Consider the following 115,343-nt stretch of genomic DNA (forward strand, 5'->3'; position numbering starts at 1 on the left):
CCAGGTGGCGCGAGGGGGTCACGTCCAGCTCGTCGGTCACCGCCACGCCTTCGCTGTGGTGCAGCAGGGCGATGGCCAGGTAGTCCGTCATGCCTTGCTGGTAGTGGGCGAACAGTACATGGCCGCCGGTGGAGAGGTTGGACTCCTCCATCAGCTTCTGCAGGTGCTCGACCGCCGTGCGGCTGAAGGTGGTGAAGTCCTGCCCACCGTCGAAATACTCCTTCAACCAGCCGCTGAACGGGTGCGCGCCGGACTCGGCATGGAAGAAACCCCAGGCCTTGCCTTGCTTGGCGTTATAGCTCTCGTTGAGGTCGGCAAGCATGTTCTCGATGGCGGCCGATTCGGCAAGCTCGGAGTCGCGGGCGTGAAGAACTGCAGGTGTGCCGTCGGGTTTTTTGTCGATCAAGTGGACGATGCAATGACGGATCGGCATAGGCTTCTCGGCTGGTTGAGCGGGGAGCGGTGGGCCTCCCCGAAAAGTCGCCAAGTGTACCGCACCATTGGCCGAGACGGGCTTCGAAGGGTGTTTTGGCCGCCCTCCGACGGGCTATATGCCTTTTTTTCACGGTTTAGAGCGATAAAGCTGACCAAATGGGTAGGTAGAAGCGGATATTTCCCCGTCTCTGTGCTAGTTTTGCCCCGTCTTACGCCAAGTCTCGGCGATAAGCGTGCATTCAGCATCTGTCAGGTCGAACCAATCCCCGTTTCAAGCATCTATAACCCCGATCTCCGTGGTTATAGCCGGGGGTGCCAGGCCATGACGGTCGGGCTCGACGGCTGACACTGCACTCTGCAATCCATATGAATTTGATAGGGAAGGAACACCACAATGGCTATTACTAAAGACCAACTGATCGCTGACCTGGCTGAAGCAGTAGACGCACCGAAAACCACCGTGCGCGCTCTGCTGGACCAACTGAGCCAAGTTGTTGCTGACCAGCTGGAAAACGGCGGCGAAATCACTCTGCCAGGCGTTGGCAAACTGAAAGTGACCGAGCGTCCTGCCCGTACTGGCCGTAACCCTTCGACTGGCGCCGCCATCGAAATCGCTGCCAAGAAAGTTATCAAGCTGGTTGTGGCCAAAGGCCTGACCGACGCTGTTAACAAGTAAGACGCAGCAAAAAAAACCGTGCTCCGGAGCGATCCGGGCACGGTTTTTTGTTGCCTGCTATTTGTCAGTCGCGAACCCAGCGCTGGCGCCAGATCTGTTGCTCGTTCTTGGTCTGGAAAGTCCACGCCACAAACCGGCTCTGCTTCTGGCCCTGGGACATTTCCACGACTTGGCTCTCCAGCACGCCGGCCTTTTTCAGGGCCGTCTCGATCGCGGGCAAATTCGACGCTTTCGACACCAGCGTGCTGAACCACAGCACCTTATGGGCAAAGTGCGCACTTTCGGCAATCAGTTGCGTCACAAAACGCGCTTCACCCCCTTCACACCACAACTCGGCCGATTGGCCGCCGAAGTTCAGCACCGGCAACTTGCGCTTTGGGTCCGCCTTGCCGAGGGCACGCCACTTGCGTTCGCTGCCCTTGGTGGCTTCATCCATGGACGCATGGAACGGCGGGTTGCACATGGTCAGGTCAAAACGCTCGCCCGGCTCCAGCAGGCCCAGCAGGATCTGCTTGGGATTGCTCTGCTGGCGCAGCTGGATGACTTTGCTCAGGTCATTGGACTGCACGATGGCCTTGGCTGCGGCCACGGCGATAGGGTCGACTTCCGAGCCCAGGAAGTTCCAGCGGTATTCCATGTAGCCAATCAGCGGGTAGACGCAGTTGGCGCCCATGCCGATGTCCAGCACCTTGACGATAGAGCCGCGCGGGATCTTGCCGTCGTTGGTGCTGGCCAGCAGGTCGGCCAGGAAGTGCACGTAGTCCGCACGCCCCGGCACCGGTGGGCACAGGTAGTCGGCCGGAATGTCCCAGTGCTGGATGCCATAGAAGGCTTTCAGCAGCGCTCGGTTGAACACCCGCACCGCATCCGGGCTGGCAAAGTCGATACTTTCCTTGCCGTACGGGTTGATGATCACGAATTTCGCCAGTTCCGGCGTGGTCTTGATCAGCGCCGGGAAGTCGTAACGACCTGTGTGGCGGTTGCGTGGGTGCAATGTCGCCTCTTTGCGCGGCGCGACGGGCTTGGCCGTGGCGGCGGTTTTAGGCTTCTTGCGCGGAGGTTTTGGCGTGCTGGGGGCGGTCATGGGCTACGTCGATTCTGGGGTTGCTTCAAAAGTGGTGGGTATTGTCACACATTCCGAAGTTGACCTCGGTTAAATGTGGGAGCGGGCTTGCTCGCAAATACGGTGGGTCAGTCATTGGGTGTGTGTCTGATAGACCGCATTCGCGAGCAAGCCCGCTCCCACATCGATTGGGTTTTCACACCCAAAAAAAAGAGGCCCGAAGGCCTCTTTCTGACACGCGGTCCCCTTACAGGCTGGAGATCCGCGCATGTTGCTCCGCCAGCTTGCCCAGAGCCTGTTCAGCCTCAGCCAGCTTGGCGCGTTCTTTCTCGATCACTTCAGCCGGTGCCTTGTCGACGAAGGCCGCGTTGGACAGCTTGCCGCCCACGCGTTGTACTTCGCCTTGCAGGCGGCCGATTTCCTTGTCGAGACGAGCCAGTTCGGCACCCTTGTCGATCAGTCCTGCCATCGGCACCAGCACTTCCATCTCGCCGACCAGTGCGGTCGCGGACAGTGGTGCTTCTTCGCCGGCTGCCAATACGGTGATCGACTCCAGCTTCGCCAGCTTCTTGAGCAGCGCATCGTTCTCGGTGAGACGACGCTGGTCTTCGGCACTGGCGTTCTTCACAAACACCGCCAATGGCTTGCCCGGCCCGATGTTCATCTCGGCACGGATGTTACGCGTGCCCATCATCAGGGTCTTGAGCCATTCGATATCGCTTTCGGCTGCCTCATCGATGCGCGCTTCGTTGGCCACCGGCCAAGGTTGCAGCATGATGGTCTTGCCTTCGATACCGGCCAGCGGCGCCAGGCGCTGCCAGATTTCTTCGGTGATGAACGGCATGAACGGGTGCGCCAGACGCAACGCCACTTCCAGCACGCGAACCAGGGTGCGACGGGTGCCGCGCTGGCGTTCGACCGGCGCGTTTTCGTCCCACAGCACCGGCTTGGACAGTTCCAGGTACCAGTCGCAATACTGGTTCCAGATGAACTCGTACAAGGCCTGTGCGGCCAGGTCGAAACGGAACTGGTCGAGCTGGCGGGTCACTTCGGCTTCGGTGCGCTGAAGCTGCGAAATGATCCAGCGGTCGGCCAGGCTCAGCTCATAGGCTTCACCGTTCTGGCCGCAGTCTTCGCCTTTATCCAGCACGTAGCGCGCAGCGTTCCAGATCTTGTTGCAGAAGTTGCGATAGCCTTCGACGCGGCCCATGTCGAACTTGATGTCGCGACCGGTGGAGGCCAGCGAGCAGAAGGTGAAGCGCAGGGCGTCGGTGCCATAGCTGGCAATACCATCGGCGAACTCGTCGCGGGTCTGCTTCTCGATCTTCTTTGCCAGTTTCGGCTGCATCAGGCCGGAGGTGCGTTTCTGTACCAGGGTTTCCAGGTCGATGCCGTCGATGATGTCCAGCGGGTCCAGGACGTTGCCCTTGGACTTGGACATCTTCTGGCCCTGGCCATCACGCACCAGGCCGTGCACGTACACGGTCTTGAACGGTACCTGCGGCGTGCCGTCCTCGTTCTTCACCAGGTGCATGGTCAGCATGATCATCCGGGCAACCCAGAAGAAAATGATGTCGAAACCAGTGACCAGCACGTCGGTGGAGTGGAATTTCTTGAGGAATTCGGTCTGCTGCGGCCAGCCCAGGGTGGAGAAGGTCCACAGGCCCGAGCTGAACCAGGTGTCCAGTACGTCGTTGTCCTGTTGCAGCGCAATGTCGGCACCGAGGTTGTGCTTGGCACGCACTTCGGCTTCGTCGCGGCCTACATAGACCTTGCCCGACTCGTCGTACCAGGCCGGAATGCGGTGACCCCACCACAGCTGACGGCTGATGCACCAATCCTGGATGTCGCGCATCCACGAGAAGTACATGTTTTCGTACTGTTTCGGCACGAACTGGATGCGGCCATCTTCCACGGCGGCGATGGCAGGTTCTGCCAAAGGCTTGGTGGACACGTACCACTGGTCGGTCAGCCACGGCTCGATCACGGTGCCGGAACGGTCGCCCTTCGGCACTTTCAGGCCGTGATCGTCAACGCTCACCAGCAAACCGGCAGCATCGAAGGCGGCGACGATCTGCTTGCGCGCTTCGAAGCGGTCGAGACCGGCGTATTCAGCCGGGATCTTGCCGTCGATGCTCTCGTTCAGCGTGCCGTCCAGGTTGAACACCTGGCAGGCCGGCAGTACGGCGGCGTTTTTGTCAAAGATGTTCAGCAGTGGCAGGTTGTGGCGCTTGCCGACTTCGTAGTCGTTGAAATCGTGGGCCGGGGTGATCTTCACGCAGCCGGTGCCGAATTCAGGGTCGCAGTAGTCGTCCGCGATGATCGGGATGCGACGGCCGACCAATGGCAGTTCAACGAACTTGCCGATCAGCGCCTGGTAGCGTTCGTCGTTCGGGTTAACCGCGACGGCGGCGTCGCCGAGCATGGTTTCCGGACGAGTGGTGGCGACGATCAGGTAGTCGTTGCCTTCAGCAGTCTTGGCGCCGTCGGCCAGCGGGTACTTGAGGTTCCACAGGAAGCCTTTCTCGTCGTGGTTTTCCACTTCGAGGTCGGAAATCGCCGTGTGCAACTTGGTGTCCCAGTTGACCAAGCGCTTGCCGCGGTAGATCAGGCCGTCTTCATGCAGGCGCACGAAGGCTTCTTTCACGGCTTCCGACAGGCCGTCGTCCATGGTGAAGCGCTCGCGGCTCCAGTCGACGGACGAACCGAGGCGACGGATCTGACGGCTGATATTGCCGCCGGACTGGTCTTTCCATTCCCAGATCTTTTCCAGGAATTTCTCGCGACCCAGGTCGTGACGGTTCTGGCCGGTGGCTTCGAGTTGGCGTTCCACCAGCATTTGCGTGGCGATACCGGCGTGGTCGGTGCCCGGTTGCCACAGGGTGTTGCGGCCCTGCATGCGGCGGAAACGGATCAACGCATCCATGATCGCATTGTTGAAGCCATGGCCCATGTGCAGGCTGCCAGTGACGTTCGGTGGCGGAATCATGATGGTGTAGGAATCGCCCGCGCCTTGCGGGGCGAAATAGTTCTCGGATTCCCAGGTGTTGTACCAGGAAGTTTCGATGGCGTGCGGCTGGTAGGTCTTATCCATGCGCGGCGGGACCCTAGTTGGCATTTATTCAGGAAAGCCGGCAAGTATAACGGGGGATAGGGCGCAGGGCGAGGCGAAGACGGGCTTGAAATGTATGGGCGGCAAATGTGGGAGCGGGCTTGCTCGCGAAAGCGGTGGATCAGCCAATGCATGTGCTGACGGTCACACCGTTTTCGCGAGCAAGCCCGCTCCCACAGGGGATCTGCGTTGGCTTCAATTCTGGTATTGGCTCAGCAACCGCTCCATCCGTGCATCCAGCCGGCGCTTGATCTCGGTCTCGATGTGCGGCGCAAAGTCATCGATCACGTCTTGCATGATCAACTGCGCAGCGGCGCGCAGTTCGTTGTCCAGGTGCAGCAGCAGCGCGTCGGTACTTTTTTCGACAGCGGCAGGCGCGGCGGTCTCGACCACTGGTGCCGGCGCAACGGGCTTGCCGCCGACCATGTCAAACAACAGCGGAATCTGTACCTCGCCCTCGACCGAATCGGTCAACAGCGGCGGTTGCAAGTCATCATCACCGAGCAACTGACGGATCGACTCCAGGTCGTCCAGCAGGTGATCGTCTTTTTTTATAGGGTTGGGATTGTCCATCATGTGCTCAAAGTCGTTGTAGCCGGTGATCTTGCAGAGGATAGCCCTGTTCGCGGTAGAAACGGAAACTCTCCCGCGCGGCCTGACGAATAGCCGGGTCCTCCACCACCACTTCCGCCACGCGGGCGAATGCCTTGGCGAAAGGCGGCACTTTCAGGTCCAGGTTGACCAGCAGGTCCTGGTGATCGCCGCAACTGTCCCCTAAACCCAGGACAACCAGGCCTTCGGGTTCGGACTCGGCAGGGCCGTGAGGCACAAAGCTTTCGCCCTTGAAGCGCCACAGGCGAGCATCCAGCTCATCTCGTTGGGCGGCATCGCTGCAATGCAGGTAGATGCGGTGGCCCATGCGCCAGGCTTTTTCAGTGAGTTTGCAGGCAAAGTCCAGGCGCGCGAGCGGGTCGGCGCTGGGCAATATATAGAAGTCGACTTGGGTCATTGCATTTCCTGGGCGTGCGCATACCCCTTCTAGGAACCGGCTTGCCGGCGATGAGTCCCTTGAATCAGGAAGCCATCGCCGGCAAGCCGGCTCCTACAGGGAGGATTGCGTTAGGCCTTGGCGCGATCCAGCAGGTACTGGGTCAGCAGGGGAACCGGACGGCCGGTTGCGCCCTTGTCCTTGCCGCCGCTGGTCCAGGCCGTGCCGGCGATGTCCAGGTGCGCCCAGTTGAAGTTCTTGGCAAAGCGTGACAGGAAGCAAGCCGCGGTGATGGTGCCGGCTTTCGGACCGCCGATGTTGGCGATGTCGGCGAAGGGGCTGTCCAGTTGTTCCTGGTACTCATCGAACAGCGGCAGTTGCCAGGCGCGGTCGTCTGCGGCTTTGCCGGCGCTGAGCAGTTGCTCGATCAGCTCATCGCTGTTGCCCAGCAGGCCCGAGGTGTGCGAACCCAGGGCGACGATGCAGGCACCGGTCAGGGTGGCGATGTCGATCACGGCCTGTGGCTTGAAGCGTTCGGCGTAGGTCAGGGCATCGCACAGCACCAGGCGGCCTTCGGCGTCGGTGTTGAGGATTTCGACGGTCTGGCCACTCAGGGTGGTGACGATGTCGCCCGGACGGGTCGCGCCGCCGCTCGGCATGTTCTCGGCGCAGGCCAGGATGCACACCAGGTTGATCGGCAGCTTGAGTTCCAGCACGGCACGCAGGGTGCCGAACACGCTGGCGGCGCCGCCCATGTCGTACTTCATCTCGTCCATGCCCAGGCCCGGCTTGAGGCTGATGCCGCCGGTGTCAAAGGTGATGCCTTTGCCGACCAGGGCGTAAGGCTTCTCGGACTTCTTGCCGCCGTTGTATTGCATCACGATCAGGCGTGGCGGCTGGTCGCTGCCCTGGCCCACGGCATAGAACGAGCCCATGCCCAGTTCCTTGATCTTCTTCTCGTCCAGCACTTCGACTTTCAGGCCCTTGAACTCTTTGCCCAGCGCCTTGGCTTGTTCGCCCAGGAAAGTCGGGTGGCAGATGTTCGGCGGCAGGTTGCCCAGATCGCGGGTAAACGACATGCCGTTGGCGATGGCGGTCGCGTGGGTCACGGCGCGCTCAACTTCAGCCTGGGCGGCCTTGATGGTCAGCAGGGTGATTTTCTTCAGGGCGCGCGGTTCGGCCTTGGTGCTCTTGAACTGGTCGAAAATGTAGCCGCCGTCCACCAGGCTCTCGGCCAGCAGGCGGGTCTTGCCGTAGCTGTCGCGGCCTTTGACCACGACTTCATCGAGTGCCAGCGTGGCGTCAGTGCCGCCCAGGCCCTTGAGGGTGGTGAGGATGCCGCTGATGATTTTGCGGAACGGACGGTCGCCCAGTTCAACGTCCTTGCCCACGCCCACCAGCAATACGCGGTCGGCTTTCAGGTTGGGCAGGCTCTGCAACAGCAGGCTCTGGCCGACTTTGCCGGCCAGGTCGCCGCGCTTGAGCACTGCGCTGATGGCGCCGCCGCTGAGTTCGTCGAGTTGCTTGGCGGCAACGCCGAGCTTGCGGCCTTCGCCAATGGCGACCACGAGGGTGGCGGTTTTCAACGTTTCGGGGCTAACGCTTTTTACAACCAATTCCATTTTCGGGTCCCTTATAAAGGTCGGTTAGCCAGGAGTCTGTACTCCGGCTTTAATACCAGGCAGCTGTGTAAACCGCCGGCGACAAAGGCCGCAGTTTGAACCTCGCCGGCGGAGGCTGACAACCCTTGTCACCCGCTTTGTGCATGTGCATGAGGTTGCGCAGTGACAGGCGCGGTCAATCACAGGATAATGCGCCATCTTTTTAGCCGGTCCGTGCAAACGGGCTGACTCGGTATGCTTGCTTGTTTGGCCGCCTTAGCCTGACAACCCTGGAGTGTCTGGTTTGATCGTCTTCCGTTATCTGTCCCGCGAAGTCCTGTTGACCCTGAGTGCCGTGAGTGCGGTATTGCTGGTCATTATCATGAGTGGTCGTTTCGTCAAATACCTGGCCCAGGCTGCCTCCGGCGCCCTGGATCCGGGCTCGCTGTTCCTGATCATGGGCTTTCGTCTGCCGGGCTTCCTGCAGCTGATCCTGCCGCTCGGCCTGTTTCTCGGGATCCTGCTGGCCTACGGCCGCCTTTACCTCGAAAGCGAAATGACCGTGCTCTCGGCCACCGGCATGAGCCAACAGCGCCTGTTGGGCATGACCATGATCCCGGCCGCCGGCGTTGCGCTGATCGTGGCCTGGCTGAGCCTGAGCCTGGCCCCACAAGGTGCCATGCAGTTCCAACTGGTACTGAATAAACAGGACGCGATGACCGAGTTCGACACCCTTGAACCCGGCCGCTTCCAGGCGCTCAATGACGGTTCGCGGGTGACCTACACCGAAACCCTGACCGACGACCGTGCCAACTTGGGCGGCGTGTTCATCTCCGAGAAGCGTCTGGGCCAGGACAAGAAAGACCGTGGCATTTCCGTGCTGGTGGCCGATTCCGGTCGCCAGGAAGTGCGTCCTGACGGCAGTCGCTACCTCATCCTGGAAAATGGCTATCGCTACGATGGCAGCCCGGGCATGGCCGATTACCGTGCGATCAAGTACGACACCTATGGCGTGATGCTGGCCCGTCCGGATATCAGCGACGAAGTCACCGACCGCGACGCCATCCCGACCACCGAGCTGTTCGGTAGCAAGGAACTGCGCTCGATTGCCGAGCTGCAATGGCGGATTTCCCTGCCGTTGCTGGTGTTCATCGTGACCTTGATGGCGGTGCCGCTGTCGCGCGTCAACCCACGCCAGGGCCGCTTCCTCAAGCTGTTGCCGGCGATTCTGCTGTACATGGCTTACCTCACCATCCTGATTTCCGCCCGTGGCTCCCTGGAGAAAGGCAAGCTGTCGCCGACCCTCGGCCTGTGGTGGGTGCACGGGATCTTCCTGGTGATTGGCCTGGGCCTGCTCTATTGGGAACCGATCCGTTTGAAAATGATGAGCCGTCGTGGCCAGAAGGAGTTGGCTCGTGGCTAAGCTCGATCGCTACATTGGTAGCAGCGTACTGATCGCCATCCTGGCGGTATTGGGCATCATCCTCGGTCTGGCCTCGTTGTTTGCCTTCATCGATGAAGTCGGCAACGTCAGCGATACCTACACCGTGTGGGACGTGCTGAGCTACGTGGCCCTTACCGCGCCACGTCGCCTCTACGACATGATGCCGATGGCCGCGCTGATCGGCTGCCTGATCGGCCTGGGCAGCCTGGCCAGCAATAGCGAACTGACCATCATGCGCGCTGCTGGCGTGTCCATTGGTCGAATCGTCTGGGCGGTCATGAAACCCATGCTGCTGCTGATGGCGTGCAGCGTGCTGATCGGCGAATACGTCGCGCCGCCGGCCGAAACCACGGCCCAGGCCAATCGCGCCCTGGCCCAGGGTTCAGGCGATGCACAAAGCGCCAAGCACGGCCTGTGGCACCGCCAGGGCGAAGAATTCATTCATATCAACGCCGTGCAGCCGGGCGGCCTGTTGATTGGTGTCACGCGCTATACGTTTGACAAAGAGCGTCACCTGTTGGAGTCAAGCTTCGCCAAACGTGCGCAATACGGCAGTGAAAAGTGGCAACTCAGCGACGTTACCACTACTTATTTTCGTAACGTCGGCCAGGGCACCAAGGCCAGCACCGAAGTGATCAACGTGCCGAGCCAGGAGTGGGATATTGCCCTCAAGCCGGAACTGTTGAATACCGTGGTGATGATCCCGGAAAGCCTGCCGATCTCCGGGTTGTGGGGTTACATCCACTACCTGAAGGACCAGGGCTTGAACAATGGCCGCTACTGGCTGGCATTTTGGGTCAAGGTGTTGCAACCGGTGGTGACTGCCGCGTTGGTGCTGATGGCAATTTCCTTCATCTTTGGCCCATTGCGTTCTGTGACCTTGGGGCAGCGCGTATTCACGGGCGTGCTGGTGGGCTTCACCTTCCGCATTGCCCAGGACCTGCTCGGCCCGTCGAGCCTGGTGTTTGGCTTCTCGCCGCTGTTTGCGGTGCTGGTGCCCACGGCCATCTGCGCGTTGGCCGGTTTCTGGCTGTTGCGCCGGGCCGGTTGATTCCGCGCTTATGAACAAAAAATGCCCCGGTCGAGAGATCGGGGCATTTTTGTTCTGGTCAGCAAAGATGACGTCTGGCCTGAGCATCAGGTACAATTCCCGGCTATTTTTCAGCGGGCAATCTGCCTGCAGCCTTTTTGAGTGTTGATCCGTGAGTGATTTGAGTCATATCCGCAATTTCTCCATCATCGCCCACATTGACCATGGTAAGTCGACGCTGGCCGATCGATTCATCCAGATGTGCGGCGGCCTTGCCGAGCGTGAAATGGAAGCCCAGGTGCTGGACTCCATGGACCTCGAACGCGAGCGCGGGATCACCATCAAGGCCCACAGCGTTACGCTGTATTACAAAGCCAAAGACGGCATCACCTACCAACTGAACTTCATTGACACCCCAGGCCACGTCGACTTCACCTACGAAGTCAGCCGGTCCCTGGCGGCCTGTGAAGGTGCCTTGCTGGTGGTTGACGCAGGGCAGGGTGTGGAAGCGCAGTCGGTTGCCAACTGCTACACCGCGATCGAGCAGGGCCTGGAAGTCATGCCCGTGCTGAACAAGATCGACCTGCCTCAGGCCGAGCCTGAGCGCGTCAAGGAAGAGATCGAGAAGATCATCGGCATCGACGCCACCGACGCCGTCACCTGCAGCGCCAAGACCGGCCTGGGTGTCGACGAAGTGCTCGAACGTCTGGTGCAGACCATTCCAGCCCCGACCGGCAACTACGAAGATCCGCTGCAAGCGTTGATCATCGACTCCTGGTTCGACAACTACCTGGGCGTTGTCTCCCTGGTACGCGTGCGCCACGGCCGTGTGAAGAAGGGCGACAAGATCCTGGTCAAATCCACCGGCAAGATCCACCTGGTGGACAGCGTCGGTGTCTTCAACCCCAAGCACACCGCGACCGTTGATCTGAAAGCCGGTGAAGTGGGTTTCATCATCGCCGGTATCAAGGACATCCACGGCGCGCCGGTGGGTGACACCCTGACCCTGAGCTCCACGCCGGATGTCGACGTGCTGCCAGGCTTCAAGCGCATCCAGCCGCAGGTCTACGCGGGTCTGTTCCCGGTCAGTTCCGATGACTTCGAAGACTTCCGCGAGGCCCTGCAAAAGCTGACCCTCAACGACTCGTCGTTGCAGTACACCCCGGAAAGCTCCGACGCCCTGGGCTTCGGCTTCCGCTGTGGCTTCCTGGGCATGCTGCACATGGAAATCATCCAGGAGCGCCTCGAACGCGAATACGACCTGGACCTGATCACCACCGCGCCAACGGTTATTTTCGAGTTGTTGCTGAAAACCGGTGAAACGATTTACGTCGACAACCCGTCCAAGCTCCCGGATCTCTCGGCGATCGAAGACATGCGCGAGCCTATCGTGCGGGCCAATATCCTGGTTCCGCAGGAGCACTTGGGCAACGTTATTACCCTGTGTATTGAAAAGCGTGGCGTGCAGCGCGACATGCTGTTCCTCGGCACCCAGGTCCAAGTGACCTACGACATGCCGATGAACGAAGTGGTATTGGACTTCTTCGACCGCCTCAAATCCACCAGCCGCGGCTATGCTTCGCTGGATTACCATTTCGACCGTTACCAATCGGCTAATCTGGTGAAACTGGATGTGTTGATCAACGGCGACAAGGTCGATGCCCTGGCACTGATCGTGCACAAGGACAACGCGCACTATAAAGGTCGCCAGTTGACCGAGAAGATGAAAGAACTGATTCCGCGCCAGATGTTCGACGTAGCGATCCAGGCCGCCATTGGCGGGCAGATCATTGCGCGGACCTCCGTCAAGGCACTCAGAAAGAACGTACTGGCCAAATGCTACGGCGGTGACGTAAGCCGTAAGCGCAAGCTGCTTGAGAAGCAAAAGGCCGGTAAAAAACGCATGAAGCAAGTAGGTAACGTGGAAGTTCCACAAGAAGCCTTCCTTGCGGTGCTCAGGTTGGATAGTTAGGTCCTATGTCGCTAAATTTCCCGCTGTTGCTGGTCATCGCCGTTGCCGTTTGCGGTCTCCTGGCGTTGCTCGATCTGGTGTTCTTCGCCCCGCGTCGGCGGGCGGCTATCGCGTCCTATCAGGGCAGCGTCAGCCAGCCCGATGGCGTGGTGATCGAGAAGCTGAACAAAGAGCCTTTGCTGGTTGAATACGGCAAGTCGTTCTTCCCGGTGTTGTTCATCGTGCTGGTGCTGCGTTCGTTCCTGGTGGAGCCGTTTCAGATCCCCTCGGGGTCGATGAAACCTACCTTGGACGTCGGCGACTTCATCCTGGTGAACAAGTTTTCCTACGGGATCCGCCTGCCGGTGATCGACAAGAAGGTCATCGAAGTCGGTGATCCGCAGCGCGGCGACGTGATGGTGTTTCGCTACCCGAGCGACCCGAACGTCAACTACATCAAGCGCGTGGTCGGCCTGCCGGGCGACGTGATCCGCTACACCAGCGACAAGCGCCTGCTTATCAATGGTGAGTCGGTGGCCGAGAAACTGATCGGCTCCGAGCCGAACAGCCTGGGCAGCGCCGAGCTGTACCAGGAAAAACTCGGTACGGTAGAGCACGAAATCCGCAAGGAAATGAGCCGCTACCGTGCCCAGCCTGACGGCCAGTGGACAGTGCCGGCCGGGCACTACTTCATGATGGGCGACAACCGCGACAACTCCAATGACAGCCGGTACTGGGATGACCCAAACATTCCCAAGGACCTGCTGGGCATGGTTCCCGACCAGAATATCGTCGGCAAGGCCTTCGCGGTCTGGATGAGCTGGCCGGAACCCAAACTCAGCCACTTGCCGAACTTCTCGCGGGTCGGGCTGATCAAGTAATACAGGCGGCGCTGTGAACACAGCGCCGAATGCTTTTCTGGGGTGGGGACAAATCTGTCCTGCCTCATGCTGCACCAACCAGGATTTGAATTTGAACACTGCGTCAATCGTCGATGGCCGCCGGTGCCACCAAACAGATATGGGTAAACCGTGAGCGTTTCTCTAAGTCGTCTCGAGCGCCAGCTCGGCTACACCTTCAAGGACCAGGAACTGATGGTCCTTGCCCTCACACACCGCAGCTTTGCAGGGCGCAATAACGAGCGCCTGGAATTCCTCGGTGATGCCATCCTCAATTTCGTCGCCGGTGAAGCCCTGTTCGAGCGCTTCCCCCAAGCCCGTGAAGGCCAGTTGTCGCGCTTGCGCGCCCGCCTGGTGAAAGGCGAGACCCTGGCCGTGCTGGCCCGTGGTTTCGGCCTGGGTGAGTACCTGCGCCTGGGCTCCGGTGAACTGAAGAGTGGTGGTTTCCGCCGTGAATCGATCCTGGCTGACGCTCTCGAAGCGCTGATCGGTGCCATCTACCTCGATGCAGGCATGGAAGCGGCCAAGGAGCGCGTCACCGCGTGGCTGACCTCCGAGATTGAAAGCCTCACGCTGGTCGACACCAACAAAGACCCCAAGACCCGCCTGCAGGAATTCCTGCAGTCCCGTGGTTGCGAACTGCCACGCTACGAAGTGGTGGATATCCAGGGTGAGCCGCATTGCCGCGTATTCTTCGTGGAATGTGAAATCACCTTACTGAACGAAAAAAGCCGAGGTCAGGGTGTGAGCCGTCGTATTGCCGAACAGGTAGCGGCCGCTGCAGCACTGATTGCCCTGGGCGTGGAGAATGGCCATGACTGATTCAACCGCAACACGCTGTGGCTATGTTGCCATCGTCGGCCGCCCGAACGTGGGCAAGTCCACGCTGCTGAACCACATCCTCGGCCAGAAGCTCGCGATCACCTCGCGCAAGCCGCAGACCACCCGCCACAACATGCTGGGCATCAAGACCGAAGGCAACGTGCAAGCGGTCTACGTCGACACCCCAGGCATGCACAAAGGTGGCGAGAAAGCCCTGAACCGCTACATGAACAAGACCGCTTCGGCGGCGTTGAAAGACGTCGACGTGGTGATCTTCGTGGTCGACCGCACCAAGTGGACCGACGAAGACCAGATGGTCCTGGAGCGTGTGCAGTACGTCACCGGCCCGTTGATCGTCGCGCTGAACAAGACCGACCGTATCGAAGACAAAGCCGAGTTGATGCCGCACCTGAGCTGGCTGCAGGAACAACTGCCGAACGCGCAGATCATCCCGATCTCCGCCCAGCACGGTCACAACCTGGAGGCTCTGGAGCGTGTGATCGCCGAGCACTTGCCGGAGAACGAGCACTTCTTCCCGGAAGACCAGATCACCGACCGCAGCAGCCGTTTCCTTGCCGCCGAACTGGTGCGTGAGAAAATCATGCGCCAGATGGGCGCCGAGCTGCCGTACCAGATCACCGTCGAGATCGAAGAGTTCAAGCAGCAGGGCAAGACCTTGCACATCCATGCGCTGATCCTCGTCGAACGTGACGGCCAGAAGAAGATCATCATTGGCGACAAGGGCGAGCGCATCAAGCGCATCGGCACCGAAGCGCGCAAGGACATGGAGTTGCTGTTCGACTCCAAGATCATGCTCAACCTGTGGGTGAAGGTGAAGGGTGGCTGGTCCGATGATGAGCGTGCACTGCGCTCGCTGGGCTACGGCGACCTGTAAGAGCACCGCTGGTGATGCGGGGCGGGCTTGTTGTGGTGAGCGGGCTTGCCCCGCGCTGGGCTGCGAAGCAGCCCTAACACCAGGCCCCGAGATCTGACCGAATGAACCCCGGTTATTTGACTGGGGCTGCTTCGCATCCCAGCGCGGGGCAAGCCCGCTCACCACAGAAGCAATGAGGCTTCAATGTCCCAATCCCCACCCCCCAGCCAACTCGCTTACGTCCTGCACAGCCGTGCCTACCGCGAGACCAGCGCCTTGGTGGACTTCCTCACGCCCCAAGGCCGCCTGCGCGCTGTCTTGCGCAGTGCGCGCGGCAAGGCGGGCACGCTGGCACGGCCATTTGTGGCTCTGGACGTGGAGTTTCGCGGCAAAGGCGAGTTGAAAAATGTCGGTCGCATGGAAAGCGTCGGTACTTCTGCCTGGCTCAATGGCGAGGCGCTGTTCAGCGGTCTCTACCTCAATGAACTGTTGATCCGCCTGCTCCCCGCCGAAGACCCGCACCCGGCCGTCTTCGATCACTACGCTGCCACCTTGTTGGCGCTGGCCGAAGGCCGTCCTCTGGAACCACTGCTGCGCGCCTTCGAATGGCGCCTGCTCGATGACCTGGGCTACGGCTTCGAACTGGCCAACGACCTGCACGGCGACCCCATCGCCGCTGATGGCATGTACCGCCTGCAAGTCGATGCCGGTCTCGAACGCGTCTACCTGCTGCAACCCGGCCTGTTCCAAGGCACGGAATTGCTGGCCATGAGCGAAGCCGACTGGACCGCCCCCGGCGCCTTGTCCGCCGCCAAGCGCCTGATGCGCCAGGCCCTGGCCGTGCACTTGGGCGGCCGGCCGTTGGTCAGTCGCGAGTTGTTTCGAAAGCCCTGACATCCCCGTGTATGCTGTGCACCGATTCTTTCCCTTTTCAGGAGCGCTTCCGTGACCACCAGCAATCGCATTCTTCTTGGCGTCAACATCGACCACGTCGCTACCCTGCGCCAGGCCCGGGGCACCCGTTACCCTGACCCGGTCAAGGCCGCGCTGGACGCCGAAGAAGCGGGTGCCGACGGTATCACCGTGCACCTGCGCGAAGACCGCCGCCACATTCAGGAGCGTGACGTGCTGATGCTCAAGGAGGTGCTGCAAACCCGCATGAACTTCGAGATGGGCGTCACCGAAGAAATGATGCAGTTCGCCGAGCGCATCCGCCCGGCGCACATCTGCCTGGTGCCGGAAACCCGCCAGGAACTGACCACCGAAGGCGGCCTCGACGTGGCCGGCCAGGAAGCACGGATCAAGGCTGCCGTGGAGCGCTTGTCGAAAATCGGCAGTGAAGTCTCACTGTTCATCGATGCCGACGAGCGCCAGATCGAAGCGTCGCGTCGTGTCGGTGCGCCGGCCATCGAACTGCACACCGGCCGCTACGCCGATGCCACCACGCCCACCGAAGTGGCCGACGAGCTGCAGCGCATCATCGACGGCGTGAGCTGCGGCCTCAAGGAAGGCCTGATCGTCAACGCCGGGCATGGCCTGCACTATCACAACGTCGAAGCCGTGGCCGCGATCAAGGGCATCAACGAGCTGAACATCGGCCATGCGCTGGTGGCTCATGCGCTGTTCGTCGGCTTCAAAGGTGCGGTGGCTGAGATGAAAGCCCTGATCCTGGGCGCTGCCAAGGCCTGATCCGTCGATCATTTTGTAGGAGCGAGCTTGCTCGCGAAGGTCGTTAACGATGACGCGGGGAGCCTGGCTTTTCGAGTTGTTCTCAGGTCTTTCGCGAGCAAGCTCGCTCCTACAGCCGGGGCAGGTGTATCGTATCTGCCCTTTGCAGGCCTTGGGCCTGCGGCAGATACGTGAGGTTGTTGTGTCCCGATCCTTTTCCCGTCGACAAATCCTGGGTGGTCTCGCAGGCCTGGCCGTAGTGGGCGCCGGTGCCGGTGGCGCCTACCGCTACTGGCTGGGGAAAGTCGCCGAGGCCGAGGCCGGGCACGATTACGAACTGATCGCCGCACCGCTGGACGTGGAACTGGTACCGGGGCACAAGACCGAAGCCTGGGCATTCGGCCCATCCGCGCCGGGCACCGAGTTGCGCGTGCGCCAGGGCGAATGGCTGCGGGTGCGTTTTATCAACCACCTGCCGGTCGCCACGACCATTCACTGGCATGGCATCCGCCTGCCACTGGAAATGGACGGCGTACCCTACGTCTCGCAATTGCCGGTGCTGCCCGGTGAATATTTCGATTACAAATTCCGCGTGCCCGACGCCGGCAGCTACTGGTATCACCCCCACGTGAACAGCAGCGAAGAACTCGGCCGTGGCCTGGTCGGCCCGCTGATCATCGAGGAACGCGAACCCACCGGTTTCAAACATGAACGCACTCTAAGCCTGAAAAGCTGGCACGTGGACGAAGAGGGCGCTTTCGTGGCCTTCAGCATTCCCCGTGAAGCGGCGCGTGGCGGCACGGCGGGGCGGCTGTCGACGATCAACGGCGTGTCCCAGGCAGTGATCGATCTGCCGGCCGGGCAGATTACGCGCGTGCGGCTGCTCAACCTCGACAACACCTTGACCTATCGCATCAATATTCCCGACGTTGAAGCACAGATCTACGCGCTGGACGGTAACCCCATTGAGCCGCGACCGCTTGGCAAGGAATACTGGCTGGGCCCGGGCATGCGCATCTGCCTGGCGATCAAGGCACCGCCGGCTGGCGAAGAACTGTCGATCCGCAATGGTCCGGTGCGCCTGGGCACCTTCCGTTCGGTGACCAACACCGACGCGCCGACCGAATGGCCGCCAGCGCTGCCGGCCAACCCGATTGCCGAGCCGGACCTGGCCAATGCCGAGAAACTCAACTTCAATTTCGAGTGGGTGGGCTCGGTCTCCGTGAATACCGACAATGGCAAGCCACCCAGCCTGTGGCAGATCAACGGCAAGGCCTGGGACATCACCGACAAGACCTGCGCCGACCGCCCGATTGCCAAGCTGGAAAAGGGCAAGAGTTACATTTTTGAATTGAAGAACATGACCCAGTACCAGCACCCGATCCACCTGCATGGCATGAGCTTCAAGGTGATCGCCTCGAACCGCCACAAGGTGATCCCGTATTTCACCGACACCTATCTGCTGGGTAAAAACGAGCGCGCCCGCGTGGCGCTGGTGGCAGATAACCCTGGGGTGTGGATGTTCCACTGCCATGTGATCGACCATATGGAAACCGGCCTGATGGCCGCCATCGAGGTGGCGTGATGCGCCAGTTTCGCCCCACCGCGATCATCGACCGCAGCCGCGACCAGGACTTCATGCGCGAAGCCCTGGCCCTTGCCGCCCAAGGCGCTGCATTGGGTGAAGTCCCCGTAGGCGCTGTGTTGGTGCAGGACGGTGAAATCATCGGCCGTGGCTTCAACTGTCCCATCAGCGGCAACGACCCCAGCGCCCATGCCGAAATGGTCGCCATCCGCGCCGCCGCGCAAGCTATCAGCAATTACCGCCTGGTGGGCAGCACCCTGTATGTGACTTTGGAGCCGTGCAGCATGTGCGCGGGGCTGATCGTGCATTCGCGGATTGCGCGGGTGGTGTACGGCGCGCTGGAACCCAAGGCGGGGATCGTGCAAAGCCAGGGGCAGTTTTTTACCCAGGGCTTTTTGAATCATCGGGTGTTGTTTGAAGGCGGGGTACTGGCAGAAGAGTGCGGGACGGTCTTGAGCGAATTCTTCAAGGCGCGCCGGGCAAAAGCCTGACTCGCTCTCTGTAGGAGCCCGGCAAGCCGGGCTCCTACAGGGGTGGTGCGTTTATTTTTTGGCGATGATCACGGCCCGCATCGGCGCCGGCAGCCCTTCGATGGTTTTGCTGTGATCTTCCGGGTCAAGGAAATCACTCAGCGACTGGTACTTCATCCACTCTGTCCCACGCTGTTCCTCGACGGTGGTGACGCTCACATCCACACAGCGCACATCACTGAACCCGGCACGCCGTAGCCACAGCATCAACGCGGGCACCGACGGCAGGAACCACACGTTGCGCATCTGCGCGTAGCGATCTTCCGGCACCAGCACTTGTTGCTGATCGCCTTCGACCACCAGGGTTTCCAAGACCAGTTCGCCGCCCTTGACCAGGGTGTCTTTCAGCGCGAGCAAATGCTCGATGGGCGAACGGCGGTGATAAAACACTCCCATGGAAAACACCGTGTCGAAGCCTTCCAGATTCGACGGCAGGTCTTCGAACGGGAACGGCAGGTGCCAAGCCTTGGGTTCTGACAGATAACGCTGAACCGCCTGGAACTGACAGAAGAACAACCAGTTCGGATCAACGCCAATCACGCTGTCGGCCCCGGCGCCGAGCATGCGCCACATGTAGTAACCGTTGCCGCAGCCCACGTCGAGGATGCGCTTGCCCTTCAGGTTCAGGTGCGGTGCCACGCGGGACCACTTCCAGTCCGAGCGCCATTCGGTGTCCACATGCACGCCGAACAGGTGGAACGGCCCTTTGCGCCAAGGGCTCAGGCCCATCAGCGCGGCATGCATCTGCACACGGGTGTCTTCGTCGCAGTCGGTATCGAGTGTCAGGCCGTTGAGCAAATCCACTTCGCTGGGCTGGATTTTTGGCAGTGCATCCAGCGCACTCTGCCAGCGCTCCAGATCGCCATGACCCTTTTCCATCTTGCTATCGAGTTGCGCTTGCAGGCCCTGGGCCCACACGGCCAAAGGAGTGCCGACCAGATGGCGGGCGAGGGGGGACAGATCAATCATGGCAAGGCAATCAACGAGGCAAAGTTAAGACACTGGAACCACGGCACGACTTTCGAGAACCCTGCCGCCAACAGGCGTTCGCGGTGTTCTTCGAGGCTGTCGGGCTTCATGACGTTTTCGATGGCGCTGCGCTTCTGGGCGATTTCCAGTTCGCTGTAGCCGTTGGCGCGTTTGAACGCGATGTGCAGATCGGTGAGCAGCGTGTGTTCTTCGGGATCATTGAAGCGCAGCTTTTCCGAAAGGATCAATGCACCGCCCGGCAACAATGATTGGCGGATGCGCGAGAGCAGCGCCAGGCGCTCATCGGGCGCGATGAATTGCAGGGTGAAGTTCAACGCCACCACCGAGGCCGGCTGGAACTGCAGCGCGAGGATATCGCCCTCGATGACCTCGACCGGCAGCAGCTCCTGGAACATCGAGTCCTGGCCATTGAGGTATTCACGGCAACGCTCGACCATCGCGGCCGAGTTATCCACAGCGATCACCCGGCAACCGTCGGTGCGCACATGGCGGCGCAGGGCCTGGGTCACCGCGCCAAGCGAGGATCCCAGGTCATACAGCACGCTGTTGGGTTGGGCGAACTGCGCGGCGAGTACGCCGAGGTTCTCGACGATGGTCGGGTAGCCGGGCACCGAGCGCTTGATCATGTCCGGGAACACCCGCACCACGTCCTCGTTAAAGGCGAAGTCCGGCACCTGGGGCAGGGGCTGGGCGAATAGGCGATCGGGTTCTTTGCTCACGGTTGTTCCGGCGACGATTGGGGAAAGGCCGGCATTTTAGCGTAGGAGCTGGCTTGCCTGCGATGGTCGTTAACGATTACGCAGAGATTCTGGATGAACGTGGCGCCTGTGGGTCTTTCGCTGGCAAGCCAGCTCCTACAGAGGGTTGGAGTGTTTCTGATGGAAAGCCGAGGCAGTGATGCCCCACTGGCCCAGCCAATACGTGGTGATCAGCAAATAAGGCGCGGCATCGAACGCCACCACAAACCGATTGATACCAATCAGCGTGTCAGAAAACACAAACGACACCGCACCTGCCGCCGCCAGCCATGCCGAGCGTTTCGGCACGTCGCTGCCCAGTCGCGCCAACGCACGCCAGAGCATGGCACTGATCACGGTTGCATAAACCACCACTGGAATCAGCAGGTCGCCCAGGCCATGGGAGATCAGGATGCTCAGCAGGATCGCACCCACGCCCAGCGCCACTACCAGCGGCAGCAGCGCCAAGCGGCGACAGTCACTGAAATAGGCTTTGAGGTACGCCAAATGCGCAAACAGGAAGGCACCCAAGCCGAAGATGAACAGGTCGCCCGGCCAGGCCAGCAGTACATCGCCCACCAGGGAAAAGATCAGCCCCAGGCTGATCCAGCGTCGATAGTCGGTGGGCGGCGCGTCATGCAGCCAGCCCAGCAGTGCCAGTACCGGCAAAGGTTTGACCAACAGGCACAACAAGGTGGCATGGGTGGCAAGGCCGTAGATAAAGGTGCCGGCGCCCATCAACGCAAGAATCAGCCATGGCATATCAGTTCACCGTGATGGCGCAGTCAAAGGTTTCGACGGGTTCGGCTTCCGGTTCCCAGGGTTGCTGGGAGGTCAGGCGCAAACGACCCTGGCCGGTGGCGAAAGCCTGGAAGCGCCAGGTCGACTGGCCGCCGCCACCGATCACGCCGGATTCCGTGCTGCTGTAGACCTCAGGGCTCAACGCGCGCAGCACGCCCCCAGCGGAATCCTGGATGGCCCAACGGTAGCCGGTGGTGGGGTTGCTTGGCAGGGTGAGGATCAGGTTTTGTCCGCTTTTGAGCTGGAGCGGGCAGGCGCTCTGATTGTCCACGGTGATATTTTGCTTCGGTGCACTGGCGCACGCGGCCAGCAGGGCAAGGCTCAGGGGGAGAAGCAGGCGGGCAGCGGTCATGGGGGCTCCGTTGATTCACGACGAAGGGCGAGCATAACCGAAGATGAGACAAGGTGTGACAAGACCGCGGCGGGCTTGTTGTGGTGAGCAGGCTTGCCCTGCGCTGGACTGCGAAGCAGGCCCAAAACTGACGACCCCACTTTTCCAGGAAAATGGGGTGTTTTTTAAGAGGGGCTGCTAGCAGCCCAACGCAGGGCAAGCCTGCTCACCACAACAAGCCCGCTCACCACAGGGGCCAGGCCGGGCATCTCATAGCAGTCAGAACAGCACTTTGGCCACATCCGCAAAGCGCTTGGCAAAGTGCACCGTCATGCCTTCCTTCAGGTATTCCGGCAACTCTTCATAGCTGCCACGGTTCGGCTCCGGCAGGATCAGCTCATGGATCTTCTGGCGCCGCGCCGCGATCACTTTCTCGCGCACGCCGCCAATCGGCAGTACATGCCCGGTCAACGTCAGCTCACCGGTCATTGCCACGCCTTTCTTCGGCGGTTGGTTGCGCGCCAGGGACAACAACGCACTGGCCATGGTCACACCGGCGCTCGGGCCGTCTTTCGGTGTCGCACCTTCCGGCACATGCAAGTGCACGAAGGCCTCATCGAAGAACTTCGCATCACCGCCAAACGACTTCAGGTTCGAGCTGATGTAGCTGTATGCGATTTCCGCGGACTCCTTCATCACTTCACCCAACTGCCCGGTGAGTTTGAAACCGCGATTGAGCGTGTGGATACGCGTCGCCTCGATCGGCAAGGTCGCGCCGCCCATGCTGGTCCAGGCCAGCCCCGTGATCACACCGGTGCCGGACAATACTTGCTCATTGCGAAACACTGGGATGCCCAGGGAACTCTCCAGATCCTTGTTGCCGATCTTGATCACCGAGTCCGGCTCGTCCAGCAACTTGACCACGGCTTTGCGCACCAGTTTGCCCAGTTGTTTTTCCAACTGACGCACGCCGGCCTCGCGCGCATAGCCGTCGATCAACGCACGCAGCGCGCCGTCGCTGATGGTCAGGCTGTTTTTCGACACGCCGGCTTTTTCCAGCTGTTTCGGCCATAGGTGGCGCTTGGCGATGGCGATTTTTTCTTCGGTGATATAGCCCGACAGGCGAATCACTTCCATACGGTCCAACAATGGACCTGGGATGGAGTCCAGGGTGTTGGCGGTGCACACGAACAGCACTTTGGACAGGTCCAGGCGCAGGTCCAGGTAGTGGTCGAGGAATTCGACGTTTTGCTCCGGGTCGAGGGTTTCCAGCAAGGCCGACGCCGGGTCGCCCTGGAAGCTTTGGCCCATCTTGTCGATCTCATCGAGCATGATCACCGGGTTCATCACTTCCACATCCTTGAGCGCCTGCACCAGCTTGCCCGGCAGGGCGCCGATGTAGGTGCGGCGATGGCCTTTGATCTCGGCCTCGTCGCGCATGCCGCCGACACTGAAGCGATAGAACGGCCGGCCCAGGGACTCGGCGATGGATTTACCCACGCTGGTCTTGCCCACGCCCGGCGGGCCGACCAGCAGCACGATGGAGCCGGCGACTTCGCCTTTGTAGGCGCCCACCGCAAGGAATTCGAGGATGCGGCTCTTGATGTCATCCAGGCCCGCGTGGTGTTTATCCAGCACTTTTCGCGCATGTTTCAGGTCGAGTTTGTCCTCGCCATACACGCCCCACGGCACCGAGGTGGCCCAGTCCAGATAATTGCGGGTCACCGCGTATTCCGGCGAACCGGTTTCGAGGATCGAGAGTTTGTTCAATTCTTCATCGATGCGTTTTTTCGCCTGGGGCGGCAGCACTTTGCCTTCCAGGCGTTGCTCGAACTGTTCGACGTCCGCGCTGCGATCGTCCTTGGTCAGGCCCAGTTCCTGTTGGATGACCTTGAGCTGTTCCTTGAGGAAGAACTCGCGCTGGTGCTCACCGATCTTGCGGTTCACCTCGGCGGACAGTTCTTTTTGCAGGCGCGCGACTTCGACTTCTTTGCGCAGCATCGGCAGCACTTTTTCCATGCGCTTGAGCATGGGCACGCAGTCCAGCACTTCCTGCAACTCGTTACCGGTGGCCGACGTCAGTGCGGCCGCGAAGTCGGTGAGTGGCGACGGGTCGTTGGGACTGAAGCGGTTGAGGTAATTCTTCAACTCTTCGCTGTACAGCGGGTTGAGCGGCAGCAGTTCCTTGATCGCATTGATCAGCGCCATGCCGTAGGCCTTGACCTCGTCGGTCGGCTCGCTCGGCTGGTGCGGGTATTCGACTTCCACCAGGTACGGTGGGCGGTGGTGCTTGAGCCAGGTCTTGATGCGCACGCGGGTCAGGCCCTGGGCGACGAATTGCAGCTTGCCGTTTTCGCGGCTGGCGTGGTGCACCTTCACCAGGGTGCCGTATAGCGGCAGGGCGGAGGTATCGAAGTGGCGTGGGTCTTCCGGCGGGGTTTCCATGAAGAACAGGGCCAGGGAGTGGTGGTCGGATTTGCTCACCAACTCCAGGGTCTCGGCCCACGGCTCTTCATTGACGATCACCGGCAGCACTTGCGCCGGGAAGAAGGGCCGGTTGTGGATCGGGATGATATAGACCTTGTCCGGCAGGTTTTGCCCGGGCAGCGCCAGGCCGGTATTGGATGACGCTTCGTGTTCGGCGTTTTCGGGGTCGGCGTAGTCGTTGAGGTCGTAATCAGGGAATTCTTGCTGGTCGCTCATGGGGCACCTGCATAAGGAAGTATGCAGGTTAGATGGGGCGGGGTAGCGGTGGTTTCAATGGTCGCGTGAAGTTAGCAACAAATTGCATGAATTCAGCTGATCTTGTGCAGATAGCTCGGCAATGGCTGTTCTGGCAGCACGGACAACACTTTCAACCGTTGCAGCATGCGCTGCCGTGCGCGTTGCAGATGCTCACGCAGGTTCAACGCCGCCGCATCAAATGCGCCGTGCAGCAGCAATTCCAGAATCAGGCGATGTTCGGCCAGCATGGCCGGATCGGCGCCGATCCCCAGCAAACGGTAAAAAATCCGGCTGATGATCATAGGGCTTTGTCCTTGGCGGATCAGCGCCGCGATCTTGCGGTTCTGCAGGCCGGCGAGACAGCGCTGGTGCAAGTCCTCCTCGATCTGTTCGATGGCCTCCAGGCTGCAGTGGGGGCTGTCCTGAGCGTCCAGCACGCGTTGCAACATGGCTTCCAGCAATTGGCGGTCGAGGTTTGGGGCGCTTTGGCGCAAGGCTTCGGGCTCCAGGCAGGCGCGCAGCTCGTAGTCTTCGGTGACTTCACGGGCGGTCAAGGGGCCGGCCAGCCATTGGGAGTAGGGCTCTTTTTCCACTAGGCCTCGGTCACGCAGGCGCATCAGCGCTTCACGCACCACCGCGCGGCTGACGCCGTAGTGGTCGGCGGCGGCCTGTTCGTCCAGGCGGTAATGGCCGAAAGCGATGCAGGTGGACAGCGCCGCGCCGATCTCTTCGACGATGCGCTCGCCCAGCGGCCGCGTGTCCACCAACTCGTCTTCGCCGTTGAGGCCCAGGTGCGCATGGCTCAAGGGCAGGCGCAGCGGCTCCATCGCCAGGCCGTCGGGGTTGATCAGGTAGCCCCGGCCGTTGAAGCGGCAAATCAGCCCTTCCTCATGCAGCAGGTCCAGGGCTCGGCGCACCGGCACACGGCTGGTGCCGAACAATTCGGCCAGCGGCGCTTCCAACAAGACCAGGCCGTGGCGTGCGGTGCCGTTGACGATCGCATCACGCAATACCTGGTGAATCATCGCGTAACGGGAGGCCGGGGCGGACGCTGCTTTCATCGCTTTCTCTGGGGCTTGTGGGACGGTGGCCGGGGATTCTCTCATAAGTTGCGCCTGTCACCCTGCGCCACAGCGGCGGCACCTTTGTGGGGCTCGGAATGGGGGAATGTTACTTTTCTGCACCAAAATGTATTTATTAATAAAAGATACATTATTTCATTGAAGGCGCTTTCCTGCGGCCTTGCAAGATTTTTTCTGACTGGTTAACGCCATCTATCCCGTAGTTCTGGGCAAAATCCTCCGATTGCGTAAACGTTGTCTCAGAAAGACTGGCACGAAAGCTGCCTCTGTAAAATGTACATTTTATTAATAAATACATTTTGTGAGGGGCACCTTGATGTCAGACGCCACTTCAATGGCCGAGGATTTCGCCAGCGGTCGCAGCGACCCCGTGCAAGCCCTTGAGCAGGCACTCGAAAAGGCGAGCCGGGCCCCGGCAGTCTTTATCAACCTGACCGCCGAGCGTGCGCGCCGCGAAGCCGAAGCCTCTGCCGCCCGTTGGCGCGCCGGCCAGCCGTTGAGCGGATTAGATGGTGTGCCATTGGCCTGGAAGGATCTGTTCGATGTGGCCGGCAGCATCACCACTGCGGGCGCCGCTTACCGCCGCAACGCGCCCGCTGCGTTGCTCGACGCACCGAGCGTGGGCCTGCTGTGCCGCGCCGGGATGGTCAGCGTGGGCAAGACCAACCTCAGCGAGCTGGCCTACTCCGGCCTGGGCCTGAACCCGCATTTCGGCACGCCGCACAATCCCCTTGGCATTGACCAACCACGCATTCCAGGTGGTTCGTCGTCCGGTTCAGCGGTGGCCGTTGCTGCCGGAATCGTGCCCATCGCCATGGGCACCGACACCGCCGGTTCGATCCGCATCCCATCGGCGTTCAACGGCCTGGTGGGTTACCGCAGCAGCAGCCGACGCTACAGCCGCGACGGTGTGTTCCCCCTGGCGCACACCCTCGACAGCCTCGGCCCGCTGACTCGCAGCGTGCGTGATGCCCTGGCCATCGACGATCTGCTGCATGGCCGCATTCAAACCCACACCGCTCGCAGCCTCAAGGGCCAGCGTTTTGTGCTGTCGCAACAAGACGTAGAACCCGCCGTGCGCAACAATCTGCTGCGCGCCGTTGAGCAACTCAAGGCCCACGGCGCGCTGATCGAGGAGCGTGAATGCCCGACCTTCCAGGCCTCCCTGGACCTGATCAAACACCACGGCTGGCTCGGTTCCTTCGAAGCCTTTGCCCTGCACGAAGCCTTGCTCGACAGCCCCGACGCGGAACAACTCGACCCGCGTGTACGTCGCCGCCTCGAAGCCGCGCGCACGCTGCCGGCCAGCCAGCTTTTGCACCTGGTCGACGCCCGCCGCCGCCTGCAACAGCAACTGGTCGACGACCTCGACGGCGCCCTCCTGATCACCCCGACCGTTGCCCACGTCGCCCCGGCGTTGGCGCCGCTGGAAGCCGACGACGACCTGTTTGTGAAAACCAACCTCGCCACCCTGCGCCTGACCATGCCCGGCAGTTTGCTCGACATGCCCGGCGTGACCCTGCCCAGCGGCCGCGATGCCCAGGGCCTGCCCACCGGGCTGCTGCTCAGCGCCCCGACGGGGGAAGACGCTCGCCTGCTGCGCGCAGCGTTGTCCGTCGAATCCGTACTCACTATTTAAGGAGACACATCATGGCTAAAGACATCCTCTGTGCATTCGGCGTCGACGTTGACGCCGTCGCCGGCTGGCTCGGTTCCTATGGCGGCGAAGATTCGCCGGACGATATCTCCCGTGGCCTGTTCGCCGGTGAAGTCGGCGCACCGCGCCTGCTCAAGTTGTTTGAACGCTACGGCCTGCGTACCACCTGGTTTATCCCTGGCCACTCGATGGAAACCTTCCCCGAGCAGATGAAGGCCGTGGCCGACGCCGGTCACGAAATTGGTGTGCACGGCTACAGCCACGAAAACCCCATCGCCATGACCGCCGAGCAGGAAGAAATCGTCCTGGATAAATCCATCGAGCTGATCACCCAGGTCACCGGCAAACGCCCGACGGGTTACGTAGCGCCGTGGTGGGAATTCAGCAAGGTCACCAACGAACTGCTGCTGAAAAAAGGCATCAAGTACGACCACAGCCTGATGCACAACGACTTCCACCCCTACTACGTGCGTAAGGGCGACAGCTGGACCAAGATCGACTACAGCCAGCATCCCGACACCTGGATGAAACCGCTGGTACGTGGCGAAGAAACCGATCTGGTGGAGATCCCGGCCAACTGGTACCTGGACGACCTGCCGCCGATGATGTTCATCAAGAAAGCCCCCAACAGCCATGGCTTCGTCAACCCGCGTCACCTTGAAGAAATGTGGCGCGACCAGTTCGACTGGGTCTACCGCGAACACGAACACGCGGTGTTCACCATGACCATCCACCCCGACGTCTCCGGCCGCCCGCAAGTGCTGCTGATGCTTGAGCGCCTGATCGAACACATCCAGAGCCATGCCGGCGTGCGCTTCGTCACCTTCGACGAAATCGCCGACGACTTCATCCGCCGCCAACCCCGTACCTGATACCCCCACCCTGTAGGAGCGGGCTTGCCCGCGAAAATCGTCAACGATAACGCGGGCATTCTGGGTGAACGCGGTGTCTATGCGTTCTTCGCGAGCAAGCTCGCTCCTACAGAGGGGCCACAAACCCTTGAGGCGCGACCCATGTCCATCTACAACAAGCTTGACCTGACTGGCTGGAAACCCCGGCAACTGACTTCCAAGGAGGTGCGTTTCGCCACCTGGATCGCGTTTTTCGCCTGGGTATTTGCGGTGTATGACTTCATCCTCTTCGGCACTTTGCTGCCGGAGATCGGCCGGCATTTTGGTTGGGGTGAAGTGGAGCAAGCTGAAATCGCGACGTGGGTGGCGGTGGGCACGGCAGTGGTGGCGTTTGCCATTGGCCCTGTGGTGGACAAATTGGGGCGCCGCACCGGCATCATCTTCACGGTGGCAGGTTCCGCGCTGTGCTCGGCGCTGACTGCGATTGGCGGCGCGTGGGGCAAGTCGCCGCTGATCCTGATCCGTTCATTGGGTGGTTTGGGTTATGCCGAAGAAACCGTCAACGCCACTTACTTGAGTGAGTTGTATGGCGCTTCGCAAGATCCGCGCCTGACCAAACGCCGTGGTTTTATCTACAGCCTGGTGCAAGGCGGCTGGCCGGTAGGTGCTTTGATTGCCGCCGGTTTGACCGCGCTGTTGCTGCCGATCATTGGCTGGCAGGGCTGCTTCATCTTCGCCGCGATCCCGGCCATCGTCATCGCGATCATGGCGCGCAAGCTCAAGGAGAGCCCGCAGTTCCAGATCCACCAGCGCATCAGCCAATTGCGTAAAAGCGGTGCAGTGACAGAAGCGCAAAACGTCGCCATGACCTACGGCGTGGACTACGACGAACACAGCAAGGCCGGCCTAAAAGCTGCGTTCCGTGGCCCGGCGCGGCGCGCCACATTAGTGATCGGCGCGGCACTGCTGCTCAACTGGGCGGCGATCCAGGTGTTCAGCGTGCTCGGTACCTCGGTGATCATCAGCGTGCACCACATCTCGTTCGAGAACTCGCTGATCATCCTCGTGCTGTCGAACCTGGTGGGCTATTGCGGTTACCTCAGCCACGGCTGGATGGGCGACAAGATCGGCCGTCGCAACGTGATCGGCCTGGGTTGGATGCTTGGCGGCCTGTCGTTCGCCGGGATGCTGTTTGGCCCGAGCAATATGCCGATGGTGGTCGGGCTATACAGCCTGGGCTTGTTCTTCCTGATCGGGCCGTACTCGGCGGCGTTGTTCTTTATCAGTGAGAGTTTCCCCACCAGCATCCGCGCCACCGGTGGCGCAATCATCCACGCCATGGGCCCGATCGGCGCGGTGGTCGCAGGTTTTGGCGCGACCCAGGTGTTGTCCGCCGGCAGCGACTGGCAGACCGCCGCGCTGTGGTTCGGCGCGCTGCCGTGCTTCCTGTCCGGCGCGTTGATGTTTGCCGCACGCCATGTGCGTCCGGAAACCGTTCAGTAAGGAGTGTTTGATGAGCCGTAAAGTTGCCTTGATTACCGGTGCTGCCAGCGGCATCGGCCAAGCCCTCGCCGTGGCCTATGCCCGTAATGGCGTGGCGGTGGTGGGCGGGTATTACCCGGCCGATCCCCATGACCCGCAGACCACCGTCAGCCGGGTGGAAGAGGCGGGTGGCGAGTGCCGGATGTTGCCATTGGACGTGGGTGACACCGCTTCGGTGGACGCGCTGGCGGCGCAAGCTATCCAGCATTTCGGCCGACTCGATTATGCCGTGGCCAACGCCGGCCTGCTGCGCCGCGCACCGTTGCTGGAGATGACCGACGCGCTGTGGGACGAGATGCTTAATGTCGACCTCACGGGGGTCATGCGCACCTTCCGCGCGGCGACCCGGCATATGCATGCTGGCGGCGCCCTGGTGGCGATTTCGTCGATTGCCGGCGGCGTGTATGGCTGGCAGGAGCACAGCCATTACGCGGCGGCCAAGGCCGGCGTGCCGGGGTTGTGTCGTTCGCTGGCGGTGGAGTTGGCGGCCAAGGGCATTCGTTGCAATGCAGTGATCCCTGGGTTGATCGAGACGCCGCAGTCGCTGGATGCGAAGAACTCGTTGGGGCCGGAAGGCTTGGCGAAAGCGGCGCGGGCTATCCCCTTGGGCCGGGTAGGGCGGGCGGATGAAGTGGCGTCGCTGGTGCAGTTCCTGACCAGTGAGGCATCGAGCTATTTGACTGGACAAAGCATCGTCATCGACGGCGGCCTGACCGTACGCTGGCCGGACTGACAGCATCACACAGGGGTTATGTGTTCACAGGAGTATTTGTATGTCTCAACTCGTTAATCGCCGCGCCGTGATCACCGGCGCCGGCAGCGGCATCGGTGCCGCCATCGCCCGCGCCTACGCCGCTGAAGGCGCGCGCCTGGTGCTGGCCGACCGTAACGCCGCCAGCCTCGCGGAAACAGCGATCACCTGCCGCAACCTCGGTGCCGAGGTGTTCGAATGCTTGGCCGATGTGGGAACTGTTGATGGTGCCCAGGCGAGCGTCGACCGTTGCGTCGAACACTTCGGCGGCATCGATATCTTGGTCAACAATGCAGGCATGCTCACCCAGGCGCGCTGTGTCGACCTGTCCATCGAGATGTGGAACGACATGCTGCGTGTCGACCTCACCAGTGTGTTTGTCGCCAGCCAGCGCGCCTTGCCGCACATGCTCGCGCAACGTTGGGGGCGGATCATCAACGTCGCCTCGCAACTGGGCATCAAGGGCGGCGCCGAGCTGACCCATTACGCCGCCGCCAAGGCCGGGGTGATCGGTTTCACCAAGTCCCTGGCCCTGGAAGTGGCCAAGGACAATGTGCTGGTCAACGCCATCGCGCCAGGTCCGATCGAGACGCCGTTGGTGGGCGGTATCAGCGACGACTGGAAACGCGCCAAGGCCAAGGAATTGCCTCTGGGGCGCTTCGGTCTGGCGGATGAAGTTGCACCAACGGCGGTGCTGCTGGCCAGCGAGCCCGGTGGCAACCTGTTCGTCGGCCAGACACTGGGCCCGAACTCTGGCGACGTTATGCCATGAGTGGGGTATAGCCATGTGCGGACTCTGCGGATTGCTCGGCGAAGACCTGCACTGGAGCGATCCTTTGGGCGACGAACTGCCCCGACGCCGCGAACGCCTGCGCCGAATCGCCGCTATCAATCAGGTGCTGGCGGTGTTCCGGCTTAAGGTCGAAGACTTCCAGGGCGCGTCGTATCTGCTGTTGGGCGCCACCGGTAAGCAGGCACTGGCCAGCGGCCTGGATCAACTCTGGCAGGCGGCCGAGACCATGCTCGGCCGTCCGCTTGACCCCCTCGACCCCCACTTGCTGGATCACCTGGACTTGTAGGAGCCCGGCTTGCCGGCGATGGCATTCTGAAGGACGCCATCGCCGGTAAGTCGGGCTCCTACAGGGGCATCATTGAGGTAGTAAACAATGAGTATGGCTCTGAATGTGATCACCGGCTTCCTTGGCAGCGGCAAGACCACCTTGCTCAAGCGCCTGCTGCAGGGTGAAAGCCTGGGCGACACCGCGCTGCTGATCAACGAATTCGGTGATGTCGGCATCGACCATCTGCTGGTGGAAGAGGTAGCACCGGACACCGTGCTGCTGCCCAGCGGATGCGTGTGCTGTTCGATTCGCGGCGAGTTGAAAGACGCGCTGCTCGGCCTGTTGCAGCGCCGCGAGCGCGGTGAAGTCCCGGCGTTCAAGCGCGTCATTCTGGAGACCACCGGCCTGGCCGACCCGGCGCCTATCCTTGCCACCCTGAACAACGACGTGCAATTGCGCGGGCGCTTCCATATCGGCCTGGTGATCACCCTGGTCGACGCCAGCCACGCCACTCTGCAAGAACGCCTGCACCCGGAATGGCTGGCCCAGGTGGCCGCTGCGGATCGCTTGCTGCTGAGCAAGACCGACCTGGCTGGCGATTGCACGGCGTTACGCGCTCACTTGCACGCGCTGAATGCCGGTACGCCGATCCTCGATACCCATGACATCCACAGCGGCGATCAACTGCTGCTCGGCGAAGGCCTGCGCAGCGCCGAACCTGCCGTGGAAGTCAGTCGCTGGCAACTGCATCGCACCGCCGCCACCACCCACGGCGCGGCCCAAGTGTGCAGCCTGACTTTCGACCAGCCCCTGGACTGGGTGGGTTTCGGGGTGTGGTTGTCGATGCTGTTAAGATGCCACGGCGAACGAATCCTCCGTGTCAAAGGGCTGCTCAACGTGAACGCCAGTAACGCTCCCATCGTCATTCATGGTGTGCAGCATTGCCTGCATGCGCCGGTGCACCTGCCTGCGTGGCCGGGCAGCGACCGGCAATCGCGCCTAGTGTTTATCCTGCGCGGGCTTGACCCTGCGCTGTTAAGGCGCTCGTTTGAAGTGTTCTCGCGGCGGTTCGCGGCATGATTACTCTGCGCGTCCTCGGCACCTCCGTCACCTTGCTTGAATGCCTGCGCGTACGCGCCGAGCAGGAACTGGGTATTCGCCTGGTCTACCAGGTGCACGATGTCGAGCAGGCCCAGCGCATTGCGGTGATGCAACCCGACAGCTACGACCTGTACGACCAATGGTTCCACAACGTCGACTTCGTGTGGCCGGCCCGGGCGATCCAGCCCATCGACACCCGGCGTATTGCGCTGTGGCACGAGATCAATGACCTGCCCAAGCGTGGGCGCCTGTCGCCCGATGACCGCCTGGGCAGCGGCAGTGTGCCCAGCGAACGCTTGTTCGTGCAGCACGATGGGAGCCTTGGCAGCACGGTCACCGATCGCATCAGCATGTTGCCCCTGACCCACAACGCCGACAGTTTCGCCTATCGGCCCGAACGGTTGCCCGAAGGTTTTTGCCACGGTAACGAAAGCTGGGGCTGGCTATTGGACCCCGCCTGGCGTGCGCGCACGGCTTTGCAGAGTGACGCGGCGATTGGTGCGTTGGATGCTGCATTGGCGGTGCAGGGCGCAGGGCTGGCCAGTTTCAGGGACATCGGCAATATGAGCATCGAAGAGATCGACGTGCTGGCTGACATTCTGGTGCGCAAGCAGAAGGAGGGGCACTTTGCGGCGTTCTGGTCTGATGATGAAGAGGCGGCGCAATTGATGCTCAGCCCTAGCATCGATATCCAGAGCCTGTGGTCGCCGACCTTGATGCGCCTGCATCGCGCCGGGGTGAAATACCGTCTGGCGGTGCCGCGTGAAGGGTATCGCGCGTGGTTTGGGGGGTTGTCGTTATCGCGGCATGCCAAGGGGCCGGTGCTGGATGCGGCGTATGCGTATTTGAATTGGTGGTTGTCGGGGTGGCCCGGGGCGGTGATGGCGCGCCAGGGGTATTACATTGGCAATCCGGCGCGTAGTCGGGATCACTTGAGCAGTGCGGAGTGGGATTACTGGTATGCCGGCAAGCCTGCTCGGGAGGAGTTGCTGGGGAGTGATGGGTTGCCTTTGATTGATGTGGGTGAGGTGCGGGATGGGGGGGCTTATGAGGCGCGTATGGGGCATATTGCGGTGTGGAATTCGGTGATGGATGAGCATAATTATTTGGTGCGCAGGTGGGGGGATTTTATGCGGGCTCGGTGTGTTTGATTGATTGAGTACATATCCGTTGCTGCGGTAACGGCCACTTAGGGTTCCGCCCTTACGGCGGGTCACTTTTGAAAAGAGCCCAAAAGTAACCAAAAGGCTCTTGCCCCAACACTCGGCACCTCGCCTAGGCTCGGTGTGCCCTCACTCCGGCTTGAATCCGTGGGCCGCCGCGATGGGCCATCCTTGGCCCAGCGCGGCTAACCCGGCGTCCTGCCGGGTTACCCACGGATTCAAGCCTGCGTTCGGCCAGCGTGTTTGACGGGGCGCCTCAGATCAAGATCAAGATCAAGATCAAGATCAAGAGCGACTCGCTTCGCATCGTAGATACGCGGTCCCGTGTAGGAGCCGGGGGGACGCCTAGTTCTTGCCGGCGAAAAACGTGAGACCGCCGCGTTTGTCTGGTTCCCCCGCGTCATCGTTGAAGACCATCGCCGGCAAGCCGGCTCCTACAGGACCGCCTTTGCCTTTGCTTCACACCACTCAAGCCGGCTGTCAGGCCGCTGTGCTTTTGCTTTTGATCTTGATCTTAGGCGCCCCGTCAAACACGCTGGCCGGAATTCGGCAGGGATTTGGGGGGTAAACCGGCAGGGATGCCGGTTTAGCCGCCCCGCGCCATGGATGGCGCGTGGCGGCGGCCCCCCAAATCCCTGTCGGATTACGGGCACACCGAGCCTAGGCGAGGTGCCGAGTGTTGGGGCAAGAGCCCTTTGCTTACTTTGGGGCTTTTCCAAAGTGAGCCGCCGTAAGGGCGGAACCCAAAGTGGCCGTTACCCAAATAACGGATATGTACCCAACTCAACCCCCCCCCAGCCAACCCATTGTCGCCAAAAAACCGCCACGAAATTCCCCGGTTTTATTGGGTGCACTTAACCAAAGTCCCAGCTAATCTCCTAACACCCAATATTCAATCAAAATGGATATTTTTTTGACGCCAGGTCAGCAGTCGCAGGGAATGCACATGACAAAGGGACGTAGTGGCAGAGAGAGGCGAACGCTGCCAGAGGGCACTGCAATGAGGTGGCGCCACACGTTCCAAACCCGTATCGCCGGGGTGCTGGCGCTGTTACTGCTGGTAGTGGTCGGCGCCACCTATTTCGCCGTCAAGACCGCCACCACCCGCGCCGTGGAAAACCAGGCGCAAGTCCAACTGCAAACCGGCAGCCAAGTGTTCGAGCGCTTGATCGATCTGCGCGGGCGTCGCCTGCAGTACGGCCTCGACTGGCTGACCGTCGACCTCCCGTTCAAACAAGCCGTGGCCGAAGCCAAGACGGTGCCGATTCTCGCCGCGTTACGTCGCCACGGCACGGGCATCCGTTCCAGCGAAGTGTTTGTGCTGGGCCTGGATGGCAAGGTCATGGTCAGCACCTTGCCGATCCTCACGCGCGGCCAGCTTTTTCCCTATGACGACGCCCTGCGCCATGCCCGGCGTTCGGGCTTGCAGATGCTGATCGTGGCCCTGGATGGGCGGCCGTATCTGCTGGTACAGGATGAAGTGATCGACGAGTTGCCCATCGCGCGCATCGTCATGGGCTTTCCCATGGACAAGCTGTTCGCCAATGAACTGCGATCCATGAGCAATCTGGAGGTGTCGTTCCTCAGCGTGCAAAACGGCACGCCCGGCCAGTTGTACAGCACTCAACCGGATGCTTATCAGGCTGCCACCCTCAGCCTGCTGCGCGAAGGACATGTCGACCCCGAGCCGAAAATCCATTTGTTCTATGGCCAGCGTGTGCTCAGCCAGGTGTTGCCGCTGGCCAATACCGGCGATGGCGATGAAGTGCGGGTGCTGCTGCAAAGCCCACTCGACCATGCCCTGGAATCCTTTGCGCCGCTGGACCGGCAGTTCCTCGGGATTGCCTTGGCGGTGCTGCTGGTGTCGTTGGCCGGTGCGCTGTTTCTGGCGCGACGAGTATCGCGCCCGCTCAATGCCCTGGTGCAGGCGGCCGAGCGTATCGGTGCCGGTGATTACCGCACGCCGGTGCGGGTGCGCAGCCATGATGAATTCGGCTTGCTGGCCCGCGCCTTCAATGCCATGCAAAGCGGCATCGCCGTGCGCGAGCGGCAGTTGGCGCATAACGCCCTGCATGACCCATTGACCGGCCTGCCCAATCGCGCCCTGGCCATGGAGCGGCTGGGCAGTGCGATCAGTGCGCGGCGGCCGGTGGTGTTGTTGTACGTCGGCATCGAAAATTACCGCGTGATCAACGAAGGCTTCGGCCCCGAGGGCGTCGAAGAGATGCTGCGCGAAGCCAGCCGCTGCCTGTCCATGAGCCTGTTGGCCAGTGATACGGCGGCGCGCATCGCCGGCAGTGAGTTTTTGCTGTTGCTGGAAAACACCGAGGTCGACCGCGCCGTGGCCCGCGCTGACCGCCTCTACGCGTTGCTCACCGAACCCCAACGCATTGGCAACGACGAGTTGCGCCACGAAGTGAGCATCGGCATCGCTGCCTACCCGGCCGACGGCCAGCAAGTGGAAGAGTTGATCAGCCGCGCCGCCATCGCTCGGCATGACGCGGCCAGCCTGCCGGGGCATTTGCAGATCTACCAGCAGGACCGCGACCTGGCCCACCAACGCCAGATCACCCTGATCCGCGACCTGCGCCGTGCTGCCATCGAGGGTGAGTTGTTCCTGTGCTACCAGCCCAAACTCGACCTCAAGCACGGCTATGTACGCCAGGCCGAAGCCTTGTTGCGCTGGCAACATCCGACCTTGGGCCAGGTGTCTCCGGCAGAGTTCATCCCCTTGGCCGAGCGCACCGGCAGCATGGGCAGCCTGACCCTGTGGGTGATCGAAGAAGCCATCCGCCAGATCGCCGAGTGGGCGCGGCGCGGCATGTTGATCCAGCTGTCGGTAAATATCTCGGTGGATGATTTGGCTGATGATGACCTGGCGATTCGCGTGACTGCGCTGTTGATGCAATATCAGGTTGAGGCCGAGCAATTGATTTTCGAGATCACCGAAAGCGCGATCATGCACAACCCGCAACAGGCTCTCAGTGTGTTGGAGCAGTTGCGCGACTGCGGTATCAGTTTGTCGGTGGATGACTTCGGGACTGGCTATTCATCCCTGGCACAATTGCAGCGCCTGCCGGTGCAGGAATTGAAGATCGACCAATCCTTCATACGCAACCTCGATAGCACCAGTGGCGACGGGGTGATCGTGCGCTCCACCATTGAAATGAGCCACAACCTCGGGCTCAAGGTCGTCGCCGAGGGCGTGGAATTCGCCCCTAGCCTCAAGCTGCTCAAGCAGTGGAATTGCGACACCGCCCAGGGCTACCTGATCAGCCGGCCGTTGAACGCGATGGCGTTCGAGATGTGGATGCGCCGCGAGCGATCCCCAGTCTGACACTCCCCCCGTAGGAGCCGGCAAGCCGGCTCCTACGGTTATAAAAAAGGCGGCTACCTGTGAGGGGAGCCGCCTTTGTTTTGCTGCCAGTCAATCTTAATCCGGCAGTTTGAACGCCATCACATAGTCACCCTGCTTGGTCCCCAGGGAACCGTGACCGCCGGCCATGACCAGCACGTACTGCTTGCCGTCTTTACCGGTGTAGGTCATCGGGGTGGTTTGCGCGCCGGCTGGCAGGCGGCCTTCCCACAGTTGCTTGCCGTTTTTCACGTCATAGGCACGCAGGTACTGGTCGAGCGTACCGCTGAGGAACGCCACGCCACCGGCCGTGGTGAAGGTGCCGCCCAGGCTAGGCACGCCCATGGTCAGCGGAATCGGAACCGGCGCGCTGTCACGCACGGTGCCGTTCTTGTGCATCCAGATGGTCTTGTGGGTGGTCAAGTCGACCGCCGCCACGTAACCCCACGCCGGCGCCTGGCACGGCAGGCCCATTGGCGAGAGCATGGCTTCGAGGATCACACCGTACGGCGCGCCTTTGTTCGGCTGCACGCCTTCGGTTTCGCTGACGCGTGGACCTTGCTTGGCAATATCGGCGGCCGGGATCAGCTTGGATTTGAATGCCATGTAGCTGGGGTTCACGAACGCGATCTGGCGTACCGGGTCGACGGAAATGCCACCCCAGTCGAACACGCCGAAGTTACCTGGGTAAACGATCGAACCTTGCAGCGATGGCGGGGTGAAAGCACCGTCGTAGCGCATGGATTTGAAATCAATGCGGCACAGCAGTTGGTCGAACGGCGTCACGCCCCACATGTCACGCTCTTTGAGCGGCGGTGGCATGAAGTTCAGGTCGGACTTCGGTTGGGTCGGCGAAGTGCGGTCGCCGGCTACAGCGCCTTGCGGTACAGCCACTTCGTGGATTGGCACTACCGGCTGGCCGGTCGCACGGTCCAGCACGTAGATGCTGCCTTGCTTGGTCGACGCCATCACCGCTTGCTTCACGCCTTCAGCGGTCTTGATGTCGATCAGCGACGGCTGGCCACCCACGTCCATGTCCCACAGGTCGTGGTGAGTGAACTGGAAGGTCCACTTCACGTGGCCGCTGTCGATGTCCAGGGCGGTCAAGCCGGCGGCGTATTTCTCGGAGTCGTCGGTACGGTCGCCGCCGTATTGGTCGGGCATCTGGTTACCCATCGGCAGGTAGAGCATGCCGAGTTTTTCATCCACGGCGAACATGGACCACATGTTCGGCGAGTTGCGAGTGTAGGTCTTGCCTTCGGCCAACGGAGTGGTGTCGTCCGGGTTGCCGCTGTCCCAGTTCCACACCAGTTTGCCGGTGTGCACGTCGAACGCGCGGATCACGCCGCTCGGCTCGTCGGTGGAGACGTTATCGGTCACGTGACCGCCGATGACCACCAGGTTCTTGGTCACGGCCGGTGGCGACGTGGAGTAGTAACCACCTGGGGCGAAGCTGCCGATGTTGGCACGCAGGTCGACCTGGCCTTTGTCACCGAAGTCTTCGCACATCTTGCCGGTGTCGGCGTTCAGAGCGATCAGACGGGTGTCGGCGGTCGGTACGAAAATGCGTTTCGGGCAGGCATTCGGCGCGGCAGCCGGGCTGGCGCTGCCGGTCGGGCTCTGCTCGGAAGCGTAGGCGGCGTCATCGTGATACGACACGCCACGGCAGGTCATGTGTGCCCAGCCCTTGAAGTTTTCGGCACCCTGGCTGCTGATCTTCGGATCGAAGCGCCAGATTTCCTTGCCGGTATCCGGGTCCAGGGCAATCACTTGGCTGTGCGGCGTGCACACGTAGAGCATGCCGTTGACTTTCAGCGGGGTGTTTTCTGCGGTGGTCTCGCCTGGATCGTTCGGGCCAGGGATGTCACCGGTGCGATACGTCCACGCCGGCACCAGCTTGTGGGCGTTTTCCGGGGTGATCTGCGCCAGTGGCGAGTAGCGATCGCCGTAGGCCGAACGCCCGTAGGAGTTCCAGTCACCATCAGCTTGTGACGGTGCAGCGCTGGCCATGCCAGGGACTGCGTCGCGGTCCAGTTGGCCGGTCTTGACCATTTCACCGGGGTTGGTGAATTGGCTGGCCAGGGCGGTAGCACCCGCCAGCACCACGGCCACGCTCAGCGCGCCAGTGCCCAGCGGGGCAGGTCGGCCACGCAGCAACGGACGGCGAAACCACGGGAGCAGCATGACGATACCCAGGGCGAACAGCAGCGCCAGGCGCGGCACCAATTGCCACCAATCCAGGCCGACTTCCCACAGGGCCCACACGGTACTGGCGAACAGCACCAGTGCGTACAGGCCCAGCGCGGCGCGGCGGGTGGCCAGCAGCAGGATGCCGGTCAGGGTGATGCCGATACCGGCCAGCAGGTAGTACAGCGACCCGCCGAGCATCGTCAGCTTGATACCCCCGGCCAGCAAGGCCAGGCCCATGATCAGCAGCAAGACGCCTAGCAACCTGGGCAGCAGGCGGCTTGGGCTTGAAGCACCATCAGTGCTCATAGTGTGTTTCTCCGTGACGTTGGAATTATGTATCCCCGTGTTTCTTCACTGTAGATGACGATTCGACACGGGCTTGGTTCAGCGTTAATTCGGTTTTTCTGGGGATAAGTGTGGTTATCCACAGGCGGGCGATTTATCCCCAGGCGCAGGTCGATGTAAGACAGCGCTGTCTTGGGCGGAGGGGGAATTCGGCAAGATGGGGTCGACCGCGGACGTGAAACGTTTCAGTTTGTTGCGGCAAGGATAAAGGGAGAGCGCGTCGAGAGAAAGCGTCAATCGCAAGATGCATCATTTCAGATTTGGTAACAGTGATTGTGGTGAGCGGGCTTGCCCCGCGCTGGGTGGCGAAGCCGCCCTAATAACGCCACCTCGTTGTTTCAGACACATCTCAGGTTAGGTTTTGGGGCTGCTGCGCAACCCAACGCGGGGCAAGCCCGCTCACCACAGGAAGCGGGCCACAGGTCTGTTTTTTTTGCGGTGTTTTTAGAAGGTGGTTCGAACGCCGAACTGCACACTTCTACCCGGCGCCGGTGCAATGTCGCGCAAGATCGAGCTGGCATACCGCACAGTCTGGTTGGTCAGGTTTTCACCGTTCACGAACGCCAACCACTGACTGCCACCCATGTTGAAGTGATAACCCGCGCTCGCCCCCAACGTGGTGTAGCCATCGGTGCCACTCTCGTTGTCCGGCACTCGGCCTTGGCCGGCTGCATGTTCCACGTCAATGCGCGCCTGCCAGCGGTCCAGTTCCCACAGCAAACCGCTGTTCAAGCGCAGCGGTGCAATACGCGGCAACGCTTCGCCGGTGTCCAGGTTGGTGGCGCGGGTGTAGTCGCCCGACAACTCCAGCGCGAACTTACCGTAGGCGCTTTCGCCAAGTTTCCAGTGATCCTGGGCTTCGAAGCCGGCGAAACGTGCACGCACGCCGGAGTATTTGTACTCAGGGATGCCGCCTGCGTCTTCTTCACCTTCATCGTTCAGCGTGCGACCGCTGCCCAGCAGGCCTATGTAGTTGGAGAAGCGGCTGTAGAACACGCCGAAGCTGCCCTTGTGAGTACCATTGTCAAAGCGCAGTGCCAGGTCGCTGGACACGGCTTTTTCTTTCTTCAGGTTGGCATCGCCCAGCTCGTAGGTGCCGGTGGCGACGTGGGCGCCGTTAGCGTACAGCTCGTAGAAGGTCGGTGCGCGTTCGGTGTAACCCAGAGTCGCGGCCAGGGACCAGACCGGCGTGAGGGTGTAGACCGCACCGGAAGACAGGCTGCCGGCGGTGAAATCGTTGGATTTGTCGGCACCGGCAAAGCGTGCGTTGCCCTTGGCGTCCGGGTCGACGCTGGTGTGCTCCAGGCGGCCGCCGAGGCTGAGTTTCAGGCGTTCGGTGGCTTGCATTTCTTCGAGGATGAACAGCGCGCCGGCCGTAGTGTCGGTCTGCGGCACGAAGGCTTCTTCACCGAGGGCCGAGAACTCGTTGCGGGTTACTTGTGCGCCAACCACGCCATCGAGCGGGCCGATGGGCTGATGGCGGGCTTCAACACGCGCTTCGTAGCCATTGTTCTTGAAGATCGTGCCGGTTTCGCCACCTTCGATTTCGCGGTGTTCGTAGTCGGTGTAGCCGGCATCGAGTTTCACCGAGGTAAACGGGCCTTGCAGGTTGCGGATTTCCGACGCAAACGCGTAGTGATCCTGCTTCATGCGGATACGCACGTCCTGCTCGGCCGGTGAGCCGTAGTTCGCGTCGTAATTGCTGTAGGACAAGCCGGCATAACCGTCGTCCCAGGTGTAGGAACCGCCCACGGCCCCGCCGTCCTGGCGTCCGTCACTGTTGCCCAGGCGCGCGTTTTTACCCGGAGTGTCTTCGGTTGCCGGCGCGTGCCGACTGCGTGCCTGGCCGGGGATTTTCAGGTCATTGAATTCCCGCGCGTTGGCGTCCAGGTGCAAGGCAAAGGTGCCGTTACCGGCTTCCAGTCTGCCCGCGCTGCTACGGGTGGTGTCGGCGCCGCCGTAGCGCAGTTCACCGGCACCGTGGATGCCTTCGATGGCCTCGGTAGGGATGCGGTTGTCGAAGGTGTTGACCACACCGCCGATGGCGCTGCCGCCATACAACAGCGCCGCCGGGCCGCGCACGATTTCAATGCGGTCGACGTTGACCGGGTCCAGTGGCACTGCGTGGTCGTAAGACAGCGACGACGCATCCAGCGCGCCCACGCCATTGCGCAGGATGCGAATGCGGTCGCCATCCTGGCCACGAATGATCGGCCGACTGGCGCCTGGGCCAAAGTACGAAGACGACACGCCCGGTTGTTTGTTCAGGGTTTCGCCGAGGCTACCTTTTTGTTGCAGGGTCAGGTCATCGCCTTCCAGCACGGTGGTGGGCGAGGCGAGCTGTTCACTGCCCAGCGGGTTGCCGGTGATGACTTGGGGCTGCAGCTCAAGCGCGTGGGCTTCGGAGCAGATCAACAGGGCGGCGGTAAGCGGGGACAGGCGCCACAGAGAGGAGAAAGACATCAGACACATTCCTTGGCAAAACGACTAAAAGATTCGTAAGGTATAGTTACAATATAACATCTCTTTTTCGTTGAGAACGGGAACTTTTTTCTTCGTGCTAAAGTGACCGGCTGTATTTCTACTTTTTGTAAAGGCCCGGCATGACCGCGACAAGCAACGACCCACTCCACGGCGTGACCCTGCAGCACGTCCTCACCACCCTGGTGGAACATTACGAATGGGAAGGCCTTGCCGAGCGTATTGATATCCGCTGCTTCAAGAGCGACCCCAGCATCAAGTCGAGCCTGACCTTCTTGCGCAAAACGCCGTGGGCGCGGGAGAAAGTCGAAGGGTTGTACGTGAAACTGATGCGTACCAAACGCCCGCTGGATTGAACCCATGAAGCGGTTAGTGGCAGCTGCGGCGCTGGCTGGTTGGACAGGGTTGGTGATTCAGCAATACCTGATTTTTTATTCGCGCTGGGAGTCTGGCGCCAGCCTGCTGGGCGGGTTGATCAACTTTTTCAGTTTCTTCACCGTGCTGACCAACACCCTGGCGGCGGTGGTGTTGAGTTATGCGTGGGTCGACCGCGATTCAGCCGCAAAGCGGTTTTTCCTTGAGCCCAAAGTCAGCAGTGGGGTCGCCGTGAGCATCGTGGTGGTGAGCCTGGCCTACAACCTGTTGCTGCGGCATTTGTGGCAGCCCGAAGGCTTTCAGTTTATTGCCGACGAATTGCTGCACGACGTGATGCCGGTGCTGTTTTTTATCTATTGGTGGCGGTGCGTTCCCAAGGGCAACTTGCAGCTCAAGCACGTTGCGGGGTGGGTGATCTACCCGCTGGTGTACTTTGGCTATGTGCTGCTGCGCGGGGATTTGCTCGGGCAGTATCAATACCCGTTCATTGATGTGGGGACTCTTGGTTATCCACAGGTGTTTGTGAATGCTGGGGGGATATTGGTGGGGTTTTTACTGATTGCGTTGGCAGTAGTAGGGTTGGACAGGTTTCTGAAACCACCACAAATCTAATGTGGGAGCCGGGCTTGTCCGCGATGGCGGAGTGTCAGTCGACAGATGCACCGCTATCGCAGGCCAGCTTCCACATTTGATCTTCAGTGTGTTCGAGGCGCCTAGTCTTCTTCGCTGCCCTCGGCACGCCAGTAGCCCACGGCCTTGAGAAACTCTTCATTAACCTTGTGGGTATCCAGCAACAGCCGCCGCACCTGGCGTGACAGCTTGGACTCGGTGGCGACAAAGCTGTACAGCGAGCCACTGGGCAGCGTCAGTTTCTGCACGGTATCCAGCAGATCATCCTGGCCGCGAATCACCCAGATCACCTCAACATCGGCAGCACTCTTCAGTGCCTGCTTTTCAGCCGCATTGGCGATCTCAAGCACTGCCAGCACCTTGCGCCCCGCCGGCAGTTCTTCCAGGCGTCGCGCAATGGCGGGCAGGGCGGTTTCATCGCCGATCAGCAGGTAGCTGTCAAAGATGTCCGGCACGATCATCGAGCCCCGTGGCCCGCCGATGTACAGGTGCTGGCCGACCTTTGCCTGCTCGGCCCACGTGGAGGCCGGGCCATCGCCGTGCAGCACGAAGTCGATATCCAACTCACCGATGCTCAGGTCAAAGCGACGCGGCGTGTAGTCGCGCATGGCCGGCTGTGGGCCGTCGCCCTTGATGGTGAAGGCCGGGCTTTCCAGCGCGGCCTGCTCGGCGGCGTTCTGTGGAAACAGCAGCTTGATGTGATCGTCGGCACCCAGGCTGACAAACCCCGCCAGCTCTGGCCCGCCCAGGGTGATGCGACGCATGCGCGGTGTGATGTCGACCACCCGCAACACTTGCAGGCGGCGGCGTTTGATTTCGTGGGTCACGCGGTGGATGGCTTGAGTATTCATTGGTCTTTCCCGTCGGCAATGGCTTGAGCGGTGCGATTGAGCAGCGCCGCGACACGAACGATTTCTTCCGGGCTCCAGCGCCCGTGGTGCGAGTGCAGGGCATGACGCACGTTATGTACCGCCTCATGGATTTCCGGTGGGCGGTCATGGCCGCGCAGTGAGCGCTTGCTCACGTCGATGCGCATGCGCACGCCGTCCAGGGCGACCTGTTGCTCGCTTATGAAGAGACGACCGGCGTCGGTGATTGTGTAGCGTTTTTTTCCGCCATCGGCGTCGCCCTGGATCAAATCGCTTTCTTCGAGGAAGGTCAGGGTCGGGTAAATCACGCCAGGGCTAGGGCTGTAGGCGCCGTCGAACAGGCTTTCGATCTGGCGGATCAAGTCATAGCCGTGGCAGGGCTGTTCGGCGATCAACGCGGGCAGCAGCAATTTCAAATCGCCGGGCGCAAATACCCGTGGACCGCGACCGCGGCCGGAGCGCGGGTCAAAACCGTCGCGCGGGTGAGGATGGTCTCGCATGGTAGGAGCCTCTGTGTGTGTCTAGATATAACGTAAGATATATCTTATCTTCGACGCAAGGGCTTTCGACAGACGGTCTCCCAGTGCTCGTGCATGCTTTGATGTGTGGTTGGGATGTCCCAAATCATCGCTATTGGATTTTTAGTATGTGTAATCCAGGTCTTACATACTGTTTCTACATTGAGTTTTTACAACTAACGTTCGTGTAGTTCAATTCTTACAGGCATTTCTCAACTTTTGGCAAGTTGCCATACTTTTCCTATATCTCTCGGTATAACTAGGCTACGCCGCTGTCTGAATTGCCCGGCTTACGTACTCAACGTGTCAGATGGAAACTTACCTCGCCTCGAACGGGTGCTGATTTGCAATACAAATAGTTGGAAAAGTTGCTTCGCGCTTAATGGCGTGATTCACACGTTTATCTGTATCAAATCAGACGCTATATCCCGATCGACGCTGACTGAGTCCTACGCACTCCTGCGGCAGGGTTTCTCTATGACATTCAATACTGTGTGAGTACGTGCAAATGAAAACCAAAATGAAAACTGTGCTGTTGTCTGTCGGGCTCCTGGTGGGTTCGGCTTCCGTTGCTCATGCCGCCGATGGAACGGTGACGTTCGTGGGGTCGGTCCACTCGGGTGCTTGCTCGATCAAGCCTGACTCTGTCGATCAGACAGTCAACCTTGGTGCGATTGCCAAACACCAGTTGGAAGCGGGCGGCAAGTCTGAAGCACGGCGCGTGCTGATCGAGCTTGAAGGGTGCGATTTGAGCGGCCTCACCGATAACACAGTCACCACGACCTTCACTGCTGCGCCATCAAGCGCTGTTCCCGGTGCAATCGGCACGGTGGGAGGCGCGGGCAACGTGGGCATCATGATGACCCATGGCAGTAAACCTATCGAGCTGGGTGTCGCTACCACCCCGCAAGCTATTTCCACCGGTAATAACACGTTGGAATTCGGTGCCTATGTACAAGGCGCCGCGACCGCGCCAATCGTCCCTGGTGAATTCAGCGCAGTCACCAACTTCACCTTGGCTTATCAGTAAGTTTTCCCCCCGCCACTGCGGTGGTGGGGGGAACTTGGCGGGAGATAAAGGTGAACAAAGTTATAAGTCTCGCTATTGCCTCTTCATTAACGATGCTCATCAGCTCTTGCGCTGTCGCCCAGACGCCTGCGCAAGGCGAGGGTGTGGTCACGCTCGCAGGTGAAGTTGTCGACTCAGCCTGTGGGCTGGAACTGGGCAGTGTCGATCAAGTCATCGAGATGAACCCCGAGCCCATCGGTCGGCTTTTGCGAAACGCGCGGGGGGAAATCCATCCCTTCCAGTTGCGTCTGGTTAATTGCTCATTGACGCGTCCTGACCCTTCGCGGCCCGGGGCGAGCCTGCCGGACTGGCAGCACATGCGTGTGACGTTTGATGCGCCCACCGACAGAGAAGGGCGCTCGTTTGCTCTCTTCGGCAGCTCGCAGGGAGTGGCTCTGCATATCGAGGACGCTGCGGGCCAGGAGAGTGTCCCGGGTGTGCCGATGGCGCTGCTTCCGTTGGTGGCGGGCGATATGACACTTCACTACACGCTGCGCCTGGTTGGCAATGGATTACCGCTGGCAGCCGGGCCTCACAACGCCGCCGTGCGGTTCAAGTTGGAATACTTTTGAACATTGATGGGCTGCTTGCATGTTGAATACATCGAAGGTCAGAAATACGCTGCGTCCAAGCCTTTTTGGCGGGTTGATATCACTGGCGGGTACGGCATTGGGTGCCGGGGATATCGAGTTCAATACCGACGTTCTTGATCTGAGTGATCGTTCCAATATTGACCTGTCTCAGTTTGCGCGAAGCGGGTTCATCCTGCCGGGTACTTACTCGATGGTCGTGCAGATCAATACTCAGCCTCTGTCTGAGCAGTCGGTGGCGTTTTACCCACCGGATAATGATCCCAAAGGCAGTCAAGCCTGCTTATCACCAGGCCTGGTGGAACAGTTGGGCCTCAAGGCGTCCGGCGCGGCCAGCCTTACCTGGTGGAAAGGCGGGCAGTGCCTGGATATTCAAGGCTTGGCAGGCATGGAGGTCAGTGGCGACCTGGCTACCGCCACGCTGAGCATCAGCCTGCCCCAAGCTTACCTCGAGTACAGCGACATTAACTGGGACCCGCCCTCGCGTTGGGATGAAGGGGTGCCGGGATTGCTCGTTGACTACAACCTGACCGCGCTGTCCAGCTACCGAAAGAACGACGAGGCTCGTAATAACCTCACGGGTAACGGAACGCTCGGGGCCAATGCCGGGGCCTGGCGCCTTCGGGCAGATTGGCAGGGGCGTGTCGAAAAAGGCCGCGACGCGGCGCCCAGTCCTCAGCGGCTGGAGTGGAGCCGTTACTACGCTTATCGCGCCATTCCTGCGCTGAAAGCCCGCTTGGTGGTGGGCGAAAACTACCTGTATTCGGACCTGTTTGACAGCTTCCGTTTTACCGGTGCCGCCCTCAATTCGGACGAAAGCCAGTTGCCGCCCAACTTGCGCGGTTACGCGCCGGAAGTGGTCGGGGTGGCCAAAACCAACGCGAGGGTGATCATCAGCCAGCAGGGCCGTGTGCTCTATGAAACGCTGGTTGCGGCCGGGCCGTTTCGTATCCAGGACCTGAACGACGCCGTCACCGGCAGGCTGGATGTGCGGGTCGAAGAGCAGGACGGCACGGTACACACCTCCCAGGTCGATACCGCAGGCGTTCCCTACCTGACGCGCCCGGGGCAAGTCCGTTACAAACTGGCGACGGGGCGACCGTCCAACCTTCAGTACGGCGCGGATGGCAACTTCTTCGGCAGTGGCGAGTTTTCGTGGGGCATCAGTAATGGCTGGTCGCTGTTTGGCGGCGGTATCACCGATAACAACTACCGCGCGTTGACGGCCGGGGTTGGTCGTGACCTGTTGGCGTTTGGTGCGGTGTCGCTCGATGCCACTCAGTCCCGTGCAACGGTGTGGAACGAGACGCTCTCGGGCAAATCCTACCGCCTTCAATACTCCAAGCACTTTGAAGAGTACGACAGCCAAGTCACCTTTGCCGGTTACCGGTTTTCCGAGAAGAACTACTTGAGCATGAGCGAATACCTCGATGCTCGCCATTACGGGCGCAACGGTGAACTCGCCGGGCCCGGCGTGAACGGATCCTGGAAACCGATCGGCGGCAGCAAGACCCTGTATACCGCGACGGTCAACAAGCAATTTCGTGACCTGAGCACCACCGTTTACGCCAGCTACAACAAGCAGACGTATTGGGAGCGGCCCGCCACTCAACGCTGGAACCTGTCGGCATCACGCTACTTCAATGTGGGTACCGTGAAGAACCTGAGCTTGTCCCTGAACCTGTACCGCACGCTGGATTACAACTACAAGGACAACGGCATGGCGCTGACGGTCAGCCTGCCATTGGGCCGCACCGGCACGCTGTCGATGGACGCTAGCAGAGGCGCAGGCAAAAACCGTTTTTCAACGCGCTACAGCGATCGCCTCGATGAACGCAACAGCTACCAACTCAGCGCCGGCAATAGGTCCGCCAGTGGTTACCTGAGTCATATCGGCGACTACGCCGACATCAACCTCACCGTCAGCCAACAAGAAGGTAATTACACCAGCCTCAGTGCGTCGGCTCGCGGTGGCGGCACGCTCACGCCTTACGGTGGAGCGCTGCATCGAACCAACAGTACTGGCGGCACCCGTCTGATGGTGGATACAGGCGGTGTGTCTGATGTGCCTGTGCGCGGTTACGGCACGCCGACGCGCAGCAACGTTTTCGGCAAGGCGGTGATTTCCGATATCGGCAGTTACCAGCGTACGGCGGCCAGTGTCGACCTGGAAAGTTTGCCGAGCAACGTCGAAGCCACTCAATCCGTCACACAACTGACCCTCACCGAAGGGGCCATTGGTTATCGCTCCCTGGACGTGATTGCCGGTGAGAAGGCCATGGCAGTGCTGCGCCTGCCGGATGGCAGTTCACCGCCCTTCGGCGCGGTGGTGAAAAACACAAAACAGCAAGACACCGGGATCGTGAATGACGGCGGGCAGGTTTACCTGAGCGGCATTCAGGCGGGCGAAGCGATGACCGTGAGTTGGGGAGGAAGCGAGCGATGCACCCTCACGCTGCCCGTCGTTTTGCCGGCCGACGCCTTGACCGATGCCCTGCAACTGGGCTGCCGCCTGGCCGCCACTGATCAATCTGCACCTGAACCAGCCTCGCTGACCGGGAAGCCTACCGACACGGAGAACACATCCTCATGAAGCTGAACATGCGCCTCTCATTTCAGGCCTTAATGCTGCTGGCCCTTGGCTTGAGCCAGAGCGTCAACGCCGCTGTTGGCCTGGACCGTACCCGCGTGATTTTTGATGGCAGCAAAGATGCCACCAGCGTGAACATCACCAATAACAACACCCAATTACCGTATTTGGCTCAAGGCTGGATCGAGGATGAAGCGGGCAAAAAAATCACTTCGCCCTTGATCGTGCTGCCACCGGTCCAACGCCTGGAACCTGGGAAACAGAGCCAGCTGAAAGTGCAGGCGCTGCCGGCGGCCAAGTCGTTACCGCAGGACCGCGAGACGGTCTTCTACTTCAATCTGCGGGAAATTCCGCCGCGCAGCGACAAGGCCAACACCCTGCAAATTGCGCTGCAAACCCGGATCAAGTTGTTCTACCGACCGCAAGCCATCACGCCGAGCCAGCAAGACTTGTCGAACCCTTGGCAGCAAAAGCTGACCCTGACCCTCGCCGGCGAGCGTTATCAGGTGAACAACCCGACGCCTTACTACGTGACCCTGGTGGATGCGCGCAGCACCAAAGACGGCAAAACCGTGCCGGGCTTCGAGCCGCTGATGGTCCCGCCCAAAGGTGCATTGACCCTGGGGCCAACGGCCAAGGAACTCGGCACTACCCCTCACCTGGCCTACGTGAATGACTACGGTGGACGCCCGCTGCTGGCTTTCACCTGCATCGGAAGCGCTTGCACCGTGAGCGCGCAAGTATCGCCTGATAAGTAGCCCCTGCTGCTGGAGAACGTCATGAAGTTGCAGATTGTGAAGGGCTTGGGCGGCCTGTTACTGGCCATTGTCGGGCCAGCGCACGCTGAGGATGTCGAGGGCATGAATGGGCGGTTGAACGTTACCGGGGCGATGCATGAAACCCCGTGCAGCCTGGAGATGACCTCGCTGCATCAAACGATCGACCTGGGCGCGGTGTCGGCCAGCCAGTTGCAACGGCCCGGCGATCAGGCAAAACCGGTGGCGTTTCAACTGCGCTTTACCGACTGCCAGCGCACGGCCGGCAGCATCCGCAGTGAGCGTACGGGGAGACTGACTTGGAGTGCCTTTCAACCGGTGTTGTCGGTGGCTTTTTTCGCGCCCGCCGATGACGAGGATTCACGCCTGGTCAAAGTGCAAGGCGTGACCGGGATGGGCCTGCAATTGACCGATGCACTGGGGCGGGATGTACAGCTGGGTTCAAGGGGCGAACCGTTGTTCTTGCCGCTGGGCAGCAACACCCAGACCTGGCTTGTACAGCCCACACGCACCGCCGCCGCGTTGACCAGTGGGGCCTATCGGGCCGTGGTGGATTTCAGGCTCAACTATGAGTAAGGGGCAGAACGATGGCTAAGTTAACCCTGCTTTTTGGTGGCGGCCTGCTGTGGGCTGTCAGCCAAGGTGTGCAGGCCAACAACACCAATTTGACTATCCGTGCGGTCATCATCGCGCCGCCGCCGTGCGTCATCAACAGCGGCACGACCCTTGATGTGCCGTTTGGCAATGACCTGCTGACGTCACGGGTCGACGGGGTGAATTACCGCCGTGGCGTGCCCTATACCGTCACCTGTGATTCGCCTTTCAGCAACGCCTTGACCCTGGAACTCAAGGGCACGGGTGCTGCGTTTGATGACCGCGTGCTCGTGACCCGCAAGCCGGACCTTGGCGTAAAGCTGTTCGTGAACGGCGCCGACTGGCCGCTCAATACCGCCGTGAATTTTACCTATCCAAACTTTCCGGTGGTGCAGGCGGTACCCGTCAAGCGCGCGGGCAGCACACTGACGGGAGGAGCCTTTGATGCGACCGCCACCCTGGTGGTCGACTATCAATGAAGAGGAATGATCAATGACCTTTTGGCAGCCACGAGCGTTGCTCGCCTTGTGCTCCATCAGCCTGTGCAGCGGTGCGTCGGCCAACCTGACCTTTAGCGGGACGCTGAACGAGCCGCCGCCCTGCACGATTGACGCGGGAAACACGATTGAAGTGGATTTCGGAGATGTCGGGGTCAAGCGCGTCGATGGTGTGAAGTACCGCAGGGGGGTCGCTTACACCATCAGCTGCGGCCCGGCCACGCTGCCGTGGGAACTGAAGCTGAGCGTAAACGGTACACCAACGCCGTATGACGCCTCAGCGGTGCAGACCAATGTGCCTGCGCTGGGCATCCGGGTGTATCAGAACAACGTGCCGTTTCCACTCAATACGCGCTTGGACATATCCCTGCCAACACCGCCGGTATTGGAAGTGGTGCCGGTCAAACAGCCCGGTGCAACGCTGGCCCCCGCGAGGTTCGCAGCAGTGGCCACGTTGTTGGCCGAGTACGAGTAGGAGCTGAGTTCATGCGATATGAAAAGGTTCATAAGGCTTGGTCATGTGCCGGGCTGGCGTTACTGCTGACCTGCGGGCTGATGCCCGAGGCGAAAGCGGCGGACAACCTGAGCTTCAAGGGCAACCTGGTTGAACAAGCCTGCACCCTGCGTCCCGGTGACGAGGCAATCACCTTCGAACTCTGGGACGTGACCAGCAAGCACCTCTACCTCAACACACGTTCACAGGGCAGGGGTTTCAAGCTGCACCTGGAGGACTGCGACACCACCATTAGCAACACGGTCACTATCCAGTTCGGCGGCAGGGAAAACACCGCACTACCAGGGCTGTTCGCGCTGGATGGTGGCAGTGGCGCCTCGGGTATCGGGGTCGGCTTGGAGACGCCAAGCAACAAGCCATTGCCTCTGAATGCCGTCAGCGATGAACAGGTGTTGAGCAATGGCAGCAATGTGATCGAGCTCAAGGCCTACGTGCAGGGCGAGCCGCAGGCCATCAGCGATCAAACCATCGGGCACGGCACCTTTACGGTGACCTCCACGTTTACGTTGGACTATCCGTAAGCGCCTCAGACAAACCTTAACCCTCGCCTGGGCGGCTGTTCACTACGCACGCCAGGGTAGAGGCGCAACGAGAGATCAAAATGAAACGACTTTATGGCGTCCTTGGGCTTATCGCCTTGATAGGCGTTACTACGACCGCGAGCGCGACCGATTGCCGAGTGAATGGGGGGGCGTGGGTATTTGTAGGTGCCGGCGGGACGCTGAACCTGCAAGTCCCCGTTAACGTTCAACTGAGTGCGGACAGGACCCGGATCATGCTTGAAGGGGCGAGGCTGGAGTGTCGATTCTCGGGCTTTGGCGGTAGCCAACCCTGGTACACCGACTTCTGGGCAACGTCGGCGAGAGTTGGGCCCGCCTGGGTGCCGGGTCCGAAATTTACCGGCGAAGGCACGGGCTTGCGAATAAACGGAAGTTTCTACAATTCTCCGGTTCCGAATGGTATCCGAACCACGACTATGCCTAACAACGGTGTAGGCATTCCGGTCGATGTAACGCCCTATATTTTGATACGCAACAACCCAACGAATCCTATCGATATTCGAATAGGGGATGTTCTCGGAAGGTTAAATCTCGACCAGACAAACAATTACAATACCGGTAGCTCAACGCTTGCTCTGACGTACACCGCAGCCAACAATTTCTCCATTTCCCCGTCAACGTGCACGATCAACAATAACAACCCGATCGAAATCAATTTTGGCAATGTCCATCAGCGAGCCATAGGCACCGACCCGTTGACAACCACCGTGCGCAGTGACCGCAGGCTCACCTACTCATGCCCGGACGGCGGGATTACCACACCGATAACCATCTCCTACAAAGGCACCCCGTCATCGTTCAACACACACCTGTTGACAATGACCAATCCGGACGTAGGCACGGCTCTTGTTCGTGCGGGGTCTGCGGTTCAAGTCAACGGTTCGTTCCTCACCCGTATTACCAACAGTGTTGGCGGCGACGACGTGACGTTTACGCTTGTTCGAAGACCCGGGTCGCTACCTGCCGCCGGGCCCATCAGTGGCAGTGGTGTACTGGTGATGGGCGTGCCCTGACGCTCCCGCTAGGCTGATGCCCCTTCCCATGCGCATGGAGCCAGTGCGATGAGCACCCTTGGCTACGAGCCGATGCTGTCCAACGGTGCCAGCACGATTGCGCTGAAGGTCATCTTCAATCAACAAGCGCAGGGCCTCAGCCCTCAGCGGGTAGTGGAGGAAGGTGAGGCGAAAAATGGCAAACGCGTGCTGCTGGAAATCGCCGCGTTGAAGCCCGATGACGGTTATGTGCCCGGCAGTATTTTGGCAATGTACAGATTATTTTCGATGCGTTGCGCCCATGAACGGAGTACAGCGTTTGAGCACCTCGACACCGAGCAGGCTGATGCAACTCACCGGCGCGGCGCTGGTAAGTGGGTTGCTGCTGGGCCTGCCCGGCACCACAACGGCAGCCACCGTGAATATGTCGAGGACATGCTGCAACCCGCTGTCGCCAGCCCCTATGAAGGCAATGTCACGGTAATTTTGGACTCCGAGGTGTAGCCGCCCTACCCGAGTACCGCCAACGGGCAGAGGGGCTAGTTGCCTGGCGGCGCGAGATGGCGGGATCGCCGTTTCATCATCAATGATCAGGTCAAACCGCCGAGGTGTGTAGGTGCGCATAGCCGTTTGCGGCCCTTCGGCCTTGAGGGTGAAGCTCGGGTTTTCCCGCGTGGAGCGAGCAAGCTCGCTCCTGCAATCAACAGCCTTGTGGATCAGACGGGAGGCTTGGACGGGCCCGGAATCGTCAAGTCTATCGGGACGCCAAGTCCCAGTCGGTTGACGCGGTCCGCAACAGTAGGAATAGCCATATTGAAGGTGCCGTCGGGCTTCACGTATTTGGCCCAGGAAGAGGGGTGGAGGCCCCGGTCAACGGCAAATTTCCAGGCCGCTGCACTGTTCTGGTTCTCCGGTCGAAGGGCCAACTGATACCAGTCTTGATAATGCTTGTCGGTGACGCGGGTGAAAAATCCGTCGGAGGGTTTTGTCAGTCTGTCCAAACGGGCCTTGCCAAGGTTGTTCAACGTCCCTTTCTTCGCGTCCACGAAAATGGTTATACGCTCTGGACGAATGTTATGTAATTTCGCAAATTCAGCTGCAGCTGCTTTGGTCGGCTGCTTCATGTTTACCCATTTCATGAACAGTTTGTCTGACAGGTGTTTAAACGTCTCAGGATTGAGCCGCGCCTTGCCCCGTTCGGTAATTGTGCCGCCTGACTTTACAAACTTGTTCCACGAGTTGTACGTGATATTGCGACTATTGAAAAAAGCGGCTGGGTCCAGCGTGGTGACCGGGTTGGGCAACGCCGCGTTGGCTTTGACGTGTGCGTCCCATTCTCTAAGTGCTTCGATTACTCTGTTGTCGCTTTTTGGTCCGCCGCCGGGCGCGCGTTGCCATGTGTCCAATTCCCACTGTTTGTTCGGCAGGCGCCGCAACCGGAACGGGGTCAAGCCTCCAGAGGGCGTGAGTACGGGGGCGACCAAGCCATTGCGGTCATAGACGTTGAAAGCGTTCTGAATGCGAAACACCTGCTCTTTGCCCTTTTCACCGACGCCGCGTACCAGATAGGTGGGTGGCGAGCCGGGGACTCGATAAATACCTGTACCTTCCGCCAGTTCGGCTCCTGGCGGGATGCCATTTTTCACCAGCAGGCGGGTGCTTTCTTGCCGGAAGTCATTCTGGTACTTCGTCAGGTTCGGTCGCCGTATGCTTCTCGCGGGCCTCAGTAGCATGGGCAGTGGCTTGATACCCAGGCTGGCCGTGCGCGTCACTCCGGCGACCGTGGTGGTGGCCTTTGCAAGTTCAAACAGCATGAGTGCGCGTGGCCCGCGACGTACGACAAGGCCCGCCGCGCTTTGCCCCAGGCTGCGCAAGGCATGGACCGTGGTGCGCCCGACCCGGCCGACGAACCTGGAGGCTGAAGAGGCCAGTTGCCCGCTCCAGGGAAGCCCGCTCAGTACGGTGGTTGCCACTTCAACGCCGAACAGCACTTTATTGAGGGTGGACTGGGCGTTCAGCTCTTCGTTAGTCACGCTTTGCTCGTCGGCTTTGTTCAGCAGGTAAAGATAGTTCTGCCGGTACAGCCCGGCCCAGACATCGCCTTGGTGTGCGGCCAGGCGCGAATTGATCAAGCGTGTATCGGCTGGTAAGTGTGCGCGAAGATAATCCAACCAGGCGGAGCCCTGCATCAGCCGGATCAGTTCAGCCTCGTTGGCCAGTTCCCTTAGCTCCAAACCGTCGGGCGCATGCGGCGTATACAGTACGCGCATCTCATCGGCAGCAGTGGAGAGAATCAGAACGCCATTCACGGTTTGTCCACCACGGCCTTCGGTGGCGTTGTTGGCAGGGTTGAACATCAGTGCATTGGCGATCACTGCGTGCCCGTCGACCCGTGGGCGTGTCGCGGGGTTTGGAGCGGCCTGCACCGCCGCCATCCAAGCGGCTGCTTTCTTTTGCTTGGGGGCACTGTGTGTTTCCTTGAGGTAGATATCAGGATTCAACCGGGCCGAAAGGGCCGCATAGTCAATAACGGATGCCTGGCTCGCGCGCCACGCCTGTCTCAAGGCGCGGGCCTCGGTTGCCGTAGCCTGCGGGGCGAGGTATTTCTCGAGCACGTTTTGCGTGTACTGGTGGCCAACATTCAGGTCCTTGACCCACAGCTCAAGGCGTTGTTTGTCCACGGTGATGGGACGCCCACGCGTATCGCGCACCCAGTTCCCTAGGGGGGTGGTCAGTGTGGCATCCAGATCGTCGTTTTCGACCCAGGTGAGGCTCTTTTCCCAGGGTTTGGTGTTTTTCAACAGCAGGTTGGTCAGGCTCATCCGCTTGCTCGTGGAACTGGTATGCGCAGTTCCAAAACCTCCTCCATCGGCTACGACCCGTGTTCGGGTGGTCTGGGTGACTATCGTCTTGTCCGGGTCGATGCCCTGTTCGGGATAGTCCTGGCCTTTTTCGGTCAGGAAGGCGCGAATCTTTGTCAGTACCTGTCGCTTTGCATACTCGGCCAATGTTGGAATAAGCGCTTGCCATTGCTTGGTCAGTTCATCCTGTTTGGCCTGGGTGGTGTCGGCCTGGTCTTGCAGAGCCTTCTGGTCCGCCGAGCTCAAGCGCTTTTCCCAATCTGGCCGCCAGTGATGCTTCAGCAGTCGGTTGCGCGCCATAAATGGCCCGGCCAAATCCAACAGTTCGGCCAGTTCCACGCGGCCATTTTTTTCATTGTCCGATTCGCCCTCCGTCAGGCCCAGAATGGTCTCGATGTCGGACTGCTGTTTGTCGAGCAGCGCCTGGATGCCGTCAGCCACGAAGTCGTCGGTTATCGGCGCATAAGTGGTACTCAGGTCGTTGCCCCACAGCCCGGTTTTGCCATGCTGAACCGCCAGCGGCAAGCCGCTGATACACAACCTGCCGGCGTCTTCGCCAGCGTTGATGCGGGCTTTCAGCGTGTCATGCAGGACTTGCAGGGACGCACATTCTTCAAAACCCATGTCCGGGGTATACAGCACTACTGCGCCAACCCCGGCCGTGTAAGTACTGAGGTTTTTGTGCCCATGGGGCCAATGGGGAGCGACAGGGCTGGAGCCGTCATCCAGGGTCAGAACGAAGCTGGCGGCCATACGCGCACGCGCGGCGGGGCCAGTGTCGACGGTCAACTGATACACACCGGGGCGGTTGCCATGGCTGAAGCGTGCTTCACGTCGGGCCTGGGTCGGGTAACGCAGGGCACGATCAATCAGCAATTTGGCTTGTGGGCTCAGGGTATTGTCGGCCACGCGCAGGCGTGCCTGTATCTCCAGGACCTGGCGCTGGACATCGATCAGCCGAACCTGTGGGCAGACCAAATCCGGCGCTATCGGCGTACGCCAATAGGTGGTGATCTGTTCGGCCAGTCGTGTCTGTAGGGTGTGAGCCAGTTCCAGCAATGTGCCGGTCTGGGCCAACTGGTCGACTTCGTTGAAAGCGGTCGGGCTGCTGAAGACGCTTTCGGCGAACGTGTCGAGCGTGGCGGTGCCCTCTTCTTGTGCTGTTTGATCCTCGTACGCTTGCTCTGCGGGGTTGTCCCAAAGCAACAAGGTACACACCGCCTCGAGCAATGGGCGGGAAGACTCAAAATGACGCAGGCCATCGCTGTCAATGAGGTAGCGGTTGACATACAGGCTGTGCAACTCGGTGTCGGCCGGCAGATCTGGGTAGGTTTCTTTGAGCAGCGACGTCAGCACACCGCCCAGCGAGGGATGTTTGTCCTTTTCCAGTACCTGGTCCAGTTGTTGGTTAAGAGAGTTCCACTGTTGTATCAGGTGCGTTTGTTGCCCAACGTCCGGCAAGGTCAGTGGGACGGGAGAGGCGCGTGTCAGGTCGGGCGATTCGGGCATGCGGGCGATCAGCCCAGGGTTGCCCTTGAGGGGCAGTGCCAGGGTGGTCCGTACGCTGGCTGCCAGGGTTTCGAACGTGGTGTGGGACGCACCGAAGGCCTGTTCGATATCGGCCTCTTGCTGGCGACGTTGGGCGTGCAGACATGCACTGAATACCGGGCCGGTGATCGAGGGATAGGTGAGTGCCTGCCGACTTCTTAACGCGTCGGTGGCAGCGGAGCGTTCGCTGGCGAGGATGTTGGCGAGCAGCACGGTTCTTTCGTCGCTTCTCACCAGGCGTAGGCGCAAGGTATTTTCCAGGGTGGAGAAATTCATGAAGAACTCAACGCCGAATTGCGGGGTATACAGGACGGTCGGTCGTGTCCCATGCAGGTGCTCGGTGAGTACGAAGCAGCCATTGAGTGGTGCGGCCCATTCAGGCTGGTCGGTCAATTCCAGCGTGAGGCCGAGTATGAGCGGCGGTGTGGCGTTGTTCGTGGTTTCATGGAGCACGCAGTTTTCGATCAATTGTCGGCCTTCGATCACCACCTCCAGGTGTGACTGGGCCGTGGTGACGGCCGCTTGCGCGTGGGTATCCTCAGGCGTTTTCTTTAGGGTTTGCTCGGCTTGGCTGAGCTGTTGCCGAGCATCCTGCAGTTTCAGGTCCGCCTCCAGCGTAAATACCTCACGCTGCTTTTGACTCACAGCCTCCAGGACACTCAGTGCACCCGTACTCGCGTGGGGCGATGACCAGAACGCCCTGAGACTGTTCAAGTACAGCGTCTGGCAGTTGAGTTGCAGATCGCTGATCAACTGATTGACTGCAGCGACTTCCAACGACGCCATCTCATTGCTGCGGCCGGCGCCGTTGGCATTTGCATAGAATCCGACTGCCTGGTTGATGGCGCCGGTCTCCGGCTCCTTGGTCAGCGCGGTTGGCATGTTTTGGGTGGCAATCGTCTCTTGAAGCACCTGGGTCAGGTTGCGTGCGCGGGTGATGCGGGGTGTCCGTGCGGTGCTGTCTTGATCTGCCTGCGACGCAGTGTCGTAAACGTACTCGTTGAGATAAACCGTATCCGGGTTCGGCGTACTGGCAGGCACATGTTTTGCCAATGCCTGGCGCAGTTCGGTGGCCATGACCGTTGTCAGGTCTGGCTGTGCGTCCAGCAGGTGCTCGATGGCGGTGACACACACTGAAGCACGGCGTATCAGGTCTTCGGTTGAAGGTTGGGGTTGTGAAGGCATAGCGCGGGTTTCCTGTCGCGATAGGGGGAATCGTGCAGGCCGGTATCAGGGAAGGGGCCGCACGCTGATGCCCAGACTAATCGGCGTCGAGCGAGCGCCAGGTCTAAATAAGCACTACGTGATCCCTTCCTCTTACCGCAGGCACGTGGCGGAACCCCGAGGTTGCAGTAGTGGGTAGAGAATCGGAGCCATCCCTTTGAGCACCTGTACCGGCAACGCCGACGTGAAGGTGAAGTGCTGGGCGGAGGTGCCCGGCACAAAGGCGGTCAGTGTGCCGAAGTGGTGTTCGCCGATGTAGAACACAAAGGTTGCCGTGCGGTTGATGGATTTGGAATTGAGAATGTGCCCGCCGGTACTCATGGCTTGGATGCGGTTATCGCCGGTGCCGGTCTTGCCACCCATGGCCAGCGGTGTGCCGTCCGCCAGCGTGAAGCTGCCGGCCACGCGTTTGGCCGTGCCCGCGTCCACTACTTGCGACAGCGCTCCGCGCAAGGCGCTGGCGACTTCGCTGGAGATCACGCGCTTCCCGCGATTCGGGGCGTTGATCACACGCGTTTCATAGGGGGTGCCCTCGGCAAACTGCAGGCTGTCGATACGCAGTACCGGCAGGCGCACACCATCGTTGAGGATAATCCCCATCAGTTCGGCGAGCGCAGCGGGGCGGTCGCCTGAGCTGCCGATGGCAGTGGCCAGTGACGGTACCAAATGGTCGAACGGGTAACCCACGGCCTTCCAGCGCTCATGGATTTCCAGGAACGCTTCGATCTCCAGCATGGTGCGAATCCGGCTGTCACGGGCGCTCTGATGGCGACTTTTGAACAGCCAGCTGTAGACTTCCTGGCGCTCGAATTCGCTGGCCTTGACCACCTCGCCAAAGGTCGCTTCAGGGTGGTTGAGCAAATAGCCCAGCAGCCACAAGTCCAGCGGATGCACCTTGGCGATATAGCCTTGGTCCGGCAGGTCGTAGGCGCCGGGGCCGTAGCTTTGGTAGAGCGTTTGCAGACGTGCATCGGTGAGTTTTTCGGCGTTTTTCAGGTGTGAACGTACGAAGCGATTGAAACTCTCCTGGCTAGCCTGGGGCAACAGGTAGCGGTGCACCGCCGCCAGGCGAATCGCGGTGGGGTGCAGGCTGTCCATGAACGTGTCGAGGCGCGTCTGGGTGTCCTTGTTGCGGTATTTTTTCCAGAACTTGAGCAGGAACGCGGTGCCTTCGTGGTCGGCGAATTTGGCCAGGTATTCCTGGCGGCGCGGGTCGTTGTCGTCCTTGAGCAGGCGCGCGCTGTTGTCTTCGCCGGAGTAGGTGGTGTAGCGCACCAGGTCGCGCATCAGGCGAATGAACGGCAGGTTGATCGACTCGCGCAGGGCATCGCGCAGGGTCGGGTTGCGGCTGTTATCTTCGTTGCGAAAGTTATGAAAGCGGTGTAGGCCGCCGCCGGTGAAAAATGCTTCGCCGGGGCTGGCGGAATACGTGCGGTTGAGAGCGGCATCGAGCATCTTCGACAGGTCGCGGTCGCTGTTGCGCAGCAGATAATCCAGCGCCCAGCGCGACAGTGGGTCTTGCTCGGGCACTTCGACTCTTTTCAACTCGGCGGGTGTTTTTGCACTGTAGCGCTCATGCAGTTCGTTGATGATTTGCAGGTAAGTGGTCAGCACCCGCAGCTTGGCGGTGGAACCCAGTTCTAGCTTGCTGCCTTCGTTGATATCGAACGGCTGGTCGGTGTTGTCGGTTTGCACCCGCACGCGTGCGCCGTCGGGCGTGAGTTCGAACAGGGTGAAGCTATAACGCACCTGAGGCGTGCTTTGCGGCGTGAGCAGGCGCGGGCCGAGCAGGCCCATTTTTGCGGCGAACGTCGGGTCGGCGAGGTGCTTGAGGTAATCGGTAGTCTGGCGTTGCAGCGCCGATTGCAGGGTACTGGTGGCCGACAGGTCGAGGCGGTCGAGGTCATACAGCGAGCGGTTGAGCAGGCTGGCCAGGCGGCTGCGGGCGACGTTGATCGCTTTGTCTGTTTCCACCGGTTGGATCGTCGGCTGCTGCTGCCAATCGCGGTAGCCCAGGTGGCTGGCGAGGGCGGCGGAGGATAAACCGGCCGGGAGGATGCCGTTCTGCGTCAGCAGGCGGATATGGCTGTCGGTCAATTGCGCCAGCTCCTCGCGGCCCTTGTTGAGGTAGTGGGAGGGGCGACGCTGGGCGATCATCAACGCCAGCACTTGGCGCAGCGCCAGCCCGCGTTCGGCCAGGCGCTTCGGGTCTTGCTCGGTGTCACTCAAGGCGCGGTTGACCTGATTGAAGTCTGCGCCGAACCACACCCGCAACCCCTCGGCCAGGCCGTGTACTTCACCGTGCCCAGGCACCGCCGACAGCGGCACGCTGTTGAGGTAATCACGCAGGATATTTTCCCGGCTGCCCAAGGTATTGGGCCCGGCCTGGTAAGCCCTGACGCTGGCGGAAAGCATCTGGCGGATTTTTTCGCCACCGGACAGCGTCAGGCCATCGGGCGAATGGCGGTACTTTTCGAGCTGCGTGGCCAGGGTACTGCCACCGGCGGTTTGCCCGGGCAAATGCAGCAGTTTGGCCACCTGCGACCAGGCCGCTTTGGCAAAGCGCGGCCAGTCGACCGCCGGATTGGCCATGGGTTGCTTGGGGTCCAGCAGGTCGCGGTCTTCGATAAACAGCAGGCTTTGCACCACCAGCGGCGGGATCGCGGCGAAGTTGGCATAGAGCTGTTGCGGGTAGGTGAAACTGTACAGCGGCGTAGCGCGGCAATCGGTGATGCTCAGGCCGGCCTGGACTTTTTCTGCGTAGGGCACGAACAGCCCCCGCTGCGCGTAATCCATCAACGCCGGTGAGAAGCGCGCCTGTGCCTGGACCAGGTAGTTGCGCTTGAGCAGGCGCGGCAGGAACTCATCCAGGTCGCTGTAGCCCAGGCGCTTGTCGAAGGGACCATCGCCCGGATAAACCACGGCCTCGCTGGTGCCGGGTGTGACCTCATAGCTCAGCGCCGCCGCCAACGGGCTGAGGTACTCGGCCTGCAGGCGGGAGGTGCGCATTTCCTGACTGGCGGCCCAGCACAGCGCTGCCAGGGCGATCAACAGTATCAGCCACACCAGCCGCCACCACAGCCTTCGCGAGCGGGGGCTTTGTGGCAACGGCGGTTGATCCGGGCTGTCGGTTGCTAACGCAGCCCTGTTCGAATCGGTTTGCCATAAAGCGCCCATAGTCGATTGATCCATTCACGCAGATTGATCGGACGTATGTGAAAGCTTAGACGCTGCTGGGCGTGGTCAAGGAATTTGTCTTGCGCCTAGCGGATTTGCTGTTTGAGGCTTTGGTCCATTTATGGGGGAACGGGTCTCCAGTCAGCGTGTGGTCTGGAGGAACACTGTTTACCGCCACGTGAACGCAGCCCGTCAGTACGGTGGTTTTTTGCAGGGCGGCAATTTGGCGGATGGCTTGCTGGCACTGATGTACGACAGCTCGAAACCAGCGGGCATGGCCAGGCGCCTGTTCTTCGACACAACATTGTGGCAAGGGTGGTGGTGAGACGTGGCGGCCGTTGCAATGACGCTGCACCCTAGCTGTGCAATACTCGGCGCCCGTTTATCGGCGACGATTCCTACGCTGTCCAGGTAAAGCTCCTCCGAAAAAGCGGCTTTTGCCGAGACTTCTCGCTGAATCTTGCCGTTTATTGAGTGAAAATCCCTGGGTTGAGCTTTTTATACTGCACCCCCGCTGATCTGGCCCCGCCAGAAGGGCTGGCCCATGAGGCGAGCCCGGTGTAAAGGCGTCATGACCGACCCGTCATGACCTCCGGCACCCAGTGGCTCAATCCAATAACAAGACGAGGTTGTACCCTTATGCCAGTTGGCAACCACCTGCCCCATGGCGAGACCGCTCAGGGCGGCCCGCTGAAACGTGAACTGGGCGAACGGCATATTCGCCTGATGGCTCTCGGCGCCTGCATCGGTGTTGGCCTGTTCCTGGGCTCGGCCAAGGCCATTGAAATGGCCGGCCCGGCGATCATGCTTTCCTACATCATTGGCGGCCTGGCGATCCTGGTGATCATGCGCGCCCTTGGCGAAATGGCGGTGCACAACCCCGTCGCCGGCTCGTTCAGCCGTTACGCCCAAGACTATCTCGGCCCGTTGGCGGGCTTTCTGACCGGCTGGAACTATTGGTTCCTGTGGCTGGTGACCTGCGTGGCGGAAATCACCGCCGTGGCCGTGTACATGGGCGTGTGGTTCCCCGACACGCCGCGCTGGATCTGGGCCCTGGCGGCGCTGATCAGCATGGGCAGCATCAACCTGATCGCGGTCAAGGCCTTTGGTGAGTTCGAGTTCTGGTTCGCGCTGATCAAGATCGTCACCATCATTGCGATGGTGATCGGCGGCGTCGGCATTATTGCGTTCGGCTTTGGCAATGACGGCGTGGCGCTGGGTATTTCCAACTTGTGGGCCCATGGCGGCTTTATGCCCAATGGCGTGCAAGGCGTATTGATGTCCTTGCAAATGGTGATGTTCGCCTACCTGGGTGTGGAGATGATCGGCCTCACTGCCGGTGAAGCGAAGAACCCGCAGAAGACCATTCCGAGTGCCATCGGCTCGGTGTTCTGGCGCATTCTGCTGTTCTACGTGGGCGCATTGTTCGTGATTCTGTCGATCTATCCCTGGAATGAAATCGGCACCCAGGGCAGCCCATTCGTGATGACGTTCGAGCGCCTGGGCATCAAGACCGCCGCCGGTATCATCAACTTTGTGGTGATCACTGCGGCACTGTCGTCCTGCAACGGTGGCATCTTCAGCACTGGGCGCATGCTCTACAGCCTGGCGCAGAACGGCCAGGCACCAGCGACCTTCGCCAGGACGTCGAGCAATGGCGTACCGCGCAAGGCACTGCTGCTGTCGATTTTTGCGTTGCTGCTGGGCGTGTTGCTCAACTACTGGGTGCCGGAGAAAGTCTTCGTATGGGTGACGTCCATCGCCACCTTCGGCGCAATCTGGACCTGGCTGATGATCCTGCTGGCCCAGCTCAAGTTCCGTAAGGGCCTGAGCCCGGCCGAACGGGCAGGGCTCAAGTACCGCATGTGGTTGTTCCCGGTCAGTTCCTACCTGGCGCTGGCATTCCTGGTGCTGGTAGTTGGCCTGATGGCGTACTTCCCGGATACCCGAGTGGCGCTGTATGTGGGGCCGGCGTTCCTGGTGCTGCTGACGGTGTTGTTCTACGTGTTCAAGCTGCAACCCACCAACCTGGCCTCGCCTTCGGCGCGTTCGGCCTGATACTGGGAATGGCCCGTTGCGCGCAACGGGCCATGCTGCCTACTGCGGCTGTGCCGCCAATTTGAGCGACTGATCCAGTCGTTTGTTGAATTCCAGCCACGCAGCCAGCATCACCATCAATGCCGCGCCAGCAACTGCCGTCAGTATTTGCATGGCGAATGCATCGCCTGCCAAGGCATTGATCATGTCCGCGAGTGGCGCGAGCACCACGCCAAGGCAAAACACTTCCAGCGAGTAACGGCCCATGCGACAGGTGTGCTGCGCCAACCCGTTTTCGGTCCACGCACGACTCGGCAGCAACTTTGCCGTCACATAGGCCAACGCGAGGAAGTGCAGCAGGCGCACGGGTGACAGGTCAGTCTTGCTGATGGGGTAGAGCCAGTCGCTGAGCTGCGCGGGCATCCAAGCGTCATGCACCTCTGGCCAGCGCCACGATAGCGTCAGGATCCCCGCGGCCATCACGTACAGAGCCGCCACCACGAACAGGGGGCGGTGCAGGAGCGGGCGAGTGTCCACAGGACGTGTCTTCCCCGCATGGATAGCCGCCGCGCCGCCCAGCACAAACAAAAATTGCCAGGTGACCGGGTTGAAGTACCACACGCCATCGGCAATGGCCCTTAAGTTCCAACCCATCCAGGGGGCCAACAGGTAAATCGTTGCTGACCCGACCACTACCATCCAGGTCGTGCGCAGCATCAGTGGCAACACCAGCGGCAAGCCGGCCAGCAGCACGATATACAGCGGCAACGGGTCCATCAGGTTGGGCTTGAAGCGCAGCAGCAACTCATCTGTCAGGGCCTGTTGCGGATGGGTAACGAAGTGCGTCAGTCCCATCTCCTCGACAAGGTCGCGGGTTTCGACATGGCTATTGGCGAAGAACACGATGCCCATCAGCATCGCCAGCAAGAAGATATGCACCACGTACAACACCCAGGTACGACGCAGGATTTTCAGTGAGGCAATCCAGTAGCCGTCGCGTTGCAGGATCTTGCCGTAGGCCAGTACGGCGGCGTAACCGGCGAGGAACACAAACACCTCCGCCGCATCGCTGAATCCGATGTTGCGCAGGGTGATCTGGCCGAGGGGGTTGTGGGGGACGTGATCCCAGAAAATGAAGATCAACGCCAGGCCCCGAAAAAAATCGATGCGTGGGTCGCGTCCGTTCAGCATGGCAGCGGGCTCTTGTACGAAGGGTTTAGTAATGACAGGCGAACGCGGGTGTTGTCGTACGCCGCACGTCGGGCGGGCGCAGGTTGGCGGTATTTGTAAGTAATTGCAAAGGTTGGGTATTACTGAATGTCTCTATACATCCAGGATAACCAAAGTGCCATGGCTGCCTGCAAGTACGCCATGGGCGATACCCGCTTCGACAAGATACATCTGGCCCGCGCCCACTCTGATTTCTGCATCACCAATGCTCAGGCGCAAGCACCCGTTGATCACCAGCAAACCTTCGTTGTAGTCGTGGGTTTCTTCTTCGTAGGCCTGCTCATCCATGCGCAACACCTTGATCCGCGCCGGGCCGACCTGGCCCAGGCGCGTTGATTTCCACGTGGCGGGCAGTTGCCCAGCGATGGCGGCGAAGTCGAGTAGCGGCATGTGAATCTCCTTGTTTCAACAATGCCGTCGGTGGTCCGGTTCAGCGGGGGAAAAATTGTTTAAAACGCATCCATCAACAATACCCTACACGGCTTGGCTTCATACGCATTGATCTGCGGAACCAGACGGGTGAAGTGTTCGGTCTGGCAGTGGACATCGAGTGCGGCCTGGTCAGGCCATTGCTCGACAAAGATAAAATGCCCCGGGTCTTTTTGGTCAACAAACAGATCGTAGGCGATGCACAGCGGTTCCTGGCGGGTTTTTTCCACCAGTTCTGCGTACCAGGGGCGCACCGTTTCCAGGTGTTCGGGCTTGATGAAATCTTCGGCGATGACTTTCAACACGGTAATGCTCCCTCAGGCGGCAGCCACTTCATGGGGTTCAAAACTATCGGCTCGCGCCATCTGCCACATGCGCGAGTAAAACTCACCGTTCACTTCACCGGTCAGCAACTCACCGGGTTTGAGGAACACATGCAGTTGCGAAAACAGCTTGATCTCGGTTGCCGACATGCGCCGTACCAAGTGTTTGGCCGATAACTGCGATGGATGATCGAGACCGGCGGCGGCGAGCATTTCCGCCAAGGCCTTGAGTGTGTTGCGGTGGAAGTTGAACACGCGCTGGGCTTTGTCCGGCACCACCAGGGCGCGTTGGCGCAGTGGGTCTTGGGTCGCGACGCCGGTCGGGCATTTATTGGTGTGGCAGCTCTGGGATTGAATGCAGCCGATGGCAAACATAAAGCCGCGCGCCGAGTTGGCCCAGTCGGCGCCGATGGCCAGCACGCTGGCGATATCGAATGCGCTGACGATCTTGCCGCTGGCGCCGAGCTTGATCTTGTCGCGCAGGTTCAGGCCCACCAGGGTGTTGTGCACAAACAGCAGGCCTTCGCGCAGTGGCACGCCGATATGGTCGGTAAACTCCACGGGCGCTGCGCCGGTGCCGCCTTCCTTGCCGTCCACCACGATAAAGTCCGGGAGGATGCCGGTTTCGAGCATGGCCTTGGCGATGCCCATGAACTCCCATGGGTGACCCAGGCAGAACTTGAAGCCCACCGGTTTGCCGCCGGACAGCTCACGCAGTTGCGCGATGAACTGCATCAGTTCCAGCGGCGTAGAAAACGCGCTGTGGCGTGACGGCGAGATGCAATCTTCGCCCATCATAATGCCGCGTGTATCGGCGATTTCCTGGGTGACTTTGTGCTTGGGCAAAATCCCGCCATGGCCGGGTTTGGCACCCTGGCTCATCTTGATTTCGATCATGCGCACTTGCGGGTTCTGCGCCTGCACGGCGAAACGTTCCGGGTCAAAACGGCCGTCGCTGGTGCGGCAGCCGAAGTAGCCGCTGCCCAATTCCCAGGTCAGGTCGCCGCCGTTTTCGCGGTGGTAGGGGCTGATACTGCCTTCGCCGGTGTCGTGGGCGAAGTTGCCCAGTTTGGCGCCTTGGTTCAACGCGCGAATCGCGTTGGCGCTCAACGAGCCAAAGCTCATCGCCGAGATATTGAACACCGATGCCGAGTACGGCTGCGTGCATTGCGGGCCGCCGACCATCACGCGAAATGCGCTGGGGTCGCTCAACGGCGCCGGGCGCATGGAGTGGCCGATAAATTCGAAGCCCGATTGGTACACGTCGATCAGGGTGCCGAAGGGTTTGTCGGCGGTTTCATTCTTGGCGCGCGAATACACCAGTGAACGCTGGGCCCGGGAGAAGGGCAGGGCGTCGCTGTCGGACTCCAGCAGGTACTGGCGGATTTCCGGGCGGATGGCTTCCACCAGGTAACGGATATTGCCCAGGATCGGGTAGTTGCGGCGCACGGCGTGGGGGCTTTGCAGCAGGTCGAAGATACCGATCAGGCTCAGCACACCCGTGACCACGGTGATCGGCCACAGCCATTCATGTTCGATAAAGGGAAGGCTTGCGAGGGTGAAAATGACGCACACGGCAAAGAAGGCGTAACGGCTTAGTAACGACAGGCTCATACGGTTTTCCTTGGTTCGGACTCATCGGCTAGGCGTTTTGCGCCTGTAGAAAGATCGAGAACAGCTCTGACTGGGATTTGATCCCTAGCTTGCTGTAGATGTGTTTCTTATGGACTTTCACGGTTTCAACAGAGATTTGCAGCTTACGAGCGATTTCCTTGCTGGAGCAACCGCTGAGCATCAAGCGGCCCACATCCAGTTCACGGGCAGTGAGTTGCGCGCCCCAGTCATCATTCTGGATCGGTTGCGGCGTGCTGACCTGCTTGAGTTCATGGGGCAGGCGTTGGCGCAGCAAGCTCAGTACCCAGGGTTGAATCAGCGACAGCAGGGCAATCTGCTGCGGATTGAAGCGTTGCTTCGAGCCGAGCGACAGGCACAGGGTACGCCCATCCGGCAGATGGCAATTAAATTGGATTTCATCGGCGACCACGTTCAGGCGGAAGTAGCGCTGATAGTACTCGGTGAGTTCGAAGTGCTCGGGCGCGACTTCGGCCAGGCGCAAAAGCCCCGTGCGCGCATGTTCGCGGCTGGCGATGTAGAAGGGGTCGAGCAGGTACAGGCCGTTGAGGTAGTCCTGGAACAGCTGGTCCGGCGTGCCGTCGGCGCCTGGGCATTCGGCAAACACCAACGGGCGGTGTTCGCTGCTGAACAGCAGAGCCACCCAGCTGTCGCACGGCACGTACTGGTCGAGCAATCGGACCAGCTGGGTCCAGAAATTGGGCTGGTCCAGCGCGTCTATCATTTGCCCCACCGCACGGTGCCAGGCGATGTCTTGCAGCGACATGGTCATCGATCTACCCCTATCGGGTTACCCCCGCCGCGTGATTCCCTGGGGGGTTGTGGCTGCGCATACTGCGGCACAGATAAAGAACAAGGAATACCCATGAAGGTCGAATTTGCCCAGTTGGCCGGTCGTGATAACGATACAGCTTACAACCTTGAACGCGCCTTGGCGGCAATTGCTGCGTGCGCCGACGATACGCAACTGATCGTATTTCCGGAAACTCACCTGACCGGTTTCCCCACGGCCGAGACCGTCGCCGACATCGCCGAACCGCTGGACGGTCCCACCGTGCAGGCCATTATCGACGCCGCCTGTGCACGTGATATCGCCGTGGTCATTGGCATTGCCGAACTCGATGGCGGCCAGTTTTACAACACCACTTTGCTGATCACCCCCGACGGTATCGCCCTACGGTACCGCAAGACCCATTTGTGGCCGCTGGAACGAGGCGTCTTTAATCCCGGTGACCGTTACCCCACCTGCATGTGGAACGGTCTGCGCGTAGGCCTGTTGATCTGCTACGACATCGAGTTCCCGGAAACCGCCCGTGCCCTGGCGCAATTGGGCGCTGAGTTGCTGATCGTCACCAACGGCAACATGGACCCGTACGGTCCCACCCACCGCACCGCGATCATGGCCCGTGCCCAGGAAAACCAGGCGTTTGCGCTGATGGTCAACCGGGTGGAAGCGGGCGATGGTGACCTGGTGTTTGCCGGCGGCAGTGCGTTGGTGGACCCGTTCGGCACGCTGCTGTTTGAAGCGGGGCGTGAGGAGGGGCAATTCGCGGTTGAGCTGGATCTCGACCAATTGGCGGCGGCTCGCACGGACTACCGCTACCTGGACGACCAGCGCATGAAATTGCCGGGAGAGGTGATTGAGCGCAGCGATGGCGCGCGCGAGCTGTTGATCCCACAAGCTCAACGCTAGCCCCCGTGGCGAGGGAGCAAGCTCCCTCGCCACGGGTAATAACTCTAAAAAACAGTGTGTGCAACACCGACTTCAGTTCTGCCATAAATCTAATAATTGCGCGGAGAATCACCCATGGCTCGTTTGCAACGCACCCTGTCGTTAGGGGCGGTGGTGCTGTTTGGCATCGCCTATATGACGCCGATCATTGTGCTCGGCACCTTCGGCATCCTGGCTCAATCCACCGCGGGCATGGTCCCCGCCGCTTACCTGGCTGCGCTGGTGGCGATGTTTTTCACCGCCATGAGCTACGGGCGCATGGCTTCGGCGTTTCCGGTGGCCGGTTCCGCCTACAGCTACGTGCGCAAGGCCATCAGCCCCAAGCTCGGTTTTATCGCCGGTTGGGCGGTATTGCTCGACTATCTGTTCTTGCCCATGGCCATCTGGCTGATTGGTGCGGCGTACCTGAACTCAGCCTTCCCGGCGGTGCCGCAATGGGTTTGGGTGCTGGCATTCATCGGGGTTACCAGCGCCATTAACATCGTCGGCCTCAAACTGGCCAACGGCATCAACGCCTTGCTGATGCTGGTGCAATTCCTGGTGCTGATTGCCTTTGTCGCACTGTGCATTCACTACATCGGCGGTGATGCAAGCAAGCCGCTGTGGACTATCGCCCCCTTCTTCAATGGCCAGATGCACATGCCATTGATCATGAGCGGCGCGGCCATCGCCTGCTATTCGTTCCTGGGCTTTGACGCGGTCAGTACACTGACCGAAGAAACCCGCGACCCACGTCGCACCATCCCCCGGGCGATCATGTTGATCACCTTGATTGGCGGGCTGATCTTCGTGGCGGTGTCCTACTTTGTGCAGGTGGCCCATCCGTCGTTCGAGTTCAGCAATGTGGATTCGGCGGCGTATGAAATCGCGCGCAATATCGGTGGCGACTTGTTTGTGTCGATCTTCCTGATTGGCCTGATTGTCGGCCAGTTCGCCTCGGGGCTGTCGGCCCAGGCCAGCGGTTCGCGCCTGTTGTTTGCCATGGGCCGCGACGGTGTGTTGCCCAAGTCGTTCTTCGGCAGCCTGCATGCGCGCTTCGGCACTCCAGTCAACAGCATCCTGTTGTGTGCAGTGGTGGCGCTGCTGGCGTTGAAGCTGGACGTGACCACCTCCACTTCATTCATCAATTTCGGCGCATTCCTGGCGTTTAGCCTGGTCAACCTGTCGGTGATCTTCCACTACTGGATCGGCGCCAAGCAGCGTGGCGTGCGCGAATTGATCCTGTTCCTGGTGTTCCCGTTCATCGGCCTGCTGGCGGACCTGTGGCTGATGGTCAGCCTCGATCACTTGGCGATCTACCTGGGCCTGGTGTGGTTGGCGATCGGCCTGGTTTACCTGAGCGTGCTCACGCGTGGCTTCTCCCGACAGCCACCGGAAATGGACTTCCAGGAAGCCGCATAGAAGCTGCCGGCCTATTCTTATTGCAATCGGTTCTCGTTTGGGTGCACTATTTGTGTTACTGTATAACACATCAAATGCATCCAAACGCCCCGGAGGCCTTATGAAAGCTGGTATCCATCCCGACTACCGCACCGTGCTGTTTCACGACACTGCCGCCGACGTGTTCTTCCTGATCGGCTCCACTGCCGACAGCGACCGCACTCACAAGCACAGTGATGGCAACACTTACCCCTACATCCCGCTGGACGTGTCCAGTGCCTCGCACCCGATCTACACCGGCCAACAGCGCAAGACCCAGGCCGAGGGCCGGATTGCCGGCTTCAACAAGCGTTTCGCTTCGTTCGGTTCGAGCCCCAAAAAAGCCGACGCATGAGCGCGACTCGGCGGCGTGTCCTACGCCGCCGTTTGCCGAATCGGCAACACCACCCGAAACGTTGTCCCTTTGCCCAGCTCGCTGCTGACGGAGATGTCGCCACGGTGTTTCTTAACGATGCCGTAAGAGAGCGAAAGCCCCAACCCCGTTCCTTCGCCCACCGGTTTGGTGGTGAAGAACGGATCGAAGATTTTCTGCAGGGTTTGCGGCGCGATCCCATAGCCGTTGTCTGCCACTTCCAACCACACGTTCTCGCTGTCCACGCCAGTGCTGATGGTAATGGTGCCGCGCTCTGGCCCCATGGCTTGCGCCGCGTTGATCACCAGATTCATCACCACTTGGTTGAGCTGTGAGGCCAGGCACTCGATTTCTGGCAATGCGCCGTAGTGTTTGACTACATCGGCTTTGTACTTGAGTTCGCTGGCGACGATGTTCAATGTCGAATCGATGCCCTGTTGCAGGTTGGCAAATTGCCAGGTCTGCTCGTTGTCCACCCGCGAGAAGTTTTTCAGGTCCTTGACGATCTGCACCACGCGACCAATGCCTTCCTTGGACTCCTTGATCAGGACCGGAATGTCTTCCTGGAGAAAGTCCAGTTCCAGCCCGACGCGCATGGCTTTGAGCTGCTCGCTTTGTTCCGGTGGCGTCACCAAGGCTTCAGCACGTTGATAGGCATCCAGCATCTGTTGCAGCTGGTTGAAGTAGCCCTCCAGGGTGCTGAGGTTGGACGAGATAAACCCCACCGGGTTGTTGATCTCATGGGCCACACCGGCCGCCAACTGCCCCAGCGACGCAAGTTTCTCCGACTGGACCAATTGGCTTTCCAGGTGCTTGCGTTCGTCAATCTCCATTTGCAGCGCTTGGGTGCGCTGTTCCACCAACTGCTCCAGGTGGGTGGTTTGCAGCGAGGCGCGGCGGGCCATGTCCCATTTGTTGGCCAGGGTGTTGGCCATCTGCTGGACTTCGATGTTGTCGAAGGGTTTTTTCAGTATCAGCAACCGATCATGGGCGTGCAGCCGCTCCAGCAGGTCTTCCCAGGAATAGTCCGAGTACGCGGTACAGATCACCACTTGCAGGTCGGGAGCGACTTTCCACAGTTCTTCTATGGTTTTCGCGCCGTCCCAGCCTTGGGGCATGCGCATGTCGACAAAGGCCAGGGCATACGGCTGTTTGCGCTCCATGGCCGTGACGAGCAACTGCAGGCCTTCTTCTCCGCCATACGCCGAATGCAGTTCGAACACCGGGGCCCGGGCTTTTGTCGTGTCGCCGAACAGCGCCGATTCCATAGCGTCCAGCGCCTGGTTGGTTTCAACGACAGGCATCAGGATCTTGCGAAAATCATCGTGAATCGACGGTGTGTCGTCGATCAGTAATAGACGCCGGTTAGGAGATTGGTTCATGTGGGGTTTCCGGCAAGGACCATAGGGATAGTCAAGGTAAACATGGCGCCCAGGCCCGGTCCGTCGCTATGGGCGGTCAGTTGGCCATTCATTTCCACCGCTGCGAGGGCGCAACTGTGCAGGCCGAAGCCGTGGCCTTCCTTGCGGGTGGTAAAGCCGTGGGTGAAGATCCGGGTCATGTTTTCCGCCGGTATGCCTTCGCCGTCGTCTTTCACGCTGATCTGCAAGGTTGCGTCATCGCGTGGTTGGACCGTAAGCGTCATTTGCCGCGGCCGGTCGACGAGGTTGGACATCGCGTACTTGGCATTGCTGATCAGGTTGACCATGATCAGCAGCAACCGGTGTTTATCCGCCAGGATTTCCGGCACCTGGGCATAGTGTTTTACCACCGTGACGTTGTGCCGGCTCAGCGCCCCTGCGTTCATGCGCAAGGCATCGTCCATCAGGGCGCTGATGTGCACTGGCTCCTTCAGCGTGGAGGCACCGGCATAGTGTTGTTGGGTAGCGACAATGTCCTTGATGTGGTCGACGCTCTTGCTCAATTGCGCCAGTTCATCAGTCATGCCTTGTTGTTCCAGCGCAATGGCGTCGACCAGTTGATTCAAGTAACCCGGCAACAGCTTGCCCTTTTCATCCTCGGTGAAGAAGGTGCCCAGGTCACCTTGGCGCTCGTTGATCAACTGCACGGCCCGGCCCAGGCCCAGTGCCTTGCTGCTGCGCAGCTTTCGAGTGACCAGATCGGCGGAGATATTCACGCTGTTGAGTACGTTGCCCACATTGTGCAGCACGTTGGTGGCGATCTCCGCCATGCCCGCCTGGCGAGCACTGTCGAGCAGTTCGCTCTGGGCATCCTTGAGTTGTTGGGTGCGGCGTTCCACCCGTTGCTCCAGGGTTTCGTTCGCCGCTTGCAGGGCACGGTTGACCCGGTTGATCTCGGCGAAACTGCGCAGCAGGCGCATCGCCAGGTAAAGCAGCAAACCCACCAGCAGGGTGGAGAAAATCAGCAGGTAGCGATGGTATTGGTGATCGACAAGGTCGGCGGCTTGCTGATCCTGGTTGAGGTGGGTCGTCAAGTCGTCCAGACGCTCGGCGACCGGCACGGCGGCAATCCGGTCGAGCAGGCCGTTGACCACCGGCTGCTCGCGCAGGATCAGCGAAATATGGTTGCTGAGGATCTCGACAGGCCCCTGAAACTCAGGGGGCAGGCGCTCCTTGTTGATCGCCAATTTGCCCAGGCCCACCAGGATATCGGCGGCGCGGTCGTCGCTGGTGACCTGGGCGAACTCCAGGCTGCTGAGCAACAGGTCGTAGGTATCGGTGGCGACATCGTGCAGTTGCAGGCGGCCTTCATCGTCGTAGCGATTGAACTGGGCCTGGATGTCATCTTCGGCGGTCGGCAGAAAGGCCAGGGAGTTGCGCAGCACGGCGTTGTGGGATTTGAACTGGTCCACCAACCGGGCTTTTTCCTGGATCGCGGCTTGGTAAGCTTCCCGATTGGCTTGCCAACCAGGCAGGTCCGCAGGGTCGTGGTAGAAGTCGCGGTTTTCCAGATCGGCCCAGATCCGGGTCATTTCCTGCAGCGGCGCCACCAGGGGGTCATAATTGTGGGTGAGGGCGATCCTGGCCTTGAGTACTTCACTGTCCCATTGGGCATTGAGCTGCTGGAGCTGGCGGATCAGGTCCCGTGATTGGGTATAGGTAGCCGTCTGGTCACGGGAAGACTTGAGGTACAGAAACACCAGGGTGGACGCCAGCAGCAGGGTCATCAGGCCCAGCAACACTTGGCCGGCACGGCGGCGGGAAAGGGTCATGACGGTATGCTCATAAAGGCTTGCCCGCCCATTCGCCGCTCAGGGTCTTGAGAAACTGGATGATCAGGTCCTTGTCCTCCTGGGACGGATTGCGCCCCAACTGATACTTGAACATGACGTCGACCGCTTCCTCAAGGGTCTTGGCCGAGGCATCGTGGAAGTACGGCGCGGTCGCGGCGACGTTGCGCAGGCTGGGTACCTTGAACACATGTCGGTCTTCTTCGTCCTGGGTCAGCAGATAGCGGCCCAGGTCCGACTCCACCGTTTTGCCGCGCGCCTTGAAGTAGTCGCCCATCACACCGAACTTCTGGAACATATTGCCGCCGATATTGATGCCCTGGTGGCAGGCGATGCAGCCGTAGTCCTTGAAGCGCTGGTAGCCGTATTTTTCCTGGATCGTGAAAATCTTGGTGTCGCCAAGCAGGTATTGGTCGAACCGCGAATTGGGCGTCAGCAATGTACGTTCATAAGTGGCCAGGGCGTTTTGTACGTTGGCGGCGGTGACGCCATCGGGGTAGGCCCGCTGGAAGGCCGCTTGGTAGGCGGGCAGGGCGGAAAGGTTCTGCACCACGGTTTTCCAGTCGCTGCCCATTTCCACCGGGCTGATGACTACCTGTTGGATCTGTGCCTCCAGCGTATCGACGCGGCCATTCCAGAACTGTTTGAAGTTCAGGCTGGCGTTGAAGACAGACGGGGTGTTGATGTCCACGGGCTTGCCATCGAAGCCAATGGAAAATGGCTTGTTGTCGGCACCTCCCGATTCCAGACGATGGCAGCTGGCGCAGGACAGCGTGTTATTGACCGACAGACGCGGCTCGTTGAACAGCTGGCGCCCCAGCTCAACCTTGGCCGGGTCCAACATCGGAACTGCGGGGAGAGGTTTCAGTGCTTCGTCCAACGGCGCGGCCATCAAAGGCATGCCCAAGCCCAGGCATAACATGAACACGACGCCGAAACGGCAGGTCAATACTTCATTCAAGCGAGCACTCCTTGCAAGCATAAGGCTACTGGTCGGGCATCAGAGTGGCGCTACCCGCTTGCAGCAACCGGGCGAAATCCTTCGACGGCACGGCCTTGCTGAACAGATAGCCCTGGCCCTCTTCGCACAGCTGGGTTTGCAGGAATTTCAGTTGTTCGACGGTTTCCACGCCTTCGGCGATGATATTCAGGTCCAGGCTCTTGCCCATGCCGATGATAGCGCTGATCAGTTGTTCGTCCTGGCTATTGACCTTCAGGCCGTGAACGAATGACTGGTCGATTTTCAGCACATCGATGGGAAAACGGCGCAGATAACTCAGGCTGGAGTAACCCGTACCGAAATCATCCAGGGCCAGCCGCACGCCCATCGCCTTGATTCTGTTAAGGATATCGACAGTCTCGTCGACATTCTGCATCAGCACGCTTTCGGTGATCTCCAGTTCCAACTGTGTCGGCGGCAGACCGGTTTGCTTGAGGAGGGTGGCAAGATTGTCGACAAAATCCCGCTGGCGAAAGTCGATGGCCGAGATGTTCACCGATATGCACAGCGGCGCCAGCCCCATGGCGCGCCAGGCTTGCGCCTGTTCACAGGCCTGGCGCAGTACCCATTGGGTCAGGCGCACAATCAAGCCACTGTCTTCGGCGACCGGGATGAAGTCGGCCGGGCTGACCCAGCCCGAGCGCGGCTGGAACCAGCGAATCAGGGCTTCCGCACCGACGATTCGCCCGGATTTCAAGTCCAGCTTCGGCTGGTAGTGCAGTACAAACTCCTCGCGCTCGAGGGCCTGGCGTATCGCGCTTTCCAGGTTTTGTCGATGCTGGGCGCGGTGGTTCATGTCATCGGTGTAAAAACTGAAACGGTCGGAACCCCGCTCTTTACTGGTGTGCATGGCGGTTTCGGCGTGTTTGATCAACTCCACCGCCGTGCCACTGTCATTGGGGTAAATACTGATGCCCAGGCTGGCGGTGATGCTCAGGTCATGCCCTGCGACATGGCGGGTAGCGCTGACGGCATTCAGTATTTTTTGAGCAACGTGCTGGGATTGTTGGGGATGCTGCACATCCTGCAGCAGGATCACGAATTCGTCGGAACCGTAGCGAAATACCGAGTCCGATTCACGCACTGCCTCCACCAGGCTTTGGCTGACCTGCTGGAGCACCTCGTCGCCCACCGGATAGCCCAAGGCATTGTTGATACGCTTGAAACGGTCCAGCCCGATGAATACCACCGCCAACTGGGTGTCATGCCGTCGGCCCAGGGCAATTGCCTGGGTCAGCCGGTCGCCGAGCAGCGTGCTGTTGGGCAGTTCTGTCAACGCGTCATACTGGAGCAGGTGCGAGACCTTGAGCAGCTCCTGCACGCGCTCTTCGATGGTTCGTTCCAGACCAATCACTTTGAGCGCGATGTCCTGGGCGAGCTGCCATTTCCAGGTCAGGGCGCTGGCCATCTGGCGAATTTCCAGGTGATCGAAGGGCTTTTTCAGGATCAGCAGTTGGTCGTTGTATTTGAGCCGCGCTTCGATGGCCTCGAAGGAGTAATCGGAGTAAGCCGTGCACAGCGCGATCTGCAGGCGGGGATCGACCTCCCACAACTGTTCGATGGTTTGCAGGCCGTCCCAGCCAGGTGGCATGCGCATGTCGATGAAGGCCAGGGCATACGGTGCCTGGTCGGCCAGCGCCTTGTTCACTAGGGCCAAGGCTTCCTGGCCCTGGTAGGCGGAGTCCAGCTCGTAGGCCTGGCGCGCTTTGGCGGTGGTGCCGAACAGGGTTTCTTCCAGGCTCTCCAGCGACGGTTCGCCATTGGGATCGGCGCAGAGGATCTTGCGAAAGTCCTGGTGGATCGAGGCCGTGTCATCGACGATCAGAATGCGCCGGTTGGCCCGTGCCGAGTCCGCACTCATGGGGCGCTCCGTACCGATAAAAGGTCCGACGGCATAACGACTCCTTCCCTGATTCCACTGCTGAGGCAGATACAGCCTAATGTGACAGCATAGTCGAGCGGCCTTGATATCGGGGGCCAGTTGGCGTCAAATCGACCCCGCGCGTTGAGCAAGGGAAGACAGCTTGGCACAGAGGTTGAATTTAGCTCGATTTGGTTTAATTTGAAGGCGCAGCAGGCATGGATGAACATACCGCGACAAGACCCACCGTTTTGCTGGTCGACGATGAAGAGTCGATCCTCAACAGCCTGCGCCGCTTGCTGCGCGGCCAGCCCTTTGATGTGGTGCTGGCCGGTAGTGGCGCCCAGGCGCTGGAAATCATGGCGGCGCAGCCCGTCGACCTGATCATGAGCGATGCGCGCATGCCGGGTATGGACGGGGCGCAGTTACTGGCCGAAGTCCATCGCCTGTACCCCACCACCAGCCGCATCCTGCTGACCGGTTATGCCGACTTGCCGACGATCATCAAGGCGATCAACGAAGGGCAGATCCACCGCTACATCGGCAAGCCCTGGAATGACGACGAACTCAAGTTGATCCTGCAGCAGGCCCTTGAGCACCAACGGCTTGAACGCCTGACCCGGGTGCAGAACGATCAGCTCAAGGTATTGAATGCCACCCTGGAAAAACGCGTGGTGGCGCGCACCTCCGAGTTGCAGCAAACCGCCGACATGCTCGACCTGGCCTACGAAGAACTCAAACGCAGCTACGTGACAGGCACTGAAGTCTTCTCGTTGCTGGCCAACCTGCGCCTGCCCAAGAACAAGCAGACCAACCGCCAATTGATCGAGTTGGTCCGCGTCTATTGCGCTGCCCAGTCCATGGATGAAGCCGCTACGCGCGACCTGACCATGGCGGCCGCGCTCTACAACATCGGCAAGCTCAGTTGGAGCGACAGCCTGTTGGTTGCCGCCGCCGATAAGTTGCACAGCAGTGACCGTGAACAATACCGAGGCTATCCGAGCCAGAGCGAATCCCTGCTGATGACCCTGGAACCGATGAAGGACGCGGCGCGGATCATCCGTCATCACCAGGAACGCTGGGATGGCAGCGGTTTTCCCGATCACCTCAAGGGCGATGCGATACCCTTCGGTTCGCGACTGCTGAAGTTGGCGGTGGACTTTATCGAACTGCAAAAAGGCCTGATCCTTGAGCGGCAGATGAACAGCGACGAGGCTTTGCTGTACATCCGAAAGTACGCCGGGCGCCTCTATGATCCAGAGCTGGTCGAAGACTTTGTCCAGGCCTGCGCCGCGTTTCTCAGTGATGTGACGCTGGGTGATCCCTCGGTCAAGGCCCTGACCACCCGTGAACTGGAAGCCGGCATGGTCCTGGCGCGCAATCTCAACGCCGATAACGGCATGCTGCTGCTCAACGCCGGCAAAGTGCTGAACCTGCCGTTGGTGGACAAGCTGATTGCGTTCGAGTCGATGGAGGGCGCGAAATACACCATATTCATCAAACTACCCGAAGAGACAGCGAACCTTTCATGAGCATTTCCACTATTCGCATCGCCGCCGCCCTCCTGATCGGCAGCGACGGCCAGACCCTGCTGGTGCGCAAGCGCGGCACCCAGGCCTTCATGCAACCCGGCGGCAAGATCGATGCCGGCGAGCAGCCTGCCGAGGCCTTGGCCCGTGAGCTGCACGAAGAACTGAACCTGCGTATCGAGCCAAGCGCCGCCGTCTATCTCGGCAAGTTTTCCGCGCCTGCGGTCAACGAGCCGGGTTTCACCGTGGAAGCCGAGCTGTTCCAGGTGCAGATCGATGTAGCGGTCACGCCTGCCGCCGAGATTGAAGAAGTGCGCTGGATCGACCCTGCCGGTGACGGCGGCCTGCAACTGGCCCCGCTGACACGCGATCTGATCCTGCCGTTTTACCGCGCCTCGCTGACGGCATGATCATCCGCACGCTGGCGGCCAGCGACGCCGAAGCGTATCGGGCGTTGATGCTGGAGGCCTATGGCGCCTATCCCCAGGCCTTTACCTCCAGCGTGGCGGAGCGTGCGGCGATGCCACTGGGTTGGTGGGAAAAACGCTTGAGCAGCCCGTTGGATTGCCTGCTCGGTGCATTTGACGGGGATGAGTTGGCCGGCATTGTCGGCCTTGCCTTCGAGCCGCGAGAAAAAGCGCGGCACAAGGTGACCCTGTTCGGCATGTACGTGAATGCGGACCACCAACAAAAAGGCTTGGGCCGTCAGTTGGTGGAAGCGGCACTCGACGAAGCGCGCACACAGCCGCGCCTCAAAGTGATCCAACTGACGGTCACCGCCGGCAATGAAGCCGCGTTTGCCCTGTACCAGCGCTGCGGCTTCATCCAGTACGGCCTGGAGCCGCTGGCGGTGCGAGTCGGTGTGGATTACTTCGATAAGATCCACATGTGGCGCGAGGTTGCGGTTTAGCGCACCGCGCTGACCCCATCCAAGGTGGAAAACGACGTGTCCTTGGCCGTCAGCAGGAAGTCACGCATGTAGGGCGCATCCAGCATGTCCGCACGGATTCCCGCATATAGCGTGGCAAACAAACCTTTCTCACCCAGGCGCTTGGCCTTCACGTAGCCACGCGAGCTGTACTCATGCAGCGCCCAATGGGGCATGCCGCACACGCCACGGCCGCTGGCCACCAGTTGCATCATCATCACCGAAAGCTCGGACGTGCGCACCTGAGCCGGTTCCACATCGGCGGGTTCGAGAAAGCGGGTGAAAATGTCCAGGCGGTCTCGTTCCACCGGGTAGGTGATCAGGGTTTCGGTCAGCAAGTCTTCCGGCACGATGTACGCCTTGTTCGCCAGCGCATGCTGGTTGGCGACCGCGAGCATGGCTTCGTAGGTGAACAGCGGTACATAGGTGATGCCTGGCAGTTCCAGCGGGTCGGAGGTCACCACCAGGTCCAGGTCGCCACGGGCTAGCGCTGGCAGCGGGGCGAAGGCGAAACCGGAGGCCAGGTCCAGTTCGACTTCCGGCCAGGCATCGCGGAACTGGTCGATGGTCGGCATCAGCCACTGGAAGCAGCTATGGCATTCGATCGCCATGTGCAAACGCCCGGCAGTGCCGCCGGCCAACCTTGCAATGTCGCGCTCGGCGCCGCGCAGCAGCGGCAGGGTGGCGTCGGCCAGTTGCAACAGGCGCAGGCCGGCACTGGTGAAGCGCAGCGGCTTGGTCTTGCGCACGAACAACGGCATGCCCAAGCGCTCTTCCAGTTCTTTGAACTGGTGCGACAGGGCCGACTGCGTCAAATGCAGGCGCTCGGCGGCTTCGACCAGGCTGTCGGCTTCGCGCAGGGCGTGCAGGGTCTTGAGGTGACGGATCTCGAGCACGGGCTCTCCATGAATACAATTTGTGACGAATTCGAATGGCGTGAGTTTGTCTCATGTTGGCATGCCTGTCGATAAGGAGGTCGACAATGACCGCTGAGCACTCTTCATCAAACTGTCATGCAACTGTGGCAGCGCGCTTGAACAAACTTCATCAGACTCGCGCTCTACTGGGGTTCTGCGTTTCGGTGTTTTTCATGCGCGTGTTGTTTTTACTGGCCGCTCTGTTGTTCGGCCTGCCGTCCTTTGCGGCTTCTCGATGTGACGTCAATGTCCCGACCCAAACGGTCGACTTGGCTCAGGTAAGCATTGCCTACCAGAGCATCGGCCGTGCGTCTGATCCTGTGTTGCTGCTGGTGATGGGCCTGGGCGGGCAATTGATCCACTGGCCGGATGAAGTGGTGGTCGCCCTGTGCCAACAGGGTTTCCGGGTGATCCGTTACGACAACCGTGACGTCGGCCTGTCCACCTGGCGCCAGGCGCCTGCCAACGCCAACCTGACCTTTGAAGTGCTGCGCTACAAGCTCGGCCTGCCGGTGGCGGCGCCCTACACGCTGACCGACATGGCCGACGACGCCATCGGCTTGATGGACGCGTTGCAGATCCAGCAATTTCACGTGCTGGGCGCGAGCATGGGCGGCATGATCGCCCAGCACCTGGCGGCGATGGCGCCGCAGCGGGTCGAGAGCCTTACGCTGATCATGACCAGCTCCGGTGCCGAAGGCTTGCCGGCGCCGAATGCGGCGTTGGTACAACTGCTGTCGCGGCGCAGCGCACCGAACCGTGAAGTGGCCCTGGAGCAGCAAGCCGATTTGCTGGCGGCCCTGGGCAGCCCGAATGTGACGGATGATCGCCAGGCGCTGTTGCACCAGGCGGCGCTGTCCTACGACCGCGCCTTCAACCCGGACGGCGTGAAGCGCCAGATCATGGCGATCCTCGCCGAGCCCAGCCGCGTGCCCTTGCTCAACCAACTGCGCGTGCCAACTCTGGTGGTGCACGGCACCGCCGACCCGCTGTTGCCGGTGATGCATGGCGTACACCTGGCGGCGCATATCCAGGGCAGCCAGTTGAAACTGATCCCCGGCATGGCCCATCGTTTCCAGGAAGCGTTCAAGGCGCCGCTGTTGACGGCGGTGCTGCCGTACCTGCAAGCCCATCGTGAAGACACGGCGCACTGGGCGCAGATTGACCCGGGCGAGCCTTCGAAGGTGTTGTGACATTGGTGTATCGTGCAACCTTTGTGGCCCATTTGCGCCTGCGAGGTTGCCTGTCATGAGTACTCCCCTGAAAATCGATTTCGTCAGCGACGTGTCCTGCCCCTGGTGCATCATCGGTCTGCGCGGCCTGACCGAAGCCCTCGACCAGCTTGGCGCCGAGGTGCAGGCCGAGATCCATTTTCAACCGTTCGAACTGAACCCGAACATGCCTGCCATCGGTCAGAACATCGTCGAGCACATCACCGAGAAATACGGCTCCACCGCTGAAGAATCCCAGGCCAACCGTGCGCGCATCCGCGACATGGGCGCCGAGCTGGGCTTTGCCTTTCGTACCGATGGCCAGAGCCGCATCTACAACACCTTCGACGCACATCGCCTGCTGCATTGGGCCGGTCTGGAAGGCTTGCAGTACAACCTCAAGGAAGCGCTGTTCAAGGCTTACTTCACCGATGGGCAGGACCCGTCCGACCATGCCACCCTGGCGATCATCGCCGAAAGCGTCGGCCTGGATATCCAGCGTGCGGCGGAGATTCTCGCCTCCGATGAATACGCCGCTGAAGTGCGCGAGCAAGAACAACTGTGGATCTCCCGTGGCGTGACCTCGGTGCCGACCATCGTGTTCAACGATCAGTACGCCGTCAGCGGCGGTCAGCCGGCGGAAGCCTTTGTAGGGGCGATCCGCCAGATCATCAACGAAGCGAAAAACTAAAGCCGATCACGGTTCAAAATGTGGGAGCGAGCAAGCCCGCTCCCACATTGGTCAGTCACCGTCTTCAAGAGTTGTGCTGGCCCGTCCCTTGCATTGACCCCCTAAAGCCTTAGGGGACACTGCCTTGAACATTCTTGACCTCGACCACAGCCTCACCGGCCAGGCACCGATTGCCCGGCGTCTGGCCAGCGGCCGTGCCACGCGTATCGACCTGCTGGACCTGGGCCCCAAGCTGCGCCTGTGGTCCACCGAAAAAACCTGGAAACGCTTCGCCGAACGCCTGGCCCAACGGCCCCGGCCCACCGATGCGCGGCCGGAAATCCTGTTTGTCGGCTCCGGCGACTATCATCACCTCACCCCGGCCTTTCTCGCCGATCTGAAAGAGCCCATCAGCCTGATCCACTTCGACAACCACCCCGACTGGGTACGCTTTGCGCCCAAGCGCCACTGTGGTTCGTGGGTCAACCGCGCGCTGAAGATGCCGGCGATCAAGCGCATCGTCACCCTCGGCCCGTGCAGCGACGACCTGCACAACCCGCAACTGCGCGGCGGTAACCTCGGCGCTCTCAAGCGCGGGCACTTGCAGTTGTTTCCCTGGCAGCATCCGCCGTCGAAAGTCTGGGGCCGGGTAGGGGATGGCGCCGGTCACCAGCAGCAGGAAAACCACCTGTATTGGCGCAACCTGGCCGAGCTGGACTGGGCGGCCTTCCTGGAGCAGATGATCACCAGCCTGCCCACCGAAGCGATCTGGATCACCATCGACAAAGACGTGCTCGCCAGCGAAGACGCGGCCACCAACTGGGACCAGGGCGGCATGCGCCTAACCCATCTGCTGCAAGCCTTGCGAGCCTTGGCAGCGCGTAAACGCATCATCGGCATCGACGTGTGCGGCGAGTTCGCCACGCCAGCCTTCAGCAACGCGTTCAAGCGTTGGGAGGCTAAATCCGACCAGCCGCCGCCCGAGCGCTGGAGCGCCGAAGATCTGCAGCGCAACGCCGCCACCAATGAAGCCCTGATCGACCTGTTTGAGGAGCTGTTCCCGTGACGTTGACCGTGGTGTTGCTGGTGGCGTTTTCCATCGTGCTCGATGTGATCGGCCAGTTGTGTTTCAAGATCGGCCTCGACCGTTTGCCTGAACTGGACGGCGGTTTTCGCCTGAATGCGTTCTGGGGCCAGGTGTTCAATGCGCCGTTGTTGTGGGCCGGGATCGGCGCCTATGCCGTCGAGTTCTTCGTGTGGCTCGAAGCCTTGTCCCGTGCGCCGTTGAGCCTACTGTTTCCGGCTGCCGCGCTGGCCTATTGCGGCGTGGTGCTGGCGGGCAAGGTGGTGCTGGGCGAAACCGTCAGCCGCCGCCGTTGGTTGGGCACGCTGGTGATTACTTTAGGCGTGATGTTGGTAGCGATTGCGGGGAGTCAGGCATGAGTACGCAGATTATGAATAACGGATGGTTGCACGGGCGCCTCGGCACGGTGGTGCTGTGGGCCTTGTTGATCTGTACCGAAAGCGCCGGCCAACTGTTTACCAAAGTGGCCGGGGATCAACTGGGGCAGATGGATTTGAGCTGGCAGTGGCTGGCGGACGTGGCGCGTAACCCTGGGATTCTGGCGGCTATCGCCAGCTACATCGGCGCGTTTTTCGTGTGGATGCTGATCCTGCGGCGCAGTAGCCTGTCCCTGGCGTTTCCGCTGAGTTCACTGGTGTTTGTGGTGGTGTTGCTGGGGTCGTGGCTGGGGCTGGGGGAACATATCAGCCCGCTGCACTGGGTGGGGGTGGCGGTGATTATCGCCGGCATCGCCCTGCTGGCCGAAGGCGAAGAAAACTGATCACTGTGGTCTGGTTTGATTTTTGTGGTGAGCGAGCTTGCCTTGCACAGGGCAAGCCTGCTCACCACAGGGGTTAGTGGCGAGTCAGGGTTTTCTGTGCGCCACCAGAAAGCCCAACCCGTGTGACACTGGAAGCTGCTTCACCCCCGCCTCACGCTGTTGCTCGGCAATTTCCCGATGGAACGCCTTTACCTTGGTCCAGTGCATCTTGGGCCGGTAGTGGTGCTCGGCGTGGTAGCCGTTGTTCATCCAGATCAGGTTGTACAGCACGCTGTAGGAGCTCACCCCCCAGGCAATCGGCAGGTCCGGGTTGCCGCCGAAGTGTTCGTAGTAGCCGTTGAGCGATGACAGGCACTGGCCCAGGTACCAGAACGGCAACAGCCACAGCACCGCCTGCCAGTTGTAGAAGGCCAGGGCGATATAGAACGCCACCGTCACGCCGATCTCGACCTTGACCCAGCGCGCATCCGCCGGGCGCTTGCGCTTCATCTCGTCGTAGAACGGCTTGGGATCGTCGCGGAAAAAACTCAGGAAAGTATAAGCCCACGGGTTTTCCGGCTGGCCATTGTGGCCGCGCTGGTAGATCGACAGCGGGTCGATGGTTTTACCGTCCGGGCCCGGCAGGTCGGCGTTGCCACGGTGATGGCGGTTATGGATGTCGCGGTAGAGCGTCTGGGAAAAGCCGATGGTCACTGACAGCAGCAAATCGAACGCCCGGTTCATCGCACGATGGTTGAAGTAGGCGTTGTGGATCTGGTTGTGGGAGATGCTGTTGATGCTCCACGACAGGCTGATCGCATAGACCAGCGCCAGGGGCACGAGCGCCCACCAGCTCAGGCTGTGGAACGCGGTGACCAGCCAGATGACAAAGGCGAAATGCGCCAGGCCCAGGGCAATGGGGATCAGGTCCCACAGCGAATGATGCAACAGGCGGTAAGCGGGGCGAGCCATGAAGAGTGTCCTGGAAAAATGGATTCCAGAGCCTCATTGCAAACCCCAGACCAACCTAATCGAACTTGTAGCTGATGGCTGTTTGCACCTGGCCCTGGTTCACTTCGCCGGTCTGCCGGACGATGCTGCTGTCGGCCGCCGAGCCCACCAGGTGAACCCAACTGGCGCTGGTCAGCAATGACCATTTAGCCGCCAGGGGAAACTCGAAACTCTGGGTCAGCGTCAGGTTCTGGAAGCCGCCGCTGGCGTTGTAGGGGCGAAAGCCCGTGGCAGCGGCCTCGTTGTCGTCTACGCCGAAAAACGTGTTGGTCTGGCGCGCATCTGCGAAATGCGCGACCAGGCCGCTGCTGCCGATGATCCCGCCGCCCAGGGGATAGCCCAGTTCGCCGCCGACTTTGCCCAGGATACCGCTCTGTGAATGCCCACCGCCCACGGCTTGACCCAGTTGCGCGTAAACCCGCCAGAAATCAGCCGGGGCGTATTGGATGAAACCACCGACTTCCGCCATGTCCGACACATTGCGCAGGCCCTGGAGATCGCCATTGGACGTGCGCCCCGACAGGTAATTGATATAGGGGCCGGCGGTCAGGCCTTGGGTGCTGAGCGCGCTCCAGGTCAAGCCGTCATCGGTGCTCAGGCTGACATCGCCCCAGTCCAGGTCGAAATAGGGAACGGGCCGCGTTTCGTAGCGGCTGCCGGTAGGGTCATGAGGTTGGTAGCTGACGCCCGCGCCTACTTCACCGGTGATGCCCTCGGCCACGGCAGCGTTTGAATAGCTCCACAGGCCAAGCAAACCGGCGAATGCAGCGCATGTGATCCTCAACATGGTCACAGTTCCTTGATTGAATATGCGCGCATGAACGCGCAAAGCATCCTTTCCACGCAAGCACTCATCTTGTTTGTAGCAAGCTACAAAAATTGTAGCTCCTGCGACACAAATCGCCGGCCATGCCAGGCAAAGGCCCAGCCCCGCTGGGCGGTGGCCAGTTGGCACACTCCCTGCTCTACACCTTGTTGCAAGCGCACACAGCGCGCTCCTCCAAGGTAAACAACGATGATCCAGTGGCATATCGTGTGTGACTTCGACGGGACCATTACCCCCACCGATGTCATCGACAACGTCCTCCAACGCTTCGCCGGCCCCGAGTGGGAAACCATCGAACAGGAATGGCTGGATGGGCATATCGGTTCACGCGAATGCTTGAGCCGTCAACTGGCGCTGATCAAGGCGACTCCCTCCGAATTGCTGGCGTATTTCGACAGCGTCGAGATCGACCCGGACTTCCCGGACTTCGTCGATCACGTAATCGGCCTGGGCGCTTCCATCGAAGTGGTCAGCGACGGCATCGAGCAGGGCATCGCGCGGATCCTTTCACGCAACTACGTGACCTTGCTGCCGATCCTCGCCAACCGCCTGCGCCAGGTCGACCAGAACAGCTGGCGCATCGATTTTCCGTACTCCAGTGATGCCTGCCGTGCCGCCTCCGGCAACTGCAAGTGCAAGTCCACGCCGCGCAACAAGCGCGTGCTGGTGATCGGCGACGGCAAGTCCGACATGTGCGTGGCTTCCACCGCTGACTTCGTGTTCGCCAAAGGCAGCCTCGCCAAGTACTGCGAAGCCAACAACATTCCTCACGCACGCTTCGACACCTTTGCCGAACTGCCTGCGCTGCTGGCCCGACTGCCGCAAGGCATCGCCGCCAACGCCACCTCCTTTGCTGCTGACAGCCTGTCTAACGAAAATCAGGAACTCTTCCACCATGTCTGATATCCGTATCGCTACCGCCGAAGACCAGATTCTTCTGGATAAAGAAGCCAAATACTGCTCCTACGGCGACACCGTCCACTACATCGAGCCGCCGCGCATTTTCAGCCGTTGCGAAGGCTCCTACGTGTGGGACACCGAAGACCAGGCCTACCTCGACCTGCAAATGTGGTACTCGGCTGTCAACTTCGGCTACGCCAACCCACGCCTGAACAATGCACTGAAACAGCAGATCGACACCCTGCCGCAAATCGCCAGCCAGTACCTGCACAAAGGCAAGATCGAGCTGTCCGAAATGATCGCGGTCGACGCCAAGAAGAAATTCGGCCTCGACGGTCGCGTGCACTTCAACGTCGGCGGTTCGCAGTCCATCGAAGACTCCCTGAAGGTCGTGCGCAACGCCACCAATGGCAAGAGCCTGATGTTCGCTTTCGAAGGCGGCTACCACGGGCGTACCCTCGGCGCTTCGTCGATCACCTCCAGTTACCGCTACCGTCGCCGCTACGGCCACTTCGGCGAGCGCGCGCAGTTCATCCCGTTCCCGTATCACTTCCGTGGCCCTAAAGGCATGACCAAGGAAGAGTACGGCAGCCACTGCGTGCAGCAATTCGCCCGCCTGTTCGAGACCGAGTACAACGGTGTGTGGGACCCGAAAGTCGGTTCCAGCGAATACGCCGCGTTCTACGTCGAGCCGATCCAGGGCACCGGCGGCTATGTGATCCCGCCGATGAACTTCTACCGTGAGTTGAAGCACGTACTGGATCAGCACGGCATCCTGATGGTCTCCGACGAAATCCAGATGGGTTTCTACCGCACCGGCAAACTGTGGTCGATCGAACACTTCGACGTGCAACCGGACGTGATCGTCTTTGGCAAGGCGCTGACCAACGGCCTCAACCCACTGGGCGGCATCTGGGCCCGTGAAGAGTTGATCAACCCGAAGATCTTCCCGCCAGGCTCGACTCACTCCACCTTCGCCTCCAACCCGTTGGGCACGGCGGTGGGCCTGGAAATGTTCAAGATGACCAACGAAGTCGACTACGGCGCGATGGTCATGGCCAAGGGCAAGTTCTTCCTCGAAGGCCTGCAAGACCTGCAGAAACGTTTCCCGATCATCGGCGACGTCGACGGCCTGGGGCTGGCCCTGCGCTGCGAAATCTGCGGCCCGGATGGTTTCACGCCGGACAAGGCGACCCTGGACTACATGGTTGAAGAAGGCATGAAGGGCGACATGGTGGTGGATGGCCAGAAACTCGGGCTGATCCTCGACGTGGGCGGCTACTACAAGAACGTGATCACCCTGGCACCGTCCCTGGAAATCAGCTACCCGGAAATCGAACTGGGCCTGAAGCTGCTTGAGCAACTGCTGGTGCGAGCGACCAACCGGTGAACACAGCAGAGATCGACCTCGGTGAAGGTACTGCCGGTTTCGTTCTCGGTGATGGTCCGGTCGGGATCCTGTTGATCCACGGCCTGACCGGCACCCCGACGGAATTGCGCCAGGTTGCCAAGGGCCTGGCCAAGGTGGGCAATTGCACGGTCTACGTGCCCACCCTGGCCGGGCACTGCGGTGACAACAGCGACCTGCAGGCCACTGGCTGGCGTGACTGGTACGAAGGCGTGCGCAAGACCTTCGTCGGTGTGAAACAGCGCCACGAACAGGTGTTCGTCGGTGGCTTGTCCATGGGCGCGGTGATGTCGATGTACCTGGCGTCGGAGCATCCGGACCAGGTCGCCGGGTTATTGATGTACTCCACCACGCTCAAGTACGACGGTTGGAGCATCAACAAAATGGCGTTCATCACGCCGCTGCTGATCCGCATTCCTTTTGGCGTGCGCCTGTTCCGGTTTACCGAAAAACCACCTTACGGCATCAAGAACGAACGCCTGCGCGCCATCGTTGAACGACAGATGAAAGAAGGTGAGAGCAGCGAAGCGGGCTTGTTGACGATGGAAGGCGTGACCGTACGCGAATTGCACTGGATGAACGCCGAGGTCAAAAAACGCATGCCGTCGATAAAGGTGCCGGCGCTGGTGTTGCACTCCATTGAGGACGACATCACCAGCCGTTGGAACGCTGACTATGTGGAACGCCACCTCGGTGGCCCGGTGACCAAGATCCTGCTGGACAACTGCTACCACATGATCACCGTCGATTTGCAATACCGCCGGGTGATCGAGTTGAGTGCAGCGTTCATCAACGAGCGAGCTCTATGTAGTGAGCGGGCTTGTCGAATCGCCGCATCGCCCGCGCTGGGTGGCGAAGCCGCCCTAAAAACTGCAATTGCGGTTTAACTGGAAAAACTCAGCTCCGGAAATGGGGCGGCTTCGCCCCCCAGCGCGGGCGGTGCGACGATTCGACAAGCCCGCTCACTACAGAAATAAGGGACCGATGTGATTACCGCCCAAGCGTTCCCGACCATCCGGGCCCTCCAGCGCAGTGCCTGGAACGACTGTTTCCCGGGAGCCCTGGAGGACTGGGACTATTACGTCGCCGTGGAAAACGCCGCCATCAATGATTTCCAGTGGCGTTACCTGGCGGTTTACGAAGATGGAACGCTGGTGGCTGTGGCCGCGGCGTTCATCACCCATTATCGCCTCGACACCACGGTGTCGGGCGCCGGCAAGCGCTTGACCGAGCGTGTGGAGCGACTGTGGCCGGGGCTTTTGCAACTGGGGCTGTATGCCCTCGGCTCGCCGGTGGCCGAACGCTGCGACGTCGGCTTTGCCAGCGGCGTGGCGGATGTGCGCCGCCCGCTGCTGCTCAAGCATCTGTTGGAAGCTGCGCGCCAGGATGCCGATGACTTTGGTATCGGCTTGGTGGCGGTCAAGGATGCGCCGAGCAAAGATCCGCATTGGCTCGAGAGTTGCCGCGCAGCGGGCTTCCAGAGCATGCCGAGCTTGCCCACGGGCGTGTTGCCGCTGCCCTACGGCTCGGTGGACGCCTACCTGGGCTCCCTGGGAAAATCCACGCGTAAGGACCTGCGCCGCAAACTGCGCGCGCCCGGGCCACGGGTGGAGTGGCGGCGCACTATCGACGACGTGCTGCCCGAGGTCATGCGCCTGTACGAAGCCACGCTCACGCGTGCCGAGCTGCAGTTCGAGCGGCTGCCCGCCGGCTACTTCACCGGAGTGCTGGAACGGCTTGATGAGCGGGCGGTCTGTGTTCTTTACTGGGTGGACGAGCAACTGGTGGCGTTCAACCTGATCCTGGTGGACGAACACCGGCTGGTGGACAAGTTTTTCGGGCATGACGTGGCGTTCACCCGCGACTACAACCTGTACTTCCGTAGCTGGCTGACCAATGTGGACTACTGTATTCAACACAATATTGCCGTCTATGAGTGCGGCCAGGCCGGGTATGCCAGTAAGCTGCGCCTGGGCTGCGAGTTTCAGGGCAACAGCGTGTTTTTCCGCCACCGCAACCGGCTGGTCAACGGCCTGCTCAAGCTCGTAAAACTGTTTATTCGACCGGATCGTTCCGACCCTGCCATGGCTGCTGCGATAAGCGAAACCTGATGATCACCAAGACCCGCCAGAAAGCCCGCCCCTTTGCCATTTCGCGCTGGAGCGTCCAGCGCAAGCTGGTGCTGGCGTTCTGGTTGGTCAGCGTGATTCCCACCATGATCGCCGCCGAACTGGCGGCAACCACGCTTTCGCAGATCTTCGACAGCAACGTGCGCATCTGGCTGCAGGAGTCGACCAAGATCGTCAAGGACGAGATTGGCGACATCCTTCACGACAACGCGCGCATGGCCAAGTTGTTCCTGCGCTACACCAGCCCGCCCTCCAACCGGCAGGCGGCCAAGCACGACCGGCTGACTGCCGACATTGCAGATGCCACGGACATCGACGTGGTCGCACTGATCCGCGTCAGCGACCACAAGCTGGTGTTCAGCACCGCCTCCGACGACATCGTCAAACAGATCAGCCTGACCAGCAACGCGGTGTTGCAGACCGTGCAGGTGGCCGGGGTGAGCACCGGGATCGTGGTGTCCACCTTCGAGACCACCCAGGACGGCGTCGATTACCTGCTGCTGGTGGCCACGTACCTGGACAGCAGTTTCCTCACCAGCGTGGCCGATGTGCATTCCCTCGACCTGCGCCTGTACCTGGCCAACCCCGATGGGTTCTCCGAAATATTCTCCACCCAGCGCTTCGAGGATCACCCCTCGCGCATCCCCAAGAACGTCGAAACTGCGATGCGCAGCACCAAGCAGCCCAGCGAGCAGTTCACTAATAACTACAGTGGGTTGTACTGGCCGATCTTCAACGACGCCGGCGACTTGCAGGGCGTGATTTTCAGCGGCCTGCTGCGCCACACCAGCCTGGTGGGGCTGGTGAACCAGAGCAATCTGTTCGTGCTGATCTTCCTGCTCAGCTCGGCATTGTCGCTGGCGGCGGGGGTGTTAGTGTCGCGGCGCCTGACCAAGCCGCTGCGAGACCTTTCCCAAGGCGTGAGCGCGGTGATCTCCGGCGATTACGCGCACCGCGTGGTGGTCAGTGGCGGCGACGAGTTGGCGCAGTTGAGCAGCACCTTCAACCATATGACCGAGCGCCTGGGCGAGTTGCATTACCTCGAAGCCCAGCTGCGCCGGCGTGATCGCCTGCATGCCCTAGGTGAAGTCGCCATGGGCCTGGCCCACGAGATCCGCAACCCGCTGGGCATCATCAAGACGGCCACACAGTTGCTGCACCGCCGCGCCGACCTGGCGGACACCGACAAGCGCCATCTGGAATATGTGGTCAGCGAGGTCAGTCGCATCAACGACCTGATCACCGAGTTCCTCGACTTCGCCAAGCCCAACCCGCCGCTGCGCGTGTTGCAGCCTGCGCGCCCGTTGGTGGAAGAAATCCTCGGTTTCTGCGCCCCGGAACTGGCCACCCATAACATCGACGCGCACATCGATGACCAGGCGCCGGGGGCGACGATCTACGCGGATGCCAAGCAGCTCAAGCAGGCGTGCCTCAACCTGATTCTCAACGCCATCGACGCGATGCCTGAAGGCGGGCGCCTGACCCTGGGTATTCGCACGGAAGGCGAGAACACGCTGATCAGCATCGCCGACACCGGCCAGGGTATTCCGGCGGACATGATCGAGCGCATCTTCACGCCATTCGTCACCACCAAGGCGTCGGGCACCGGCTTAGGCCTGGCCAAAGTCTATTCGATCATGGAAAGTCACGACGGCAGCATCGAATGTGCCAGTGAGAAAGATGCCGGCGCCACCTTCAGCCTGTACATTCCGGCGAGTGGCGAAGACGAAGAGGACAGTCATGACGCATAACATTCTGGTAGTCGACGACGAACCCAAGCTCTGCGACCTGCTGGCGTCGGCCCTGGGCCAGAACGATGTGCAGGTGTTTATCGCCGGCAACGGCCTGCACGCGCTCAAGGTGCTGGAGCAGGAAGACATCGACCTGGTGATCAGCGACTGGCGCATGCCTGGCATGGACGGGCCGGCGCTGCTGGCCGAGATCAAGGTGCGCTACCCCCATGTGCCGGTGATCGTGATGACCGCCTACAGCACGGTGAAAAACGCCGTGCAGTCGATGCGCAACGGCGCCTACGACTACATCGCCAAGCCGTTTGATATCGACGAGCTGGACATCACGGTGGCCAAGGCCCTGCAATTTCGCGACATCATGCGCGACAACGCGCGCATGCGTGCCGAGCTGGACGAACACGCCCAGTTCGACAGCCTGGTGGGCGACAGCCCGGCGTTTCGCAAAGTGCTGCAAGCGGTGGACTCGGTGCGCGACAGCAGCGCTACTATCCTGCTGACCGGCGAGAGCGGCACCGGCAAGGAAATGGTCGCCCGTGCCATCCACAAGCATGGCAGCCGCGCCGACAAACCCTTCGTGGCGGTCAATTGTGCGGCGATCCCGGAAGGGTTGCTGGAAAGCGAAATGTTCGGCCATCGCAAAGGCGCGTTTACCGGCGCCGTGGCGGACCGGGTAGGGCGCTTCCAGCAGGCGGACAAGGGCACGCTGTTTCTCGATGAAGTAGGTGATATGCCCCTGGCGTTGCAGGCCAAGATCCTGCGGGCGTTGCAGGAACGGGTGATCGAACCGGTGGGCGATCCCCGTGAACGCAAAGTGGACGTGCGGGTGATCGCCGCCACCAACAAGAACCTGCTGGATGCAGTCGCCAACAAGGAATTTCGCGAAGACCTGTACTACCGCCTCAACGTGTTCCCGATTCCCCTGCCGGCCTTGCGCGAACGGGTGGAAGACATCGCACCATTGGCCCGTCACTTCGCCCAGACACTCAGCGCCACGGCCGGCAAGCGTATCACTGGCTTCAGCCCTGAGGCGTTGCAGGCAATGGCGGCGTATCACTGGCCGGGCAACATCCGGGAACTGCAGAACTGCGTAGAACGCGCGACCATCGTGGCGGCGTCGCCGGTGATCGAGGACATCGACTTGCCGGGTTACTTGTTTGCGTCCAGGCCGAGTGAAGGCGATGTCACGGCGATCCTCAGCGACGGGCCGGGCATTCCCCAGGACCTCGATGCGGCGCTGGCGGAGGTGGAGAAGGCCTACATACTCGCGGCGTTGCAGGAGAGCAACGGCGTGCAGGCTGCGGCGGCAGCGAAGATCGGGATATCGGAGCGCAGCTTCTGGTATCGCCTGAAGAAGCTGGGCATCCAGGTCGACAAGATCGTCCGCTGATACCCTGAGGTTCAAATGTGGGAGCGTGTTGGGTCAGGCGTGAACGCGGACCCAGATGCTGACCAATATCGTCGCGGCCATCAACCACGCCACCGCTGCCACGGCCAGTGACGCTTCCAGCCGCATCCGATCCACCATCACATACAAGGTCGCCAGGTACACAAAGTACGGAATGATCGACCACATTCCGAACAGGATCGTGGTCTTCAAGTCGTCCACCGAACGGCCCTTACCGACGATGTAGTGGGCGATCAAGGCAAAGGTCGGAAACAGCGGCACCAGGCCTGCGATGTAGTAGTTCTTGGTCTTGGCCAGCGCGGCCAGAATCAACACCACGGCCGCGCCCAGGGCGGCCTTCAATACCAGATCCATCAGTGGCTCAACCCGTATTTTTTGACTTTGTCGAACAGCGTGGTCTTGGCCATCCCCAGTTCCTGGCTGGCCTGGGTCAGGTTGCCGCCGCTGCGTTGCAAGGCATCGTTGAGCAGGTTGCGCTCGAAGGCTTCTACCGCCTCGGTAAAGGCCAGGCCCTGGCTGCCGCTGCTGGAGCCGCTTTTCTTGAAGGCCGGAAGGCCCAAGGCGAAGCGTTCGGCGACATTGCGTAGTTCACGCACGTTGCCCGGCCAGTCGTGGCTCATGAGGCTCGACAGGGTTTGGTTGTCCAGCTCCGGCACACTGCGGTCAAAACGCAGCGACGACTGCTGCAGGAAGTGTTCGAACAGTTGCAGGATGTCTTCGCGGCGCTCGCGCAACGGTGGCAGTTCCAGCGTCACTACGTTGAGGCGATAGTACAGGTCGCTGCGGAACTGATTGGCACGGCTCAGTTCATCAAGGTCCGACTTGGTGGCGGCGATCACCCGGCAATCCACGGCCACGCTCTGGTTCGAACCCAGGCGCTCCAGAGTGCGCTCCTGCAGCACCCGCAACAGTTTGATCTGCAGGTTGATCGGCATGCTTTCCACTTCATCGAGGAACAACGTGCCTTCGTGGGCGTGTTCGATCTTGCCGATGCGACGCTTGCCGGCACCGGTAAAGGCGTTGGCTTCGTGGCCGAAAATCTCGCTTTCGAACAGGTTCTCCGGCAGGCCGCCGCAGTTCAGGGCGACGAATTGGTGGGCGTGGCGCCGGCTGAAATCATGCAGGCAGCGCGCAACCAGTTCTTTGCCGGTGCCGGTCTCGCCTTCGATCAGCACGTTGGCCGAGGTGTCGGCGACATTGGCGATCAGCTCGCGCAGGTTTTGCATGGCCGGCGAACGGCCGATGATGCGGCCTTCCAGCGAATCGCGCTCGGCCAATTGGCGGCGCAGTGACCAGACCTCCCGCGCCAGTCCGCGCTGTTCCAGGGCGCGACGCGCCACGTCGACCAGGCGTTCGGGGGAGAAGGGTTTTTCCATGAAGTCATAGGCGCCGTTGCGCATGGCGCCGACAGCCATGGAGATATCGCCATGCCCGGTGATCAGCACCACCGGCAGGCTTTTATCCAGGGCCTTGAGGCGGGTGAGCAACTCCAGGCCGTCAATGCCTGGCAAGCGGATGTCGCTGATCACGATGCCGGCGAAGTTCTCGCTGATGCGCTTCAACGCCTCTTCGGCGCTGCCCACGCCGACGCTGGGAATGTCTTCCAGGGCCAGCGCCTGCTGGCAGCCGAGCAGCACATGAGGATCGTCTTCGACGATCAGCACCGTGAGTTCGTCTTTAATGGCTTTAGCGTCTGTATTCATGTCGACTCAGCTTTTTGAGCGCCCGCCAACGGCAGGCACAAGACAAAGGCCGTTCCACCACTGGCCGGGTGCTCCACGGCAAGGTTGCCGCCGGTGGCCGCCGCGAGGCTGGCGGACAGCGTCAGGCCCAGGCCCAGGCCTTGCTCGCCGGGCTTGGTGGTGAAGAACGGTTCAAACAAATGCTTGCGCGCCTCGGCGTCTATACCGTGGCCATTATCGCGCACGTGCAGGCGATATTTGCCCTCGCTGCTGCTGCCTTCCAGCCAGAGCTCGGGCGCGGGCTGGGCCTGCATGGCGTCGAGGGCATTGCCGATCAGGTTGACCAGGATCTGCTCCAGGCGCGTCTGGTCGATTTGCAATTGGGCGTGGGAAAAGTCGCGGTGCAGGGTCAGTGGCAGGCTGTCCAGGCGTGCGCCGAGAACCTGGAACGCCGCGTCGACCGCTTTGGCCAGGCTGGCTTCGCCCTGGTCGTCGCCGCGCCGGGCGAAGGAACGCAGGCTGGCGGTGATGCGGCCCATGCGGTCGATCAGTTCGTTGATGGTCTTGAGGTTGGCGCTGGCGGTGTCCAGGGCGCCGCGCTCAAGGAAGCGCACGGTATTGCCGGACAAGGTGCGCAGCGCTGCCAGCGGCTGGTTCAATTCGTGGGCAATGCTGGTGGACATCTGGCCGATAGCGGCCAGTTTGCCGGCCTGAACCAGCTCATCCTGGGCGCGACGCAGCGTCTCTTCGGCCTGGCGTCGTTCGCGAATCTGGCCCTTGAGCCGTTCGTTGCTGGCGCGCAGGTCGGCGGTGCGTTCGGCAATTCGCCGTTCCAACTGGCTGTTGGCTTCCTGCAAGGCTTCACGGGCGGCGAGGCGGGTGGCGATGACCTTGCGCCGCTCATTCCAGGCGATCAGCAAAAATGCGACCAAGCCAAACGCAACGGCCACCAGAATGCCCTGGTTTATAGCGGCACGGCGCAGGTCGTTGAGCGGCGTGAGCAGGGTAAAATTCCACGGCGTGTCATTCAGCGGGCGGGTTTGCGCCAGGTAGCTGACTTCGTGCTCGTCGTTGACCACTTCACTGTTGGCCGGGAAGGTTAGTTTCTCGGTGCCTTCGTTGAGGCGCTCACGGGCCAGGGGTTCCAGCTCGTTCAACGTCGCCCAGTAATATTGCAGGCTGTGGGCCAGGCGTTCTTTGGTGTCATCGCTCAGCGGGCGCACGGCCTTGAGGCGGCGGGCCGGGTCGCTGGAAAGGATGATGATGCCGTTCTCGTCGCTCACAAAGGCTTCGAGGCGCGCGCGCTGCCAGCGCTCTTCGAGGGCTTCGAGGCGCACCTTGACCACGGCGACGCCGATGATCTTGCCGTGCTCTTCCAGGCCGTGCGCCAGGTAGTAGCCGGGTTCGCCATTGGTGCTGCCGATGCCGTAGAAACGGCCAGGCTGGCCACGTACGGCGTTCTGGAAATAGGCGCGGAAGGACAGGTCTTCACCCTGGTAACTGTCGGCATCGCGCCAGTTACTGGTGGCCAGCACGCGGCCAGTGGTGTCCATCACGTAGATGGCCCGACTGCGACTGCGTCGGTTCAGGCCCTCGAGGTAATCGTTGACGGTCTTGCGGGTTTCCTGGTTCGGATCGGCCAGCAGCGTGGAGACGCTGGACTCCAATTCCAGCAGGCTGGGCAGGTAGGTGTATTTGCTCAGTTCGCTTTCGACGGTGCGGGCATGCAACTCCAGCTGGCGTTCGCCGGTGTCGCTGAGGGTGCGGATGCCATAGTACTCACTGATCCAGAAGCCGATATAACCCAGGCCGATCATCAGGGCGATGATCAACGGCGGCAGGAACAGTTGGCGGATCAGACGTGGTTTCACGGCAAGTGATGGCGGTGCGGCGCGAAATTGGTTGGGGTCGCATTTCATCACAGATGCCTTGGGTCAACCAGAGCTGCCAGCCTGTGCGGGCCAATGTGGGAGGGGGCAAGCCCCCTGCCACATTGGCCCGGTTTCCACAGTCGGCGCTATGTAGTGCTTAGTGCTGCAGGATTTTCTCAAGGAAGTGCTGCGCGCGTTCGGAGCGGGCGCTGATGTCGCCGAAGAATTCTTCTTTCGGGCAGTCTTCGATGATCTTGCCGGCGTCCATGAAGATCACGCGGTCGGCCACTTTGCGGGCGAAGCCCATTTCGTGGGTCACGCACATCATGGTCATGCCTTCGTGGGCCAGTTGCACCATCACGTCGAGTACTTCGTTGACCATTTCCGGGTCGAGGGCCGAGGTTGGTTCGTCGAACAGCATGACGATCGGGTCCATGGCCAGGGCGCGGGCAATCGCCACGCGTTGTTGCTGACCACCGGAGAGTTGGCCAGGGTGCTTGTGGGCGTGTGCTGACAGGCCGACGCGGTCGAGCAGTTGCAGGCCTTTCTTGGTGGCTTCTTCCTTGCTGCGGCCGAGCACCTTGATCTGCGCGATGGTCAGGTTCTCGGTGATGGTCAGGTGCGGGAACAGTTCGAAGTGCTGGAACACCATGCCCACGCGCGAACGCAGTTTCGGCAGGTTGGTCTTCGGGTCGGCGATGGAGGTGCCGTCGACCACGATGTCGCCCTTCTGGAACGGCTCCAGCGCGTTGACGCACTTGATCAGGGTGGATTTGCCCGAACCGGACGGCCCGCACACCACGATCACTTCGCCTTTTTTAACCTCAGTGCTGCAATCGGTCAGCACCTGGAAGTCGCCATACCACTTGTTGATGTTCTTGATAGAGATCATACGGCAAACCTTTTTTGCAGACGCTTGACCAGCAGCGAGGCGGAAAAGCTGATGATGAAGTAGACGACACCGGCAAAGATCAGGAACTCGTTGGAGCGGCCGATGATGTCGCCGTTGGAGCGGGCGGAGTTGAGGAAGTCCACCAGGCCCACGGTGTAGACCAGCGAGGTGTCCTGGAACAGGATGATCGACTGTTGCAGCAGCAACGGGGTCATCTTGCGGAACGCCTGGGGCAGGATGATCAGGCGCATGGTCTGGCCATAGGTCATGCCCATTGCCTGTGCCGCCGCCATCTGGCCTTTGGGGATCGACTGCACGCCGGCCCGTACGATTTCGCAGAAGTACGCGGCTTCGAACATCATGAAGGCCACGACGCACGAGGTGAACGCACCGATCGGCGTGTCTTCGCCGGTGATCCAGCGCAACACGAACGGTACCGCCAGGTAGAACCAGGTGATCACCAGCAACAGCGGGATCGAGCGGAAGTAGTTCACATAAGCGCCGGCAACGCGCGACAGCAGTTTGCTGGACGACAGGCGCATCAGCGCCAGGACCGTACCCAGCGCAATGCCGCCGACCACGCCCATGACCATCAACTGCAAGGTCATGACCATGCCGTTCCACAGGCCTGGGATAGCGGGGATGATGCCGCTGAAATCGAAGTCCATTATTTACCCCCCACGGAGATCAGGCCGGGCACTGCGACTTTCTTCTCGACCAGGCGCATGAGCAGCATCAGGCTCATGTTCAGGGTGAAGTAGATCAGCGTGGCCAGGGTGAAGGCTTCAAACAGGTTGGCCGAGAATTCGGCGGTCTGTTTGGTTTGCGCCAGCAGTTCCATCAGGCCGATCAAGGACGCCACGGAGGAGTTCTTGAAGACGTTGAGGAATTCCGAGGTGAGCGGCGGAATGATGATCCGGTAGGCCTGTGGCAGCAGCACGTTCCAGTAGATCTGTGGCAGCTTGAAGCCCATGGCGCGCGCAGCGGATTCCTGGCCGCGTGGCAGCGCCTGGATGCCGGTACGCACTTGCTCACACACACGGGCGGCGGTGAACAGGCCCAGGCACACGACAACGCTCAGGTAGGCCGAGGTAGTCGGGTTGAGGTCTTGTTTGTACCAGTCCTGCAGGTTCTGCGGCAGCATGTCGGGTACCAGGAAGTACCAGATGAACAGCTGAACCAGCAGCGGCACGTTACGAAACAGTTCCACGTAGCAGGTCGCGATGCCCGATACGATGCGGTTTGGCACGGTGCGCATGACGCCCAGAATGGACCCCAGCAGCAAGGCGATAATCCATGCCACGACAGCGATGGCGATGGTCCAGCCCAAGCCGGCGATGTACCAGTCGAGATAAGTCTCGCTGCCCACGCCAGTGGACTTGAAGAACACGCCCCAGTCCCAGTTGTAATTCATTAGGGTCTCCCCTCGAAGTCGATCGATGTACAAGCACCCGCTTGGGGAAGATCCTTTCCCGCCTGACGGAGAACGCCAGGCACACGCGATCGGCTCGAAAACCGCCAGGTCGAGTGTTCCAAAATAAAGCCAGCAGGTAGTAACAGACGCCTGAGGGAGGGTGGCTCCCTCAGGAGATAAGCTTAGTCAGGTATCAGATTTTTACGTCAGGCGCTGGCTTGTCGCTTGGGTTGGCGATCAGCTCCTTCACCTTGTCGCTCATCGGGAAGTTCAGGTTCAGGCCTTTTGGTGGGATCGGGCTCTCGAACCACTTGCTGTAGATCTTGTTGATTTCGCCGGATTTGTACAGGGCAACGATGGCGTCATCGACCGCTTTCTTGAAGGCTGGGTCGTCTTTACGCACCATGCACGCGTAGGCTTCGAAGGATTGCGGAGTCCCGGTGATGACCCAGTCGTCCGGCTTCTTGGCCTTGGCTTCTTCACCTGCCAGCAGGGCGTCGTCCATCATGAAGGCAACGGCGCGGCCGCTTTCCAGCATCTGGAAGGATTCGCCGTGGTCTTTGGCGGAGATGACGTTCATGCCCATCTGCTTGTCGGCGTTCATCGCTTTGATGATGCGCTCGGACGTGGTGCCAGCGGTGGTCACGACGTTCTTGCCTTTCAGGTCAGCGAAGTCGGCGTAGCTCGGCTTGCCATCCTTGTCTTTCTTGACCAGCAGACGGGTACCGATTTCGAAGATGTTGACGGTGAAATCAACTTGCTGGGCGCGTTCGGCGTTGTTGGTGGTGGAACCGCACTCGAGGTCCGCAGTGCCGTTCTGGATCAGCGGAATACGGGTTTGCGAAGTCACCAGGTTGTACTTGGCCTTCAGATCGGGCTTGTTCAGGTCTTTTTTCAGCTGTTCGACGACGGCCAACTGAATGTCGTGGGAGTAGCCCACGGGTTTGCCCGAACCATCCGCGATGTAGGAAAAGGGAATGGAGCTGTCGCGGTGAGCGAGAGTGATGGTGCCGGATTCGTTGATCTTCTTCAGCGTGCCGGTGAGTTCGGCGGCGAAAACTGGAGTGCTGATCAGAGCAGCAGCGATAGCTGCGCCCAGAATATGGGGAACGATGCGCATCAATACTTCCTCGACATTTGTTTTTTTTATGAAGCCGGCTAAACGGCTCTCTTGTACAGCGAATGCCCATGACGGCTCCTGAGGCGTCCCAGGCAATCGTCCAAGAGTGTAGAGCATGAGTCGTGCCATACCTGGAATTAAAGGTTATCTATTTGATTTATAAGAAAATTAACTTTATATGACGACGTTCTTTCAAACCTTGGATCCGGCAAACCGAATTGATGGCACTGCGGCGTTCGGAAAACCGAATGCGAAAAAAAGCCCCTGGGCCGTTCGGCGCAGGGGCTTTTGTAGTACTGGTCCGTCAGGCTGCTTCGATCTTGCTGCGGTTCTGCTCAACGGTGGACAGGTATCGCTGCACGTTGGCCTGTTCTTCCGGAGTAGTGAACAGACCCAGCTTGGTGCGACGCCACAGCACGTCCTGAGGCTGGGTTGCCCATTCCTCGGTGCACAGGTAATCAACCTCGCGGGTGTACAGGCCGCCACCCAAGTGGTCGCCCAGGTCGGCCAGCGATTGCACGCCTTCGAGCAGGCGCCAGGTGCGGCTGCCGTAGGTGGTGGACCAACGGCGCGCGATCTCGCTCGGTACCCAGTCGAACTTGCTGCGGATGGCGTCAGCCAAGGCTTCTGGCGTGGTCATGTCTTCGCCGCCGGGCAGGCTGGCGGTAGCAGTCCAGCTTGGGCGCATCTGGGTGAAGTAGGGGGCCAGTTGCGCCATCGCCGATTCAGCCAGCTTGCGATAGGTGGTCAGTTTGCCGCCAAACACCGACAGGATCGGCGCCTCGCCCGTGCCGCCGGACAATGCCAGGGTGTAGTCGCGGGTGATGGCCGACGGGTTGTCCGATTCGTCATTGCACAGCGGACGCACGCCGGAGTAGGTGTGGACGATGTCGTCGCGGCTCAGCTGCTTCTTGAAGTGAGCGTTGACCACTTTCAGCATGTAGTCCGTTTCACCTTCGGTGATCGCAACTGCAGCCGGATCACCGGTGTATTCACGGTCGGTGGTGCCGATGATGGTCAGGTGGTTCAGGTACGGGATGGTGAAGACGATGCGCTGGTCTTCGTTCTGCAGGATGTGCGCGTGAGCGCCTTCGTACAGTTTCGGCACGATCAGGTGGCTGCCCTGGATCAGGCGGATGCCGTAAGGCGAATCCAGCTTCAGGTCGTCCTTGATGAACTTGGCGACCCATGGGCCGGCGGCGTTCACCAGTGCGCGAGCACGGATCGAGAACAGGCTGCCATCGGCGCGTTCCATGTTCATTTCCCACATGCCGTTGCTGCGGTGGGCGCTAATGCACCGGGTTTGCGTGTGGATGTGCGCGCCTTTTTCGCGGGCGGCCATGGCGTTCAGCACGACGAGACGGGCGTCATCCACCCAGCAGTCGGAATATTCGAAGCCTTTGGTGATTTCGCTTTTCAGCGGGCTGTCGGGGCCGAACTTGAGGCTTTTCGAACCGGCGAGCTTTTCGCGCTTGCCCAGGTTGTCATACAGGAACAGGCCGGCGCGGATCATCCACGCCGGGCGCAGGTGCGGGCGGTGCGGCAACACGAAGCGCATCTGCTTGACGATATGCGGGGCCTTGGCCAGCAATACTTCACGCTCGGCCAGGGCTTCGCGCACCAGGCGGAATTCGTAATGTTCGAGGTAACGCAGCCCGCCGTGGATCAGCTTACTGCTGGCGGATGACGTGTGGCTGGCCAGGTCATCCTTTTCGCAAAGGAATACCGACAAACCGCGCCCGGCTGCGTCTGCTGCAATGCCGACGCCATTGATCCCGCCACCGATAACGGCAACGTCATAGACTTCGGCAAGCGGTGGGGCAGGCAAGGTAGAAGGGTTCATCGGCTGGCCTCGCGATCTTTTCGTATTGGAATTCGAACATTAATGTTCATTTGCGAAAATGGTAGCTGATAAACGCGCGCACAGCCACCTGACTTCGATTGAAAAAACTCATCGAAGCGGCGGGAAAGGAAAATTTGTGAACATAAAACGGTAGGAGCCGGCTTGCCGGCGATGGCGTCCATGAGGTCGCTATCGCCGGCAAGCCGGCTCCTACAAGGTGGGGGTATTACACGACTTCCAGCCGAACCTTATGCTGGCTCAACAGCTGCACCAGCGCCGGCACTGGCTGCTGGTCGGTCACCAGGCAGTCCACCAAACTGATCGGGCCCAGGCGAATCATGGCGTTGCGCCCGAATTTGCTGGAGTCCGCCGCCAGGATCACCTGGCGTGCATTGGCGATAATCGCCTGGGATACGCGTACTTCCTGGTAATCAAAGTCCAGCAGACTGCCGTCTTCATCGATACCGCTGATACCCACAAGCGCAAAGTCGACCTTGAATTGGTTGATGAAGTCGACACTCGCCTGGCCCACCACACCACCGTCGCGCCGCACGTTACCGCCGGTCAGCAGCACATCGAAGTCGTCCTTGGCACTGAGCATGGTGGCGACGTTGAGGTTGTTGGTAATGATTTTCAGGTGATTGTGGTTGAGCAGCGCGCGAGCGATGGATTCGGTGGTGGTGCCGATATTGATGAACAGCGAGGCGTGATCGGGGATTTGCGCAGCGATGGCTTCGCCGATGCGCTGTTTCTCGTCGCGCATCTGGTCGGCGCGCATGGCGTAGGCGGTGTTCTCGACACTGGAGTCATAGGCCGCGCCGCCGTGGTAGCGGCGCAGCAGATTGGCGTCCGCCAGTTGGTTGATGTCGCGGCGGATGGTTTGCGGGGTGACAACGAATAGCTGCGCCATTTCCTCGATACTGACATAGCCGCGTTCGCGGACCAGTTCGAGGATTTGTTGTTGGCGGGGAGGCAGATTCATGGGGCGTCCTTTGGGCTGCCATACAAAAGTGGCCCATGATGACGCAGGAATCCGCTCCCTGCCAGTTACAACCGGACGTTGGCTTATTCAGCGCCTTCGTGGGGCTCCCAGTCACGGGTGCGGCTGACTGCTTTTTGCCAGCCGGCGTAGAGCTTCTCTTTGGCCGCTTCGTCCAGTTGTGGTTCGAATTCGCGCTCGATCACCGCCTTGCCGCGCAACTCGTCCAGGCTGCCCCAGAAGCCGCACGCCAGGCCAGCCAGGTAGGCCGCGCCGAGTGCAGTGGTTTCGCGCATTTGCGGGCGCTCGACCTGGGTGCCGAGGATGTCGGCCTGGAATTGCATCAGGAAGTTGTTGGCCACGGCGCCGCCGTCCACACGCAGGGCCTTGAGGCGTTCGCCGGAGTCCTGTTGCATGGCGTCGAGCACGTCACGGGTCTGGTAGGCAATCGACTCCAGGGCTGCACGAATAATGTGATCCACGCGTACGCCACGGGTCAGGCCGAACAGTGCGCCACGGGCGTACGGGTCCCAGTACGGGGCGCCCAGGCCGGTGAAGGCTGGCACCAGGTACACGCCGTTGCTGTCCTTGACCTTGCCGGCGAAGTATTCGGTGTCGGTGGCATCGGCGATGATCTTCAGCTCGTCACGCAGCCACTGCACAGTGGAACCGCCGTTGAACACTGCGCCTTCCAGGGCGTAAGCCACTTCGCCGCGCGGGCCGCAGGCGATGGTGGTAAGCATGCCGTGCTTGGATTTCACCGCCTTGTCGCCGGTGTTCATCAGCAGGAAGCAACCGGTGCCGTAGGTGTTCTTGGCTTGGCCGGCTTCGACGCACATTTGGCCGAACAGTGCCGCTTGCTGGTCACCGGCGATACCGCCGATGGCGATGCCGCTCTTGGTGCGGCCGTAGATTTCCGAGGAGGATTTGACTTCCGGCAGCATTTCGCGCGGTACGTCGAGGATCTCCAGCATCTTCGCGTCCCACTCCAGGGTGTGGATGTTGAAGAGCATGGTGCGCGAGGCGTTGGTGTAGTCGGTGACGTGGGTCTTGCCGCCAGTAAATTTCCAGATCAGCCAGCTGTCGATGGTGCCGAACAGCAGTTCGCCGTTGCGCGCACGCTCGCGGCTGCCTTCGACGTTGTCGAGGATCCACTTGAGCTTGGTGCCGGAGAAGTACGGGTCGGTGACCAGGCCAGTGGTGTCATTGATGTATTGCTCGTGGCCATCGCGCTTGAGCTGCTGGCAGATCTCGGTGCTACGGCGGCACTGCCAGACGATCGCGTTGTAGATCGGACGACCGGTGACTTTGTCCCACACCACGGTGGTTTCACGCTGGTTGGTGATGCCGATGGCAGCAACCTGGTCATGGTGCAGGCCGGCCTGTGCCAGCGCTTCGACCATCACCGCACTCTGGGTGGCGAAGATTTCCATCGGGTCATGCTCGACCCAACCGGCTTGTGGGTAATGCTGAGTGAATTCACGCTGGGCGGTGCAGACCACGTTGGCGTCACGATCGAAGATGATCGCGCGGGAACTGGTGGTGCCCTGATCAAGGGCAATGATGTAGTTCTTATTCTGAATGTCGGTCATGTCGATTGCCTTGGACGGAAAATAAGGAAGTAAGGAGTCAGCCGGGTCCGCAAAGAGGCAGTGGGGACCCGGCCGGCGGTATCAGGAAATACGCGTCTTGCCGTTGACAGCCGTGTCAGGTGTTTCTTCAGCTATAGCAGGTGCGGCGCTCGGCAGGTGGCGGGCGATCAGCCCGCGATAGGCCGCAGCACCGAGGCATGCACCCACAATCGGCGCGAAAATCGGCACCAGGAAGTAAGGAATATCACGGCCACCAGTGAAGGCCATTTCACCCCAGCCTGCGAAAAAGGTCATCAGCTTGGGCCCGAAATCCCGTGCCGGGTTCATCGCAAAGCCGGTCAACGGGCCCATGGCGCTGCCAATCACCGCGATCAGCAGGCCGATCAGCAGCGGGGCCAGCGGGCCGCGTGGCAAGCCGTTGTTGTCATCGGTGAGGGCCATGATCACGCCCATCAGGATTGCTGTAATGACCATTTCCACCAGGAACGCCTGAGCGGTGCTCAACAGCGCATGGGGGTAGGTGGAGAATACCGACGCCAATTCCAGGCTGGCCTGGGAACCGCGCACCATGTGGTGGGTTTGTTCGTAATCGAAAAACAGGTTGCTGTAGAGCGTGTACACCAGGGCCGCCGAGCAAAAGGCGCCGGCGATCTGGGCGAGGATATAGAAGGGCAGTTTGCGCTTGTCGAAGTCAGCGAAAATACACAGCGCGATGCTGACGGCCGGGTTGAGGTGGGCCCCGGATATCCCGGCGCTCAGGTAGATCGCCATGCTGACGCCGACCCCCCAGATGATACTGATCTCCCACAAGCCAAAGCTGGCACCCGCGACCTTGAGCGCAGCGACACATCCTGTACCGAAGAAGATCAGAAGCGCAGTCCCCAGGAATTCGGCCATGCATTGGCTCGAAAGTGAAGGCTGTTGAAGAGCAGTTGTCATGGAAAACCTCAGTTGTTGTTCTTGTCTGGCGCACAACCTCAACGGATTGTTGCGCGATTTTCACCGTGGCAAGGATCCCCATCCCGGTCGCGGCTTACTGCTTCAATACTGCGGGTCTATTCCTACAGTATTCGGAAACGAAAAAATATAGACAAGAATGACGGCTGTCAAAGGTCGAAAGTGAACTGTCAGTCACTTTCAAACTATTGGTCTGGTGAATGATCACGCTTCTCACAATGCGCGCGCACCTTAAGAGTGGGCGGGCTAGAGCGTTTTGTGTGGGCTTGGCCTAGAATTGGCCATCTGTTTGCCACGCCCGGAGACGTCATGACCCCCGCATTGGATCTGTTGAAAAAAGTTCGCGCCGAACATCGTATTCACAGTTATGAACACGACCCCAAGGCGGCGTCCTATGGGCTGGAGGCCGCGGAAAAATTGGGCCTCGACCCGGCGCAGGTGTTCAAGACCTTGTTGGCGAGCAGCGAGAAGGGCGAATTGTTGGTGGCGGTGGTGCCGGTCGTCGGAAGTCTGGACCTGAAGGCCCTGGCTCATGCGGCAGGCGTCAAGAAAGTCGAAATGGCCGACCCGGCGGCGGCTCAGCGTTCAACCGGCTACCTGCTGGGCGGCATCAGCCCGTTGGGGCAAAAGAAACGCCTGCGCACGTTTATCGATGCAACGGCGCAACCCTTCGCAACGATTTTTGTAAGTGCGGGGAGACGGGGCTTGGAAGTTGAATTGCCGGCGGCTGTGCTGGCTGAACATACCCAGGCCAAATTCGCAGAAATTGGCCGGGCATGACCGGGCGTTATACCGGGCTGTAGCGTCTCACGCCGGATTCGACTTGAGGGATCTGCGCGGCGGTGCTGCCTGAGGCCTGGAACAGCACCAGGTGTTCGGCGGCCACACGGATCCCCACATCCGCGCCGACCTGATGGTCGGCATGGCTCGGGAAAATCGACTCCAATTGCGCGCCGGTCGGCAGTTGCAGGCGGTACAAGGTCGATGCGCCGAGAAAGGTCTTGCCGACGATCCGCGCTTTCAACGCGCTGTCCGGTGCGTAGACGATGTCATCCGGGCGCAGCAACACGTCCACCGCACCGCCGGTAGGCCAGGTGTAGGCGCGGTTGCCACGCAATTCACCCAGTTCGGTACTGACCGATTCCGGCGAACTCAATTGGCCACGGATGAAGTAACCCTGGCCGATAAAGCTGGCGACATAGGGCGTCTGCGGTTCGTGATAGAGGTTGTAGGGTGTGTCCCACTGCTCCAGACGACCCTCCTTGAAAACCCCGACCTGGTCGCTGACTGCAAAGGCTTCTTCCTGGTCATGGGTCACCAGGATCGCACTGGTGCCGCGTGCCTTGAGGATGTCGCGCACCTCATGGCTGAGCTTGCGGCGCAGCTCGCCGTCCAGGTTGGAGAAGGGTTCATCCAGCAACAACAGGGCCGGCTCCGGCGCCAACGCGCGGGCGAGGGCGACGCGTTGTTGCTGGCCGCCGGAAAGCTCGTGGGGAAAGCGCTTGCCCAGGTTCTTCAGGTTGACCAGCTCCAGCAACTCAGCCACCACGCGGTCTTTCTGCGGATGCTTGCGAATACCGAAGGCAATGTTGTCGGCCACGCTCAAATGAGGAAACAGTGCGTAGTCCTGGAACACCATCCCGATACGACGTTTCTCTGGTGCCAGTGTGAAACCGGCACTGGAGATCACTTCGCCCGCCAGGCTGATCTCGCCATCGTGCACCGGCTCGAACCCGGCAATCGCACGTAACGTGGTGGTCTTGCCGCAACCCGAGGAGCCCAGCAGGCAGCCGATGTCGCCGGCGTTGAGGTGCAGGTTGAGGTTCTGTACCACCCGTTGATCTTGATAGCCGCATGCCAGGTTGCGCAGGTTCAGCAGTAATGAATGGCTCATGCGTGGTGGTACGACGGCGGGACGAGGAATTCGAGCAGGGCTTTTTGCGCATGCAGGCGGTTTTCAGCCTGGTCCCAGGCGACCGAGCGTGGGTCGTCGAGCAGGTCGGTGCTGATCTCTTCGCCACGGTGGGCCGGCAGGCAGTGCATAAACAGCACGTCTGGCGCGGCCAGGTCGAGCAGGGCGCGGGTCACCTGGTACGGGGCGAACAGGGCCAGGCGCTTGGCGGTTTCTTCTTCCTGGCCCATGGAGGTCCAGACGTCAGTGCTCACCAGGTGCGCGCCGATCACCGCGTCACGCGGGTCGCGCACCAGGGTCACGCGGTCGCCGGCCAGGGCCAGGAAGCGCGCGTCAGGCTCGTAGCCTTCCGGGCAGGCAACGCGCAGTTGGAAATCGAACTGGATCGCGGCTTCTATATAGCTGTTGCACATGTTGTTGCCGTCGCCGATCCAGGCCACGGTCTTACCCTGGATCGAGCCGCGGTGCTCAAGGAAGGTCTGCATGTCGGCCAGCAACTGGCACGGGTGCAGGTCGTCGGACAGGCCGTTGATCACCGGCACGCGGGAGTTTGCGGAAAATTCGGTCACGGTGCTGTGGGCAAAGGTACGGATCATCACGGCGTCGAGCATGCTCGACATCACCTTTGCACTGTCGGCGATCGGCTCGCCACGCCCCAGTTGGGTGTCACGCGAGGACAAGAAGATGGCTTGGCCACCCAATTGGATCATGCCAGCTTCGAATGACACGCGGGTGCGGGTCGACGACTTCTCGAAGATCATGCCGAGCACGCGGTTTTTCAAAGGCTCGAACAGTACGCCGCGGTTACGCAGGTCTTTAAGCTCAATGCCTCGACGGATCACGCTGACCAGCTCTTCGGGCGTGCAATCCATCAGGGAGAGAAAGTGCCTTGCGCTCATCATTAACTACCTTTTTGCAACAGACCGCAGATACTCAAAGCCTTGTTTATTGTGACAACGGGCGAGACCTGCGGCGAAAGCCGCACGGGGCGACGAAATAGGGGAAGGCGCGATCTTATAATTAAATGTCGCGTCTTACCAATAGGGCTACGGTTTTTAAGGGTGTTCAAGCAGGGCGCCGGGGCGCTTTTGAAGACTATTTCCAGACAGCAGCGAGCCATTTGTACACTGGCGCCGAGACCTTTTGCAACGTGCGGGGGCGGGCGCAGGCCAGGCTGCGTCGGTTTCAGAGGCGGTATGCAGGGTTTTGAAACATTTGCTCACGCTTGTCCATGGCCTGGCCTGATGCAGGGCGATTCACGGGACGAACATTGGTGGCGCCCCCGCCGGTCTCGACCCATAGTGGGATCAAAGCCCCTATAAAAGAGACTGGCCATGACCAAGACTCTCCACCACCGTGCCTGCCACCTGTGTGAAGCCATTTGTGGCCTGACCCTGGAAACCACCCAAGCCGAGGACGGTAGCCTGGCGATTACCTCGATCAAGGGCGACGCTCAGGACAGCTTCAGCCGTGGGCATATCTGCCCCAAGGCCGTCGCGTTGCAGGATATCCAGAACGATCCCGACCGCCTGCACCAACCCATGTTGCGGGTCGGTAGCGAATGGCAGCCGATTGCGTGGGAAGACGCCTTCGCGCTTGTAGCCGAGCGGTTGTCAGGCATCCAGGCGCAGCATGGGCAGAATGCGGTGGCGGTGTACCAGGGCAACCCCAGCGTGCACAACTATGGGTTGATGACCCACAGCAACTACTTCCTGGGCCAGTTGAAGACGCGCAATCGGTTTTCCGCGACGTCTGTGGACCAGTTGCCCCATCACCTCACCAGTTACCTCATGTACGGCCACGGCCTGTTGCTGCCGATCCCGGACATCGATCACACCGATTTCATGCTGATCCTGGGGGGCAATCCGCTCGCGTCCAACGGCAGCATCATGACCGTGCCCGACGTGGAGAAGCGCCTCAAGGCGATCCAGGCGCGGGGCGGCAAAGTGGTGGTAATCGACCCGCGGCGCAGTGAAACGGCGGCGATGGCCGACCAGCATCTGTTCGTGCGTCCAGGCGGTGATGCGGCGTTGTTGTTCGGCGTGCTCAACACCTTGTTCAGCGAGAACCTGACCCGCGACAGCCATTTACCGATTGAAGGCCTTGAGGACGTACGGCGCGCCATCGCTGGGTTTACCGCCGAGGCCATGAGCCGCCAATGTGCGGTGCCTGCCGAGCAGATCCGCCAGTTGGCACGGGACTTTGCTGCAGCCGACAAAGCCGTGTGCTATGGGCGCATGGGCGTGTCGACCCAGGCATTCGGCACGCTGTGCCATTGGCTGGTGCAGTTGATCAACCTGGTGACTGGCAACCTGGACCGCGTCGGAGGCGCGTTGTGCACCACGCCGGCGGTGGACCTGGTGGCGTCGACCGGTGGAGGGCATTTCAATCGCTGGCAGAGTCGGGTTTCCGGGCGTCCGGAGTACGGTGGCGAGTTGCCTGTGTCGGCCTTGGCTGAGGAAATGCTCACCGAGGGTGAAGGACAAATCCGTGCATTGGTCACGGTGGCAGGTAATCCCGTGTTGTCGACGCCGAACGGCCGGCAATTGGAACAGGCCCTCGATGGGCTGGAGTTCATGGTCAGCATCGACCTCTATATCAACGAAACCACGCGCTATGCCGACCTGATCCTGCCGTCTACGTCGGCGCTGGAAAACGATCATTACGACACCACCTTCAATATGTTTGCGGTGCGTAACGTCACCCGCTTCAATCGGGCGATCTTGCCCAAGCCTGCGGGCGCGCTGCATGACTGGGAGATTTTTGTGGGCCTGGCCAAAGCCTTCGCTGCTCACAATGGTGTCGCGCTCAAGCCGACGATGCCCCCTGCGCAAATGATTGATTTCGGTCTGCGCGCGGGCGCCTACGGTGATGCATCCAGCCACAAGTTGTCGGTGGCCATGCTGGCGGATCATCCCCACGGCGTGGACTTAGGGCCGCTGCAACCCAACCTTTCAGCGCGTTTGAAAACCGCTGATGGCAAGGTGCAAGCGGCGCCGCCAGTGATCCTTGCCGACCTGGTGCGTTTTGCCGCGCAACCGGTGCCTGTCGATGACGAACTGCTGCTGATCGGTCGTCGCCATGTGCGCAGTAATAATTCCTGGATGCATAACTATCACCGGCTGGTGAAGGGCAAGCCGCGCCATCAATTGCTGATGCATCCGGACGATCTGGCCAGTCGTCAATTGAGCGATGGCCAGCGGGTCCGTGTCAGCTCGCGCATCGGCATGATCGAAGTGGAAGTGGTGGCCAGCCTGGACATGATGCCCGGCGTGGTCAGTCTGCCCCATGGTTGGGGTCACGGACGGCCGGGAGTAAAGATGACCATCGCCAGTGGACAGCCAGGGGCGAGTGCCAATGATTTGACCGACGAACGGCAGCTGGACGAGCTATCGGGCAATGCAGCGCTCAATGGCGTGCCGGTGCAGGTAGCAGCCGCCTGAGCACCAGGCTGGAATTTTGCGTTACAATGCGCCACCGTGCCGACCTGTGAGTCGCAAAGTTCCAGCCGAGGTGTTCCATGGATATCATCGAAACGATCAAAGAGCAGATTGCCAACAACACCATTCTGCTTTACATGAAGGGCGCGCCAAACGCTCCTCAGTGCGGTTTCTCCGCGAAGGCGTCCCAGGCCATCATGGCGTGCGGCGAAAAATTCGCTTATGTGGATATCCTGCAAAACCCTGAAATCCGCGCCAACCTGCCGAAGTACGCCAACTGGCCGACCTTCCCACAACTGTGGGTTGCCGGTGAGCTGGTCGGCGGTAGCGACATCATCACTGAAATGGCCGCAGACGGTTCGTTGCAGTCGTTGATCAAAGATGCAGCGGCAAAAGCGGCAGCCAAGACTGAAGCTTGATCCGGACGCAATAAAAAGCCCCGCTTCTCGTGAGAGAGCGGGGCTTTTTTGTACCTGCGAGCTGGGGGCTTATTCTTCGCCCATCTGCGATTGCAGGTAGTTTTCCAGGCTGACTTTGTCGATCAGGCCCAGTTGGGTCTCCAGCCAGTCGATGTGTTCTTCCTGGTCTTCGAGGATGTCTTCCAGCAGTTCGCGGCTGCCGAAGTCACCTTTGCTTTCGCAGTGAGCGATGGCGGCCTTGAGGTCGCTGTGGCTCTTGTGTTCGAACTTCAGGTCGCTGCTGATCATTTCCTGGGTGTGCTCGCCGATGTTCAGCTTGCCCAGGTCCTGCACGTTCGGCAGGCCTTCCAGGAACAGGATGCGCTTGATCAGTGCGTCCGCATCTTTCATGGCCTTGATGGATTCTTTGTATTCGCGCTTGCCCAGCTTTTCCAGGCCCCAATCGTCATACATGCGCGCATGCAGAAAGTACTGATTGATCGCGACCAGTTCATTGGCAAGGATTTTGTTGAGTTGCTGGATGACTGAGATGTCGCCTTTCATGACTGGGGTCCTGCCCTGTAATAGCTGTGTATAAGGCGGAGTTTGAGCGGCGAATTCCCTAGTGTCAAACCTAAGTTATTGAATAATAAATGAAAATTAATCGGAATAAGAATGTTTGTGTTCCGCGTCTTGACGCTAACTAATTGAATTGCGGGCATAAAAAAACCGGACACTAAGTCCGGTTCTTTAAAACACGCCCAATCAGGCGTGTGTAAATTCTGCTGAATAGGGGAGCGCGGCCTGGGCTGTCTGCAGCTGCGTCAGGGTTTCCCGTACCACTTGCTTGGCGAGGCAAGCACATTTACCGCACTGGCTGGCAACGCCGGTGGTTTCACGCACTTCCTTGTAGCTGCAGCAACCTTCATAGATTGCTTCGCGGATTTGTCCGTCGGTGACGCCAGTACAGAGGCACACATACATAAGGGAGAACCGTCGCGGGTTTAAGGCTTAAGTGCGATGGATCTTAATGTTAACGAGAATGATTGTCAAAGTAGATTCGTAGGGTATTTGCTGGCACCGCGCCCGCACTGACGAACGGTTTTTTCAGTGTATGATGGTCGGTCTTCACGAAGCGTGACTGCGTCACAGGGCTGTCGCTTATTAACGGCAGACTCGAGGCCGGTCCTTTTACTTCAATCGTCACCTCTACATCAGGAGATACCCAATGAGCGTACTCGTCGGCAAACAAGCCCCGGATTTCGACGTCCCAGCCGTCCTCGGCAATGGCGAAATCGTAGACAGCTTCAAACTGTCTGAAGCCATCAAAGGCAAATACGGCCTGGTGTTCTTCTACCCGCTGGACTTCACCTTCGTCTGCCCTTCGGAGCTGATCGCTCTGGACCACCGCATGGACGATTTCAAGGCGCGCAACGTTGAAGTGGTCGCTGTTTCCATCGACTCCCATTTCACCCACAACGCCTGGCGCAACACCGCCATCAATGATGGCGGCATCGGCAAAGTCAAATACACCATGGCTGCCGACATGAAGCACGACATCGCCAAGGCCTACGACGTTGAGTCTGAAGGCGGCGTGGCCTTCCGTGGTGCTTTCCTGATCGACGACAAGGGCGTTGTCCGCTCCCAGATCATCAACGACCTGCCACTGGGTCGTAACATGGAAGAGCTGATCCGCCTGGTCGACGCCCTGCAATTCCACGAAGAGCACGGCGAAGTCTGCCCAGCCAACTGGAAAAAAGGCGACAAAGGCATGAACGCTTCGCCAGAAGGCGTTGCGGCTTACCTGACCGAGAACGCTGGCAAGCTGTAAGCCAGGTTCGAGGTACAAAAAAACCGGCCTGAGAAGGCCGGTTTTTTTATGCGCGGGATATGACCTCAATCATTGAAGTCTTCCCAGCCGCCCATGTCTTTCCAGCGGTTGACGATGCCGCAGAACAGCTCGGCGGTTTTCTCAGTGTCGTAGCGAGCCGAGTGAGCCTCACGCCCGTCAAAGTCAATACCGGCGGCCTGGCAGGCTTTCGCCAACACGGTCTGGCCATACGCCAGGCCGGCGAGGGTGGCCGTGTCGAAGCTAGAGAACGGGTGGAACGGGTTGCGCTTCATGTCCAACCGCGCCACGGCGGCGTTCAGGAAACCCAGGTCGAAACTGCTGTTGTGGCCAACCAGGATCGCGCGTTTGCAGCCATTGGCCTTCAACGCCTTGCGCACACCACGGAAGATATCGGTCAGCGCCGCTTCTTCACTCACCGCCATGCGCAGTGGGTGATCAAGCTTGATGCCCGTGAATTCCAAAGCGGCGGCTTCGATATTCGCGCCTTCAAACGGTTCGACGCGGAAGAAGTGGGTGTGTTCCGGGAACACAAAACCCTGCTCGTCCATGCCGATGGTGGTTGCGGCGATTTCCAGCAATGCGTCGGTGGCGCAATTGAAGCCACCGGTTTCTACGTCGATGACAACCGGCAGATAGCCGCGAAACCGCTCGGCCATCGGGTGACGCGAACCGCCACCACTGTGCTCGTGTTCGTCATCGTAATGGTCTTCACTCACTTGCTTTCCTCCAGCAGGCGCCAGCGCAGTGTTTCACCGGCGCGCAGCGGGATGACAGTCAGCTCGCCAAAGGGCAGGCTGGCAGGGGCGGTCCAGTCTTCACGGACCAGGGTGATGCGGTCAGTATTCGCCGGCAGGCCGTAGAACCGCGGGCCGTTGAGGCTGGCGAAACCTTCGAGCTTGTCCAGGGCGTTACGCTGTTCGAACGCTTCGGCATACAACTCGATCGCTGCATAGGCGGTGTAGCAACCGGCACAGCCACACGCCGCTTCCTTGGCGTGCTGGGCATGAGGCGCGGAGTCGGTGCCGAGGAAGAACTTCGGATTGCCGCTGGTCGCTGCATCCAGCAAGGCCACCTGGTGGGTGTTGCGCTTGAGGATCGGCAGGCAATAGAAGTGCGGCCGAATCCCGCCCACCAGCATGTGGTTGCGGTTGTATAGCAAGTGATGCGCGGTGATGGTCGCGCCGACGTTGGCGGAGGCCTCGCTGACGAACTGCACGGCATCGGCTGTGGTGATGTGTTCGAACACCACCTTGAGGGTCGGGAACAGCTCGACCACACGGCGCATATGCTCGTCGATGAAGATCTTCTCGCGGTCGAAGACATCCACGTCGCCACGGGTGACTTCACCGTGGATCAACAGCGGCATGCCGACTTCGGCCATGGCTTCGATGGCCGGCAGGATCTTGTCGATACTGGTCACGCCGGAATCGGAGTTGGTGGTCGCGCCGGCCGGGTACAGCTTGGCGGCGTGCACGAAGCCGCTGGCCTTGGCCTCTCGAATCTCTTCGGGCTGGGTGCGGTCGGTGAGGTAGAGCACCATCAACGGTTCGAAGCGGCTGCCGGCCGGTCGTGCAGCGAGGATACGCTGGCGATAGGCATCGGCTTGCTCGGCGTTACGCACCGGAGGTACCAGGTTAGGCATGATGATGGCGCGGCCAAACGTGCGCGCGACATCGGCCACGGTGTGGGGTAACGCAGCACCATCGCGAAGATGAATATGCCAGTCGTCGGGACGCAGCAGGGTCAGGCGGTCGGACATTGGGGATTCCAGGCGGGTCAATCTGGTGGGAATGCTACCGGAAAAGACGCTTTCAGGCACTCGCTATCAAGTTTTGCAGGATGCAACCGATAGCCTTTGGTATGCCTTATCGATGTATGACGCTTTGAAGTGTTGTAGAAACCAGTGGAGCCTCACGTGCGCCAGCAATATCTAGCCCTGCTCAGTGTGTTCGCCAGCCTGCCTGCGATGGCCCTCACGTTCCAGACACGTCTGGAGAATATTGAGTGGAAGGTGGAAGGCGACCAGTTCGAGTGCCGCTTGACCCAGCCAATCACCGATTTCGGTTCGGGTGAGTTCGTGCGCCGGGCCGGCGAGCAGGCGACATTTCGTCTGAAAGCCTACAACGGCTCGCTGGGAGCCGGTTCGGCCACGTTGCTGGCCGCCGCTGCGCCGTGGCAGCCGGGGCGAGGCGATATCAACCTCGGCGCCGTGCGTGCCGGCAGTGGCGATGTACTGTTCAACAGCTCCCAGGCCCAGGCCGGGCGCCTGTTCAATGGCTTGCTGGAAGGGCGCAGCCCGACCGTGCGGCACTATGGGCGTGAAGGCGGCTATTCGGAAATCCGGCTGCTGCCGGTTAAATTCAACAAGGCCTACAACGATTACCAGCTGTGCACCGCCAAGCTGTTGCCGAT

General features: G+C 60.5%; 102 protein-coding genes (2 of these 102 running past the window's edge). 55 read left to right on the top strand and 47 right to left on the bottom strand.

Annotated elements, in window-relative coordinates; genetic code table 11:
• Window positions 1-433 carry the beginning of a nucleoid-associated protein YejK gene (gene yejK / locus ACP7C6_RS23880; protein ID WP_010212893.1) on the bottom strand. 572 nt of this gene lie to the left of the window's left edge, so 433 of the gene's 1,005 nt are visible here — the first part of the coding sequence; its start codon is at window positions 431-433; its stop codon lies beyond the left edge, outside the window.
• Window positions 434-829: 396 nt separating this feature from the next.
• Between yejK and ACP7C6_RS23885 the strand changes: the two genes are divergently transcribed.
• Window positions 830-1,111 (top strand): HU family DNA-binding protein, encoded by a 282-nt coding sequence (locus tag ACP7C6_RS23885; protein ID WP_003188840.1) that lies wholly within the window; start codon window positions 830-832, stop codon window positions 1,109-1,111.
• Between the two features lie 64 nt (window positions 1,112-1,175).
• Here ACP7C6_RS23885 and rlmF read toward each other — a convergent pair whose 3' ends face one another.
• The 5 genes from rlmF to ACP7C6_RS23910 all read right to left on the bottom strand — a co-directional run bounded on the left by rlmF (window position 1,176) and on the right by ACP7C6_RS23910 (window position 7,896).
• A complete protein-coding gene (gene rlmF, locus ACP7C6_RS23890) occupies window positions 1,176-2,195 on the bottom strand; it encodes a 23S rRNA (adenine(1618)-N(6))-methyltransferase RlmF (RefSeq protein WP_028618980.1) in 1,020 nt (339 codons plus the stop codon).
• A gap of 226 nt (window positions 2,196-2,421) precedes the next feature.
• Window positions 2,422-5,268 (bottom strand): valine--tRNA ligase, encoded by a 2,847-nt coding sequence (locus ACP7C6_RS23895; protein WP_426109315.1) that lies wholly within the window; start codon window positions 5,266-5,268, stop codon window positions 2,422-2,424.
• Between the two features lie 213 nt (window positions 5,269-5,481).
• Window positions 5,482-5,859, bottom strand: a complete 378-nt coding sequence (locus ACP7C6_RS23900; protein WP_426109347.1) for a DNA polymerase III subunit chi — start codon at window positions 5,857-5,859, stop codon at window positions 5,482-5,484.
• 7 nt (window positions 5,860-5,866) lie between these two features.
• Complete coding sequence (locus ACP7C6_RS23905; protein ID WP_010212887.1) at window positions 5,867-6,295, bottom strand: DNA polymerase III subunit chi; 429 nt, start codon at window positions 6,293-6,295, stop codon at window positions 5,867-5,869.
• 110 nt (window positions 6,296-6,405) lie between these two features.
• The gene (locus ACP7C6_RS23910; protein ID WP_028618983.1) at window positions 6,406-7,896 is read right to left on the bottom strand and encodes a leucyl aminopeptidase; all 1,491 of its coding nucleotides are present in this window, start codon (window positions 7,894-7,896) and stop codon (window positions 6,406-6,408) included.
• 283 nt (window positions 7,897-8,179) lie between these two features.
• Between ACP7C6_RS23910 and lptF the strand changes: the two genes are divergently transcribed.
• The 10 genes from lptF (at window position 8,180) to tadA (ending at window position 18,639) form a co-directional block, all read left to right on the top strand.
• Entirely contained in the window at window positions 8,180-9,298 is a 1,119-nt protein-coding gene (gene lptF, locus ACP7C6_RS23915; protein WP_028618984.1) for an LPS export ABC transporter permease LptF, read from the top strand.
• On the top strand, window positions 9,291-10,370 hold the full coding sequence (lptG, locus tag ACP7C6_RS23920; protein ID WP_068937361.1) for an LPS export ABC transporter permease LptG: 1,080 nt from the start codon (window positions 9,291-9,293) through the stop codon (window positions 10,368-10,370). Before lptF ends, lptG begins: the two co-directional genes overlap by 8 nt.
• Before the next feature lie 151 nt (window positions 10,371-10,521).
• Window positions 10,522-12,321, top strand: a complete 1,800-nt coding sequence (gene lepA / locus ACP7C6_RS23925) for a translation elongation factor 4 (protein WP_028618986.1) — start codon at window positions 10,522-10,524, stop codon at window positions 12,319-12,321.
• Window positions 12,322-12,326: 5 nt separating this feature from the next.
• Entirely contained in the window at window positions 12,327-13,181 is an 855-nt protein-coding gene (gene lepB / locus ACP7C6_RS23930; protein WP_028618987.1) for a signal peptidase I, read from the top strand.
• 150 nt (window positions 13,182-13,331) lie between these two features.
• A complete protein-coding gene (rnc, locus tag ACP7C6_RS23935; protein ID WP_016978270.1) occupies window positions 13,332-14,021 on the top strand; it encodes a ribonuclease III in 690 nt (229 codons plus the stop codon).
• Entirely contained in the window at window positions 14,014-14,916 is a 903-nt protein-coding gene (era, locus tag ACP7C6_RS23940; RefSeq protein WP_028618988.1) for a GTPase Era, read from the top strand. The genes rnc and era overlap by 8 nt, the downstream gene beginning before the upstream one ends.
• A gap of 183 nt (window positions 14,917-15,099) precedes the next feature.
• On the top strand, window positions 15,100-15,789 hold the full coding sequence (gene recO / locus ACP7C6_RS23945) for a DNA repair protein RecO (RefSeq protein ID WP_016978272.1): 690 nt from the start codon (window positions 15,100-15,102) through the stop codon (window positions 15,787-15,789).
• 51 nt (window positions 15,790-15,840) lie between these two features.
• Complete coding sequence (pdxJ, locus tag ACP7C6_RS23950) at window positions 15,841-16,584, top strand: pyridoxine 5'-phosphate synthase (protein WP_028618989.1); 744 nt, start codon at window positions 15,841-15,843, stop codon at window positions 16,582-16,584.
• 181 nt (window positions 16,585-16,765) lie between these two features.
• Window positions 16,766-18,148: a multicopper oxidase family protein gene (locus tag ACP7C6_RS23955; RefSeq protein WP_311894706.1), complete on the top strand. Its 1,383-nt coding sequence runs from the start codon at window positions 16,766-16,768 to the stop codon at window positions 18,146-18,148.
• On the top strand, window positions 18,148-18,639 hold the full coding sequence (gene tadA, locus ACP7C6_RS23960; RefSeq protein ID WP_028618991.1) for a tRNA adenosine(34) deaminase TadA: 492 nt from the start codon (window positions 18,148-18,150) through the stop codon (window positions 18,637-18,639). Before ACP7C6_RS23955 ends, tadA begins: the two co-directional genes overlap by 1 nt.
• Before the next feature lie 51 nt (window positions 18,640-18,690).
• Here tadA and cmoB read toward each other — a convergent pair whose 3' ends face one another.
• The 6 genes from cmoB to ACP7C6_RS23990 all read right to left on the bottom strand — a co-directional run bounded on the left by cmoB (window position 18,691) and on the right by ACP7C6_RS23990 (window position 25,322).
• Window positions 18,691-19,647 (bottom strand): tRNA 5-methoxyuridine(34)/uridine 5-oxyacetic acid(34) synthase CmoB, encoded by a 957-nt coding sequence (cmoB, locus tag ACP7C6_RS23965; RefSeq protein WP_028618992.1) that lies wholly within the window; start codon window positions 19,645-19,647, stop codon window positions 18,691-18,693.
• Window positions 19,644-20,387 (bottom strand): carboxy-S-adenosyl-L-methionine synthase CmoA, encoded by a 744-nt coding sequence (gene cmoA / locus ACP7C6_RS23970; protein WP_068934716.1) that lies wholly within the window; start codon window positions 20,385-20,387, stop codon window positions 19,644-19,646. The genes cmoB and cmoA overlap by 4 nt, the downstream gene beginning before the upstream one ends.
• Window positions 20,388-20,522: 135 nt before the next feature.
• Complete coding sequence (locus ACP7C6_RS23975; protein WP_068934718.1) at window positions 20,523-21,167, bottom strand: lysoplasmalogenase; 645 nt, start codon at window positions 21,165-21,167, stop codon at window positions 20,523-20,525.
• A 1-nt stretch (window position 21,168) separates the two neighbouring features.
• Window positions 21,169-21,558 carry a protease inhibitor I42 family protein gene (locus ACP7C6_RS23980; RefSeq protein WP_068934720.1) on the bottom strand — a complete coding sequence of 130 codons (390 nt, stop codon included), beginning with the start codon at window positions 21,556-21,558 and terminating at the stop codon, window positions 21,169-21,171.
• Window positions 21,559-21,816: 258 nt separating this feature from the next.
• Window positions 21,817-24,240: an endopeptidase La gene (gene lon / locus ACP7C6_RS23985; protein WP_028618996.1), complete on the bottom strand. Its 2,424-nt coding sequence runs from the start codon at window positions 24,238-24,240 to the stop codon at window positions 21,817-21,819.
• A gap of 92 nt (window positions 24,241-24,332) precedes the next feature.
• Window positions 24,333-25,322 carry a GntR family transcriptional regulator gene (locus ACP7C6_RS23990; protein ID WP_028618997.1) on the bottom strand — a complete coding sequence of 330 codons (990 nt, stop codon included), beginning with the start codon at window positions 25,320-25,322 and terminating at the stop codon, window positions 24,333-24,335.
• 337 nt (window positions 25,323-25,659) lie between these two features.
• Here ACP7C6_RS23990 and ACP7C6_RS23995 point away from each other — a divergent pair, with 337 nt between their 5' ends.
• The 9 genes from ACP7C6_RS23995 to ACP7C6_RS24035 all read left to right on the top strand — a co-directional run bounded on the left by ACP7C6_RS23995 (window position 25,660) and on the right by ACP7C6_RS24035 (window position 36,806).
• A complete protein-coding gene (locus ACP7C6_RS23995) occupies window positions 25,660-26,982 on the top strand; it encodes an amidase (protein ID WP_305383709.1) in 1,323 nt (440 codons plus the stop codon).
• 11 nt (window positions 26,983-26,993) lie between these two features.
• Entirely contained in the window at window positions 26,994-27,872 is an 879-nt protein-coding gene (locus tag ACP7C6_RS24000) for a polysaccharide deacetylase family protein (protein ID WP_010212857.1), read from the top strand.
• Between the two features lie 141 nt (window positions 27,873-28,013).
• On the top strand, window positions 28,014-29,354 hold the full coding sequence (locus tag ACP7C6_RS24005; protein WP_028618999.1) for an MFS transporter: 1,341 nt from the start codon (window positions 28,014-28,016) through the stop codon (window positions 29,352-29,354).
• A 10-nt stretch (window positions 29,355-29,364) separates the two neighbouring features.
• The gene (locus ACP7C6_RS24010; RefSeq protein WP_028619000.1) at window positions 29,365-30,126 is read left to right on the top strand and encodes an SDR family NAD(P)-dependent oxidoreductase; all 762 of its coding nucleotides are present in this window, start codon (window positions 29,365-29,367) and stop codon (window positions 30,124-30,126) included.
• 40 nt (window positions 30,127-30,166) lie between these two features.
• Window positions 30,167-30,916: an SDR family NAD(P)-dependent oxidoreductase gene (locus ACP7C6_RS24015; protein ID WP_028619001.1), complete on the top strand. Its 750-nt coding sequence runs from the start codon at window positions 30,167-30,169 to the stop codon at window positions 30,914-30,916.
• A gap of 13 nt (window positions 30,917-30,929) precedes the next feature.
• A complete protein-coding gene (locus tag ACP7C6_RS24020; RefSeq protein WP_028619002.1) occupies window positions 30,930-31,223 on the top strand; it encodes a hypothetical protein in 294 nt (97 codons plus the stop codon).
• Between the two features lie 87 nt (window positions 31,224-31,310).
• On the top strand, window positions 31,311-32,285 hold the full coding sequence (locus ACP7C6_RS24025) for a CobW family GTP-binding protein (RefSeq protein ID WP_028619003.1): 975 nt from the start codon (window positions 31,311-31,313) through the stop codon (window positions 32,283-32,285).
• The gene (locus ACP7C6_RS24030) at window positions 32,282-33,457 is read left to right on the top strand and encodes an ABC transporter substrate-binding protein (RefSeq protein ID WP_426109316.1); all 1,176 of its coding nucleotides are present in this window, start codon (window positions 32,282-32,284) and stop codon (window positions 33,455-33,457) included. Before ACP7C6_RS24025 ends, ACP7C6_RS24030 begins: the two co-directional genes overlap by 4 nt.
• Window positions 33,458-34,469: 1,012 nt before the next feature.
• Entirely contained in the window at window positions 34,470-36,806 is a 2,337-nt protein-coding gene (locus tag ACP7C6_RS24035; protein WP_068931282.1) for a putative bifunctional diguanylate cyclase/phosphodiesterase, read from the top strand.
• Between the two features lie 96 nt (window positions 36,807-36,902).
• Here the strand turns inward: ACP7C6_RS24035 and ACP7C6_RS24040 are convergent, their stop codons facing one another.
• Window positions 36,903-39,320 (bottom strand): glucose/quinate/shikimate family membrane-bound PQQ-dependent dehydrogenase, encoded by a 2,418-nt coding sequence (locus ACP7C6_RS24040; RefSeq protein WP_311894722.1) that lies wholly within the window; start codon window positions 39,318-39,320, stop codon window positions 36,903-36,905.
• Window positions 39,321-39,803: 483 nt separating this feature from the next.
• The gene (locus ACP7C6_RS24045; protein WP_426109317.1) at window positions 39,804-41,822 is read right to left on the bottom strand and encodes a TonB-dependent receptor; all 2,019 of its coding nucleotides are present in this window, start codon (window positions 41,820-41,822) and stop codon (window positions 39,804-39,806) included.
• Between the two features lie 140 nt (window positions 41,823-41,962).
• Between ACP7C6_RS24045 and ACP7C6_RS24050 the strand changes: the two genes are divergently transcribed.
• Both ACP7C6_RS24050 and ACP7C6_RS24055 read left to right on the top strand, forming a co-directional pair.
• The gene (locus ACP7C6_RS24050; RefSeq protein ID WP_012722427.1) at window positions 41,963-42,196 is read left to right on the top strand and encodes a VF530 family DNA-binding protein; all 234 of its coding nucleotides are present in this window, start codon (window positions 41,963-41,965) and stop codon (window positions 42,194-42,196) included.
• A gap of 4 nt (window positions 42,197-42,200) precedes the next feature.
• Window positions 42,201-42,827 carry a Pr6Pr family membrane protein gene (locus ACP7C6_RS24055; RefSeq protein WP_028619008.1) on the top strand — a complete coding sequence of 209 codons (627 nt, stop codon included), beginning with the start codon at window positions 42,201-42,203 and terminating at the stop codon, window positions 42,825-42,827.
• A gap of 101 nt (window positions 42,828-42,928) precedes the next feature.
• Here the strand turns inward: ACP7C6_RS24055 and ACP7C6_RS24060 are convergent, their stop codons facing one another.
• Complete coding sequence (locus ACP7C6_RS24060; protein ID WP_028619009.1) at window positions 42,929-43,696, bottom strand: siderophore-interacting protein; 768 nt, start codon at window positions 43,694-43,696, stop codon at window positions 42,929-42,931.
• Window positions 43,693-44,214, bottom strand: coding sequence for a PadR family transcriptional regulator (locus tag ACP7C6_RS24065; protein ID WP_028619010.1), 522 nt, complete (start codon window positions 44,212-44,214; stop codon window positions 43,693-43,695). The genes ACP7C6_RS24060 and ACP7C6_RS24065 overlap by 4 nt, the downstream gene beginning before the upstream one ends.
• 538 nt (window positions 44,215-44,752) lie before the next feature.
• Here ACP7C6_RS24065 and ACP7C6_RS24070 point away from each other — a divergent pair.
• From ACP7C6_RS24070 to ACP7C6_RS24115, 10 genes are all read left to right on the top strand, one after another.
• Window positions 44,753-45,262: a fimbrial protein gene (locus tag ACP7C6_RS24070; RefSeq protein WP_311894727.1), complete on the top strand. Its 510-nt coding sequence runs from the start codon at window positions 44,753-44,755 to the stop codon at window positions 45,260-45,262.
• A 50-nt stretch (window positions 45,263-45,312) separates the two neighbouring features.
• Entirely contained in the window at window positions 45,313-45,873 is a 561-nt protein-coding gene (locus ACP7C6_RS24075; protein ID WP_426109318.1) for a fimbrial protein, read from the top strand.
• Window positions 45,874-45,892: 19 nt separating this feature from the next.
• Complete coding sequence (locus tag ACP7C6_RS24080) at window positions 45,893-48,484, top strand: outer membrane usher protein (RefSeq protein WP_426109319.1); 2,592 nt, start codon at window positions 45,893-45,895, stop codon at window positions 48,482-48,484.
• Window positions 48,481-49,239 (top strand): fimbria/pilus periplasmic chaperone, encoded by a 759-nt coding sequence (locus ACP7C6_RS24085; RefSeq protein WP_426109320.1) that lies wholly within the window; start codon window positions 48,481-48,483, stop codon window positions 49,237-49,239. The genes ACP7C6_RS24080 and ACP7C6_RS24085 overlap by 4 nt, the downstream gene beginning before the upstream one ends.
• Window positions 49,240-49,260: 21 nt before the next feature.
• On the top strand, window positions 49,261-49,833 hold the full coding sequence (locus ACP7C6_RS24090; RefSeq protein WP_028619014.1) for a fimbrial protein: 573 nt from the start codon (window positions 49,261-49,263) through the stop codon (window positions 49,831-49,833).
• 11 nt (window positions 49,834-49,844) lie between these two features.
• Complete coding sequence (locus ACP7C6_RS24095) at window positions 49,845-50,330, top strand: fimbrial protein (protein WP_028619015.1); 486 nt, start codon at window positions 49,845-49,847, stop codon at window positions 50,328-50,330.
• A gap of 13 nt (window positions 50,331-50,343) precedes the next feature.
• Window positions 50,344-50,823, top strand: a complete 480-nt coding sequence (locus ACP7C6_RS24100) for a fimbrial protein (protein WP_426109321.1) — start codon at window positions 50,344-50,346, stop codon at window positions 50,821-50,823.
• 11 nt (window positions 50,824-50,834) lie between these two features.
• Window positions 50,835-51,383, top strand: coding sequence for a fimbrial protein (locus ACP7C6_RS24105; protein ID WP_311894737.1), 549 nt, complete (start codon window positions 50,835-50,837; stop codon window positions 51,381-51,383).
• An 80-nt stretch (window positions 51,384-51,463) separates the two neighbouring features.
• Entirely contained in the window at window positions 51,464-52,435 is a 972-nt protein-coding gene (locus ACP7C6_RS24110; protein ID WP_311894739.1) for a fimbrial protein, read from the top strand.
• 48 nt (window positions 52,436-52,483) lie between these two features.
• On the top strand, window positions 52,484-52,918 hold the full coding sequence (locus tag ACP7C6_RS24115) for a hypothetical protein (protein WP_426109322.1): 435 nt from the start codon (window positions 52,484-52,486) through the stop codon (window positions 52,916-52,918).
• A gap of 212 nt (window positions 52,919-53,130) precedes the next feature.
• On the opposite strand, the gene ACP7C6_RS24120 is transcribed toward ACP7C6_RS24115, so the two are convergent.
• Both ACP7C6_RS24120 and ACP7C6_RS24125 read right to left on the bottom strand, forming a co-directional pair.
• Window positions 53,131-58,008 carry a hypothetical protein gene (locus ACP7C6_RS24120; RefSeq protein ID WP_426109323.1) on the bottom strand — a complete coding sequence of 1,626 codons (4,878 nt, stop codon included), beginning with the start codon at window positions 58,006-58,008 and terminating at the stop codon, window positions 53,131-53,133.
• Between the two features lie 132 nt (window positions 58,009-58,140).
• Window positions 58,141-61,224 (bottom strand): transglycosylase domain-containing protein, encoded by a 3,084-nt coding sequence (locus ACP7C6_RS24125; RefSeq protein ID WP_426109324.1) that lies wholly within the window; start codon window positions 61,222-61,224, stop codon window positions 58,141-58,143.
• A 639-nt stretch (window positions 61,225-61,863) separates the two neighbouring features.
• On the opposite strand from ACP7C6_RS24125, the gene ACP7C6_RS24130 reads away from it, so the two are divergent.
• Window positions 61,864-63,282 (top strand): amino acid permease, encoded by a 1,419-nt coding sequence (locus ACP7C6_RS24130; protein ID WP_353631768.1) that lies wholly within the window; start codon window positions 61,864-61,866, stop codon window positions 63,280-63,282.
• A 39-nt stretch (window positions 63,283-63,321) separates the two neighbouring features.
• Here ACP7C6_RS24130 and ACP7C6_RS24135 read toward each other — a convergent pair whose 3' ends face one another.
• From ACP7C6_RS24135 to ACP7C6_RS24155, 5 genes are all read right to left on the bottom strand, one after another.
• The gene (locus ACP7C6_RS24135; RefSeq protein WP_426109325.1) at window positions 63,322-64,452 is read right to left on the bottom strand and encodes an OpgC family protein; all 1,131 of its coding nucleotides are present in this window, start codon (window positions 64,450-64,452) and stop codon (window positions 63,322-63,324) included.
• A gap of 132 nt (window positions 64,453-64,584) precedes the next feature.
• Window positions 64,585-64,881, bottom strand: coding sequence for a cupin domain-containing protein (locus ACP7C6_RS24140; RefSeq protein WP_028619025.1), 297 nt, complete (start codon window positions 64,879-64,881; stop codon window positions 64,585-64,587).
• Between the two features lie 59 nt (window positions 64,882-64,940).
• The gene (locus ACP7C6_RS24145) at window positions 64,941-65,225 is read right to left on the bottom strand and encodes a putative quinol monooxygenase (protein ID WP_028619026.1); all 285 of its coding nucleotides are present in this window, start codon (window positions 65,223-65,225) and stop codon (window positions 64,941-64,943) included.
• 12 nt (window positions 65,226-65,237) lie between these two features.
• Window positions 65,238-66,857, bottom strand: a complete 1,620-nt coding sequence (locus ACP7C6_RS24150; RefSeq protein WP_028619027.1) for an FMN-binding glutamate synthase family protein — start codon at window positions 66,855-66,857, stop codon at window positions 65,238-65,240.
• A 28-nt stretch (window positions 66,858-66,885) separates the two neighbouring features.
• The gene (locus tag ACP7C6_RS24155; RefSeq protein WP_028619028.1) at window positions 66,886-67,647 is read right to left on the bottom strand and encodes a helix-turn-helix transcriptional regulator; all 762 of its coding nucleotides are present in this window, start codon (window positions 67,645-67,647) and stop codon (window positions 66,886-66,888) included.
• A gap of 93 nt (window positions 67,648-67,740) precedes the next feature.
• Here ACP7C6_RS24155 and ACP7C6_RS24160 point away from each other — a divergent pair, with 93 nt between their 5' ends.
• The 3 genes from ACP7C6_RS24160 to ACP7C6_RS24170 all read left to right on the top strand — a co-directional run bounded on the left by ACP7C6_RS24160 (window position 67,741) and on the right by ACP7C6_RS24170 (window position 70,381).
• Entirely contained in the window at window positions 67,741-68,568 is an 828-nt protein-coding gene (locus ACP7C6_RS24160) for a carbon-nitrogen hydrolase family protein (protein ID WP_305383747.1), read from the top strand.
• A 114-nt stretch (window positions 68,569-68,682) separates the two neighbouring features.
• The gene (locus ACP7C6_RS24165; protein ID WP_028619030.1) at window positions 68,683-70,008 is read left to right on the top strand and encodes an APC family permease; all 1,326 of its coding nucleotides are present in this window, start codon (window positions 68,683-68,685) and stop codon (window positions 70,006-70,008) included.
• A 100-nt stretch (window positions 70,009-70,108) separates the two neighbouring features.
• Complete coding sequence (locus ACP7C6_RS24170) at window positions 70,109-70,381, top strand: type B 50S ribosomal protein L31 (RefSeq protein ID WP_016970719.1); 273 nt, start codon at window positions 70,109-70,111, stop codon at window positions 70,379-70,381.
• Between the two features lie 20 nt (window positions 70,382-70,401).
• Here ACP7C6_RS24170 and ACP7C6_RS24175 read toward each other — a convergent pair whose 3' ends face one another.
• The 4 genes from ACP7C6_RS24175 to ACP7C6_RS24190 form a co-directional block, all read right to left on the bottom strand.
• Window positions 70,402-71,781 carry an ATP-binding protein gene (locus ACP7C6_RS24175; protein WP_426109326.1) on the bottom strand — a complete coding sequence of 460 codons (1,380 nt, stop codon included), beginning with the start codon at window positions 71,779-71,781 and terminating at the stop codon, window positions 70,402-70,404.
• Window positions 71,778-73,592 (bottom strand): DAHL domain-containing protein, encoded by a 1,815-nt coding sequence (locus tag ACP7C6_RS24180; protein WP_028619032.1) that lies wholly within the window; start codon window positions 73,590-73,592, stop codon window positions 71,778-71,780. The genes ACP7C6_RS24175 and ACP7C6_RS24180 overlap by 4 nt, the downstream gene beginning before the upstream one ends.
• Before the next feature lie 10 nt (window positions 73,593-73,602).
• A complete protein-coding gene (locus tag ACP7C6_RS24185; RefSeq protein WP_376713296.1) occupies window positions 73,603-74,532 on the bottom strand; it encodes a cytochrome-c peroxidase in 930 nt (309 codons plus the stop codon).
• 64 nt (window positions 74,533-74,596) lie between these two features.
• Window positions 74,597-76,471: a putative bifunctional diguanylate cyclase/phosphodiesterase gene (locus ACP7C6_RS24190; protein ID WP_305383752.1), complete on the bottom strand. Its 1,875-nt coding sequence runs from the start codon at window positions 76,469-76,471 to the stop codon at window positions 74,597-74,599.
• Between the two features lie 218 nt (window positions 76,472-76,689).
• Between ACP7C6_RS24190 and ACP7C6_RS24195 the strand changes: the two genes are divergently transcribed.
• From ACP7C6_RS24195 to ACP7C6_RS24205, 3 genes are read left to right on the top strand one after another with little or no spacing between them, the layout of a single operon-like run.
• On the top strand, window positions 76,690-78,003 hold the full coding sequence (locus ACP7C6_RS24195; protein WP_028619035.1) for an HD domain-containing phosphohydrolase: 1,314 nt from the start codon (window positions 76,690-76,692) through the stop codon (window positions 78,001-78,003).
• A complete protein-coding gene (locus tag ACP7C6_RS24200) occupies window positions 78,000-78,410 on the top strand; it encodes an NUDIX hydrolase (RefSeq protein ID WP_028619036.1) in 411 nt (136 codons plus the stop codon). Before ACP7C6_RS24195 ends, ACP7C6_RS24200 begins: the two co-directional genes overlap by 4 nt.
• Window positions 78,407-78,910 (top strand): GNAT family N-acetyltransferase, encoded by a 504-nt coding sequence (locus ACP7C6_RS24205; RefSeq protein WP_068936993.1) that lies wholly within the window; start codon window positions 78,407-78,409, stop codon window positions 78,908-78,910. The genes ACP7C6_RS24200 and ACP7C6_RS24205 overlap by 4 nt, the downstream gene beginning before the upstream one ends.
• Here the strand turns inward: ACP7C6_RS24205 and metR are convergent.
• The gene (gene metR / locus ACP7C6_RS24210) at window positions 78,907-79,824 is read right to left on the bottom strand and encodes a transcriptional regulator MetR (RefSeq protein WP_068936992.1); all 918 of its coding nucleotides are present in this window, start codon (window positions 79,822-79,824) and stop codon (window positions 78,907-78,909) included. The two genes, ACP7C6_RS24205 and metR, sit on opposite strands and share 4 nt — an antisense overlap.
• Window positions 79,825-80,018: 194 nt before the next feature.
• Here metR and ACP7C6_RS24215 point away from each other — a divergent pair, with 194 nt between their 5' ends.
• The 5 genes from ACP7C6_RS24215 to ACP7C6_RS24235 all read left to right on the top strand — a co-directional run bounded on the left by ACP7C6_RS24215 (window position 80,019) and on the right by ACP7C6_RS24235 (window position 83,570).
• Window positions 80,019-81,038: an alpha/beta fold hydrolase gene (locus tag ACP7C6_RS24215; protein ID WP_323989219.1), complete on the top strand. Its 1,020-nt coding sequence runs from the start codon at window positions 80,019-80,021 to the stop codon at window positions 81,036-81,038.
• 55 nt (window positions 81,039-81,093) lie between these two features.
• Window positions 81,094-81,747: a DsbA family oxidoreductase gene (locus tag ACP7C6_RS24220; RefSeq protein ID WP_028619040.1), complete on the top strand. Its 654-nt coding sequence runs from the start codon at window positions 81,094-81,096 to the stop codon at window positions 81,745-81,747.
• A gap of 124 nt (window positions 81,748-81,871) precedes the next feature.
• On the top strand, window positions 81,872-82,792 hold the full coding sequence (locus ACP7C6_RS24225; RefSeq protein ID WP_068936990.1) for an arginase: 921 nt from the start codon (window positions 81,872-81,874) through the stop codon (window positions 82,790-82,792).
• Entirely contained in the window at window positions 82,789-83,169 is a 381-nt protein-coding gene (locus ACP7C6_RS24230) for a transporter (protein ID WP_016977488.1), read from the top strand. Before ACP7C6_RS24225 ends, ACP7C6_RS24230 begins: the two co-directional genes overlap by 4 nt.
• Entirely contained in the window at window positions 83,166-83,570 is a 405-nt protein-coding gene (locus ACP7C6_RS24235; protein WP_068936989.1) for an EamA family transporter, read from the top strand. The genes ACP7C6_RS24230 and ACP7C6_RS24235 overlap by 4 nt, the downstream gene beginning before the upstream one ends.
• 84 nt (window positions 83,571-83,654) lie before the next feature.
• On the opposite strand, the gene ACP7C6_RS24240 is transcribed toward ACP7C6_RS24235, so the two are convergent.
• Together ACP7C6_RS24240 and ACP7C6_RS24245 are read right to left on the bottom strand one after the other, a co-directional pair.
• Window positions 83,655-84,521, bottom strand: coding sequence for a fatty acid desaturase family protein (locus ACP7C6_RS24240; protein ID WP_305383759.1), 867 nt, complete (start codon window positions 84,519-84,521; stop codon window positions 83,655-83,657).
• 55 nt (window positions 84,522-84,576) lie between these two features.
• Window positions 84,577-85,347: a MipA/OmpV family protein gene (locus tag ACP7C6_RS24245; protein ID WP_028619044.1), complete on the bottom strand. Its 771-nt coding sequence runs from the start codon at window positions 85,345-85,347 to the stop codon at window positions 84,577-84,579.
• A 228-nt stretch (window positions 85,348-85,575) separates the two neighbouring features.
• Here ACP7C6_RS24245 and ACP7C6_RS24250 point away from each other — a divergent pair, with 228 nt between their 5' ends.
• The 6 genes from ACP7C6_RS24250 to ACP7C6_RS24275 all read left to right on the top strand — a co-directional run bounded on the left by ACP7C6_RS24250 (window position 85,576) and on the right by ACP7C6_RS24275 (window position 92,961).
• Window positions 85,576-86,289, top strand: a complete 714-nt coding sequence (locus ACP7C6_RS24250; RefSeq protein WP_123474694.1) for an MtnX-like HAD-IB family phosphatase — start codon at window positions 85,576-85,578, stop codon at window positions 86,287-86,289.
• Window positions 86,282-87,676, top strand: a complete 1,395-nt coding sequence (locus tag ACP7C6_RS24255) for an aspartate aminotransferase family protein (RefSeq protein WP_016977483.1) — start codon at window positions 86,282-86,284, stop codon at window positions 87,674-87,676. The genes ACP7C6_RS24250 and ACP7C6_RS24255 overlap by 8 nt, the downstream gene beginning before the upstream one ends.
• Window positions 87,673-88,581 carry an alpha/beta hydrolase gene (locus ACP7C6_RS24260; protein WP_426109327.1) on the top strand — a complete coding sequence of 303 codons (909 nt, stop codon included), beginning with the start codon at window positions 87,673-87,675 and terminating at the stop codon, window positions 88,579-88,581. The genes ACP7C6_RS24255 and ACP7C6_RS24260 overlap by 4 nt, the downstream gene beginning before the upstream one ends.
• A 99-nt stretch (window positions 88,582-88,680) precedes the next feature.
• Complete coding sequence (locus ACP7C6_RS24265) at window positions 88,681-89,805, top strand: GNAT family N-acetyltransferase (RefSeq protein ID WP_028619047.1); 1,125 nt, start codon at window positions 88,681-88,683, stop codon at window positions 89,803-89,805.
• A complete protein-coding gene (locus ACP7C6_RS24270; RefSeq protein ID WP_426109328.1) occupies window positions 89,805-91,574 on the top strand; it encodes an ATP-binding protein in 1,770 nt (589 codons plus the stop codon). The genes ACP7C6_RS24265 and ACP7C6_RS24270 overlap by 1 nt, the downstream gene beginning before the upstream one ends.
• Window positions 91,564-92,961 (top strand): sigma-54-dependent transcriptional regulator, encoded by a 1,398-nt coding sequence (locus ACP7C6_RS24275; RefSeq protein ID WP_068936986.1) that lies wholly within the window; start codon window positions 91,564-91,566, stop codon window positions 92,959-92,961. The genes ACP7C6_RS24270 and ACP7C6_RS24275 overlap by 11 nt, the downstream gene beginning before the upstream one ends.
• A gap of 33 nt (window positions 92,962-92,994) precedes the next feature.
• Here the strand turns inward: ACP7C6_RS24275 and ACP7C6_RS24280 are convergent, their stop codons facing one another.
• The 11 genes from ACP7C6_RS24280 to ACP7C6_RS24330 all read right to left on the bottom strand — a co-directional run bounded on the left by ACP7C6_RS24280 (window position 92,995) and on the right by ACP7C6_RS24330 (window position 105,311).
• Window positions 92,995-93,333, bottom strand: a complete 339-nt coding sequence (locus tag ACP7C6_RS24280; protein ID WP_028619050.1) for a GlpM family protein — start codon at window positions 93,331-93,333, stop codon at window positions 92,995-92,997.
• Entirely contained in the window at window positions 93,333-94,682 is a 1,350-nt protein-coding gene (locus tag ACP7C6_RS24285) for a sigma-54-dependent transcriptional regulator (protein ID WP_032864516.1), read from the bottom strand. Before ACP7C6_RS24285 ends, ACP7C6_RS24280 begins: the two co-directional genes overlap by 1 nt.
• The gene (locus tag ACP7C6_RS24290; protein WP_028619052.1) at window positions 94,679-96,580 is read right to left on the bottom strand and encodes a sensor histidine kinase; all 1,902 of its coding nucleotides are present in this window, start codon (window positions 96,578-96,580) and stop codon (window positions 94,679-94,681) included. Before ACP7C6_RS24290 ends, ACP7C6_RS24285 begins: the two co-directional genes overlap by 4 nt.
• 109 nt (window positions 96,581-96,689) lie before the next feature.
• Window positions 96,690-97,424 (bottom strand): amino acid ABC transporter ATP-binding protein, encoded by a 735-nt coding sequence (locus ACP7C6_RS24295; RefSeq protein ID WP_003188952.1) that lies wholly within the window; start codon window positions 97,422-97,424, stop codon window positions 96,690-96,692.
• Complete coding sequence (locus tag ACP7C6_RS24300; RefSeq protein WP_010212763.1) at window positions 97,421-98,092, bottom strand: amino acid ABC transporter permease; 672 nt, start codon at window positions 98,090-98,092, stop codon at window positions 97,421-97,423. Before ACP7C6_RS24300 ends, ACP7C6_RS24295 begins: the two co-directional genes overlap by 4 nt.
• Entirely contained in the window at window positions 98,092-98,838 is a 747-nt protein-coding gene (locus tag ACP7C6_RS24305; RefSeq protein WP_010212762.1) for an amino acid ABC transporter permease, read from the bottom strand. Before ACP7C6_RS24305 ends, ACP7C6_RS24300 begins: the two co-directional genes overlap by 1 nt.
• A 193-nt stretch (window positions 98,839-99,031) precedes the next feature.
• Window positions 99,032-99,958 carry a glutamate/aspartate ABC transporter substrate-binding protein gene (locus ACP7C6_RS24310; RefSeq protein ID WP_028619053.1) on the bottom strand — a complete coding sequence of 309 codons (927 nt, stop codon included), beginning with the start codon at window positions 99,956-99,958 and terminating at the stop codon, window positions 99,032-99,034.
• A gap of 304 nt (window positions 99,959-100,262) precedes the next feature.
• Complete coding sequence (gene glpD, locus ACP7C6_RS24315) at window positions 100,263-101,801, bottom strand: glycerol-3-phosphate dehydrogenase (protein WP_028619054.1); 1,539 nt, start codon at window positions 101,799-101,801, stop codon at window positions 100,263-100,265.
• Window positions 101,802-102,027: 226 nt separating this feature from the next.
• Window positions 102,028-102,783 (bottom strand): DeoR/GlpR family transcriptional regulator, encoded by a 756-nt coding sequence (locus tag ACP7C6_RS24320; RefSeq protein WP_025856881.1) that lies wholly within the window; start codon window positions 102,781-102,783, stop codon window positions 102,028-102,030.
• A gap of 83 nt (window positions 102,784-102,866) precedes the next feature.
• Complete coding sequence (gene glpK, locus ACP7C6_RS24325; RefSeq protein ID WP_034102403.1) at window positions 102,867-104,372, bottom strand: glycerol kinase GlpK; 1,506 nt, start codon at window positions 104,370-104,372, stop codon at window positions 102,867-102,869.
• Window positions 104,373-104,453: 81 nt separating this feature from the next.
• Complete coding sequence (locus tag ACP7C6_RS24330) at window positions 104,454-105,311, bottom strand: MIP/aquaporin family protein (protein ID WP_028619056.1); 858 nt, start codon at window positions 105,309-105,311, stop codon at window positions 104,454-104,456.
• A gap of 327 nt (window positions 105,312-105,638) precedes the next feature.
• On the opposite strand from ACP7C6_RS24330, the gene ybaK reads away from it, so the two are divergent.
• Complete coding sequence (gene ybaK, locus ACP7C6_RS24335; RefSeq protein ID WP_028619057.1) at window positions 105,639-106,109, top strand: Cys-tRNA(Pro) deacylase; 471 nt, start codon at window positions 105,639-105,641, stop codon at window positions 106,107-106,109.
• Window positions 106,110-106,116: 7 nt separating this feature from the next.
• Here ybaK and ACP7C6_RS24340 read toward each other — a convergent pair whose 3' ends face one another.
• Window positions 106,117-107,223, bottom strand: coding sequence for an ABC transporter ATP-binding protein (locus ACP7C6_RS24340; protein WP_028619058.1), 1,107 nt, complete (start codon window positions 107,221-107,223; stop codon window positions 106,117-106,119).
• Entirely contained in the window at window positions 107,220-108,140 is a 921-nt protein-coding gene (gene argF / locus ACP7C6_RS24345) for an ornithine carbamoyltransferase (RefSeq protein ID WP_028619059.1), read from the bottom strand. Before argF ends, ACP7C6_RS24340 begins: the two co-directional genes overlap by 4 nt.
• 435 nt (window positions 108,141-108,575) lie before the next feature.
• Between argF and ACP7C6_RS24350 the strand changes: the two genes are divergently transcribed.
• Window positions 108,576-110,684 (top strand): molybdopterin oxidoreductase family protein, encoded by a 2,109-nt coding sequence (locus tag ACP7C6_RS24350; protein ID WP_236318731.1) that lies wholly within the window; start codon window positions 108,576-108,578, stop codon window positions 110,682-110,684.
• A 77-nt stretch (window positions 110,685-110,761) separates the two neighbouring features.
• Window positions 110,762-111,100 carry a Grx4 family monothiol glutaredoxin gene (gene grxD, locus ACP7C6_RS24355; protein ID WP_095014901.1) on the top strand — a complete coding sequence of 113 codons (339 nt, stop codon included), beginning with the start codon at window positions 110,762-110,764 and terminating at the stop codon, window positions 111,098-111,100.
• A 69-nt stretch (window positions 111,101-111,169) separates the two neighbouring features.
• On the opposite strand, the gene bfr is transcribed toward grxD, so the two are convergent.
• Window positions 111,170-111,643 carry a bacterioferritin gene (gene bfr, locus ACP7C6_RS24360; protein WP_028619062.1) on the bottom strand — a complete coding sequence of 158 codons (474 nt, stop codon included), beginning with the start codon at window positions 111,641-111,643 and terminating at the stop codon, window positions 111,170-111,172.
• A gap of 201 nt (window positions 111,644-111,844) precedes the next feature.
• Window positions 111,845-112,063, bottom strand: coding sequence for a bacterioferritin-associated ferredoxin (locus ACP7C6_RS24365; protein ID WP_010564137.1), 219 nt, complete (start codon window positions 112,061-112,063; stop codon window positions 111,845-111,847).
• Between the two features lie 244 nt (window positions 112,064-112,307).
• On the opposite strand from ACP7C6_RS24365, the gene ACP7C6_RS24370 reads away from it, so the two are divergent.
• A complete protein-coding gene (locus ACP7C6_RS24370; protein WP_003172097.1) occupies window positions 112,308-112,910 on the top strand; it encodes a peroxiredoxin in 603 nt (200 codons plus the stop codon).
• A 65-nt stretch (window positions 112,911-112,975) separates the two neighbouring features.
• Here the strand turns inward: ACP7C6_RS24370 and rnt are convergent, their stop codons facing one another.
• Both rnt and pyrC read right to left on the bottom strand, forming a co-directional pair.
• Complete coding sequence (gene rnt / locus ACP7C6_RS24375) at window positions 112,976-113,647, bottom strand: ribonuclease T (RefSeq protein ID WP_010212742.1); 672 nt, start codon at window positions 113,645-113,647, stop codon at window positions 112,976-112,978.
• Window positions 113,644-114,690: a dihydroorotase gene (pyrC, locus tag ACP7C6_RS24380; RefSeq protein ID WP_028619063.1), complete on the bottom strand. Its 1,047-nt coding sequence runs from the start codon at window positions 114,688-114,690 to the stop codon at window positions 113,644-113,646. The genes rnt and pyrC overlap by 4 nt, the downstream gene beginning before the upstream one ends.
• Before the next feature lie 156 nt (window positions 114,691-114,846).
• On the opposite strand from pyrC, the gene ACP7C6_RS24385 reads away from it, so the two are divergent.
• Window positions 114,847-115,343 carry the 5' portion of a flagellar protein MotY gene (locus tag ACP7C6_RS24385; protein WP_426109329.1) on the top strand. 412 nt of this gene lie beyond the right edge of the window, so only the first 497 of its 909 coding nucleotides appear in the window; the start codon lies at window positions 114,847-114,849; its stop codon lies beyond the right edge, outside the window.

The sequence above is a fragment of the Pseudomonas sp. TWR1-1-4 genome (assembly GCF_049897165.1).
In the GTDB taxonomy this organism is placed as follows: Bacteria; Pseudomonadota; Gammaproteobacteria; order Pseudomonadales; family Pseudomonadaceae; genus Aquipseudomonas; species Aquipseudomonas canadensis.

Coding starts and splice junctions, on each gene's coding strand:
- ACP7C6_RS23885 (WP_003188840.1), top strand. CDS start 830: ATGGCTATTACTAAAGACCAACTGATCGCTGACCTGGCTGAAGCAGTA.
- rlmF (WP_028618980.1), bottom strand. CDS start 2,195: ATGACCGCCCCCAGCACGCCAAAACCTCCGCGCAAGAAGCCTAAAACC.
- ACP7C6_RS23895 (WP_426109315.1), bottom strand. CDS start 5,268: ATGGATAAGACCTACCAGCCGCACGCCATCGAAACTTCCTGGTACAAC.
- ACP7C6_RS23900 (WP_426109347.1), bottom strand. CDS start 5,859: ATGGACAATCCCAACCCTATAAAAAAAGACGATCACCTGCTGGACGAC.
- ACP7C6_RS23905 (WP_010212887.1), bottom strand. CDS start 6,295: ATGACCCAAGTCGACTTCTATATATTGCCCAGCGCCGACCCGCTCGCG.
- ACP7C6_RS23910 (WP_028618983.1), bottom strand. CDS start 7,896: ATGGAATTGGTTGTAAAAAGCGTTAGCCCCGAAACGTTGAAAACCGCC.
- lepB (WP_028618987.1), top strand. CDS start 12,327: ATGTCGCTAAATTTCCCGCTGTTGCTGGTCATCGCCGTTGCCGTTTGC.
- era (WP_028618988.1), top strand. CDS start 14,014: ATGACTGATTCAACCGCAACACGCTGTGGCTATGTTGCCATCGTCGGC.
- recO (WP_016978272.1), top strand. CDS start 15,100: ATGTCCCAATCCCCACCCCCCAGCCAACTCGCTTACGTCCTGCACAGC.
- tadA (WP_028618991.1), top strand. CDS start 18,148: ATGCGCCAGTTTCGCCCCACCGCGATCATCGACCGCAGCCGCGACCAG.
- cmoB (WP_028618992.1), bottom strand. CDS start 19,647: ATGATTGATCTGTCCCCCCTCGCCCGCCATCTGGTCGGCACTCCTTTG.
- ACP7C6_RS23975 (WP_068934718.1), bottom strand. CDS start 21,167: ATGCCATGGCTGATTCTTGCGTTGATGGGCGCCGGCACCTTTATCTAC.
- ACP7C6_RS23980 (WP_068934720.1), bottom strand. CDS start 21,558: ATGACCGCTGCCCGCCTGCTTCTCCCCCTGAGCCTTGCCCTGCTGGCC.
- lon (WP_028618996.1), bottom strand. CDS start 24,240: ATGAGCGACCAGCAAGAATTCCCTGATTACGACCTCAACGACTACGCC.
- ACP7C6_RS23990 (WP_028618997.1), bottom strand. CDS start 25,322: ATGAAAGCAGCGTCCGCCCCGGCCTCCCGTTACGCGATGATTCACCAG.
- ACP7C6_RS23995 (WP_305383709.1), top strand. CDS start 25,660: ATGTCAGACGCCACTTCAATGGCCGAGGATTTCGCCAGCGGTCGCAGC.
- ACP7C6_RS24000 (WP_010212857.1), top strand. CDS start 26,994: ATGGCTAAAGACATCCTCTGTGCATTCGGCGTCGACGTTGACGCCGTC.
- ACP7C6_RS24005 (WP_028618999.1), top strand. CDS start 28,014: ATGTCCATCTACAACAAGCTTGACCTGACTGGCTGGAAACCCCGGCAA.
- ACP7C6_RS24010 (WP_028619000.1), top strand. CDS start 29,365: ATGAGCCGTAAAGTTGCCTTGATTACCGGTGCTGCCAGCGGCATCGGC.
- ACP7C6_RS24015 (WP_028619001.1), top strand. CDS start 30,167: ATGTCTCAACTCGTTAATCGCCGCGCCGTGATCACCGGCGCCGGCAGC.
- ACP7C6_RS24020 (WP_028619002.1), top strand. CDS start 30,930: ATGTGCGGACTCTGCGGATTGCTCGGCGAAGACCTGCACTGGAGCGAT.
- ACP7C6_RS24025 (WP_028619003.1), top strand. CDS start 31,311: ATGAGTATGGCTCTGAATGTGATCACCGGCTTCCTTGGCAGCGGCAAG.
- ACP7C6_RS24030 (WP_426109316.1), top strand. CDS start 32,282: ATGATTACTCTGCGCGTCCTCGGCACCTCCGTCACCTTGCTTGAATGC.
- ACP7C6_RS24035 (WP_068931282.1), top strand. CDS start 34,470: ATGAGGTGGCGCCACACGTTCCAAACCCGTATCGCCGGGGTGCTGGCG.
- ACP7C6_RS24040 (WP_311894722.1), bottom strand. CDS start 39,320: ATGAGCACTGATGGTGCTTCAAGCCCAAGCCGCCTGCTGCCCAGGTTG.
- ACP7C6_RS24045 (WP_426109317.1), bottom strand. CDS start 41,822: ATGTCTTTCTCCTCTCTGTGGCGCCTGTCCCCGCTTACCGCCGCCCTG.
- ACP7C6_RS24050 (WP_012722427.1), top strand. CDS start 41,963: ATGACCGCGACAAGCAACGACCCACTCCACGGCGTGACCCTGCAGCAC.
- ACP7C6_RS24055 (WP_028619008.1), top strand. CDS start 42,201: ATGAAGCGGTTAGTGGCAGCTGCGGCGCTGGCTGGTTGGACAGGGTTG.
- ACP7C6_RS24060 (WP_028619009.1), bottom strand. CDS start 43,696: ATGAATACTCAAGCCATCCACCGCGTGACCCACGAAATCAAACGCCGC.
- ACP7C6_RS24065 (WP_028619010.1), bottom strand. CDS start 44,214: ATGCGAGACCATCCTCACCCGCGCGACGGTTTTGACCCGCGCTCCGGC.
- ACP7C6_RS24070 (WP_311894727.1), top strand. CDS start 44,753: ATGAAAACTGTGCTGTTGTCTGTCGGGCTCCTGGTGGGTTCGGCTTCC.
- ACP7C6_RS24080 (WP_426109319.1), top strand. CDS start 45,893: ATGTTGAATACATCGAAGGTCAGAAATACGCTGCGTCCAAGCCTTTTT.
- ACP7C6_RS24085 (WP_426109320.1), top strand. CDS start 48,481: ATGAAGCTGAACATGCGCCTCTCATTTCAGGCCTTAATGCTGCTGGCC.
- ACP7C6_RS24090 (WP_028619014.1), top strand. CDS start 49,261: ATGAAGTTGCAGATTGTGAAGGGCTTGGGCGGCCTGTTACTGGCCATT.
- ACP7C6_RS24095 (WP_028619015.1), top strand. CDS start 49,845: ATGGCTAAGTTAACCCTGCTTTTTGGTGGCGGCCTGCTGTGGGCTGTC.
- ACP7C6_RS24100 (WP_426109321.1), top strand. CDS start 50,344: ATGACCTTTTGGCAGCCACGAGCGTTGCTCGCCTTGTGCTCCATCAGC.
- ACP7C6_RS24105 (WP_311894737.1), top strand. CDS start 50,835: ATGCGATATGAAAAGGTTCATAAGGCTTGGTCATGTGCCGGGCTGGCG.
- ACP7C6_RS24110 (WP_311894739.1), top strand. CDS start 51,464: ATGAAACGACTTTATGGCGTCCTTGGGCTTATCGCCTTGATAGGCGTT.
- ACP7C6_RS24115 (WP_426109322.1), top strand. CDS start 52,484: ATGAGCACCCTTGGCTACGAGCCGATGCTGTCCAACGGTGCCAGCACG.
- ACP7C6_RS24120 (WP_426109323.1), bottom strand. CDS start 58,008: ATGCCTTCACAACCCCAACCTTCAACCGAAGACCTGATACGCCGTGCT.
- ACP7C6_RS24125 (WP_426109324.1), bottom strand. CDS start 61,224: ATGGGCGCTTTATGGCAAACCGATTCGAACAGGGCTGCGTTAGCAACC.
- ACP7C6_RS24130 (WP_353631768.1), top strand. CDS start 61,864: ATGCCAGTTGGCAACCACCTGCCCCATGGCGAGACCGCTCAGGGCGGC.
- ACP7C6_RS24135 (WP_426109325.1), bottom strand. CDS start 64,452: ATGCTGAACGGACGCGACCCACGCATCGATTTTTTTCGGGGCCTGGCG.
- ACP7C6_RS24140 (WP_028619025.1), bottom strand. CDS start 64,881: ATGCCGCTACTCGACTTCGCCGCCATCGCTGGGCAACTGCCCGCCACG.
- ACP7C6_RS24150 (WP_028619027.1), bottom strand. CDS start 66,857: ATGAGCCTGTCGTTACTAAGCCGTTACGCCTTCTTTGCCGTGTGCGTC.
- ACP7C6_RS24155 (WP_028619028.1), bottom strand. CDS start 67,647: ATGACCATGTCGCTGCAAGACATCGCCTGGCACCGTGCGGTGGGGCAA.
- ACP7C6_RS24160 (WP_305383747.1), top strand. CDS start 67,741: ATGAAGGTCGAATTTGCCCAGTTGGCCGGTCGTGATAACGATACAGCT.
- ACP7C6_RS24165 (WP_028619030.1), top strand. CDS start 68,683: ATGGCTCGTTTGCAACGCACCCTGTCGTTAGGGGCGGTGGTGCTGTTT.
- ACP7C6_RS24170 (WP_016970719.1), top strand. CDS start 70,109: ATGAAAGCTGGTATCCATCCCGACTACCGCACCGTGCTGTTTCACGAC.
- ACP7C6_RS24175 (WP_426109326.1), bottom strand. CDS start 71,781: ATGAACCAATCTCCTAACCGGCGTCTATTACTGATCGACGACACACCG.
- ACP7C6_RS24180 (WP_028619032.1), bottom strand. CDS start 73,592: ATGACCCTTTCCCGCCGCCGTGCCGGCCAAGTGTTGCTGGGCCTGATG.
- ACP7C6_RS24185 (WP_376713296.1), bottom strand. CDS start 74,532: ATGTTATGCCTGGGCTTGGGCATGCCTTTGATGGCCGCGCCGTTGGAC.
- ACP7C6_RS24190 (WP_305383752.1), bottom strand. CDS start 76,471: ATGAGTGCGGACTCGGCACGGGCCAACCGGCGCATTCTGATCGTCGAT.
- ACP7C6_RS24195 (WP_028619035.1), top strand. CDS start 76,690: ATGGATGAACATACCGCGACAAGACCCACCGTTTTGCTGGTCGACGAT.
- ACP7C6_RS24200 (WP_028619036.1), top strand. CDS start 78,000: ATGAGCATTTCCACTATTCGCATCGCCGCCGCCCTCCTGATCGGCAGC.
- ACP7C6_RS24205 (WP_068936993.1), top strand. CDS start 78,407: ATGATCATCCGCACGCTGGCGGCCAGCGACGCCGAAGCGTATCGGGCG.
- ACP7C6_RS24215 (WP_323989219.1), top strand. CDS start 80,019: ATGCGCGTGTTGTTTTTACTGGCCGCTCTGTTGTTCGGCCTGCCGTCC.
- ACP7C6_RS24220 (WP_028619040.1), top strand. CDS start 81,094: ATGAGTACTCCCCTGAAAATCGATTTCGTCAGCGACGTGTCCTGCCCC.
- ACP7C6_RS24235 (WP_068936989.1), top strand. CDS start 83,166: ATGAGTACGCAGATTATGAATAACGGATGGTTGCACGGGCGCCTCGGC.
- ACP7C6_RS24240 (WP_305383759.1), bottom strand. CDS start 84,521: ATGGCTCGCCCCGCTTACCGCCTGTTGCATCATTCGCTGTGGGACCTG.
- ACP7C6_RS24245 (WP_028619044.1), bottom strand. CDS start 85,347: ATGTTGAGGATCACATGCGCTGCATTCGCCGGTTTGCTTGGCCTGTGG.
- ACP7C6_RS24250 (WP_123474694.1), top strand. CDS start 85,576: ATGATCCAGTGGCATATCGTGTGTGACTTCGACGGGACCATTACCCCC.
- ACP7C6_RS24255 (WP_016977483.1), top strand. CDS start 86,282: ATGTCTGATATCCGTATCGCTACCGCCGAAGACCAGATTCTTCTGGAT.
- ACP7C6_RS24270 (WP_426109328.1), top strand. CDS start 89,805: ATGATCACCAAGACCCGCCAGAAAGCCCGCCCCTTTGCCATTTCGCGC.
- ACP7C6_RS24275 (WP_068936986.1), top strand. CDS start 91,564: ATGACGCATAACATTCTGGTAGTCGACGACGAACCCAAGCTCTGCGAC.
- ACP7C6_RS24280 (WP_028619050.1), bottom strand. CDS start 93,333: ATGGATCTGGTATTGAAGGCCGCCCTGGGCGCGGCCGTGGTGTTGATT.
- ACP7C6_RS24285 (WP_032864516.1), bottom strand. CDS start 94,682: ATGAATACAGACGCTAAAGCCATTAAAGACGAACTCACGGTGCTGATC.
- ACP7C6_RS24290 (WP_028619052.1), bottom strand. CDS start 96,580: ATGAAATGCGACCCCAACCAATTTCGCGCCGCACCGCCATCACTTGCC.
- ACP7C6_RS24295 (WP_003188952.1), bottom strand. CDS start 97,424: ATGATCTCTATCAAGAACATCAACAAGTGGTATGGCGACTTCCAGGTG.
- ACP7C6_RS24300 (WP_010212763.1), bottom strand. CDS start 98,092: ATGGACTTCGATTTCAGCGGCATCATCCCCGCTATCCCAGGCCTGTGG.
- ACP7C6_RS24305 (WP_010212762.1), bottom strand. CDS start 98,838: ATGAATTACAACTGGGACTGGGGCGTGTTCTTCAAGTCCACTGGCGTG.
- ACP7C6_RS24310 (WP_028619053.1), bottom strand. CDS start 99,958: ATGCGCATCGTTCCCCATATTCTGGGCGCAGCTATCGCTGCTGCTCTG.
- glpD (WP_028619054.1), bottom strand. CDS start 101,801: ATGAACCCTTCTACCTTGCCTGCCCCACCGCTTGCCGAAGTCTATGAC.
- ACP7C6_RS24320 (WP_025856881.1), bottom strand. CDS start 102,783: ATGAATCTGCCTCCCCGCCAACAACAAATCCTCGAACTGGTCCGCGAA.
- glpK (WP_034102403.1), bottom strand. CDS start 104,372: ATGACCGACATTCAGAATAAGAACTACATCATTGCCCTTGATCAGGGC.
- ACP7C6_RS24330 (WP_028619056.1), bottom strand. CDS start 105,311: ATGACAACTGCTCTTCAACAGCCTTCACTTTCGAGCCAATGCATGGCC.
- ybaK (WP_028619057.1), top strand. CDS start 105,639: ATGACCCCCGCATTGGATCTGTTGAAAAAAGTTCGCGCCGAACATCGT.
- ACP7C6_RS24340 (WP_028619058.1), bottom strand. CDS start 107,223: ATGAGCCATTCATTACTGCTGAACCTGCGCAACCTGGCATGCGGCTAT.
- argF (WP_028619059.1), bottom strand. CDS start 108,140: ATGAGCGCAAGGCACTTTCTCTCCCTGATGGATTGCACGCCCGAAGAG.
- ACP7C6_RS24350 (WP_236318731.1), top strand. CDS start 108,576: ATGACCAAGACTCTCCACCACCGTGCCTGCCACCTGTGTGAAGCCATT.
- grxD (WP_095014901.1), top strand. CDS start 110,762: ATGGATATCATCGAAACGATCAAAGAGCAGATTGCCAACAACACCATT.
- bfr (WP_028619062.1), bottom strand. CDS start 111,643: ATGAAAGGCGACATCTCAGTCATCCAGCAACTCAACAAAATCCTTGCC.
- ACP7C6_RS24365 (WP_010564137.1), bottom strand. CDS start 112,063: ATGTATGTGTGCCTCTGTACTGGCGTCACCGACGGACAAATCCGCGAA.
- ACP7C6_RS24370 (WP_003172097.1), top strand. CDS start 112,308: ATGAGCGTACTCGTCGGCAAACAAGCCCCGGATTTCGACGTCCCAGCC.
- pyrC (WP_028619063.1), bottom strand. CDS start 114,690: ATGTCCGACCGCCTGACCCTGCTGCGTCCCGACGACTGGCATATTCAT.